Below are 115,343 nucleotides of genomic sequence, written 5' to 3'. Positions count from 1 at the left end.
GCGCGGTTGAAGCCCACGATGGCGCAGGTGAGGTGCTCGTTCGCAAGCGTGTCCTCGCCGACGGTCTTCTTCCACGCTGCTGCCTTCGCCTCGGCAGTGGGGATCGCGGCCTTCGCCGTGAGGGCGCTCTTACGGCCGTTTTGCGTGTCGTCGCTCGCGAGTACCTCGTCGATTCCGGCCTCGTCGATAGCGCCGAGAGCGGCGAGAGCGATGGTGATCTGCCACTTGAGGTCGGTATCGATTTCGCGGTCCGCGAGGGTGAGAGATCCTTCGAACAGACCCTTGACCGTGTCGAGGTCGTCCTTGCCGGCAAACTGCAGATACGACTCGAGGAATTGGAGCTGCTGATCGCTGCCACCGTCGGCCCCCTGCGTGAGCTCCCACAGAGCCGACGCAACCTTCTTCTCGCGCTCAGCGCGATCAGCCGGGGCCGCGTAGCGCGTGCCCACGAGGTCCAGACGCCCGAGGAGCGTGCGCAGAACCGAGGAGTCCTTTTCGCGGTCGATGTTCTTCAGGAGAAGATCGAGGTAGCGGCGGCTCGGAAGTTCGGCGTCTCGCGTCATGTCCCACGTGGCGCTCCACACGAGGGTGCGAGCGAGCTCGTCGTCGATATCGCGCAGGTGCTCGAGGGCGAACGCGAGCGAATCGTCGTCGAGGCGGACCTTCGCGTAGGTGAGGTCCTCGTCGTTGATGAGCCACAGGTCGGCCTTCTTGCCCGCGAGATCCGCGATCTCGGTGCGCTCACCGTCGATGTCGGTCTCGACGCTCACGGTGCGGGTCACGACGCCGCCCTCGAGGCTGTAGCCGCCGATCTTGAGTCGGTGCGGGCGGATCGTGGGGTGCTCGCTCGCGGCGGACTGCAGAACTGCGAACGACGCGACGGTGCCGTCGTTATTGCGATCAATCTCGGGGCGGAGCGTGTTCACGCCGGTCGTCTCGAGCCACAGCTTGCTCCACGAGCGAAGGTCGCGGCCGCTCGTGGCCTCGAGCTCGTCGAGCAGATCATTGAGGGTCGTGTTCTGCCACTCGTACTTCTTGAAGTACGCGCGAAGACCCTTAAAGAACGACTCCTCACCGACGTATGCGACGAGCTGGCGCAGAACCGAGGCGCCCTTCGCGTAAGTGATGCCGTCGAAGTTCGTCTCTACCGCGTCGAAGTCCACCATGTCGGCCACGATCGGGTGCGTGGACGGCAGCTGGTCCTGGCTGTAGGCCCAGGCCTTTTCCGAACCAGCGAAGGTCGTCCATGCGTTCGTCCAGCGAGTAGCGCGCGCAGAAGAGAGGGTCGAGGCGAACTCAGCGAAGGACTCGTTGAGCCACAGGTCGTCCCACCACTTCATCGTGACAAGGTCGCCGAACCACATGTGAGCGAGCTCGTGGAGGATCGTGAGGTCGCGGCGTTCGCGGATTGCGTCCGAGACGGCGCTGCGGAACACGTAGCGCTCCACGAACGTCACGGCGCCCGGGTGCTCCATCGCGCCCATGTTGTATTCGGGCACGAAGATCTGGTCGTAGGTCGGGAACGGGTAGTCGTAATCGAAGAGATTCTCGTAGAACTCAAAGCCCTGCTGGGCGATCGAAACGATGTACTCGCCATCGAGGTACGGGGCGAGAGACGCGCGCGCGTAGACACCCGCGGGGATCTCGCGGCCGTTGCGGGAGGTGATCGTGCCGTCGTAGCCCTCGTACTTGCCTGCGATGAGAGCCGTCAGGTAGGTCGAGATCTTCGGTGTTTTTTCGAAAGTCCACGTGGCGATCGGCTGACCGTCGGAATCCTCACCGGCCGGGACGGGCTCGGGGCTCGGGGCGATCGAAATGACGCGCCAGTGGGCGGGAGCGGTGATCGTGAAGGCGAAGGTGGCCTTGAGGTCGGGCTGTTCGAAGTTGGCGTACATGCGGCGGGCATCGGACACCTCGAACTGGGTGTAGAGATACACCTCGTTGTCGACCGGGTCGACCATGCGGTGCAAGCCTTCGCCCGTGTTCATGTAGGCGCCGTTGGCGCGGATGGTAATGACGTTCTCGCCGACCTTGAGCGCGGGAAGCTGGACGCGCGCGCCGTCGAAACGTTCGCCGGGGTTGTCGAGGGTCTCGCCGTTGAGGGTGATCTCGAGGACTTCGGGAGCGATGAGGTCGACGAAGGTTTCGCGAGCCTCGGTGGCGTTGACGTAGATGGTGGATTCCGTGAGGAATGTCTTGGGGCCCTTGGTGAGGTCAAGCTTCACGTCGTAATGGGAGGTGCTGAGGAACGAGGAGCGTTCCTGCGCCTCGGCGCGGGTGAGATTTTCAGAGGTCATTCTCGAATTCTCCTAGGGTTGAGGGGGCCGCATCGCGTGCGGGTCCCCTCCATCTTCGCATCGCAGGGTGGGAGCGGGTGGGGTGAATGCACGGACGTGAGGGCTGGGCGAGCGGGTAGTGCCCGGCCGCCCGGAGGGATAGGGAGTCCGACGCCGAAGTAGTTTTTGCAATGGTTTAGTTTCTTAAAGATCGTTTCTGACCAGGGTTTCTTTTGCGCGTGGCGCTGGTAGGGTTGTCGTATGGCATCACTAAATCCTCTTAATTGGCCTGTGCTGAGGCAGGCCAAGTCTCGCGATGTGCTGGGGCTCGGCCCCACCTCCCAGTCGCCCACCTATCAGAACCTCGAGGCGCGTACGACAACCGCCGACAAGGTCGTTGAGAGCGTGTGCCCCTACTGCGCCGTTGGCTGCGGCCAGCGCGTGTACGTCAAAGACAACAAGGTCATCCAGATCGAGGGCGACCCCAACTCGCCAATCTCGCGTGGCCGCCTGTGCCCGAAGGGTTCCGCGAGCGAGCAGCTCGTCAACGCTCCCGGGCGCGTGACCGACATCCTCTACCGCGCTCCAAAGTCGAAAGAGTGGGTCAAGCTTGATCGCGAGACCGCTATGTCGATGATTACCGAGCGCTACCTCGAGGCGCGCAAGAAGCACTGGCAAGATACCGACGAACACGGCCGCCCCGTGCGCCGCACGCTCGGTATCGCTTCGCTCGGTGGCGCGACCATCGATAACGAGGAAAACTACCTCATCAAGAAGCTGTTTACCGCCACGGGTGCTATTCAGATCGAGAACCAAGCCCGCATATGACACAGCGCCACGGTTCCCAGTTTGGGATCCTCGTTTGGGCGCGGCGGAGCCACGCAGCCGGTGCAGGACCTCGCGAATGCGGACTGCATCATCATCCAAGGCTCCAACATGGCCGAGTGTCACCCGGTCGCTTTCCAGTGGGTTATTGAAGCGAAGCTTCGCGGCGCACGTGTGATCCACGTCGACCCGCGCTTCTCGCGCACCTCGGCGCTTGCCGATAAGTACATTTCGACCCGCGCAGGCGGCGACATCGTTCTGCTCGGTGCTCTCATCAACCACGTCCTCGAGAACAACCTGTTCTTCGAGGAGTACGTGAAGCACTACACGAACGCTTCGACGCTCATCAGTGAGGACTATCAGGATCCCGAGGATCTCGATGGCTTCTTCTCGGGCTTCGATCCCGAGACTGGCGCGTACGACCCGTCGAGCTGGCAGTACGAAATGGACGAGGAGAAGAACCTCCCCGTTCGCGACGAAACCCTGCAGCACCCGCGTACCGTCTTCCAAATCCTCAAGCGCCACTTCAAGCGCTACACCCCCGAGGTTGTGGAGAAGGTTTGTGGCGTGAGCCAGGAAGACTTCGCGTACATCGCCGAGTCGATTGTGAAGAACTCGGGTCGCGACAAGACGACCGCGTTCTGCTACGCCGTGGGCTGGACCCAGCACACAGGCGGCGCGCAGTTCATCCGCACAGCCTCGATTCTCCAGCTGCTCATGGGCAACGTGGGCCGCCCCGGTTCGGGCATTCTCGCGCTTCGCGGGCACGCCAACATTCAGGGCGCGACCGACATCCCGGCCCTCTTCCACATCCTCCCCGGCTACCTTCCGATGCCGAAGGCTGGCGTGACGGACACGTGGGAGACCTACCTTGATTCGGTGGGCACAAAGAAGCAGAAGGGCTTCTGGGCGAAGTCGGAGGAATTCACCGCAAGCCTTCTCAAGGCGTGGTGGGGCGAGTCCGCGACTAAGGAGAACAACTTCCACTTCGACTACCTGCCGCGACTCACCGGTGCGCACGGTACCTACCAGACCCTGCAGCTCATGCTCCAGGACAAGGTGGACGGCTACTTCGTGCTCGGCCAGAACCCCGCGGTCGGGAGCTCGAACGGTCGCTTGCACCGCAAGGCGCTGAGCCACCTCAAGTGGCTTGTCGTTCGCGACTTCAACATGATCGAAACGGCCACGTTCTGGAAGAACGGTCCCGAGATCGAAACGGGCGAGTTGAAGACCGAAGACATCGACACCGAAGTGTTCTTCATGCCCGCCGCGAACCACACTGAGAAGGCCGGTTCGTTCACGCAAACGCAGCGCATGGTGCAGTGGCGCCACCAGGCGGTCACGCCGCCGGGCGATGCCGAAAGCGAGCTGCAGTTCTTCTTCGATCTCGGCAACCGTATTCGCGAAGCCCTCAAGGATTCGGACGATCCTCGCGATCGGCCCGTGCTTGACATGACGTGGGACTACCCGCTCGATGAACACGGCGAGGTCGATGCCGAAGCCGTGATCCGCGAGATCAACGGGTATTACACCGAGGGTGAGAACAAGGGCAAGCCCCTTGCGAAGTTCGTCGATATGAAGGCTGACGGTTCCACCGCCGGTGGCTGCTGGATCTACGCCGGTGTGTATGCCGACGGCATCAACCATGCGGCGGTGCGCGAGCCCGCCGATGGCCGCCCCTACACCGAAAGGGAATGGGGCTGGGTGTGGCCGGCCAACCGCAAGATCCTTTACAACCGCGCTTCCGCGGACCCCGAGGGCAAGCCTTGGAGCCCGGAGAAGGCATGGATCTGGTGGGACGAAGACCAGGAGAAGTGGGTCGGTCACGACGTCCCCGACTTCCCCGTGGGCCTCAACCCGAAGGCACGCCCCGATGCGACCGTGGGTGGCCCCGCGGCGCTTGCCGGCGATGACGCGTTCATCATGCAGCCCGACGGTAAGGGCTGGCTGTTCGCACCGAAGGGCATGATCGATGGCCCGATCCCGACTCACTACGAGCCCGTGGAATCGAAGCTGCCGAACATCATGTACCCGCAGCAGAACCAGCCGACTCGCGTGGTCATGCCTCGCGAAGAGAACCTCACCGCGCCCGGTTACGGTGAGCCTCTGCAAGAGGTGTACCCATACGTGTTCACGACGTACCGCCTCACCGAGCACCACACGGCGGGCGGCATGAGCCGCTGGCTTCCGTACCTCGCCGAGCTTCAGCCGGAGATGTTCGCGGAGGTCTCGCCGGAGCTCGCCGAAGAGGTGGGTGTGAAGAACGGTGAGTGGGCAACCCTCATCTCGCCGCGTGCCGCGATCGAAGCGCGAGTACTTGTGACGAAGCGTTTCAAGCCGCTCAACGTGAACGGCCACACCGTGCATCAGATTGGTTTGCCGTACCACTGGGGTGTGGGCGAAGACGCGATCATCACGGGTGACGGCGCGAACGACCTGCTCGGTATCACGATGGACCCGAACACCGGCATCCAGGATTCGAAGTACTCCTCGGTGGCGATGATTCCGGGTCGCAGGCCGCGTGGCCCCGAGCTCGTGGACCTCGTGGAGAAGTACCAGCGCGAGGCTGGTATCACCCTCGACACGGGCATGCAGCGCGTCACGGTTCCGGCGAAAGACGCGGGCATCGAAGAGACGAGCCCCGAGCAGGATGCGAAGGTCGCCGAAGAGACGACCCGCGGCTCGAACAGCCCGGGCTTCACGGGAATCGCCGCATCGAAGCCCGGCTCGAAGGAAGCTCAGCGCCGCGCCGACAAGGTCGACGAGGACACGGAAACCGGGTCCAACGGCCAAGACGGCGAGACCGGCCGCACGAGCATGGTTAATGACAACTCGCAAGCGTCCCACGATGAGAATGGAGGTGTGTGATGAGTCTTCTCAACACGACCGCTGACCCCATCTCCGTTTCGGGGTGGGAGCACACGCACGACCGTAAGGGGTTCTTCACCGACACGTCGATCTGCATTGGCTGCAAGGCCTGCGAGGTCGCGTGTAAGGAATGGAACCGCAATCCCCAAGACGGCAACTTCGAGCTGCTCGGCTCGTCGTTCGACAACACGGGCTCGCTCGGTGCGAACACCTGGCGTCACGTGGCCTTTATCGAGCAGTCCGAAAAGCGCATCGAGCAGGCCCGCGAGTCGGGTCGCCAGCTCGTGAACCTTGGCATGCCGAAGATCGGCAAGAAGCCGCCGAGTGAGCAGCAGCCAAAGCACACGGACGAATTCCGTTGGCTCATGGCGTCGGACGTGTGCAAGCACTGCACGCGCGCGGGCTGCCTCGATGCATGTCCCACGGGCGCGCTATTCCGCACGGAATTTGGCACCGTCGTTGTGCAGGCAGACGTCTGCAACGGCTGCGGTACGTGTGTGTACACGTGCCCGTTCGGTGTGATCGAGCGCCGCGACGACGGCACCGTGTCACCGAAGACCGACCGCGACGACCGCCCTCACCTCGAACAGGACATCCCGAATAAGGGCACGGCCAACAAGTGCACGCTGTGCTACGACCGCCTCAAAGACGGTCAGCAGCCCGCGTGTGCCCAAACCTGCCCCACGACGTCGATCAAGTTCGGTGATCGCGAAGACATGGTCGCGAAGGCCAAGGAACGCGTGAAGAAGCTCCATGAGGAGGGCATGACCGAAGCCCGCCTCTACGGCGCAAACTCGAACGACGGCGTGGGTGGTCTCGGCTCCGTCTTCCTTCTCCTCGACGAACCGGAGGTTTACGGTCTTCCGCCGGACCCGCGCGTGGGCACGATGGACCTGCCGAAGATGTATGGTCGCGCAGCCCTCGCAGCCGGTGCAATGATCGCAACGACCGCCCTCATGTTTGTGGGAGGTAAGAGGAAATGAGCCAGAACGAGTTCGATAGCTACCGCCCGCCGCAGCCGATGCGCCGCAAGCGTCGGCCTGAAGCAACCAAGTATGACGGCGCCCGTAAGCGCGGTCAGAACCGTATGGGCGAAGTCTCGATGGTCGAGGACGTCCAGTTCACGAGCTACTACGGTCGTCAGATCGTCAAGGCGCCGCCGTGGGAGTACCCGATCGGCGTGTACCTCTTCCTTGGTGGTGTCGCCGGTTCCTCGGGCCTCATCGCGCTTGCCGCGGGGGCGACCGGGCGTGAGACGCTGCGCCGTAACGCGCGCGTTGGCTCGATCGTCGCGCTCGGCATCGGCACCGTCAGCCTCATCGAGGACCTCGGTCGACCAGAGCGCTTCTTGAACATGATGCGCACGTTCAAGCCGACGAGCCCCATGAACCTCGGTACGTGGATCATTTCGGCGTACGGCGTGAACGCGGGTGTGACATTTGCGAATGAGTTTGACCGTATGACGGGGGAGAAGCTCCCCCTCGGTCCGCTTCGCAAGGTTGCGCGCGCTTTCGAGAAGCCTGCGGCGTGGGGCCAGGCGGCGACGGGTGCTCCGCTCGCGGTGTACACCGCGGTGCTGCTCGGTGACTCGGCGCTTCCCGCCTGGAATGGCGGAAAGTTCTCGCTTCCGTTCCTGTTTGCATCCTCGGCGACCCTGGCCGCTTCGGGCACGGCGATGCTGTCGACCCCGCTTGACGAGATCGGTCCCGTTCAGCGCCTCGCACTCGCGGGCGTTGCGGGCGATATGCTCTCACTGCGCGCGATGAAGAAGGAAATGCACCCACTCGAAGCCGAGCCGCTGGAAATCGGCGATGGTGGCAAGAAGATGCACATCGCCGAGAAGCTTCTCATCGCGGGCGCCGTCACGGGCCTGTTTGCGAAGAAGCATCGCGCGATTGCTATCGCCTCGGGCGCGTGCCTTGCCGCGGCAAGCGCGTTTACACGTTTCGGCATCCTCGACGCGGGCTTCCAGTCGGCGCGCGACCCCAAGTACACGGTGATCCCGCAGAAGGAACGCCTCGAGCGTCGCCGTAAGCACGGCATCGTGGACGATTCGATCGTGACGGGTCCCGAGACCGACTAGCGTCCTCTGGATTCCATAGAAGTTGTGGGGGTTATGGCCAAGTGCCATAGCCCCCACTTTTTCGTGAGCCGCATCGGCTTAGATCGAGTCGCGGCAGCTCAAACCCCCGTAACCCCTATGCAATTCACGGAAGATCGAGGGCGGACTCGTACACGGTGCGGGCCTTTCGCTCAGCTTCTTCCGACGGCGCCTAGCGGACCTGGACGCTGCCTGCGGGCGCGTCGTCGCTCGCGGCCACGATCTCACCGATGACCGGGTACCCGGGGATCTCTCCCACGACGAGAAGGCCGCCCGAGGTTTGCGCGTCGGCGAGGAACAGCAGATCCTCTTCCGTGATGCCCGCTCCTGCACGAAGTGAGGGGCGCACCCAGTCGAGGTTGCGTCGAGTGCCGCCGGAGATGAAGCCCCCCGCAAGCGCGTCGAGAGCATCGCCCATCGCCGGCACGGCCGCGCGCTCGAGAACGGCGCTCACGCCCGAGGCGCGCGCCATTTTGTGCAAATGGCCGAGCAGGCCGAATCCGGTCACGTCGGTTGCGGCCTTGGCGCCGGCTGCAAGTGCCTTCCGAGAGGCTTCGGCGTTGAGCGTCGTCATCCATTTCACGGCTTCGTCGATGCTCGAGCCGGTGGCCTTGTGGCGGTTGTTCAAAAGACCCACGCCGATCGGTTTCGTAAGCGTAAGCGGCAGGCCAACCTCGGCTGCATCGTTGCGCAGGAGGGCGTCGGGCTTCGCGATGCCCGTGACCGCCTGGCCGTACTTCGGTTCGGGGTCATCGACGCTGTGACCCCCGATCACGGGAACGCCAGCCTCGCGCCCTACGTCGAGGCCCCCGCGCAGCACCTCCGAAAGCATCTCCATGGGGAGTTTTTCGCGCGGCCATCCCACGAGGTTGATCGCGACAACCGGCTCGCCGCCCATCGCGTAAATATCTGAAAGGGCGTTCGCCGCAGCGATGCGGCCCCAGTCGTAAGGGTCATCGACGACGGGCGTGAAGAAATCCGCAGTCGACAGCACCGCGAGGTCGCCACGCACCTTAACCGCGGCGGCATCATCGCCGTCGTCGAGCCCCACGATCACCGAGTCGAATTTCTGACCGGTGAGTGCCTTCACGGCATCCTCGAGCTCGCCCGGTGGGATTTTGCACGCGCAACCGCCGCCATGCGCCATCGTGGTGAGGCGTGGGTAGTTGCTGAAGTCTGGTGTTTCTGTGGCCTGGGTATCGTCGTCGATGGTCATGCATTCCACTCTAGGCATTTTCACTGGTAAATTCGTGCTTGGAGGCGTACGTGTCCTGGTGGGCGCCCCGGTCTTCAAAACCGGTGATATCGAGTAGCTCGGTATGGCGGGTTCGATTCCCGTCCGCCTCCGCCAAGCTTTCGCGCCTCGCCTTTGTGGGCGGGGCGCGCGTGGCACGTGGAGTTTTGGTCCGACGCCTGCCACGCCACCGCGATCCCGAGTTTTGAGCGAAGGTGCCCCGCGACATGTCACGAACGGCGTCCCCGGTAGCAGGCGACGATCCACGACGGCGGATCCCACGGACCGATGCTTTACTCGCGCTCGATGAGGTCGAACGAGCGAAGCAACGCCTTGGGGAAGAGCGCGTACGCGATGTTGTGCGTGACATGCAGAGTCGTGCCCGGGCGGGGGCAATCGCGCCGGAAGAGGTCGAGGGCGCGGTGATCGCCGCGCTCGAGAGCGTGCACGCGTGCGCGTTCACGCCCGTGCTCAACGCAACGGGAGTCATCGTCCACACCAATCTTGGGCGTGCCCCTCTTTCACCTCAGGCGATCAACGCCTTGGAAGCCGCTGCGGGCTACGTTGATGTCGAGTTCGATCTGGCAACGGGCCTTCGCGGGAAGCGCGGCGTTTCGACGCGCGAGGCGCTCCTCAAGGCGTGCCCTGCAGCGCAGGACGCGCTTGCGGTCAACAATGGCGCTGCGGCGCTCTCGCTCATCGCGACGGCCCTCGCCGGTCCGGGATCGGGCAAGCGGCGCGAGATTGTCCTGAGCCGCGGTGAGATGATCGAGATCGGCGCGGGATTTCGCCTCACCGAGCTCATCGAGTCGACGGGCCCCGTGATCCACGAGGTCGGCACGACGAATCGCACGCATCTTGCCGACTACGAAAAGGCTCTCGGAGAAAACACGGCGGCGCTCCTCAAGATCCACGCGAGCAACTACGTCATCAAAGGCTTCACAAGCGCTGTTGGCATCGCTGAACTCGCCGATCTCGCGCACGCCCACGATCTCCCGCTCATCGTCGACATCGGTTCGGGGCTCTTTTCCCCGGAGCCGCTGCTACCGGACGAACCGACCCTCACCGAGGCCCTTGAACAAGGCGCTGATCTCGTCCTCGCGAGCGGCGATAAACTCGTGGGAGGCCCACAAGCGGGGCTCATCCTTGGAAAGAAAGAGTGGGTTGAGCGCGTGGCTCGCCACCCCCTCGCGCGGGCGATGCGCGCCGATAAACTCCTGCTCGCCGCGCTCGAGGCTACCGTCGGAGGACCCACGCCGCCCGTGCTTGAAGCGCTTCACACCGACCCCGACGCGCTCAAAGCCCGCACGGAAAGACTCGCGGACGTCGTTAGCGAACGTACGAACGAGCCGTGCGAGGTTGTGCCGCACGATGGCCGCGTGGGCGGAGGGGGCGGCGCCGAAGTCCCCATCCCCGGGTGGGCGCTCAGCGTTCCAGAGCGCCTCGCGACTGAGCTTCGCAGCCTCGAGCAGCCGGTCGTTGCGACAACGCGCGATGGCGTATGCCTCGTGGACCTGCGCTGCATTCCCGAATCGGAGGACGACTCCCTCGCGAGCGCGATTGCTGCGCTCCTCACGCGCTAGGAAGGATGCCATGCACGTCATCGCAACAGCCGGACACGTCGACCACGGCAAAAGCACACTGATCCGCGCGCTCACCGGCATTGAAACAGACCGCTGGGAAGAAGAGCAACGCCGCGGTCTCACCATCGACCTGGGCTTCGCGTGGTGTGCGCTTCCCTCCGGGCGAGAAGTGAGCTTCGTGGATGTTCCGGGTCACGAACGTTTCATCGGCAATATGCTCGCGGGACTCGGGCCCGTGCCCATTGTGCTCTTCGTCGTTGCCGCAGATGAGGGCTGGAGCGCGCAGTCGAGCGACCACCGCGACGCCGTCAAGGCCCTCGGTATTTCCCACGGCATCATCGTCGTGACGCGCTCCGATCGCGCCCCCGAACGCGTCACTACCGTGATTGCCGAAGCACGGCGCGAACTCGCCGACACAGGCCTTGCTGATGCACCGGCATGCGGTGTCTCGGGCATTACTGGTGAAGGCATCGACGAACTACGGCACGAGCTCGATGAACTCGTGGCAACCGTCGGAACACCCTCGCCGCACGACAACGTGCGACTGTGGATTGATCGGTCCTTCACGATCGACGGAGCAGGCACGGTCGTGACGGGAACCCTTGGGGCCGGGAGCGTGCGCGTGGACGATGAACTTGAGCTCGTGAGCACCCGCCACGGCGAGAGCGAGCCGCGAGAAGTGAGCGTGCGCGGCGTGCAGTCGCGAGGCACGCGCGAAGATGTGGTGGAACCCGTGAGCCGTGCCGCCCTCAACCTTCGCCAGATACCCGCGAGCGACATCCACCGAGGCGACGTGCTCCTCACACCCGGGGCCTTCCACCTCACACGCGTCGTGGACGTGCGCAGCGTGAGCGGCGACAGCCTCGAGGACGTGCCGCGCGAGACCACGATCCACGTGGGAAGCGCAGCCGTGACCGCGCGCGTGCGGCCCCTTGGTGCCGACCACGCCCGGCTCACCTTTGACCTGCCTCTCCCGCTCGTGATCGGGGATCGCCTGGTCATGCGCGGTACGGGGGAGAGAGCCGTGCTCGGCGGAGTGCGGGTGCTCGACGTCGACCCGCCAGAGTTGCGGAGGAGAGGGGCCGGGAGCGCCCGTGAAACCGAGCTCGAGCACATGAGCGAGCACGGCGACGCGAGGCGCGAGATCGAGCGGCGCGGGGCCATGCGCTCGAGCGATCTAAGAAAAATGGGCTTCGAGGTGGAGGGAGAGCTCGAGGGGATCGTGTCCGACGGCGGCTGGCTCGTGAGCGCACCATTCCTCGAGCACCGCGCGAAAGCACTCGCCGAACGCGTGGGCGCGGCCGCGAAGGTGAACCCGCTCCGCCCGGGGCTCTCCCGCAAAGAGGTGAGCGAAGCCCTCGAGCTTCCCGCCCTCGAGCTTTTGCCGATGATCGTGCGTCAAGCCGCGTGTGTCGAGCGCGACGGCCTCATCGTTGACCCCTCGGTACAGGTGGGCCTCGGCGAGGCCGAAGCGAGCGTTGCCGCGCTCGAGGCAAAGCTCAAGAAAGACCCGTTCAACGCCCCGGAGCTTGGCGAATTGGCTGCGCTCGGACTTAGCGCGAAAGAGCTGGCCGCTGCAGCGAAACAGGGGCGGCTCTTGAGAATTGGGCAGCCGTCGGACAACCTCGTTCTACTGCCCACCGCGCCCGCGCTGGCAATGCGCGAGCTCGCGGCCCTCCCGCAGCCGTTCACCACCTCGGAAGCGCGCCGCGCGCTCGGTACCACGCGACGCACCGTGATTCCGCTTCTCGAGCATCTCGACAAGAAGGGGTGGACGCGTCGCATCGATGCGGGTCACCGCGAAATCGTTCGTTAACGACGCTCTCCCCGCTTCCGAGACGAACTCGGGCGGGGAGAGCGGTGTGAGAAGGCGCAGTCTTAGACGAACTCGATGCGCGAATCCGCGTGACCGAGGATCACGACGGGCGTGATCGCCTTGTATCCCGCAGCTTCGATCGCCGAGCGGTCAAAGTCCACAAGAGGCTGGCCCGCGGTGACGCGATCGCCGTTCTTGACGTGCACGGTGAAGCCCTCACCGTTCATCTTCACGGTATCGAGGCCCACGTGGATGAGGACCTCGGCGCCGTCGTCGAGCGTGAGCGCCACGGCGTGCCCCGTCGGGAAAGCCTGCGATACCACGCCAGCGGCGGGAGCCACGACCTGGCTGCCGCTCGGGTCGATCGCGACGCCGCCACCGAGGAGCCGGTCGGCGAACGTTGAATCGGGAACATTCTCGAGCTGGACGATCGTTCCCTGAAGTGGCTGGCGCATGCGCACGAGCGCGTACTCGGTCTTTTCGGCGACGGCAGTGGCGGCAGGAGCGGCAGTGGAGCCCTCGGAGCCTCCGACGGTTGCCGCAGCAGCATTGCTCTCGACCTCAGCGCGCGCGGGAGGCTCGATCGAACCATCCATGAGGCCGTCCATCGCGTCCTTCACGAACTGGACGTTGAGTCCGTAGATCACCTGGTAGAGGTTGCCACCGGGCTTCATGACGCCGGTCGCGCCCGCGGCCTTGAGAGCCTGCTCGTCGGCGAGAGACACGTCGTTGAGGCTCAGGCGAAGGCGCGTAGCGCAGTTCTCGACCTCGTCGATGTTGCCCTTGCCACCGAGGGCCTCGATAAACCGGTCGGCGGTGAGGATGTACTTGTCGGCGCCGGTGGCCGTGGAATCGCTCGCCTCGTCATCATCTTCGTCTGCGCCGCGACCGGGGGTCTTGAGATTCCACTTGAGAATCACGAAACGGAACACGAGGAAGTAGACCACGAACCAGAACGCGCCCATCACGAAGATGGCCCACGGGTTCATCGCGAGCGGGTTGACCCACTGGAGGACCAGGTCGATGAAGCCACCTGAGAAGCCGAAGCCCGAGCGGACGGGAAGGGCGGCAGTGACGCCCATCGAGATCCCCATGAAGATCGCGTGGATCAGGTAAAGGCCCGGAGCGAGGAACATGAAGAGGAATTCGAGCGGTTCCGTGATGCCGACGAGGAACGCCGCGAACGCTGCACCGATCAGGATGCCGCCCGTGGCTTTCTTCTTCTCAGGCTTGGACGTCACATACATCGCGAGGGCAGCACCGGGAAGGCCCATCATCATGACGGGGAAGAACCCGGTCATGTACTGGCCGGTCACGCCGCGAGTGCCTTGGCCTGCGAGGAAGTTGTTGAGGTCATTCACGCCCGCGATATCGAACCAGAACACGGCGTTGAGAGCGTGGTGCAGGCCGAGCGGGATGAGCAGGCGGTTGAAGAAGCCGTAAAGCCCGGCTCCGACCGGGCCGAGCGTGAGCATCCACTCGCCAAAGGCCACGAGGCCACCGAAGACGAGCGGCCACACAAACATGAGCACGAGTGCGGCGACGAGAGAGAGGAGGGCCGAGATGATCGCAACCGAGCGCTTACCCGAGAAGAACGCGAGGAAGTCAGGAAGCTCCGTGTCCTTGAATTTTTCGAAGCTCCACGCTGCGATGAGGCCGCAGATGAGGGCCACAAAAACGTTATTGACCTTGCTGAATGCGGGGTCGACCTGCGCAACATCGCTCAGGCCCTGGAATTTCATGATCGTCTCTGGTTTGAGGAGACTGGTGACCGTGAGCCACGAGGTAAGGCCCGCGAGCGCTGCGACGCCGTCGGCCTTCTTCGGCATGCCGATCGCGACACCGATCGCGAATAGGAGCGGGATGTTATCGATCAGCGCGCCACCCGCTGCCGCGAGGAATGCTCCGATGATGTTGTTCGGGTCTCCGGTCGCGCCAGCGATCCAGTAGCCGAGGCCCGAGAAAATCGAGGCAACAGGGAGGACGGCGACCGGCAGCATGAGTGACCTGCCGAGCCGTTGGAAGAATTTCATCAAGACGTATCACTCCAAGGGGAAAGTGCGCATCCTTGCGCGGTAAACGCGGACGCGGTTACGCCCGGGGTAGAAACATACTACTGGGCCGGTGGGGTGCGAGGGCTAGCGGCGCCGCGCGCGTGTGAGGTCCATGTCCCACGAATAGTGCTCGGGAAGCTTCGGAAGACCCCAAGTTGGATTGGGGAAGAAATACTCGAAGCCGGCGTTGAAGGGATATCCCCACGCCTCAATGTCACGTTCGGCCTCGCGACCCCATGCCCGGATCTGTTCAGCCATTTCGGGGCTGAAGTAGCCGATCCGCTCGGCGCCCTCGAGTTCGTCCTCATCCTTGTAGTGGTAGTCGTGGCGGGGGAGCACGACGAGGTCGAGAACGAGATCGCGCGTGCGAACGCCTTCCTCGGTGCGCTCGAGCGGAGTCTCAAGATTGACGTAGTAGCAGCCAAGCGTGCCGTCGTCTTTATAGAACAGCCACACGGAATACGGCTTATCGGGCAGACCGATCATGAGGATGCCGTTGCCTGTCCACAGCTGTTTCGATTGGGTGCGGGGGGCGGTGAACATGCCTTCGTCGCCGGCGCGCCTGAGTGGCGCGCCCGATTCAAGAACGGGGAGGAGAACCTCCGTGCCCGGTGCGATCCACACGACAATCCCGCGGTCATCATCAATGACGACGGTTCCCGGTCGCACGGTGATGGTCTCGTGCGCGTGCGTGTAGTACGTCCAGGTCACGTGGTCCCCAGCGGACCAACGCTTCTGGGTATTCATGACTCTTCCGTGGCCCATAAGCCTCCCGGATGCTCCACGGCGGGCCGTTTTCGCGAAGTCATATGTGCCCCGGGAGGGGAACGAGTATGCCCCGAGCCTACCGGAGCGCGGGCGACTTACGCGAGTGCCGTCCTTCACGGTGCGTCAAAGAACGCCAGAAGCCGACGATGAGGTGGAGGGTGGTCTCAGCCTTGAAATGTGGAGCGTCCTTAGCGTGACCAGGCGCTCCACAGCTCGGCGTACCGTCCGTCGAGCGCCACGAGCTCGTCGTGGCTTCCCGATTCCACGACCTTGCCATCGTCCATGACAAAAATCCGGTCGGCTTCCCTCGCCTGAGAGAGGCGGTGCGCGACGATGACCGTCGTGCGCCCGCGCGCAACCTCGAGGGCCGCACGTTCGAGCACTCGCGCGCCTGAACTGCCTTCATCGGCCGTCGCCTCATCCATGATGAGGATCGCCGGGTCTTGGAGCACGATGCGTGCGAGCGCGAGCTGTTGGCCCTGTTCAGCAGAAAGTTTCGCGCCTTTCTCCCCGACCTCGGTATCGAGACCTTTGGGGAGGAGTCGTGCCCATTCCTCCGCGCTGACGCGCGCGAGGGCGTCCCACAGCTCGTCATCGCTTGCTTCGTCGATCGCAAGGCTCAGATCCTCACGGAGCGTTCCGTGGAACACGTGCACGTCCTGCGACACGATTGACGCGTGCGAGCGCACGGCTTCGAGGTTGGCGTGTGCGAGATCGGCGCCGCCGTGGAACACGCGACCCCAGCGCGGGGTGAGCGTTCCCGCAAGGATCGACGCGAGGGTCGATTTGCCCGCACCGGATGCTCCAACGAGTGCGACCGTCTCGCCTTCCGGAATCGTCAGGTCGATCGGCGCGAGCACAATGCGACCGTTATCGCTATAGGCGTGCGAGACGCCTTCGATTCGAATCGACCCATCCACGGGTGTTTCCTCTCCAGGCGAAGCGGCGGGGTCGATCGAGGTGATGACCCCCACCATGCGCGTAAGGCTCGCCGCGGCTGACTGAACGTCGTCAAGGGAGAAGATGAGCGACTGAAGGGGCCAAAAAAGCGTCACGATATAGATGCACGCTGAGGCCACGAGCCCCACCGGCATGAGCCCTGCCTGAACGGTCGCGTACCCGATGAGCAGCACAAGAATGACGGCGAGAGTTTCGGGGATCATCATGATCCACACGACTTGCACGATGAGGCGGAAGATCCTCAGCACGAGCGCGTAGGCGGCGGCGCTCAGCGAGCCAACGTGCCGCGTCTCGCGCTCTTCGATGCCGTAGGCGTGCACGGTCGGCGCACCATTGATCGCCGCGAGCAGTCCCTGTGCGCGGGCGCCTTTCGCGATGCGTTCGACGCGGTAGATGCGGTTCGTGCGCGGAAGGTAAAAGCGCAGTGCCCATACGTAAAAGGGAATGATCGCGACAACCAGAATGAGCAGCCACGGGCTGATCACGACGAGCGCGATGAACGTCACCGTGATCTGGAAGATCACCGTGACGAGCCACGGCACGATGTTGTTGACGGCCTTTGCGGTGACGTCGACGTCGTCGGCGACTCTCGAGAGTGCGTCGCCGATGCCCGCCTGCTCCATCGTTTGCGTGGGTAGATCGAGGGCGCGGTCGATGACGTCCTCGCGCATTCCCGCAAGGAGGCGCTGGCCGAGTCCCGAGATGAGGGCGCGTGAAAGAGCCGAGGCGAGCGCTTGTACGGCGCCCGCTGCGACGATCATCCCGGCGATGGTCCAGAGCGCCTGGGTAGTTCCTCCGGCCGTGACCACGTCTACCGCGCGCCCCATGAAGTACGGGCCGAGCGCACCTGCAAGCGCGGCCATGATGGTTGCCGCAAGCATTCCGAGGGCGAGAGGAGTGAAGTCGCGAAGCCGGCCGAGTACGAATCGGCCGGTCTCACCGAAGGATGCGATCGGGAGTAGCTCGGCGTGCCGTGAAAGCTGGCGCGCAACGTCGCCCTCGGCCTCCATCGACGCAATCAGGTCGCGTTCTGCCTCGCTCGCGCTATTTGCCGTACGAGTGGCGTTTTCGCTCATCGTTGCACCACCTTCCGGTATGCCTCGGCGTGCATGAGCTCGTGGTGGGGGCCTTCGGCGCTTACCTCGCCGCCTCGCACGAAGAGTACGCGGTCGGCCTGATCTAGAAGCGCCGGAGCCTTCGCGATGAGCACCGTGATGCGGTCCTCGACCTTGCGCGCCTCGCGCACCCCTTGGGCGATTTTGTATTCCGTCACGGCGTCGACCGCGGTCGTCGGGTCGTTGAGCACAAGCACGGGAACATCCGCCGCGAGTGCGCGTGCGAGAGCCAGGCGCTGGCGCTGGCCACCAGAGAGGTTCGCGCCGCGGTCAAGGATGCGCGTGTCGAGCCCCTCGGGCAGGATCCTCAAAAGATCATCTGCGCCTGCGGATTTGAGAGCCGCGTGCGCCCAGGTATCGGGATCGTTCGTTGTGTCGGGTGAAGCGTCTGGAGCGGGGCGCTTTGTGTCGAGTTGCTCGCGCAGCGTGCCATCGAAAAGGTCGACCGCGTGCGGCTCGATAAGGAGGCTTTCGCGCGGAATGTCGAGCGAAGAAAGTTCGATGAGGGCGAGGCGGGCGTCGGAAGCGGATTCGGGAACGAGTGCGACGATCTGAGAATCGCGCACGGTGCCGAGAAGAGGGGTGGAAATCTCCCCGAGGCCCGGAAGACGTGGGGGAGCAGTGGGCTCCGTGCGTGCCGAAAGGGCCTCGGGCGAGCCGGCCCTGACGAGAGAATTGAGCGCGGGCTCGGTGATGCTTCGCCCCATTTCGCTCAGGAGGTGGCGGATGCGGCGCGCCGAGGTCGAGAAGCTCGCCCACCACACGGGAACGCCCGCGAGCCCCGCCATCATGCCCGAAAGATTACGCACGAGACCCGCAATCGAGATGAACACGCCTACCGACATCGCGCCCTCGAGCGTGAGCGTACCCGAGGCGACGACGACCGCGGCAATCATGATCGAAGAGGTAAAGAGCATCAGGCCGTCGGAAAGGCCCGAGAAACGCGCGTTCGTGAGGGCAGCGTCGAGTGCGATGCGTGAGCGCGCCCGGTAAGTCGAGCGCGCGCGGGTTTGCACCCCCAGCCCCTGAAGTACGCGAAGGCCGTGCACGAGATCCGTTGCGGTCGAAGCGGCGTCGGCAGCGCGTGACTGCTGGTTGTCGTACTTTTCGGAGAGAATCGGCGTGACGACTCGCAAGATCACCACCTGCAGGGCGAGGCTCGCAAAAACGATGAGCCCCACGAGGGGATTCATGACCGTGAGCCACACACCTGCCCCCACGACGGCGATCGACGCGGGCACGGCCCACGTCATCATGTCGAAGACATCGGGAGCGCGATCAGCATCCGAGGTCGCGATTGAAAGGATTTCCCCTGCGGGGCGATCGATCTGTCGGGACGCGGGGTCGAGGGCAGCCGCGGTGACGGCGAGGCGCAGATTGTGCTGCTCGCGCGCTCGGATCTCCATGATCGGTTCGAAAAATCGCGCCCAGCACCAGTTGGAGAGAAGCAGGAGTCCTGCGAGACCCGCGGCACCGCCCGCGGTGAGCCAAAGATTGGCTTTAAAGATGCCGTGGTCGATCACGAGGCCGATCCCGATGGGGATGAACATGTTGATCGCTTCGCTCGCCATCGCGAGCACCATGAACCACGTGAGTGGGCGCGCATTGCGGCGCACCATTGCGCGCATCACCGAGCGCTCACGAAGTTCGGTTCGGCTGAGGTGGGCCTCCGAAGCATGGCGCTTGTCTCTTGTGCGAGCACGGGTATTTGTAGTGCTCATGGGCTTTTCGCTCATCCGTTAAAGTCAACGAAGAAACGCGAGGTTCCGCAACGGCTTCTCGGAAAACGGACGGTGGCGTCTGACACAATGGGCCGGTATTGATCCGCTACGAAAGGAGTACCGCGTGAGCACCACGAATCGCGAAGTCCTTCTCTACATCGACCCCACGTGCCCGTACGCGTGGGTGACGAGCCGCTGGCTGCTCAACGCCGTGAAGGAGCGGCCTGAGTTCACTCCACGCTTCTCGATCATGTCGCTGTATGTGCTCAACGAGGGCCGCGATCTCGACCCGAACTACCGCGCCCTCATTGACCAGACCCTGAGCCCCGCACACCTCTTCATGGCCGTGCAGCGTGAGCTCGGTCAGGAGGCCTTCTCGAAGCTCTACACCGCGTGGGGCGAGCGCTTCCACGTGCAGGACCGCAAGGATGACTACCTCGAGGTTGCACGCGAATCGCTCGAGGAAGCCGGAATCGATGCCTCGTACCTCGAGCATTGGGAGGGCCGCACCTACGAGGGTGAGCTGCGAGAGGAACAAGCGAAGGTGCAGAAGATGGTGGGCGACGACGTGGGGACGCCCGTGATCTCCTTCGGTTCCGGAACCGCGTACTTCGGCCCCGTGCTTACCCGTGCGCCTCGCGGCGAAGAGGCGGGCGCCTTGCTTGATGGTCTCGCAGCAATGTCGACCGTGCGCGGCTTCGCCGAGCTCAAGCGGGCCCGCACCGGCGGCCTCGACTTTTCCTGACGCCTCCTCAATTTCGATTCCAGAAGAAAGGGCTGCTCATGCGCCTCCACATCGCCACTGACCACGCCGGCTATGACCTCAAGAACCGGCTCATCTCCGTCTTCGAGAGTAAGGGACACGAGGTGATCGACCACGGCGCGTTCGAGGTGGATCCACTCGACGACTACCCGCCGTTTTGTTCGGACTGCGGTGAGGCGGTCGTCGCGGACCCCGGAAGCCTTGGAATCGTGATCGGTGGCTCCGGAAACGGGGAGCAGATCGCCGCGAACAAGGTTCAGGGCGTGCGTGCGGCACTCGTGTGGAATAAGGCGACAGCGAAGCTTGCGCGTGAACACAACGACGCGAACGTGATCGCGGTCGGTGCGCGCCAACACAGCGAGGAGGAGCTCATCGCCCTTATCGAGACGTTCGTGAACGAACCATTCTCCGGCGACGAGCGTCACGTGCGACGCATCGGCAAGATCGCCGAATACGAGAAGACTGGCACGTACCAGGAGCGCTAACGAAAGGGCGGTGAGCGATGCCCGAGGGGCATACGATTCACCGGCTCGCACGCGCGATGAACGCCGCATTCGGAAACACCCGGGTGCGGCTTTCGTCGCCGCAGGGCCGGTTTGAGGCGGGAGCCACGGAACTCGACGGCTGGGTCATGGCGCGAGCCGAGGCGGCGGGCAAGCACCTCTTCATGGGCTTCGCTCCGCACGAGGACACCGAACCGCTTCGGTTCATCCATATTCACTTGGGGTTGTACGGCTCGTGGACATTCGCGGGCAGTGAGCGCTTCCATCAAGTGCGCGCGATTGGTGCGCCCCGCAAGGGACTTGAGGTGACATCCGACGGCTCCTGGGCTTCGATTGTGCCCGGGGTCAACGTCAGGCTCCGCATTCGCGGAGCAGAGGGGCTTGCTGACCTGACCGGTCCCAACCAGTGCCGCGTGATCGACGAGGCCGAGCGGGAAGCGGTGCTCGAACGTCTCGGGCCTGACCCGCTGCGCTCGGACGCCGATCCGCGTGAGTTCGTGCGGCGCATCAAGAAATCACGCCAGAGCATCGGTCAGCTCCTCATGGACCAGCGCGTATGCGCGGGCATCGGCAACATCTACCGCGCCGAACTGCTGTTTCGCGCGCGGCTCGACCCTTACGTGCCCGGCAACGAACTTACGACACCGCTGATCGAGGCGCTGTGGGAGGATCTCGTGCCTCTCATGGCGTACGGCGAGCGGACGGGCCGCATCGTCACGACGCAGCCCGAGCATCGGAAGATTCACCGCGAGCTCAACGAACGCACGGTTCCCGTGTACCAAAACGGGGATGATGACCCCGCGAGTGTTCCTCGCGAGGAGTCGTTTTACGTGTATCACCGTCAGGGGTTCCCGTGCCGCCTGTGCGAGGCGAGCATTCGCGATGCCGACCTTGCCGGGCGCGCCCTGTACTGGTGTCCCCGCTGCCAAAGGCGCCGCGTTCGCAAGGCCGGGTGGACGGACCTGAACAGTGCAGCCGGCTGGGCGTACACTCCGGAGGGTGAATGAGATGACCCCACACCCCAAGTTTGATCTGCGCGTGCTCGCCGAAAGGCCCGACGGTTCCACCCTCAAGGCGTCGCACCTCAGCTTTATGGATCCCGAGATCGTGTACTCGATGTGCATACTCCGCCAGGACGTGTTCATCATCGAGCAGGGCGTCTCGAGCGAGCAAGAGCTCGACGGGCTCGACCGCGAGGATTCCACCATCACCGTGTGGTGGGAAAAAGACGGCGATGTGATCGGCACGATCCGCGTGTTCCCCGGTGAAGGATGCATGAGGATCGGTCGCCTCGCGTGCGCAAAGAGTGCCCGCCGTGGCGGCTATGGCGGCGCCCTCATGGCCGCGGCGATCAATCTGTGCAAGGAGCGCGAGAGCACCCAGAAGATCGTGATCCACGGACAGTCCTACCTCAAAGACTGGTACGAATCGCTCGGATACGTGACCGTGAGCGACGAGTTCTACGAAGCTGGGATCGCGCATTACACGATGGAGTACCACCACCCGTAAGTGTTTCGAGGAGGAGCGACGATGAACACGAGTGTGTCTGCCGCGCGCGCAGCCGGCGAGGAGAACGTCCAGCCACCAGCCACCCTTACGCTTCACCGGGCGAGCGCCGAGCCGTGGGCACTTGCGATCCACGGTGGTGCCGGCGGTCGCATTCTCGAGCTCGGTGAACAGGCCGATTACGAGAGCGGTTTGCGCGAGGCACACGCGGCCGGTGAAGCGGTACTGTCGGGCGGCGGAAGCGCCCTCGAGGCGTGCTGCGCTGCTGTGCAATCGCTCGAGGAGAACCCGCTGTTCAACGCGGGTCGTGGCGCGGCGCTCGCGAAAGATGGCCGTGCCGAACTCGACGCGTCGGTCATGGACGGGGCAAGCGGTCTCGCGGGGGCCGTTCTCGCGAGTCGGCATGCCAAGAGCCCGGTGCGTGCGGCGCGCGCCGTCATGGAACACACCGATCACGTCATGATCGTCGATCCGCCAGCGCAGCTCGTGGGTGAGTGGAGCCTCGAGGTCGCAAACCCCGAGTGGTTTGTGACCGAGCGGCGCCTCGCACAGCTGCGACGGCTGCTCGACAAGAGTGAGAGCGGCCCGAGGCACGGCACCGTCGGAGCCGTGGCCCTTGATGCGAACGGCCACCTCGCCGCCGCAACCTCGACCGGAGGAATCAGCGCGCAGGATGTCGGTCGGATCGGGGACACCCCCGTGATCGGGGCGGGCACGTACGCGCGCGATGGACTCGCGGCGCTGTCATGCACGGGGGAGGGCGAGGCCTTCCTCCGCGGAGTTGTGGCCTACGACGTTGCTGCACGCATGAGGTATGCGGGCTGCGACCTTCCCTCCGCCGTTGCGGCCACCATCGAGGAGACACTCACCGAAAAGGGCTCGAGCGGAGGCCTCATCGCAGTGGTGCCCACCGGGGAAATGGTCATCGCTCATAACTCGCCCATGATGTTTTCGGCGTACCGCGACGGGGCCGAGGTGCGCGTCCACCTCTAGTGAACAATCGCGCCTTCGTCGCACGCTCTAAACGGCGAGGGTGCAGAAAACGACGCGATGCGCCCGTTTTCTGCACCCTCATCCAGATGCATAGATGCTCCGGTCAGCGTGCGCGAGTTGGCTTCGAGGGATCAGACTCGTTCCACAGACGATCGAGCGCCGTCACGACGATCCAGTCACCGCCCGCGACCCCCTCAACGTGAACGCTCTGGCGCACGACCTGCTCATCGGCGCGCACACACGCGAGAAGGTTGCGGCCATCTGCGAGTTCGGCGGGATTGAATCGCGCACCCGAGACCCGGTAGATCGCGAAACTCGTCGCCTCAGAATGAGGGTGGCGATTGAACTCGACCACGGCGTTGCCGCGCGAGCAGCGCACCTTGAGGCCGTTCGGCGTGCGCGGCGCGGCACCTCCCATGTGAGCGATGACAGGCACGATCGCGGGATGTGCGTAGTGGCGGCGAACAACCTCGCCCATCGCACCGTCTCGCTCATCACGTACTGACTTCGCCGAGAAGTACACATCGCCCTCGACACGTGGGTAGTCGCGATTGAAGTCGAGGTGGCGTGCCATCTCTTCCGGATCCTCGATTGCGCCCGAGGCCTGCTTGTACATCGCTTGGCCAATGTAGAGTGCGACGTCTGTGCCCTCGACGACATCGTTCCACCAGGGAACGAGTGCCGCGTAGTCGGCGACCTCGAGCCCGATCGGCCAGTAGATCTGCGGATTGATGTAGTCGACGAGGCCATCCTTGACCCACGCGCGCGAATCCGCGCAAATGATCTCGTAGCTCTCCGACCCGCTCGTAGCAGAACCGGCGGGATCGCTCGTGTTCTTGCGCCAAATGCCGAACGGACTGATCCCGAACTTCACCCACGGCTTGCACGAGCGGATCCTCTCCCGCATCTCGCGGATAAAGATCGTGATGTTCTCGCGACGCCAATCATCAAGCGACGACGTGCCATCTGAGTAGCGCTCATAGGTCGCCTGGTCCGGGTAGTCCTTGCCTTCAACCTTGTACGGATAGAAGTAGTCGTCGAAGTGGACCGCATCGATGTCGTAATGCTCGACCGAATGCATGATCGCGCGCAGCGAGTGCTCTCGAACCTCAGGGATACCCGGATCGAAATAGGTCTTCGTGCCGTACGCCCATGCCCACCCCTCGTTGACGAGTGCGGGGTGGTCGGGGACAAGGTGATCGACGGATTCGGTCATCGACACCCGGAACGGGTTGTACCACGCGTGGAACTCAAGGTTGCGCTTGTGGGCCTCCTCGATCTGGAATGCGAGGGGGTCAAACCCCGGATCCTTCCCCTGCTCGCCCGTGAGGAAATGCGACCACGGTTCATACGGCGAGGGCCAGAAGGCATCGGCAGCAGGGCGGATCTGAGAAATCACCGCGTTGAGGTTGAGCTCCTTCGCCAGATCAAGCCACGCGATAAATTCCGCTTTGGATTCCTCGACACTGAGGCCGGTGCGGCTCGGGTAGTCAATATTGTCGGTGGAGGCGATCCACATCGCGCGAAACTCGCGTGTGCGTGGGGCCACTGCTGCGTCGGAGGCGCTCGGCCCCTGCGGTGAAGGCGACGCGACGGCCGGGACCGCACCGATCGCGGCGACGAAGGCGCCCGCGCTGGCGGCGCCGGAAAGCGTGACGAATGAACGACGTGAAAGGTTAGTCATAGGGGTCTCCTCGTTGAGAATCTCGTGAGCATGACGAAAAACGACTTAGTGTCCCCGTCAAGGGCCCCGTCCCTGACGATGCAGAGGTGTTGCACCCTGGACGGAGGGCCTGGAACGTCGGTGGAGTAGGTTACCGCCTCCTTGCCGAGACCGCGGAATACGTGCGCGCGAGCGCCTCGTGAGCCTCGTCCATGCGCATTTGCGCAATGGCGACAAAGAGGAAATCTACGACGGTAAGCTGCGCAATCCTTGAAGCCGTCGCTCCCGAGCGCAGCTCCGACTCGTGGGCGTGAGTCAGCAGCGTGATATCGGCAAGGCGGGCGATCTCACTCGACGGTGCATTCGTAATCGCGATCGTGGCTGCGCCCGCATCCTGCGCAATCGCGAGCGAATCAAGAATGTCGAGCGTTTCGCCGGAGTGCGAAATACCGACCGCGACATCACCGTCGCCCATGAGCGACGCCGCAGGCAAGGCCTGGTGCGCATCCACGTAGCTCGTGGCGCGCATACCGATGCGAGCGAGTTTTTGTTCGAGGTCCATCGCCGCAAACGCGGAGGCCCCCACGCCGAACGTGACTACCTGGCGGGCCCTCGTGCACAACGTCCGCGCACGCTCGAGTTCGCTGATGCTCACGGCATCGGCGGTATCGGCAACCGCGCGCGAATCGGCAAACGCCACCTTCTTGACGACCGCTTCGAGAGAGTCCTGCGGATCGATGTCGGCGGCAAGCGCGCTCGCGGCACGCTCATCGCCTCCCGCGATGGTTGTCGCGCGCCCGCGCGAAAACGCCAGGTCTTCACGGAACGCGGCCCTCAACTCCCTAAAGCCGCTGAAGCCGAGGCTCGTGGCGAGCCGCACGATGCTCGCGGGCGACGTGCGAGAGGCCGCGGCGATCTCGGCAATGGGCCGAGCGAGGGCCTCGTCGGGGTGATCCAAGAGGTAGCGGCTCGCGCGCGCGAGGGTGCGCGACTCGCTCTTGGCGGCATCCTCGAGAGCATCGAGGACACGTGCCGGTGGGCGCTGGAAGTCTTCGGCGGTCATGGTGGGGTGCCTATCGTTCCTCGGCGACCGTCGGAGAGCCCACGCGGGCGCGCAAGGCTTCGCTTGCCGAACGAATCCCCGAGGCATCCCCCGGGCGTGTGGCAGAAGGCGGGAACTGCGCGAGCACCTCGAGGGCCTCCGGAGCGTGCTCAAGCGGAGCTCCAGCGAGGAGGAGCACGAGGGCAGCGCGCAGGTTGTTCTCGGTCGCGCCAAGTGCCGCGCGCGCGTCGTCTTCACTCGCACCCGTTGCTTCGCGCACGATGCGCACCGTGCGCGCCACGAGCTTCTCATTCGTCGCGCGAACATCGATCATGAGGTTCTCGAAGGTCTTGCCGAGACGCACCATCACCGACGTCGACAGGGCGTTGAGGAGCACCTTTTGCGCGGTCGCAGCCTTCATGCGGGTCGACCCCGTGACAACCTCGGGGCCAGTGTTCACGAGAAGCGGCACATCGGCAAGCGCCGCGAGCGGCGCATTCGGGTTCGCGCTCACGAGCGCTGTCGCGAGCCCGCGCTCGCGGGCCGCCGCAAGGGCGCCTTTCACGTACGGGGTGCGGCCGCTCGCGGCAAGGCCCACGATAACGTCGTGCTCACCCGCGTGGTCCGCAATGACACTCGCGCCGAGTTCTTCGCTGTCTTCGGCGCCCTCGACAGCTTTCATCATCGCGCCATCTCCGCCCGCGAGATGCGCGACGAACATGTCGGAGTCAGCGTTATAGGTGGGCAGAAGTTCGACTGCGTCGAGAACCCCGAGCCTGCCCGAGGTGCCCGCGCCAACGTAGTGCACGCGGCCCCCGTTCGTGAGAGCGTCCACGCACAGGTCGGTCAAGCGCGCGATCTCGTGGGTCAGTGCTTGCACGGCCGCGACGACCGTGGCATCTTCCGCGAGGATGCGCGAGACAACTTGCTCGGATGCGAGCGTATCGATGTCGCGCGAGCGGGGATTGCGCTCTTCTGTAGGCGAGTGCACCTGGACGAGCGGAGTGAGCGGGCCTTGTGAATCAGTCACGGGAATCCTCCACGAGAAGTTGGCGGGGTGCGGTTGTCGAAAGCGGGACGGTGCGCAGCGCGTGCGGCGGGGTGAGCTGACCGAGGACAGCGGGCTCTGTCGCGCCGGTGGCATCGATCAGAGCACCGGGCAGGCCGTGCGCAGAGTAGTAGCCGATGAGGGCCATGAGGAACGCCTCTTTGATGTCGGGGTCGAGGCCGCCAAGCGGCCCCGTAGTCACCGTACATCCGGGTAGGAGGGCTTCGATGCGGGCCATGAGGGTCGGGTTGTGGGCGCCGCCGCCGGTCACGTGAAGGCGCGTGCGAGGCTCGTGCCCCACTTCGGCCTTGAGCGCATCGGCGAGTGTACGGGCAGTGAGTTCCGTGAGCGTCGCGAGCAGGTTTTCCGTGCTAAGCACGTCCAGGTCGATGCCCGCTTCGCGTGCGCGAGCATCGAGCCACGCCGGCGAAAAATACTCCCTGCCCGTGGACTTCGGAAAGGGAAGCGCGAAGTAAGGGTCGGCGAGCAGCGATGAAAGAAGAGTGTCGTGCACGCGTCCGGCGGCGGCTCGGGCGCCATCCGTATCGCACGCCGTTCCCGTGCGAAGGGCGGCGGCCGCGTCAATGAGCCCGTTACCGGGGCCCGTGTCGCCCGCGCGCACGAGCGGGGGAGCGGTTGGTCCGACGGCTGCCGGGGTGCACAGCGTCGTATTGGCTATCCCACCGATGTTCACCGCGCATCCGCCGTCGGGGCCGAGCAGGAGTTGGTCGAGGAGAGGGGCGAGTGGCGCGCCGGTCCCGTCACGGGCGATGTCGGCGCTGCGCACGGTGCTCAGCGCCGCAATCCCGGTTGCAGCGTGGATACGGGAGGCATCCCCAATGGCGAGGGTCGCGAGGGTGCGCCCGCCCTCGACGTTGTGAAAGAGCGTTTGTCCGGGCGAGACGACAAGATCGAGTGGTGCGTCGGATCCGCGTTCGCGGGCATCGTCGCGCACGCTTGTAACGACGCCAGCGAGGAACTCGCCAACGTGCGCATCGAGCAGTGTGAGCTCTGCGAGCGAGGGAACACTCGCACTGGTCACGGCCTCGAGGACGCGGCCGCGAAGGGCTTCGGGCCACGGGTGCTCACCCGAGCTCTTCACACGTGCGTGAAGCACGTCGCCGTCGCGGGAGAAATCGACGAGGGCGAAATCCGCCGAATCAACCGACGTGCCCGTCATGAGACCGAGGATCCTCATCGCGCGACCTCTCTCAGAGCGAGATCGGCTGCGGCGTTCATGACGCCCCGACTCGCACCATAGGTGAGAAGAACGGCTGCGGGCGATGAGAGCGTGTGGGGGAGCGGTGCCGTTTCCGGAACACCCGTGTGAAGGACGATCAGGCGCGAGCCCAACTCGTGTGCATTCGCGGCGGCCTGATCGAGACGAGCCGTTTCCGCGTCACTCGCCGAGCCAAGCCGCGTGAGCACGAACGTCACCTGCGGGCTTTCGTAGCCCGGCGGCGGGTCTGCGGGCAGAAGACGAATATCTCGATGCTCGAGTACCGGCGCGAGGAAGGTGCGCCCTTTACCCGCCGCGTAATCGTGCGCGAAACGCGCATCGACGATGGCTGCGGTCGAAACGTGGCCCGCGACAGGCGACGACTCGAGTGCCCACCGCACCGCACGTCGAGAGGCACGCTCGCCAACTGCCTCGAGATGAGCCTCCGCACTCTCGAGTGCCTCCGCGGTGCACGCAGACGCGCTCGCGCGGCCCGCGAATGTCGTGCGCACGCGCTCGGCGCGCGAGCGCAGCTCACCGCGATCGAGCCGCCCCGAACGAATAGCCTCAGCGATCGCGTCGTGGGCCTCGACAAGCATGTTCTCGCCATCGCGCCGGATCGACGTCCCAAGACACAGCAGGTGCGCGCCTGCCTCAAGCGCCCGCACGGTTGCCTCCGCGTAGCCCACCGATTCGGTGATCGCCCCCATGTCGAGAGCATCGGTCACGAGGAGTGCATCGGGGTTGATCTGCGCAGCAAGAGCATACGACCACGGGGCAATCGTCGCGGGCCCATCACCGAGCGACGGCACACACATGTGGCCCGTCATGAGGGCATCGGGCGCGCTGCCGAGCTCGCGGAAGGCCGCGACGTGCTGGGCGAGGGCGTCCTCGAGCGACAGGGCGACCGTCGGAACCCCCAGGTGCGAATCAACCGCAGTGTCTCCGTGCCCGGGAAAATGCTTCGCACAGCTCAGCACCCCCGCGTGCGAAAGCCCCTCGCATACCGCCCGCGCATGCCGCGCGACCGGCCCCGGCGACGTGCCGAAACTGCGGGCACCGATCACGGGATTGGAAGGATTCGTGTTGACGTCTGCGACGGGGGCGAAGTTCATGCGTACGCCAATCGCGGCGAGAACCCGCCCGATGGCCTCGCCGTATTCGCGTGAAAGCTCGGGATCATCGATGTCCCCGAAACCACGGGCTGCTGGAAACGCGCCGCCGCGCGCCGCATAGAGCCGAGTGACGTCGCCGCCCTCCTCGTCGATCGTGACGATCGGCTCTGTGCAACTCGCCTCACGCACCTGGGCGATAAGCCTTTGGGCCTCGCGCGTATTCGGCGTGTTGTACCCGAACAGGCACACACCGCCGAGTCCGGCCTCGAGCGCCTGCGCGAGCCATTCAGGGACGTCCGTGCCGGGAAAAGACGCGAGAAGCGGGGCGAGAGCATCGGCATCAAAACGAGACTGAGACATGGTCACCTTCTAACCTTTGACCGCGCCTGCCGTGAGCCCCGACGACAGCTGGCGCTGAACGAGGACGAAGAAGATCACAACGGGAAGCGCGATGATGGTCGAGGCGGCCATAATCGGCCCCCAGTCGGCCGTGTTCTGCGTGAAGAACGTCCGCAGACCAACGCCTACCGTGTACTTCGACGAGTCCGTCATAAACGTGAGGGCAAAAATGAACTCGTTCCACGCGGTGATGAACGCGAACACGCTCGTGGCGACGAGACCGGGGGCGACGAGCGGCAGGAGAATCGAGAAGAACATCCTGAACCATCCGGCGCCATCGATGTAGGCGGCTTCCTCAAGTTCCTTCGGGACCGCGGCGACGAAACCCTTGAGGTTCCAAATCGCGAACGGAAGCGAGAAGGCAAGATAGACGATCACGAGCCCGAGGAGCGAGTTGAGCATGTTGAGGGTGCGCGCCTGGAGGAACAGCGGTATCACGAGAGCCTCGAGCGGCACCATCTGCACCATGAGCACGAGAACGAGCACGACGGTGCGAAGGCGGAAGCGGTAGCGGGCGACGCCAATCGCGGCGAACAGCGCGATTGCGCCCGACAGGAGTACGGTGCCGGCCGCGACGATGAGCGAGACCTTGATGTACTCGAAGAAGTTCGCGTCGATCAGGACGGTTTTAAAGTGGTCGAGCGTGAAGCTCGTGGGAAGAATGCCCGCGCCGCGCGAGTTGGCGTGCGTATCGACCGCGGTCGTGAGCATCCAGTAAAACGGGAAGAGCGCGTAGAGGAGCAGAAGGGCGATGCCGAGAGCCTTCGCGATATTTGCGGGGCGAAGCGGGTTCTTCTTATTGGCGGGTGTGGCGCCGGTGGGAGCGGTGGTGCTCACAGTTCATCCTCCTTCATGAGTGCGCGCATGTAGACCACGGAGATCGCGAGAAGGACGAGAGTGAGAAGCACCGCGATAGCAGAGCCCATACCGTATTTCCCTTGCCCAAACGATTCGGTGTAGGACCACACGCCGAGGTTCATCATGTGTCGGTTCGACCCATCACCGCCGGGCATGAGATAGATCTGCGTGAAAACCTTGAAGTCCCAAATCGTCGACAAGATGATGCACACGGCGAGGATCGGGCGGATCATCGGGATGGTGACGTTCGTGAAGCGCTTGAACGCACTCGCGCCATCGACCTTCGCGGCCTCATACAGGGACTCCGGGATCGTGAGGAGACCGGCGAGGGTCGTCACGGCGATAAAGGGAAAGCCGTGGTACACGACGTTGAGCGCGGCAATTCCGTAAAACGCGAGGCGAGAATCCCACCAGTTGGCACTGCCCGGAGTGAAAAGCCCGAGTGATTCAAGGACGCTCGCCACGAACCCGCTCGTGGGGTCGAAAAGCCACACAAACACGTAGGTGCCGGTAAGCGCGGGAACGGCCCACGCGACCATGATCGCGCCGATGCAGATGTTGCGCCACGTGAGCGAGAGCGTATTGAGAAACAGCGCAACGGCAACGCCCACGAGCATCGTCAGCACCACGCACACGGCCGCAAATCCGACGGTGTTGGGAAGCACGGTTGTCCACAGATGCGGGTCGCTGAGGATCGCCGAATAGTTGGCGAAGCCCACGTAGTTGGTGGTGCCCTTCAGCAGGTTACGCAGGCCGTAGTCCTGAAGCGAGAGGTCGAATACGCGAAACAGGGGGAAGATCAACAGGACCGCGAGCGTGAGGAGCCCGGGTGCGAGGAGCAGCCACGGCGGCAGGTGTCGGCGCGCCCACATCGACAGTCGTGACGAGCGGCTCGTGTCAGCCGGGGGCAGCGCACTCTCGTGAGTGTCGTTCATGGTGGTCATCGAGGAAGCTTTCGAACGTGGGCTGGGGGCTCGGGACCCAGCCCTCAGCGAGTGGGTCCCGAGCGATGGTCGGTGAACAAAAATACGGCTTAGGCGCCGAAGATTCCGTCCATTTCCTTAGCGGCAGCATCAGCAGCAGCCTGCGGAGCCTGGCCACCAGCGAGGACGTTGCTCAGGAGGTTCGGGAGGGTCTTCTTGCCCTCGATCTGGCCCCACATCGGAGTAACGGGTACGGACTTGCCGGCCTCGGTCATTTGCGAAGCAAAAACCTTTGTGAGGTCGGTGCCGTTCTTGATCGTCTCGTCGAGCGCTGACTTCGTGCCGGGGAAGAAGTTCGTCTCTTCGCTCCACCGGGTCGCGAATTCGCCGGTTGTCATGAGCTTGATGAGTTCGAAGGCGAGCTCCGGCTCCTCGGAGTCCAGGAACCGGCACAGGTGGGAACCGCCCACGAAGCTGCCGGCAATCGCCGAGTCCTTGGCGGGGATGGTGAAAGCCGTGAGCTTATTGAACAGCTCTTCGTCGCTTGCCTTCACGGTTGCGGGCACCCACGAACCGGTGATGAACATGGCGACCTTGCCCTCCTGGAACTGCTTGAGGGAGTCGGTCTCCTTCCAGGTCGAGGCCGCCTCGGTCGACGAGCCATGCTTGAGGGCGAGGTCGGTGTACCACGTGAGGCCCTCGACTGCGGGCGCTTCGTTGATGGTGGCCTTCCAGTCTTTGCCGGAGCCTTCGGCAATGTCGCCGCCTGCTCCCCAGATGAAGGGGAGGAGAGCGAAAGGGGATCCGCCGTTGACCGGGAACGGGATGACGTCGGGATTCTTCGCCTTGAGGGTTTCGATCATGGCGAGGAGGTCATCCCACGACTGGGGCTGGGAGTTGACCCCCGCAGCTTCGAGGATCTCCTTGTTCGCGAGGATCGAGCGGATGCCCGCGTACCACGGCATGCCGTACAGCTTGCCGTCAAGCGTGCCCGCTTCCTTGAGTGCATCGATGAGGTCCGAGTCAATTCCGGCCTTCTTGACGTCTTCCGTGAGGTCGTCGAGGCCCCCTGCATCCGCGAACTCGGGAGTCCAGGTTGTGCCGATCTCGGCAACGTCGGGGCCGGTGCCACCCGCCATGGCGGTCACGAACTTGTCGTGCGCGCCATCCCACGGCTGGACCTCGACCTTGAGGGTCGCGCCCGTGTGCTTGGTGAACTCCTCCTGGAGGGCCTTGACGTATTCGTCAGTCTTGGCGTTCGTTCCCTCCATGATCCACAGGGTGATGGTCTTGCCGTCATTGGCGGCCTTATCGGTGGGGTTGGAGGAGGAACCGCCCGAATTGCCGCACGCGGCGAGGCCCACGGTGGCCGCGCCGAGTGCTCCGGTGGCGATGAGGTTCCTGCGGGTGATCATAGTGTCTCCTTTGAGCTATGGGGGACGGGCACCGTCGTGAAAAAATATTTCATCCGTATGCCTCAAGATGAAACTTACCACAACTTGTGGGGTGGATGACATACTGGGCGAGACCGAAAGGACTGCTGACATGCCGATTTCCGTGATTCTGGGGGCCGACGTCGGAGCGACCCATACGCGCCTCGCAATCGAGGGAGCCGATGGGCGAAGTGGCGAGAGTTTCACGCCGGTCCGCGTCGAGGGCGCGGGGTTTAACGTGAGATCCTCCGGGCCCGACGCGCTCGAGCACTTCGAGCAGACACTTGCGCGCGCCTTCGCCCCACTCGACACCGGCAGCACCCTGGAAAAGGCCGTCTTCGGCATATCTGGAGCGGGGCCCGCCCGCCACGAGCGCATCGAGGCGCTCGTGCGTGAGGCCGTTGTCTCGCAATCGGCCTCTCACCACATCCAGGTCGATCCCGCCAACGTTCGTGTCGTCGATGACCTCTGCACGGCATTCGCGAGTGCCTTCCCGGCATCCGCGTCACGACCCACCGGCGTTCTCGTTCTCGCAGGTACCGGCGCGGCAAGCGTGAGCTATGTGCGGGGCGTGGAGTCGGTGCGCCGCGATGGCATGGGATGGCTGCTAGGAGACGTCGGCTCAGCCGTGTGGCTCGGAAAGCGCGCTCTCGAGGCAGTGGCGGCGGACCTCGACGCGCGCGGGAGCTCGACAGCCCTCACCGACCGTGTATGCGCGGCGCTGGGCTTCAACCCACGTGACACCGCGGCCCAGCTCGACCCGCGCCAAGCGCTCATCCGTGAAGCCTACGACCTGACCCCGGCCGAGTACGGGCGTTTCGCCCCGATCGTGACCGAGCTCGGTCACTTCGGCGAGGGCGAAAGCGACGAGGTCGCGCGCGAGATCGTCGCGCAAGCCGTGGACAGCCTCCTCGAGGGGGCCCTTGTGCTCGCGGATCCTCTTCGCGGCAATTCACCCGTGAGTGTCGTTCTCGCCGGTAGTGTCCTCACCGCTCGCGGCCCGATTGGGGATCTCATGCGCTATGCGCTCGAACGCGAGGGGTTCGACGTGCGTGAGGCTGCCTCGCCGCTCGAAGGCGCGCTTGCGCTAGCGCGCGCGGAAACTCGCCTTCAGAAGTCGTAGGTGCGGGAAAAGAACCGAGCGCTCTCGCGCGCGCTGGGCACTCCCGCATCCGGGTCAGCGCCGGCCTCAACGAGCACCTCGACCACGTAGTCGAAGCCTTTGAATACGGCGCCCGCGAGCGGACTTTGCCCACGGTCGTTGAGAAGGTCGACGTCCGCGCCGTGCTCTGCAAGCAGCTTCACGAGTGCCGCGTGGCCGTGGTAGGCGGCAAGCATGAGCATGGTGTTGCCGTCTGCATCTTGCATGTTGAGGGGAATTCCCGCCTCGATAGCGGGGCGGAGAATCTCGAGGTTCCCCTCGCGTGCAGCGTCCATGAGGGCGCGCGCGAGTGCGGCGGCCTCATCGGCGTCGGCGTCGGTGCCGGGCTGGGGCGCGGTGTTTTCACTCATGCCACAAGCGTAGCGATGATGGGCGCGGCCAGCAGGACGATCCCGAGTCCCACGCCCCACGCATCGTGCCACGTGAACTGCGCACTATGGACCCACGTGCGCCGTTGCGCCGTCGCGAAACCGCGCGCGTCCATCGCGAGCGCTTGGATCTCCGCGCCGCGCAGCGTCGAGACGAGAAGCGCAAACGTTGCACCGGCGTAGAGTGCGAAGGAGTTGCGCTGCTGGATGCCGCGGATGCGGCGCGTAAAGACGATGTCGCCCCACTGCGAAAACACGTGTCCGAGCCGCGCGAGGCCCGCACTCATTGCTGCCGCGAAACGCGCGGGAACATGACACTTTTGGGCGAGAGCCTGACCGAAGCGGGTCGGGTCCAGACCTTCAAGAAGGATCGCGCCGGGGCCGACCATGGCGAAGATTCTCAGGCCCTCGACGCCGGCGCTCTGCCATGTCGACAGTTCGCCGAGTGGCCTGCCGGAAAGAATTCCGGCCGACCACGCGATGGTGAGCGCCGCGAGCACGATTGGTGCAAGGCGCGTCATGAGCCGGGCTGGAGTGCGCCAGGCGAGAGGGATGAGCGTGAGCGTGAGAATGGTGCCCGTGAGCGTCGGCGCGAGCGTGTGCATTCCGAACGATCCCGCGAAGGCTAAAGCGGCGATCGCGAGGATCGTGAGTGGATTGAGCTTATCGGCAGCGACGGCGCGCGGCGGGTGGGGAACGCGCGGGATCGGGGGAGCGGGGGACGGGTCCGACGGTTGCTTGCACGCGATACTCTCTCGGAGATCGTCACGCCCCGGCGCTGCCTCGAGGGCAATGACTCGGTCGCACGCGCGCACGAGCCGCTCGTCATGCGTGGCCGCAAGGACCGCGCGGCCGCTGACGAGTGCGCGAGCAATGAGCTCAGCCACCGCACCAAACGCCGCGTCGTCGAGGCCCACAGTCGGCTCGTCGAGCACGAGAATGTCGCGGCCCGAGGCGAGTGCCGTCGCGAAGGCGAGGCGACGCTGCTCACCCCCTGAAAGCGTGAAGGGGCCGGCGGATTCGAGGTGAGCGAGGCCTGTCGCCTCGAGCCACGCCCGTGCGGCCTCATCGTCGTTCGGATCCTCGGCGCCAGCTTTCACCTCGTCGAGGACGGTGCGGGCGACGAAGCTCTGCTCGGGGTTTTGCGGGAGCCATGCGGCTCGAAACGGCGCTTTCTTCGCTGCGCGCTTACCCCTACCCGTACGCTCGCGGGTCTCCTCGAGAAGGTAGCGGATCAAGGTGGACTTGCCGATGCCACTTGGACCCGTGAGCGCGGCGAGCTCTCCGTTGTAAAGCTCGACGTGAACGGGGCCGGCAAACAGAGTGCGGCCTTCGAGCGTCGCGGGAACCTCGAGGTCAATGAGAGCGACCCTCTCGCTGCCTCCTCGCAGCGATTTTTGTTCGCTGCCGAGCGCACTTTCGCCACGAGAGCCGTCCGCGCGCCATGCCCCCGCGGGAGCGTCCTCAAGTATCTGACCGCCCGCACCTATGCGGATGACGCGGTCGACGTGGGCGCGCCAGAGCTCCACTTGGTGATCCGCAACGACGAGGGTGAGGCCCTCGGTTGCTTCGCAAATGGCGTCGCGTACCGCGAGTGCCGTCTTGGCGTCGAGCATTGCAAGCGGCTCGTCGAGAGCGATTGCCCCGGCACCCGTGGCGATCAGGCCCGCGAGGGAGAGGCGCTGCTGCTGCCCACCAGAAAGGTGGTAGGGGTTGGCATCGAGCGGAGAGGAAAACGCGGCCGCGGCGTGTGCATCGCGCACCATTGCGGGCATGCGTGCAGGATCAACGCTCGCATTTTCCGGGCCGAAAGCGGTATCGATTCCTGTCGTCGCGCCCACGAACGAGTGGACGGGATTTTGCACCATGAGGGCGACGCCCGGCACGGGAGATGCTTCGGGAAGTGGTGCCGAGGGGTCGACCCCTTCCGGTGGGTCCTCGGGGATGAGGCCGCTCAGGGCCTTGAGAATCGTCGATTTTCCCGAGCCGCTCGCACCCGTGAGAAGAACGCGTTCACCCGCAGCAATCTGGAGGGAAAGGCCAGAGAGAACCGGGGCCCTACGCCCCGGTGGTGTATAGGTGAAGTCATCGATCCCCACACCCACGGCACGGCGGGTGGAGGCAAGCGTCGGGCTCTCACTCACCGCTGTGCGGCCTCCTCACGCCCGGGTGCGAAATTCCCGAGAGCCCCGGTCTTCGCAAGCGCGCGCACGATTGCCGGCGCCGGCAACGCAAGCAGAATGACGCCAGAAATGATGAACAGTGCGAGGTGGGCGAATCGGAACGGCATGGCCCAACTCGGGAAGAACACGAACTGCTCCCAAATCCACTGCAAAACCATCGAGATCCAGGCGCCTGCGAGAACCCACTTAAACGACGGCTTCGCGTATTTCGTGGCGGCACCCATGACCTCGAAGCCGATCGCAACGATCGCGCCCGAGATCAGCACCGTCCACCCGAAGTGCGAGCCGAGAAGTGCCTCGATGATCGCGCCAATCCACATCGTGCCAAGTGCCGAGCCGGGTTTACGGACGATGAGCATCGAGAGCGCCGCCGGCAGAGCCCACGGACCCGCGGCGATGCCTTCACTGGGCGGGAAGAGCGAGAAGACGGGCTTGAGCGCGCCGAGCCCGGCGGCGTAGGCGAAGAACGCGACGCCCGCGATCAGGCCCATTGATACAACAACGAGAAGATCAATGGTGCGGTAGCGAAAAGCAGAATGGTTATCAGGAGCAGCTGTCGTCATCATGCGTCGATTCTAGAACCGCCACGCGGGGCTTGAGAGACGGCAAAGTCCCTGCCCACCGGAAACTGATTGAGTGCACCGGCCTTCGCGAGTGCCGTGACGATAGCGCGCCCGAGAGCCGCGAGAAGCGTGAGGGCGCTGATCCAGAAGAATACGAGAAGCATGACTTTGTAGCCCGCAGACCACGAGGGGTAGTACGCGGTGATCTCGTAAAGCCATTCGAAGAGGGTCGACAGAAGCGAGCCGCCAATCACGACCGCTGCGCTCGTACTCGCCCACCCCGAGAGCGCGAACGCGATCTCGAAACCCGCGCCCTGGATGAGGCCGGAGATAAGCGCGCCGACACCGAAATGGCTGCCAAGGAGAGCCTCGAGGCACGCCGCGATAATTTCCGCGCCGAAGGCAGCGCCTGGGCGGCGAACGATCAACATCGCGACGAGAGCAGGAAGGCACCAGAAGCCAGTGAGGAGGCCCTCGAGCGGGGGGAAAACCGCGGTGAGAGGGGCCACAAGGTTGTACAGGTGCGCGTAGCCGGCAAAGGCGACGCCGAAGGCTACGCCGACCATGACGATCACGACGAGATCAATCGTGCGGTACTTAATGCGCTCGGAAAAGCCCGCTCGCGCTGTGCGTTGATCAGTCATCACCACTCCTTCCACTCGGAAGGGGCATGCTCGTGAAGCGGCGTGGCCGCGGCATGCGAGAAATCCCGACTCCCTACGCCGGTGCTAACCGGATCAGGTTCGAGGGTCAGCGCCCTTTGCGCACTCTCAGCACCGGTCGGTGCTCCCCTGTCTGTTGGATGACGCCCACAAGTGTACAGGCAGGTGAGGGCAGTGCCGCGAGCGCTCAGCGCGCAAATGTGATGGCCTTCGCGATCGCCTCGGCGACCTCGCACGGGTGCTCGGGGCTGAGCAGGTATGCCCCTCCGTCTCGGCCGATGATCTCCACGAGCTCACCGCCGCGGGTGACCGCAAACCGCGTGTCGGCCTGCGGCCCCACAAGCGTGCGAGGTTTGAGCGGCGCCACCGGGCGCACCTCATCCATGCGGGAAACCGCGACTTCGGCGCGCCCGAGCCCGATGTTGCCCACGAGTGAGCCGACCCGTTCCGGTGCAACGACGCGGATCTGCACCGTGCGGAAAATCTCGAGCGGCCACGTGGGCCGCGCGAGGAAACCACCGAGCTTCGGTGTGAGGCCGCGCTCGTCTACGACAAACCCGATCGTCGTGCGCATCCACGCCCATAGTGCATACCCCGCGAAACCGATCGCGAGGAGGATAGCGGTGCCGAGTCCGGGGTCGCCAAAGGTCAGCAACACGAACAGGCAGATTGCCGCGCCGATCACGAGGGTGAGGATGACGCGGGTCCACGCGACCCGCCCCGGCCTCACCCTGCCCTTATACGGAGTGAGGTACTCGTGCTTGTGTGCCATCGTCTACCAGATGCTCACGCGGCGCTCGGGAGCGAGGAACAAGCCGTCGCCCTCCTTCACGCCGAAGGCGTCGTGGAACGCGTCAACATGGCGCACGACCCCGTTCGCGCGGAACTCCATGGGCGAGTGCGGGTCGATTGCGAGGCGACGAATGGCGTCGGCCTCGCGGTTCTTGCCGCGCCATACCGCACCCCACGAAAGGAAGAGGCGCTGGATGCCCGTGTAACCGTCGGACCCCACCTCGTGTGCCGCTTCGCCAACCTCATTGAGGTAGGCCTTGAGCGCGATCGTGAGACCGCCGAGGTCGCCGATGTTCTCGCCGATCGTGAAGGCGCCGTTCACGTGATGCTCATCTGAGAGGTCGCGCGGGCTCATCGCGTCGTAGTCGGCGATGAGCGAGCGCGTGCGCTTCTCAAACTCTTCGCGGTCCGCCTCGGTCCACCAGCTCTTGAGTGCGCCGTCACCGTCGTACTTGGAGCCCTGATCGTCGAAGCCGTGGCCGATTTCGTGGCCGATCACCGCGCCGATCCCACCGAAGTTCACGGCATCATCCGCATCGATCCCAAAATACGGCGGCTGAAGGATCGCCGCGGGGAACACGATTTCGTTCGCGCCAGGGTTGTAGTAGGCATTGACCGTCTGCGGGGTCATGTGCCACTCGCCGCGATCCACGCTCCGCCCAAGCTTTGCGATCTCGTAGTCATGGGTAAACGTCGCGATGTTTCCGACGGTGGTAAGGAGTGAATCGGGATCAATGGTGAGGCTCGAGTAATCCCGCCAGGTCTCGGGGTGGCCAATCTTCGGCGTGAACTTCTCGAGTTTCGCGAGGGCCTTTTCGCGGGTCGCCGGGGTCATCCACTCAAGCGAGGAGATCGACTCGCGGTAGGCGGTGATGAGGGCCTCCACGAGGTGCTCCATGCGCTCCTTGGCCTCGGGCGGGAAATAGCGCGCCACGTATGTCTCGCCGACGGCCTCGCCGAGGGCAGCCTCGACGAGGCTCACGCCGCGCTTCCAGCGGTCGCGGATCTCGGCGGTGCCCGAAAGTGTGGCGCCGTGGAAGGCAAAGTGGGCATCGACGAACTCGTCACTCAGGTAGGGCGCAGCGGCGTCGATCGCGTGGAGGGCGAGCCACGCGCGGAGGTTCTCGAGGCTTTCGCTCGACCACAGCTTCGAAATGGCCGCCGTGTACTCAGGCTCGTTGATGTTGATGGTTTCGACCCACTCGGCCTTCGCGCCGGCGCCCTCGAAGTAGGCGCTCCAGTCGAAGCTCGGGAAAGCATCGGCGCGCTCGGCGACGCTCATCGGGTTGTTCGATTTCTCGCTGTCGCGCCTGCGCACAACATCGACGTGCGCTTTCGCGATGCGGGTCTCGAGATCCATGACCGCCTCGGCGAGGGCACGCGCATCGCCTTCGGGCAGCCCGGCACGCCCCGGGAGCTTCGCAAGGTCGGCAAGAGTCGCGAGGTAATCAACGTAGGCCTCGCGGATCGCCCGGTACTGCTCGTCGCGGTAGAACGATTCGTCGGGAAGGCCGAGGCCCGCTTGGGTGATCTGTGCCTGGTAGCGCTCCGGGTCGTTGGCGTCTGTCCACACGTACAGAGCGATGATGCCGGTGGGGGCCGTTGCTTCGCCAGTGAAGCTCGTGAGCGCTGAACGGTCGGCGAGGCTGAGGATCCGCTCGAGCTGCGGCTCGAGGTCGCGCGTGCCCACCTCGTTCAAGCGAGCCTCGTCCATGAAAAGTTCATAGAGCGCGCCGATCTTTCCCTCATTCGAGTCGGCCGGGGCGTTCGAGGCCGCGGCCTTTTCGATGATGCCGCGTACGCGCTCCTCAGACAGATCGTGCAGGCGCATGAATTCCGAGTAGCTCGGCTTATCGGCTGGGATCTCAGCCGAGGCGAGCCACGCGCCATTGATGAAGCCGAAGAGGTCGTCCTGCGGACGAACGGACTCATCAATCTGGGTGAGATCGAGGCCGGTCTGGGATGCGGGCGAGGTCATGTGTCTCCTCCGGGATAGGGAAAATCGGAATGTCCGACGGTTGCCTCCACCCTAGCGATCCGCGGTTTGGGAAGGGTGGATGTGTCACGTTACGGTCCCGAAAATCTGAGCGAGCGTGCCTGGATTCCTAGAATGAGGCCGTGCCAGCTTCATCTTCTTCCCGCGTCTCTTCACTATCTCTCGTGCCCGGACTCGTGCCGTGCGGGCTCGTTTCAGTCCTTGCACTCGTTGTGAATCGTGCCCTGCCGGCAGTGAGCCCGCTTCTCATCGCGATCGTGCTCGGTGCGCTCCTCACGAACATCTGGACAATTCCGGAGTCGTGGAGCGCGGGTATCACGTTCGCGTCGAAGAAGCTCTTGCGTGTCGGGATCGTGCTGCTCGGCTTGCAGCTCGCGGTAGGGGACATCCTTTCGCTCGGCTGGCGTGTGATCGTGGGCGTCATCCTCGTCGTCACCCTCTCGATCCTCGGCACTCTCGCCATGGCGCGCGCCCTGGGCATCAGCCGCCCACTGTCGATCCTGATTGCGTGCGGCTTCTCGATCTGCGGTGCGGCCGCCGTTGCCGGCGTTGAAGATATCGCTGACGCTGACGAAGAGGAAATCGCCACCGCGATCGCGCTCGTCGTGCTATTCGGCACCCTTATGATCCCGCTCGCGCCGCTTGCCGCGCACGCGATGGGCATGGGAGAGAGCGCGGGCGGCACGTGGATCGGGGCGAGCACTCACGAGGTCGCCCAGGTCGTCGCCGCCGCAGGAGCCTACGGGGCCTCGGCCCTCTCGGTCGCGGTGATCGTCAAGCTCACGCGCGTGGTGCTCCTCGCCCCCGTCGCGGTCGCGCTCTCCCTCGCAGCACGCTCGCGCGGCACGCTGCGCGAGGGCACAAAACGTCCACCGGTCGTGCCACTTTTCGTCGTGGGCTTCCTCGTGATGGTTGGTCTCGGCTCGCTCCACATCATGCCCCCGCAGGCGCTCGCGGGAGTCAAGCTCTTGCAGACCGGGCTCCTCGCGGCGGCGATGTTCGCGCTTGGGCTCGGGGTGAAAATCAAGAGGTTGATCAGCGTCGGCGGGAAGCCCGTTCTCCTCGGTGCCATGAGCACCGTCTGGATTGCCCTGCTGGCGCTCGCCATGGTTGCGTTCTCGGGAGCGATGGGCGCGTAGCAAGCGTCGGAACCGCCCCTCCGCACCCGGTTTTCTCCACCCGAGTCGGCGAGGATGAGACAGAGCAATTTAGGAGAGCGCGGCTATTCCTGGCGCGAGCACGAAAATGACCGCGAGCGCGGCCGTCACGATGCCGATAGCGAACGGGGCGAACGCCCACGGAGAGGTCTTGCGGCGCTGCGGGCTCAGGCTCTGCACGATAAGCGTTGAAAGGCCCGAGGCGATCGAGAGAACGATCGTCGCGACCGTCATGATGGGGGCCGCTGTCACGAGCGTGCAGGCGCCAAGCTGGAACAGGAATAACCCTGCGATGTCGAGGAAGCGTACGCACATCGCGCGCCGCACCGAAATGCCGCCGTCGAGAACGCTGAGGACAGTCTCCTTCGACCAGTCTGAGGGTTGCGTGATCCGCCGGCGAGAGGCGGCAAGTTGTACGGTCGCGAGGGCCGCCCACACGAGCATCGCTCCCACCCCGATCCACAGGCCGAGCGCACCAGTCCACTGCCAACTCAGGGTCACGAGGGCAATCAGGCAGACGAGCAGTCTCACGAGTTCCTCAATCGCCACACGGCCCACGAGGAACCATGGCGAGCGGGTCATCGCCGCGCCCTTCTTAGTTCCCACCACGCCCGCCACAAGCATGAGAGCGAGGTGAACGAGGCCAAGGCCGATGCCGAGGAACACCACGCCCGCTGAGGTCGGTGTCGCCGCGAGACTCGCTGCAGCGAGCACGAGAGCGAGAAGCGGGGTGAGCAGCGAAAGTATGGCGAAACCACGCCCGAGCGCGTGAACGATGTCGTTGCCCGTGGGGCCGTGGTCGTGGTCGCTGCCGCACGAGCAACGATCAGTGCCGGGATCCACGTCGTGGGCGGGCTCAGGCGCTGTACTCACACAATCTCCTTGGTCAGCCGGGTACCGGATGCGCCTTCCAAGCGTAGTGAGCCGATGCGCATTTGCCCATTGGGTACAGGAAAATGCGAGAAACGCGGCTTAAACTGGCGTGACCGGTGTGCGCAGGGCGGCGCCAACACCGCCCGTGCGCACGCCGCACGAGTTTTCACGGCAACGAAAGGGGATTGAAATTGTCGAACATCGCCCCTTCAACCGAGGCTACGGCGGCCCGGGAACCTGAACGGCCGCACGATCCGCACAGCCTCAGCAAGCAGCAGCGCGAACGCGCACTCGGCGCGGTACTCGGCGCTGCCACGGGCGACGCGCTCGGAGCGCCCTACGAATTCGAGCCTCCCATTGCGGATTCCGACGACGTGGCCATGACCGGTGGCGGGCAGCTCGGCTGGAAGCCGGGGGAGTGGACCGACGACACGGCGATGGCGATCGTCATCATGCGAGCGGCCGCCCACGAGATCCACGGTGATTCGCTCACGAGCGAAAGTTCCCTCGACGCGATCGCCGCCGGCTGGTACCAGTGGTCGCGAGAAACCCCCGACATCGGGATCCTCACCTCGAACGTGCTGCTCGGCGCCCTCGAGACCGCGCAATCACACGGCAACAGCGTGCCCTCTGGCCGTGACATGCACGAGGCGGCCCGTGCGATACACAAAGCGCAGCATCACACCGCTGGCAACGGCGGGCTCATGCGCGCCTATTCAGTTGTTCTGCCGTACCTCCTCGCGAGCGAGGACGAATTCGAGCGCGCCGTTGTTTTCGTCAACACGCTTACGCACGTCGACCTCGAGACGATCGAGGCGGCAGTCCTGTGGAGCTTCGCTATTCGTCACGCAATTCTCACCGGCGAGCTCACGATCGATGCTGGCCTTGGCCGCCTCACGCCTGAACGCCGTGACTATTGGAGGGGCCTCATCGCCGAGGCGCACAGTGCCCCGCCCGCATATTTCGCTCGAAACGGGTGGGTCATTCACGCCTTCCAAGGAGCGGTTTCGGCCCTATGCCACGCGGGGGATGTTCCCGAGGACAAGTTCGAGCGCCGCGCCTACTTCACGCGCGTCGTCGAAGCGGCGGTGCGCAGTGGAAACGACACCGACACGGTCGCGGCAATCGCGGGTGCGCTCGCGGGCGCCGTCGTGGGGTACAAGGCCATCGATCCCGTGTGGCGGCGTGCGCTCAACGGCTGGCCCGGGTTTACCGAGAAGGACTTGGCGCAGCTCGCTCTGGCGGTGCTTGAGCGATTTGGCGCCTCGTGAGTTGCTCCCTCCCTCGAGGGGGTAGATAGGTGCTGAGCGCCCCCGTTGTGGTTTTGCCCCTGCGCGTTTCCGCATTGATGTAAAAGACGGGCGGGAAGCAGTGTGCACGCACTGCTTCCCGCCCGTCCCGCGCATGAGCGCGGCCGCCCTATGGTGTGACGCTGATGCCTACTCGTCTCGCTGCGCGAGCGCCTGGGCCGGTGCCGTCGCGCTCGCCCGCATTCCGGGCAGGATTGAAGCGAGAACGCCTGCGACGAGCCCGGCGAGCAGAATCATGAGGAGATACAGCCACGGAATTGCCGGGTAGAAGTCGAACTCACCCGCAAGAAGTGAGCGCACGCCGAACATTCCGAAAGCGGTTCCTAGAAGCACGCCAACGAGTGAGCCCAGGAAGGCAATGAAAATACCTTCCCATACGAGCATCGCGCGGATCGCGCCCTTCGAGGTGCCCAGCGCACGCATCAGGGCGTACTCGCTTGAACGCTCGATCACGCTCAGGCTGAGGGTGTTCGCGACGCCGACGATCGCGACCACGACGGCAACCGCAAGGAGCGCGACGGTGATCGTGAGGAGCGTCTGGATCACCGTTGCCATCATCTCTCGCTGAGCCCCATCGAAGGACTGTGCCGTGACGGTCTCGGGAGGCAGCTGATTAGCAAGCTCACTCAGTGCACCGGTGAGTTGGATCGACGTGGTGTGAGCCCTCTGCGGAGAATCGGGAACCGCGAACTTGACAAAGACCGCTTTGCCTACATCGATCCCAAGCCCATCGAGGGTTTCGGGGGCCACCAGGGAAATTGACAGTTTCCCCTTGACACGGACGGTGACTTCGCGTGCACTTCCATCATTCGCGTTGACAGTGACCGTCTCGCCGTCGTGAACATGGAACCGTTCCGCGCGAGCCTTGCCCATGTGCAGCTCTCCGGGCGGTGGAACCTCGATCGAGTCCGACGTCGCAACCTCCTGCAGGTCCTCCGCCGAGGGGGCGTATACGGTCATCGCGCCCGCGTCGAATGGCAGTTCTGCCGTGGGGACCTGGCGAGCGGTGTCCACACCCTCGGTCTTTTGAACCTTCTCGAGGAAACCAGCGGGAAGGTCGGTGGCGGCAATGATGGTGTCGACAGGGACGCGGTCAGTGATGTCATGCTCGAATGTGTTTTGAGCGGTCACCGCACCGGAGGCCATTGTCGCCATGAGAGTGGTGCCAATGATGAGCGCCGACATCGTGATGCCCGTGCGTTTCGGATGTCGCGCAAGGTTCAAAAATGCGAAGCGTGCGCTCGTGAAACCGAGGGCGGAGGCGAGTGCGTTGCCGAGTTTCGCCACCGGCGGGATGAGCGCCGGCAGCAGCCCGATCACACCGACAAGAATCGTGAGGCATCCGAAGAACGCGCACAGCATGGAAATCAGGATCATGAACTCGCTGTCTTTGAGGACAATTTCGACGACGAACGAGCCGAGTGAGACAACAACACCGAGCGCAACAACCGCCGAAGCGAAGATCGTGCGAATCAGCGACGCGTGCTTACCGGAGGCGATCTCTGCGGGGCGCAGTGCCTCGAGAGGCTTCACGCGAGACGCGCTGATAGCCGGGAACACCGATGCACAGACCGCGAGGATGAGAGAGGCGAGGATCGGGATGAGAATCGCGAAGATATTCAATCCCGGGACGACAGGCAAAGCCTCGGAATAGGTGAAGCGGCCCACGAGAAGGAGCGCCCACCAGGCGAGGTACGCGAGAACAATGCCGAGAATCGAGCCGATAATCCCGACGAGTAGTGCGTCGCGAACGATCGCCCACATCGCCTGGCGGCGTTTCGCGCCGAGCGCACGCGCGAGAGCGAACGATCGCCTGCGCTGCGCCATCGTCACGGCGAACGAGTTCGTCACGACGAGCGCGCTCGTCGCAATAGCGATCAGGACGAATCCTGCGAGAAGTGCCGAGAGCATGGTCACGACTGTCAACGCCATGAGATTCGCGTCCTGCAGGAATTCCGTGACAGTCGCGGCGTCGTACCCGGCAGCCTTGAGGTTACTCACCAGCTCTTCTTCGCTCACGCCGGGCTTGGCGACGACGGCGATCGTGTAGTAGTCGGAGGCTTTTTCGGAGGCATCTCCTTCAAGAGCTGTGAGGGTGTCGATGCCCGCGGTGCCGAATGTGAGGGTTCCCCCGGGATTGAGGACCTGCGCGAGCTGCGGCCTGCTAATGCCAGCGACGGTGAAGGTAAGCGTCTGGCCGGAGTCGAGCGACTGGACCCCAATCTGGCTTCCAACCTTCAGATTGCGTTTTTTGGCGAACGACGTGTCGACGGCAACCTCGTGGTCTCCACTGGGGGCTTTGCCTTCGACGTAGTGGGCATCAACGCCGGGGCGAACCGTGTCTACCTTGACAAACGTCCCCTTGGAATCGAGTGGGTTCTCTTTGCCTGTCTCCCCCTCGTCGAGTGCGATCGCGAACGTGTTGTCAGTCTTATAAAAGGCGCCGTCGGCACCGTCCACCTTCCCGATGGACTCGGGCGAGGCGGAAGCGGCATCGCCCTCTGTTGTAAAAGCTGGCTGTACGAGGGCGCTAGCCCCCTGAACGGGTCCCGTGACCTGGGCTTTGACAGCTTCGCCCACGAATCCGACGGCGAGGACAGCAATGGCGATGAAGGCGCTCGTAAGCGCAATCGTGATGGCGGCGGCGAGGTGCCTGCGCCGCGGCTGAAGTTTCAGGGTACTCACTGTGCCTGCACCGCTTTCTGGCCGATGTACTCATCGGCGACGATTCGGCCGTCATGCATGCGAAGGATGCGATCTGCCCTGTGTGCAGCGTCGTCTTCGTGCGTCACCATGACGACGGTGTGACCGAGAACGTCGACGCTCTCACGCAAGAAGCTCAGTACGGCCTCGGTCGAGGCCGAGTCGAGGTTGCCGGTGGGCTCATCGGCAAAAATGACAGCGGGGCGCGTGACGAGTGCGCGAGTCAGGGCGACGCGCTGGATCTGGCCACCCGAGAGCTGACTGGGGCGGTGCCCGAGGCGCTCGGCGAGACCAAAGCGCTGCACAAGCATCCCGAACCATTGCTCATCCACCTTGCGGCCGGCGAGTTCAAGCGGGAGAAGAATGTTCTCCTTTGCCGTGAGCATGGGCAACAGGTTGAACGATTGGAAGACGAATCCGATTCGGTCGCGGCGGAGGGTTGTGAGTTGCGAGTCCGAGAGCTGAGTGATGTCGACGCCCTCAACCACGATCGTCCCAGAGTCGATTGAATCGAGACCGGCGAGGGAGTGGAGAAGAGTCGATTTTCCGGAGCCCGAGGCTCCCATGATCGCGGTGAACTCTCCGGCACGGATGTCGAGCCCGACTGCGTTGAGAGCGGTCACCTGGTTGCTGCCGCTTCCGTAGGTCTTGGTGACCCCGCGCGCGCTGACGGCGACGGGAGAGGGGGGAACGGTTGTGGACATGGGTACTCCTCTGGATGTCCGGGATGATGTGATCGGTCAGACATCTCTTATTCTTCGCGAGCATATGCGCTGAGGCAACAGTCTCGAGGCGCGGATGTTCTGCGGGGATCTCATACGTGAGATTGAGGGGGATTGCGACTTTCGGAGCGTCATAGTGCGTCACAGATTTTTTGGTTTTCGCCAGCGAGACCCCTAGTATTGACATGCTTATGGGGTACATAAGCTATTGTTAGCGCTTGTGTGTCCAACAACCTGCGTTTTGAAAGGACTGTGGAGAGACATGCATATTGATACCCGGGCCATTCTCGCGCCGCGCAAGAGCGAGTTTGGGGCGGTTGTGCCGCCCGTCCACCTCTCCTCGACCTTCGAACTCGATATCGACTCGGTGAGCGGGGACTACGCCTATCAGCGCGGCTCGAATCCTTCGCGAGCCGACCTCGAGTCGGTCATTGCGAGCATTGAGGAAGCGAAGCACGGATTCGCTTTTGCGACCGGGATGGCCGCAGTGAGTTCGGTTTTCAGCCTCTTGAGCCCGGGTGACGAAGTGCTCTTTTCATCCAACGTGTATGGCGGCACCTTCCGCTACGTCGAAAAGATCTTCCCTCGCGCTGGCTTGACGGGCACGTTCTTCGACGACCTCGGTTCTATTACGAGCGAAGACCTGAGCAAGAACACGCGCATGATCTTCGTCGAATCACCCGGCAACCCCACGCTGCGCGTCGTCGATATCGAGCGCCTCGCGAAGCTCGCGCACGCGCACGGCGCTCTCCTCGTCATCGACAACACATTCATGACCGCGGTCCTCCAGCGGCCCCTCGACTTCGGCGCGGACCTCGTCGTTCAGTCCGCGACCAAGTTCCTCGGCGGCCACAGCGACCTCCTTGCGGGTGCTGTCACGACGAATGATGACGAGCTCGCCGAGAATATTCGCCTCAGCCAGAAGGTCTTCGGTGGTGTGCTCGAACCATTGACCTCTTTCCGGCTTCTCCAGGCCATCAAGACTCTTCCGCTGCGCATCGCCCGTCAGCAAGAAAACGCTGAGAAGCTCGTTGCCTTCTTGAGCGATCACCCCGCAGTCCAAACGGTGCTCTCAGCCGGGTCCTTCAGCGAGGCTGAACGGGAGGTTCACGAGCGTCAAGCCAAAGGTATCGGCGCCGTCTTCTCATTCGAACTCGCGCAAGGCTACGACCTCAAGAAATTCCTCCATGCGCTCGAAATCCCCTCGTTCGCCGTGAGCCTCGGAGGAGTCGAATCGCTTCTGTCGATCCCGGCGACGATGAGCCACGACGGCATGACGCAAGCCGCACGCGACCGTGCTGGCATCACCAATGGCCTCGTGCGCTTCAGCGCGGGCATCGAGAATATCGACGACCTCCTGGCTGACTTTGCCAAGGCGCTCGACGCCGCGCAGAAGTAGTCACCTTCCCCATCACTCTCATAAAGGAGCTCACTATGTCTCTCTCCATTTCGCGCCGCTCAATCCTTGCGACCTCCGGCATTTCTGCTGCCGCCCTGGCCCTTGCCGCATGCGGCTCGTCCGATGATGGAAAGCAGGCCGGTGGCTCGGGCTCCTCAGAGGGCGTGCTCAAGGTTGGTGTTGAGGGCGTGTACAAGCCGTACAACTTCCACGCTGACTCGGGGAAGCTTGTGGGCTTCGAGATCGACATCGTCGAGGCGATCGCCGAGAAGATCGGCAAGAAGACCCAATACGTCGAGGCAAAATGGGACAGCCTGCTTGCTGGCCTCGATGCCGGGCAGTACGACCTCGTCATGAACAACGTCGCTGTGACCGATGAGCGCAAGAAAGCTTTTGACCTTACCGTCCCCTATGCACAGACCCAGGGTCGCCTTGGCGTCCCGGAGGGCTCGGACATCACGTCTCTCGCCGATGTCAAGGGGCGCCGCGCGGCGCAGACGACCACCTCAAACTGGGGGCAGGTCATGACCGACGCGGGGGCCGAAATTGTCGCGTCCCCGGGCTTCGCCGAGTCGGTCGAACTTGTGTCGACCGGCCGAGCTGACGTCACGGCGAACGAGGTCGTTGCGTTCAACACCTATCTTGAGGAACATCCCGATGCGCCGATCACGGTCCTGGACGAGAAGCTCGAAACCGAGGTTCTTATCGCCGGGGCGCTCAAGAAGGGCAGCCCTCTCACCGAGAAGATCAACAAGACTATTACCGAGCTCCTCGACGATGGCACGATCGCAAAGATCGGTAAGGACTGGCTCGGGCTTGACCTCACGCCCAAGAACTAAGCACCCCACGGAGATTCCCTCGTGAATGTTGATTTTTCGCGGGCCCTAGAGGTGTGGGCAGGGGCGATTGGCCCCATGCTCCTCGCGACCCTCAAGGTCACGATTCCTCTCTCGCTCATCGCTTTTGCGATCGCCCTCGTGCTGGCCATCATCACGGCCAGCGCGAGACTTTCGCGCTTCCGTCCGCTCAAGGCGATTGCGTGGCTGTACGTGTGGGTGTTTCGCGGAACGCCTCTGCTCGTGCAGCTCTTCATCGTGTTTTACGGACTGCCGAAGCTCGTCCCATCGCTCGTGCTCGACCCGTGGACTGCGGCCGTCGGAACCCTCGCCCTGAACAGTGGGGCCTACGCTTCCGAGGCGGTGCGCGCGTCAATCCTCTCGATCCCGCGCGGCCAGTACGAGGCGGCGGCGACGCTCGATCTCGATCGCCGCACGACGTTCCTCAAGGTGATTGCTCCGCAGGCGTTCCGCATTGCGCTCCCACCGCTCAGCAATGACTTCATTGACCTCGTGAAGGGCACGAGCCTCGTCTCGACGATTACGCTGCTCGACATGTTCATGGTGGCGCAGCAGCGAGCGGCCGCAACCTTCGAGCCGTTCTACCTCTACGTCCTCGTAGCGGCGATTTACCTTGTTCTTATTTCCGTGCTGAGTCTCGTGCAGGCGTGGCTAGAAAAGAAAGCGAGCGTGTACGTTGAGCGCGACTGAGACCTCTGCTGACCTCAATGCGGGTGAGGCGCGCAGCCCACTGAGGCTGCGCTCGATCACGAAGCGTTTTGGTGCGCTTACCGCACTCGATCACATCGACCTCGACATCGAGCCGGGACGCACGACCGTTCTGCTCGGCCCCTCGGGCTCGGGTAAATCCACGCTTTTGCGTTCCATCAACCTTCTCGAAAAACCGGATGAGGGCACGCTTGATTTCGGAGGCGGCCCGATAGACGTGAGCGGCAAGCTTTCGGATCAGAAGGTCCGCGAAATCAGGCGTCACTCGACCATGGTGTTCCAGCAGTTCAACCTGTTTCCGCACCTCACGGCTCTTCAGAACGTGACGCTTGCGCCGATCACGTCGCGCGGGATGTCGAAGGCCCACGCGCGTGAGAGGGGTATTCGCGCCCTCGAGCGCGTGGGGCTTGCAGACAAGATCGACGCCTATCCCGCGCGGCTATCTGGCGGTCAGCAGCAGCGGGTTGCAATTGCCCGCGCTCTTGCTTTGAGCACCGACTATCTCTTGTTCGACGAGCCGACGTCTGCGCTTGATCCGGAGCTTGCCGCCGAGGTTATCGCGGTGCTCTCGTCTCTCGCGAGCGAGCACCGCACCCTCGTCGTTGTGACGCATTCGCTCCAGTTTGCGCGAAGCGTTGCCGACCGCGTCGTGTTTCTTGAGGAAGGAAAGATCCTCTTCGACGGCGATCCCGAACACTTCTTCAACTCTGAGGATGAGCGTCTCAAGCGTTTTGTGAGCGTCGTGGGGTCGGTCTAGGAGTTCGAAACGGTAGGGGAGGGGCCGACGGTTGCCATTCTCGCGGCGTCACGTACGTGGCGCGTCGCCCTCCTCGAGCGCGAGCAAGAAACGCTTTTTCTCGATCCCGCCGCTATAGCCGCCGAGGCTGCCGTCGGATTTTATGACCCTGTGGCACGGGACCACGATCGGGAGGGGATTTGTGCCGCACGCCGTGCCCACTGCGCGCACCGCTTTGGGGTTGCCGGCGCGCTCTGCGATCCACCTGTAGCTTTGCCGCTCGCCGAAGCCGATCTGTTCGATTGCCTCATGCACCGCGCGGCGAAACCCCTGGGAAAGGGAGCGGTCGAGTGGGAAGCTGAAGGTCCGACGGTTGCCGTCGAGAAAGTCGAGGACCTGATCCTTAGCCGTGCTAAGCACCTCGTGGGGCTCGAATGCGGGTGCCTGAACTGAGGCGTGCGCGACTTTGCATAGCTGCGCTTCGGTGAGGGCTTTGGTGGCCGTGACGTCGTCGCTATCGAAGGCGATTCGCACGAGGCCACGTTCGGTCGCGGCGAGCATGAGCGTCCCGAGCGGGGAGGCGATTTCCGTGAATTCGAGCGTGAGCGGGGCTGCGCAGTGGGTGGGCATGGCCGTATCTTTCTGGTGCTCGAAGGTTGGTGGAGCTGCTGAGGTGATTGTGACACGTGCGCCTTGGAACCCTTTTATGGGCGCAAGCGCGAACAAAATGTGACGTGTGACATATGTGGGAGTCGGTGGAATAAGCTCGCCAGTAGAAGAGTTGAGCCTAGTGAACTCAAGTTGAGTGATACGTCGATTGACAACCCAACTTCGGGGAGCGTTGACTAATCGCGTTCTTGAGCACAGCCAAGTTGATAGCGGTGCGGCCACCACAGAAATTCACCGGTCGCACACGCGGAAGGAGAACACTTATGTCACAGGCAGTAGGAATCGACCTCGGCACCACCAACTCTGTTGTCGCCGTTCTCGAAGGTGGCGAACCCACCGTTATCGCGAACGCCGAAGGCGCTCGCACGACCCCCTCGGTTGTGGCCTTCTCGAAGTCCGGCGAAGTCCTCGTCGGTGAAGTCGCCAAGCGCCAGGCCGCGACCAACGTTGACCGTACGTACTCGTCTGTCAAGCGCCACATGGGCACCGACTGGACGACCGAAGTTGACGACAAGAAATACACCCCGCAGGAGATCTCGGCCCGAACCCTCGGCAAGCTCAAGCGCGATGCTGAGTCCTACCTCGGCCAGACCGTGACCGACGCGGTCATCACCGTTCCCGCCTACTTCAACGACGCGGAACGCCAGGCCACGAAGGACGCCGGCCAGATCGCGGGCCTCAACGTTCTGCGCATCATCAACGAGCCCACCGCCGCCGCTCTCGCGTACGGCCTCGAAAAGGGCAAGGACGACGAGCGCATCCTCGTGTTCGACCTCGGTGGCGGCACGTTCGACGTCTCCCTCCTCGAAATTTCGAAGGACGAGGACGGCTCGGCCATTCAGGTCGTGGCGACCGCGGGTGACAACCGCCTCGGTGGCGACGACTGGGACCAGCGCGTGGTCGACTACCTCGTGAGCCAGGTCAAGAACAAGGACGGCGTGGACCTCTCGAAGGACCGCATCGCGCTTCACCGCCTCAAGGAAGCCGCTGAACAGGCCAAGAAGGAGCTCTCGAGCTCGACCTCGACCAACATTTCGCTCCAGTACCTCTCGATGAGTGAAAACGGCCCGATCCACCTCGACGAGAAGCTCACGCGCTCCCACTTCGAGGAGCTCACGAGCGACCTGCTCGAGCGCACGAAGGCACCGTTCCACCAGGTCATCAAAGACGCCGACGTTTCGGTTTCCGACATCGACCACGTCATCCTCGTGGGTGGCTCGACCCGTATGCCGGCCGTGACCGAGGTTGTCACCTCGCTCACCGGCAAGGAGCCCAACAAGGGCGTCAACCCCGATGAGGTCGTGGCGTACGGCGCCGCGCTCCAGGCTGCAGTGATCAAGGGCGACCGCAAGGACGTGCTCCTCATGGACGTCACGCCGCTCTCGCTCGGCATTGAAACCAAGGGCGGCCTCATGACGAAGCTCATCGAGCGCAACTCGGCGATCCCGACCAAGACCTCCGAGGTCTTCTCGACCGCTGACGACAACCAGCCCTCGGTCGCGATCCAGGTCTACCAGGGTGAGCGCCAGTTCACGCGCGACAACAAGCTGCTCGGCACCTTCGAGCTCTCCGGAATTGCACCGGCCCCCGCCGGCATGCCTCAGATCGAGGTGACCTTCGACATCGACTCCAACGGCATCGTGAACGTGTCCGCGAAGGACCGCGGCACCGGCAACGAGCAGTCGATCCAGATCACGGGTGGCTCGGGTCTCTCCGACGAAGAGATCGACCGCATGGTGAAGGACGCCGAGGCACACGCTGCCGAGGACGCCGAGCGCCGCAAGAACGCTGACGCTCGCAACACCCTCGAGCAGCTCACCTACCAGGGCGACAAGCTCCTCAAGGACAACGGCGACAAGATCCAGAACGCCGACAAGACCGCAGCTGAAGACGCGATCAAGGAGGCCAAGGAAACCCTCGCCAAGGAAGATGCCTCGACGAGCGACCTCGAAGCCGCACGCGAAGCACTGAGCGAGAAGCTCCAGGCTGTCGGCACCGCGATCTACTCGGCCGCTCAGGCCGAGCAGGCAGGTAACGCCGAAGGCGCGGATTCGGCCGACGCTGCCTCGGGCGAAGACGACGACGTTGTCGACGCCGAGATCGTTGACGATGAGGACGACAAGTGAGCGAGAACGACAAACCGTTCACGTTCACCGATAAGCGCACGTCCACGAAAGGCGAGGAGCCAGACATGAACGAGCAGCCAACCGACGGCGCGCCGGAGGAAACTCCTGCGCCCGACGCGGCGGGCGCGAACAGCACTGAAACGCCCGAGAGCGCCGAGGTCGACGATCTCTCCGCCGAGGCCGGAGCCCTCTACGAGAGTGCTGCCGCCGAGACCGAAGCCCTCAAAGCGAAAGTGAACGAGCTCGAAGAGCAGCTCAAGCGTGACCAGGCCGAATACGTGAACTCGCGCAGGCGCATCGAACAGAGCGCCGTCGTGGGTCAGCAGCAGGCCGTCGCAAAGGTCCTCACATCGCTGCTTAGCGTCCTCGACGACATCGAGCTCGCTCGGCAGCACGGGGATATCGCCGAGGGCACGCCGTTTGCCTCGATCACGAGCAAGCTCGAGGAAGCACTCGGTGCGCACGGTCTCGCCCGCTACGGTGAGGTCGGCGAAGAGTTCGACCCCGAGAAGCACGAGGCACTCATGCACTCGAGCAGCGATGATGCCGAGGCGACGAGCCTTGAGGTCATCATGCAGCCGGGCTACATGATGGGGGACCGTGTCCTGCGCCCGGCGCGCGTGGGCACGGTCGGCCCCAACTAAGGCAGGGCATACGTCGGCCCCTCCCGATACGTGACAGTGGAACGGAGCGGGCCGACGCCATCAGCACACCGCGAGGCGGCGGGCACACGCACCGCCGCCTCGCTCCGTAGATTCAAACTTTTGACGAGGAGACACCATGAGCCAGCAGGAATGGCTGAGTAAGGACTTTTATAAGATCCTCGGCGTCTCCCAGGACGCCTCCGCAGCAGAAATCAAGAAGGCCTATCGCAAGAAGGCGAAGGAGCTGCATCCGGATAGGCATCCCGGGGATGCCGCGGCGGAAGAACGCTTCAAGGAAGTGGGCGAGGCCTACTCGATCCTGAGCGACGCGGAGCAGCGCAAGCAGTACGACGCGATCCGCGCGATGGGCGCGGGCGGTGCGCGCTTCGCCTCGGGCCCCGGCGGTGCAGCCGGCGGCGGATTTGAGGATCTCTTCGGTGCCTTTACCGGCGGTGGTTTCGGTGGTGGCGCGGGCGGCGTCAATATCGAAGACCTCATGGGGATGTTTGGCGGAGGTGGCTTCGGCGGGGGTCAGGGCCGTGCAGGCTTCTCGCCGAACGGCGGCTTTGGGCGCCAAGCACCTCAAAAAGGCGCCGACGTGAGCGCAAGCGTTAAGCTCAGCTTCCGCGACGCAGTGCTCGGAACCGAGGTGTCGTTTAGTGCGGGCGGTCGGAACATCACGACCCGTATTCCCGCGGGCGTTCACGACGGACAGAAGATTCGGCTCAGGGGCAAAGGGCAAGCGTCGGCGAACGGTGGCGCCCCCGGCGACCTCATGCTGACCGCGAAGGTTGCACCCCACCCGCTTTACACCATGGACGGGATTAACCTGCGGGTAAACGTCCCCGTCACCGCCGCGGAAGCCGCGTTCGGCACGACCATAAGCGTGCCCCTTATCGATGGCTCAAACGTGAAGCTCAAGGTGCCCGCCGGCACTCCATCCGGGCGCACCCTGCGTGCCAAAGGGAAGGGCGTACGGGCCAAGAAGGGCACGGGTGATCTGCTCGTGACGCTTACGATTGCGCTTCCCGATACGCTCAGTGAAACCGCCGAGCGCGCCCTTCGCGACTTCGCCGAGGCGACGAGCGAGTTCGACCCCCGGGCGGATTTTGCGGAGAACGCCACCCGGTAGCACCACGACCGACGGCCACGAGAAGGAGGAGACATGGCACCGTCACGTTTCGATGAGCACGCGGGAGTCTTCGTCATCTCGGTCGCGGCCGAGCTTACGGGGATGCACCCGCAAACCCTACGCACCTACGATCGGCTTGGGATTGTGTCGCCGCAGCGCACGAGTGGGCGCGGGCGACGCTACAGCGCATGGAACATCGCGCAGTTGAGGCAAGTCCAAGCCCTCTCGCAAGAGGAAGGCATCAACCTCGCGGGTATCAAGCGCATCTTTGAGCTTCAAAACGAAGTGGAGCGGCTGCGCGCGCAACTCGACGAACTGACCGAGGAACGCGACGCACAGCGCAAGCGGGACACGAGGATCTTCGCGACCTCGCAAACCGGTGAAGTCGAAGCGATGCGCCGCGGTCAGCGGCCGCGTCGCCGCCAAGCGGGTGCGCTTGTCGTGTGGAGACCCGAAGGTCCGCGCTAACGCGTGAGCTGGCTCCGGTAGAACTCGCGCCACTGCTCGGCGACCGACGCCCTCGAATAGCGGGCGGCGCCTTCGCGCGCGGCCTGCTGGGCTTTCGCGTAAACGGTGGGGGAGTCCTTCAGCCTCGTGAGGGCCTCGACGAACCCGTCGATCTCGCCGCGCCCGGCCTGAACGCGCGTCGCGTGATCGAACAGCACGCCTTCGTAGTACACGAGGTCCCGAACCACGATGGGGGTGTCGGTTGCCATGGCTTCGAGGATCGTCATGGGAAAGAGCTCCTCGTAGCTTGGCAGGAAAAATGCATCCGCGGCGTTGAAGCACTCATTCATCTCCTCGCGCGGCACAAGTCCAATGAGCTTGACGTTCGCGGGGAGATTCTCTTTTGCCTTTTTGATTTGTTCGTAGCCGCTCGTGATGCGACCGAAAGAAAAATCCCCGGCCCACACGAAGAGCACCTCAGGCATTGCGCGTGCAACGTCGAGAAGATCAAAGAATCCCTTGCGGGTTTGCAGCTGGCCTGCGCACATGACCACGAAGCGAGTGTCGTCTGCGCCCCAGGCCCGTCGTCGTTGGGCGATGCTCTCGTTTCTCTCGAGAGGATGGAACTGTTCCTCCGAGACGAAATTCGGGATAAACGTAATGCGGGACGGATCGAATCCGTATGTGCTTTCGAGCGCTGTGATGAACCAGGGATTGACCGTGACGAGCGTATCCGTAGTGCGGTAGAAGTTCAGCATGTAGCGGTAGAACGCCCAGCGTGCCGGTTTCGGCATCGCGATCGAATCATCGACGGTCTCCGGAATAAAGTGCACGTGGGCGAGCGTCGCCCCACGCCGCTTGGCGAGGGGGATCGCAGCGCGATATTCCGGATTGATGGAATGGAAATGGTTGATGTCGCCGAAGCTTCCGAGGCGGGCTCGCGGGTTGATATCGAATTCGTCGCCGAGCTCTGCGCTGATGAGTGCAACCTGCTCAAGGTAGGCGCTTCCCACCCCCTGGCCCGCGACGGAGTCGGCTTTCGAAAATGCGTGAATACGTGGTTTCGCCATGTACGTGCCCTTTACCAGGGGAGAAGATTGGTCACGAGCGCGCTAATGCCGAGCCCGTATGCCACGAGGGTGGGGATCTTACCCAGGAGGATGATCCACGTGTACGTCGAGAACTTCATTTTCGTCGTGCCCGCGAGGTAGCAGAGGAGGTCATCCGGGGCGATGGGCAGCACGATCGCAGCTGCGAATAATGTCGTGAAACCGGATTTTCGCGTCCACCCGAGGTACTTTTCGATCGTCTTCTCGCTAAACATTGCCTCGATGAGAGCCATGCCCACCTGGCGCGCCACAATAAAATTGGTGAGCGAGCCGGCGCACACCGCGAGCCAGTTATAGATTGTGCCCTCGATCGGCCCGAACAGAATTGGAGCAGCGATCACGAGAAGCCCGGCGGGGATGATAGGAAACATCACCGAGGCGAAGCTAGCCGCCATAAAACCTATCGGTCCCCAGATCCCGAGTGAGTCGATGTACGCCTGAAGAGAATCGAGGGACTCGAGCGTGCCGGTCTTGATACCCCACGCAACGAGGCCGATCGAGAACGCGAGCCCTACGAACGGCATGACCTTGACCGCGATCTGAATGGCCTTCTTGTGGGCGGTGACGCGTTCGGCGGTGTGCTCACCGAAGCGCGACTGATGGTGCTCTTTCGCACTCATCCCCTCACGCGGTTCGATCGCGGGAGCGATATTGGTGCGTGAACGTTCCGTAGGAGTGAACGGAAGTTTCTCGGCCCCCGGGAACGCTGGCGAGGAGTCTTCGGTCGGTGCGGTCGTGGTGTCCTCGTGTGCACTCATGCGGCCAGGCGCTCTTCTCCATTGGTCGTGGGGTGAGGCGTCTTTGTAACGCTCTCGCGGTGGGTGGAAATCTTCAGGCTCAGCGGGCTGCGGCGGCGCCCGGTTCCGACGCTTGCGAGCACCTTTTCGTAGACCTCTTTGGCGGATCGTCCAAAAGCTTCCGCCGAGAAAACTGTGGCGGCGCGCTTGGCGGCGCAGGCTGCCATGCGGGCACGCAGCGCATCGTCTTCGAGGATGTCGGCAAGGCGCGCGGCGAACTGGGTCGAGTCCCCGTAGGTGTAACCAGTTTTACCTTCGAGGATCACGCCGTCGAGCGAGTCATCCTTGCGGCACAGGAGCGGGACTCCACATGCCATGGCCTCGATGAACGTGAGGCCCTGGGTTTCGCTGAGCGAGGCAGAAACAAAGAGATCGGCCATGCGGTAGTAGTCGGCGACTTCCTCGGGAGCGCGGAAACCCGCGAAACGCACCATATCCCTGATCCCGAGGTGGTCGACGAGGTCCTCGAGTTCGTTACGTGACGGGCCGTCACCGACCAGCACGAAAACGGTTTCGGCGGGGCGGGCCTTTGCAAGGTGGCGCAGCACGTCGTCGACGCTCTTTTCTTTCGCAAGACGGCACACCGACAGGAGAACCTTCGTGCCTTCAGCGATACCAAGCTCGCGGCGAATCTCGCGGCTGCGCTCGAGGTCCTCGTTCGTCTCAGCGGCGTGGAAACGCGAGAGATCGAGACCCGTGGGGATCACGGCGATGGGCTGTGTGACGCCGTAGCCGCGAAGAAGCCTCTCGACCTTTGCCGTCGGCGTGATCACCGCACTGACCTGCTCGCAAAACTTCTTCGAGAAGGCCGTGATCATCTTCTTGCCCATGGTTTTCGTGGGCGCGTAGTAGTGGGTGTAATCCTCGTAAATCGTGTGATAGGTGTGCACGATCGGGATGTCGAGCGCCTTGGCGATCGTTCTGGCCCATAGGAAGGTCGAGAACTCGCACTGCGAATGAATAACATCCGGGTGCCACTGCTCGATCTCCCGGCGGATCTTCCGGTTGGGGAGCACAGAAATGCGGGCGTGATCGTAAAACATGGAAGCGTTGAGCGATGCGAGGCGATACACGCCATCGCGCGACGACGACCGTAGGGACTCCGCGAGAGTCAGCACTCGTACGTCGCACCCGAGCATCTCGAGTTGCTTTTTGAGCGTGAGAACGCTCGTCACGACCCCGTTGACAACCGGCTCGTACCAGTCGGTTGTAATGAGGACCTTGAGGGGTGCTCGTTCACTTCTGTGCATCATCATGTCTCCATCGTGAGTCGCGGAGGCCTGTGGACGCATCGGTCTGGAGGATCGACTCAATCATCCTCGAGACTGATATTGCTCGAGCCGCGGGGCTGAGACTCCGCCAGCAAGCGAGGCCGCAAACCCGCAGGCGGGCGCGTCGCCACAACGCTTCGCACCTCGAGACTATGTGCCCTGTGTTTCGGGGCGGTGAACGCCATCCCGGAGTTTTCCCGGAATTGCGTGCGGGGAGAAAAGCCTCAGTTGCGCGAAGTCACGCGCGCGGGAACGCAACTGAGGGCTTGAGGCTCGATATAGTCGCGGCTATGGTGCACACGGAAAATTCGCCGGAAGCGGCGGCCGCGCTCGATATACAACCGGTCATCGTCGGGGGTGACATCGGCGCATACTCACTCGCGCGAGCCTTTCACGAGGCGTACGGGGTCAAGTCGATCGTTGTGAGCGCGAAACTTGGATGGCAGATCGCGAGGAGCGCGATTATCGACAACGTGCTGTGCGAGGATCCCATGGACCCTGGCGTGCTCGCACCGTCGCTCACAGCAATTGCCGAGAAAATCGGGGCTGAGCGGCCGAACGCTCAGGTCATCCTTTTGGGTTCCGCCGATGCCACGGTCAAATCCATCATCCGTGTCCGCGATGAGCTGGGAGCAATGGATCCCGCGTGGATCGTGCCGTACGTGGGCCTCGAGGCGTTCGAGGCCGGCACCGAGAAGAACAACTTCACGCGCCTGTGCGAAAAGCTCGGTGTTGACCACCCCGAAACGGTGATCGTCGACCTCGCAGCGGGGGTGCCTGAATCATTCGACCTCCCCTTTAACTACCCCGTAATCGCGAAACCAGCCGACGTTTCGGCATGGAAGCGAACGAGTTTTGTTGGGAAATCCAAGGTCCACACGGTAGCGAACGAACAGGATCTCCGTTCACTCTTTGCCAAGATCCACGGGGCCGGCTACCGCAAGGCGATCATCGTTCAGGACCTCATTCCCGGCGACGATCAAAACATGCGCATCCTCACCGCCTATTGCGACCGTAACTCCCGTATCCGATTTGCCTCGTGGGGGCGGACGCTGCTCGAGGAGCACACTCCCGGCGCCATTGGTAATCCCGCAGCGATCGTTTCGGGCGTCAATCGCGAAGCCGTGGCACAGGCCCAAAAAATTGTGAGTGAACTCGGTTGGACCGGCTACGCGAACTTCGACCTCAAGTATGATCCGCGAACGGGCCGAACCGTGTTCTTTGAGCTTAACCCCCGACTTGGCCGATCGAACTACTACATCACCGCAGCCGGCCACAACCCCGTCACCTACTACGTCAACGAGCACATCCTCGATGCCCTCGGAGAGCCGGGGGAGATTGTTCAGGACCAGCCAGAAACGCTCTACACCGTGGTGCCGGTGGCCCTCGTCAAGCACTACACCCGCGATCCCGAATCGCGCGCGATCCTCAAGCGCGTACTCAAAGCGGGGCGCGTCAAGAATCCGCTCAACTATCGCGGAGTCGAAAAAGATCCGAAACGCTGGTTTTACTACTACGCGGCTCTCGTGAACTACGTGAAAAAATTCCGCACTCACTACAAGCCCGATACCGCGGACGTACAGGCCTCTGGGGAGAAGTGATGACGGTGTGGCAGACCCCTTTCGTAGGGGTACTTGGAGGGGTAGGCCCCGGGGCAACGGCCGTGTTCATGGACGTCCTTGTGCGAGCGACCGCTGCTCGAACGGACCAGGACCACATCGATTGCATCGTAATGCAGCACGCGAGTACCCCCGATCGTACGCGCCATATCCTCGACGCAGCGCATGCGGAGGACCCGGGCCCTGTGCTTGCCCACGATGCGGCGTTTTTGGAGAATGCGGGAGCGTCGTTTCTTGTGCTGCCCTGCAATACCGCCCATCACTACGCCGAAGCGATCGATTCCACTGCGCAGGTGGACCTGCTGTCCATCGTCGAGGTCACCGTGCGAGCCGCCGCCAAACGTCTTCGTGAGCGCCGAGCAGAGGATTCGCCGGTTGCGATCTTTGCGACTGAAGGCAATATTCACGCAAACGTTTACCAGGATGCGCTAGCGCGCGCGGGCCTCGCGTCGATGGTTCCCGACCGGGACGTTCAAGAGGTCGTGAACTCTCTCATCTACGACCAGGTCAAAGCCGGCCGCCCCGTCGACCTCCCGGCCCTTTCGGGCATCATCGACGCAATGGAGGCAGCTGGTGCCGGTGCGGTGATCTTTGGATGTACCGAACTGAGTTTGATCTTCGACAAGGAATCGATGTCAGGCGACAGGCGCATTGTTGACTCGCTGCGTGAGCTCGCGAAGGCGACGGTCAAGAAGACAGGCAAGCGGCTCACTCCCGCCTTTGCTCATTAGAGTTTTTCCTTTTCTGTGACATTCACAGCAGAGAGGTGCATACTGGTAATGCAACAGGGTTGCCACTAGCGCAACGCGAGATAGATTCTCGTGACGTGATAGCCCGGCGCCCTTGAGCACAGCAGCCGGGCTCCGGCCGCGCCGATCGCACGATGCTCAACGCAGCGCATTCGCGCGATCGCACATACGCAGCGCTGCGTACCGATCCGCGAGACTTCGCGTGAATTAAGGAGAACTCCATGACTGAGAAACCCGCTACCTCCGTATCCGAACTCGAAGCCCTCAAGACCATCCAGAATGGCGAAAAGCAGAAGCTCACCTTCTCCGACGCTGAAATGGAACGCCGCATCAGCGGTCTTCGGGACATCATGGCCGCAAAGGACCTCGACGCTGTTGTGCTCACGAGTTTCCACGGCATCAAGTACTACTCCGACTTTCTCTTCACGTACTTCGGTCGGCACTACGCCTTCGTCGTGACGCAGGAGAACACGTGCACGATCTCTGCCAATATCGATGCGGGCATGCCGTGGCGTACAAGTTACGGTGACAACATCGTGTACACCGATTGGAACCGCGATAACTATTACGAGGGTATTCGTGAGGCGCTCCGCCGCGCGGGAGTCTCGCCAAAGCGTGTCGGTGTCGAGGATGACTCCCTTCCCACGCTCTTGCGCAGTCGCCTCGAGAATGCCCTAAGCGGCGCAGAGCTCGTAGATATCTCGCTCGAATCCATGCGTCAGCGAATGTTCAAGAGTGCTGAGGAGATCGAAGTCATCAAGCACGGCGCGCGCATCGCCGACCTCGGTGGTGAGGCGATCCGCGAGGCCATTCGCCCCGGTGTGACCGAGTATGAGGTGGCGCTTGCGGGTACCGAGGCGATGGTGCATGAAATCGCGAAGACCTTCCCGCATCGCGAGGTGCGTGATACGTGGGTGTGGTTCCAGTCGGGGATTAACACCGACGGCGCCCATAACTGGCCGACCACGCGCAAGCTTGAGGCGGGCGACATTCTCTCGCTCAACTGCTTCCCGATGACCTCGGGCTACTACACGGCCCTGGAACGCACACTGTTCGTGGGAGAGCCGAGCCCCGAAGCACGCCGATACTGGGACATCAACGTGGAGGTTCACGAGGCGGGCCTCGAGCTCATCAAACCAGGTGCGGTGTGCAAGGATATCGCCGCTGAGCTGAACAAGATTTACGTGGGCTACGGCCTCTTGCCGAAGCGCACCTTTGGCTACGGCCACTCGTTCGGTGTGCTCTCGCATTATTACGGCCGTGAGGCAGGGCTTGAGCTGCGCGAAGACATCGATACCGTGATCGAACCCGGCATGGTTGTGTCGATGGAGCCGATGATCACGATTCCCGAGGGCGAGCCCGGCGCGGGTGGCTACCGTGAGCACGACATTCTCGTGGTCGGCGAAGATGGTGTAGAGAACATTACGAAGTTCCCGTACGGCCCGGAGAAGAACATCATCCCGGCCTGAAGTCTCGCATCTTGAGCTAACACGCGGTGCGGCCACCGCATCGTGGCCGCGCCGCGTACGCTTTTTCGTTAGTTGCGCCCGATTCGATTCATCCCGCCCCATCTCCAGGAGCCAACCGTGGACATCGACCCGACTATTCTCGACACCGCCGTATCCCCACGTCCCGAACGCGACCTCGCTTTTACCGCAGCCCCCGACTATGCCTCGTGGTGTCGAGGGCGCTCCGTCGTGCTCATCCCCGTTGGCGCTCTCGAGCAGCACGGCCCCCACATGCCACTCGGTACCGACGCACTTCTCTCGCACGCCGTGGCACGCGGAGCGTGCGATCTCGTCAACGCCAAGGCGCATGGTGACGTTGACCCGGTAAAAGTCGCGCAGCCGTTCGTATACGGCTATAAATCGCAGCAAAAGTCCGGCGGGGGTAATCACCTCCCCGGCACAATTAGCCTCGATGCCGAGACTCTCACGAGCTACGCACGTGACATCACGCGCGGTTTTTTCGCGCAGGGGGTAAGCAGCGTGGTGTTCGTCAACGGACACTATGAGAACTACCAATTCCTCTACGAAGGCGTGGATCTTGCCCTTCGGGACCTCGGGATCGTGCAGGGCTCCGAGCGCAGCGCGCTCTTACTTAGCTATTGGGACTATGTAGATGACGCGACGCTCGCGAAGGTCTATCCCGACGGCTTCCCGGGATGGGACATCGAGCACGGGGGTGTTCTCGAAACTGCCCTTATGATGCGCCTTTACCCGAGCCTCGTGAATGAATCCCTGATGGTCGATCACCCCGCAGCTGATCTTCCTCGCTTCGACCGTCTCCCCGTCGTACCGGGGCGTACGCCCGAAACGGGCTGCCTCTCGTCACCGCGAGGGGCCAGCCGCGAAAAAGGGGAGTGGCTCTTTTGTGCAGCGGCTTCTGCTATCGCTGCTGACCTCCTCCAAGAACTGAACCTCACCTAAGCGCTTACAAGCGTCCGCCCTCAACGAAGGATAGAACTATGCCCCGACCGAGAACGCCCGAACCGGATCAGGCTGGGCCAGAGCATTCGCTCGAGGAGCCGAGCACTCAGACCACGGAGGTGCAGCTTCCTCGCTTCCGCGGTTCGATCATTCCACCTATCGATTCGCTCATCATTAAGGCGCTTCCACCGATCCTTATCGTGTGCGTTGTCATTGCGGTCGTCGTCAACCCCGACGGAACCGCGAACGTGATCGATGGCCTTCGCACACAGATCACGGCGGGGTGGACCTGGTATTTCGTCGCCTACTCGGTGCTCGCGGTCGCCCTGTGCGTGTGGTTGACGTTTTCGAAGCTCGGCAAGGTGCGCCTCGGAGGTCCGAAAGCGAAGCCCGAGCACTCGGCTTTCGCGTGGTATTCGATGCTCTTCGCCTGCGGGCAGGGCATTGGCCTCATTTTCTGGTCACTCGCGCAGCCGATCATGATGAAGGAAGATGCGGCGATCCTCCCGATCACGGGAAATCCGGGCGAGGGCGGAATCGTGTGGACATACTTCCACTGGGGCTTTACGGCGTGGGCGATCTACGGCGGTATCGCTGCTTGCCTTGCCTACTCGCACCACAACCTCGGCAAAACCCTCACCTTCAGGGAGGCGACCGTCGACATCCTTCCTAAGAAGGCGCAGCGCCCCGCCGGCGTGGTCATCGAGATGCTTGCGATCATCGCGACCGTTCTCGGTCTTGCAACGAGCTTCTCGTTTGCCGCCATTCAGTTCTCTTCGGGTCTAAGCTCGCTCACGAGTCTGGAAAGCGGCAATACGGTGTGGCTCATCGTGATCGCTGTGTTCGCTGTTCTTGCAGCATTCTCCGCCTTCATGGGTGTGGATAAAGGAATGAAACGCATTTCCGAGCTCAACACGATTCTTTCGGTCGTTCTCGTGCTCGGTGTGCTTCTTTTCGGACCCACCGTCTATATCCTCTCGAACCTTGTGCAAACCTCGGGAAGTTTCATCAGCAACTTCCTTTCTATGAGCTTCTTTACGGCGCCCGAACTCACGATGACCCCGATCGATTCGTGGCAGGACAGCTGGAACGGCTGGTGGACCGTGTTCATCTGGTGCTGGGTGATTGCATTCAGCCCCTTCGTTGCCGGCTTCATTGCGCGCATTTCGCGTGGCCGCACGATCCGCGAGTTCGTCGTCGGGGTGACGATCGTGCCGTCGATTATCGTCATGGTCTGGGTGGGCATCATCGCCTCGGCCGGGATGTTCTACGACGAGAAGAGCGGCGGTGCTGTCACCGAAGCGGTCGGGATCGATAATGCTGCGGGCCTCTTTGAAATGCTTGGCATGATCCCCTTCATCGGTACGATCCTCATTATCGTGGCGACCGTCCTCGTGGGCACCTACTACGTGACCTCTCTTGATTCAGGCACGTACGCGCTCGCGGAGTTCGTGAATGCGCCGAAGAAGGCGAGCAGCGCGTTCAGGGTCGTGCTTGTTGTCTCGATCGCCGTTGTCGCGATTGTGCTCCTTTCGCTCGGCTCCGACTCGGTTGTGGACACCGTGCAGACCGGAACGATCATCGGTGCGTTCCCATTCTCGTTCGTGGTGCTGCTCATGATCATCAACCTTTTCAGGCGTTTGCGGCACCGCGACCGCGAGACCCGCTTGCTCGAGCGTGAGGTCAACGACCCCGAGGTTCGCCCCGAGGACTTCACGGTTGATGAGCACGGCCTTCCGCTTCCGCCGGAGGAGATTCCCGCCAACATCCCGAGGCTTCCCGAGAAGGAATAACGCTCGCCACACGATGGGCGAGAGGGCCCCGCTTTGTACGGGGTCCCTCTCGTGGTGATTAGCATGGAGCCGTCATGACGAAAACGACCACACACTCCGCGCCCCAGGCCCCGCGTTCGAATTCCACCATTTCGACCGTCGCCGCAATCCTTCGATGCTTCACGGTCGATGAACCCGAATGCGGCGTCACCGAAATTGCGGAGGCCGTCGGACTTCACAAGTCGAGCGTGTCACGGACCTTGCGCACCCTCGAGGCTGAACGCATGGTTGCGCAAAACCCCGAGACGAAAAAGTACCGGCTGAACTGGGGGCTTTTGTCGATCGTTGGCCCGCTCCTGTCGCACTTGGATCTGCGCTCGCTCGCGTACCCCACCATGAAAGAACTCGCTGGACAGACCCGCGAGACGGTGTCGCTGTGCGTATTCGACGGGATAGAGGCGATCGTGGTCGAGCAGGTGCAGGGCACCGAAATGATCCGCCACGTCACCCCGATCGGCACGCGCTACCTGTCGCTCGCCCACGCAACCGTGCGAGTCTTCCACGCATGGGGCGGGGGAGAGCCCGGCCTGAAAGTCGAGGGAGTTGACGAAGTTCAGCCGGCGGTACTCGGCTGGAGCAAAGAGTCCTACGATCAGCATTGCGCCGAGATTCGCGAGCGCCTCTACGCGGTCAACAACCGTGATTCGAACGCAGACGAGGTCGGTATCGCAAGCCCTATCTTCGATCACCGCGGAGGGATCGTGGGGGCGCTTCTCCTCGCCGCACCTGCGTTCCGGACCTCGGAGGAAAGAATCGACACTCTCTGCCCAGCTGTGCGCGAAGCCGCGGAAACAGTGGGGCGCAGCATGGGGTTTACGCCCGAGAACTTTCGTTAAAAAGGCGGGCGCCGGGCCCGGTGGGTTCCGGGTCCGACGCCTTCCGGTTTTGCGTCGATCGCCTACAGGCGGGCGGTGCTTACTTCTTGATCCACACCGTTGAGTTTGCGGCGAGGATGGTCTTCGCGTCGGGAACGGAAGCGAAGACGACCTCGGCTCCTTCGGGAAGGGCGTGATCCTGATCGGTCGTATTGACGAGCACCGTGATGGGGCCCGAGGTGAGCGAGAGGATGCCCTCACCGAGGGAATCGTTGATCGTGACGTCTGTGCCTTTGCCGAGCTCGAGCTCGCGGCGAAGGCGCAGGGCCGTGCGGTACATCTCGAGCGTCGAATCGGGCTTTCCAGCCTGCTGATCTGCGGCGAGTTCGCCAAAGATCTCGGGCTGGGGGAGCCACGCCTCGCCCGTCGGGGAGTAGCCGTAGGCGGGAGCATTCTTTTCCCAGGGGAGCGGCACGCGGCAGCCGTCGCGGCCCGGAACACCTGCGCGCTTGTGGGCAGGGTCTTCACGCAGCTCGTCGGGGATGTCCGCGACCTCGGGAAGACCAAACTCTTCACCCTGGTAGATGTACGCCGATCCGGGCAGGGCCAGCATGAGGGCCGTGGCGGCGCGTGCGCGGCGCACGCCAAGCTCAAAGTCGGGGTTTTCCTCGCGTGAGAGGCCCTCGCCGAAGCGGTAGCCGTGATCGAAGCCGTAGCGGGTCGCGTGGCGAATCGTATCGTGGTTGGACAGCACCCACGTCGTGGGGGCACCGACCTCATTCGCGAAGGTCAGCGGTTCCATGATCGCCGAGGTAAGGGTCTCAACGCTCCAACCGGCCTGCAAGAACCCGAAGTTGAAGATCTGGTGCATTTCGTCGGGGCGCACGTAGAGGTGCTGGCGGTTCTTAGGAACCCAAGCTTCGGCGACCATCATGCGATCGCCGTCGTATTCGTTCATGATGGCGCGCCACTCGCGGTAGATCTCGTGCACGCCGTCCTGATCAAAGTACACGGGGATGTCGTCGTCATCGCCCGTATCGAGCATCGCGGTTTCCTTGGCCTCGGGCGCATCGGGAAGTCCCTCGGGCTTCACCATGCCGTGCGCGACGTCCACGCGGAAGCCGTCGGCCCCGCGCTCCATCCAGAAACGCAAAACGCCCTCGAACAGTTCGTGAACCTTGGGGTTCTCCCAGTTCCAATCGGGCTGAGAGGTATCGAAGATGTGGAGGTACCACTGGCCCGGCTTACCGTCGGCCTCCGTGACGCGAGTCCAGGCGCTGCCGTGGAAAATCGACTGCCAGTTGTTCGGCGGAAGTTCGCCGTTTTCGCCCTTGCCGTCGCGGAACATGTACATATCGCGTTCAGGCGAGCCGGGCTTTGCCGCAAGGGCCTTCTGGAACAGCTCGTGCTGATCGCTCGAGTGGTTCGGAACGATGTCGACGATCACTTTGATACCGAGCTCGTGTGCGCGGGCGATGAGGTCGTCGGCGTCGCTGATCGAGCCGAAACGTGGATCAACGTCGGTGTAGTTCGAAACGTCGTAACCGCCGTCCTTTTGCGGGGACGTGTAGAACGGGGAGAGCCACAGCGCATCGACGCCCAGGTCCTTGAGGTACTCGAGCTTGGCGGTGATGCCGGGCAAGTCGCCCATGCCGTCACCGTTTGCGTCAGCGAACGAGCGCGGATACACCTGATAAACAACGGCGTCGCGCCACCATTCGTTGGCCATGTGGAAATCCTCCTTGGGTTGTACGTGGTGCCCACGAGGTGCGGGCGGGAACAGTTGGGGGCGGCTCAGTGGCCGCGAGTAGGTGCGGCCGTGAGGGGGCGCAAGGGCACGAGGGCGAAGCCCGCGCGTTCGGCGCGCAGGGTCAGTGTGTGTTCCGACGGCCGCTCGCCACGTGTGGAGCCCGCGGTGTCGAGAGTGAGGCCCGGGGAGCACACCGCGGCGCGGTCGTGCCCGCTGGCGGAAGCAAGTACGAGCGATTCGGGAAGAGCGATCTCGTCGTGCGCCGCCCGCGCAAGATGGACGAGAACCGGCTCTTGTTCATCGGTGCGTATGAAGGTCAAAGAGTCGCACCCAGCGTGCAGCCAGCGCATGCCGCCGCTTCGCAGTGCCCGAAATGCGTGGCGCGCCGCAAAAACCCGCCTGGTGAGCTCTTGCCAACGCTGCGTCTTGTCGGGGAGAGCGCCGGTATCGATAGCCCCCCACGGCATCGGGGTGCGTGAGTGCTCGCCGTTGTTACCTTCGAGTGCGAGCTCGTCCCCGGCAAAAAGGGTGGGGATACCCGGGAAGCCAACGAGCGCGCCGAGGGCGGCCGCGTGGCGATCAGGGTCGGCGAACACGGTGCGGCTGCGTGCCGTGTCGTGCGAGCACAGTTGATTTTGTGAATGAAGGCGAGCCTCGTAGGTGAGCTGAGCGTTGTAGTCGCGCAGACTTGCAAGAACTGCACGTGTGGGAAGCTGCGGTACGCGCATGGGGAGCCCGAGCCACATTACCGAGGAGCTCTGCGGGCTCAGCCACGCCCACAGCGGCTTCGTGAAGCCGGTGTAGTTCATCGCGCCATCCCAGCCATCACCGGCGAGGTCGGCTGAGGCGTCGTGGAAATGCTCGGCGACAAGCCACGTGTCCTCTCGCATTGCCTCGCGGATTTCGCGGGCAACCTCGTGCGTGAGATCCTGCGCGCCGTGGCGACCCGTCATGTTCGCAACGTCGATGCGCCAGCCGTCCACGTTAAACGGGGGCTCGAGGTAGCGGCGCACGATCGAATTCTCGCTCGCGTACATACGCTCGCGAAGCGAGGCGCTCTCGTAATCGAGCTTCGGGAGCGAATCGATGCCGAGCCAGCCGTCGTAGCGATCGGGGTGCTCTGTGAAAAAGTAGAAGCCTGCTTCTTCACTCGTCGCGTCAGCCTGCGCTCGTGCGAACCACTCGTGGGTATTGCCCGTGTGGTTTGTCGTGAGGTCCATGACGATCTTCATGCCGCGCGCATGAGCGGCCCGGGTGAGCGAAACCAGGGCCTCGTTGCCGCCCAGTAGAGGATCGACGTACTCGAACGTCGAGGCGTCATAGCGATGCGCCGAACCTGCCGGGAAAATCGGGCACATGTACACGACACTAACGCCAAGATCCTGCAGGTAGCCAAGCCTCTCTTCGAGGCCTTTGAGGTCGCCACCGTAGATTTGGCGACCGTTGCGCTCGCCGTTCTCCTCGCACGGCTCGTCCCACTTCATAGGGAGTGCCCACTCGGGAAGCTCGTGCACGGGAAGTTCCCCGCTCGAGACCGAACGTGCGAAACGGTCCGGGAACACCTGGTACACGATCGCGCCCTCAAGCCACTCAGGGGCCTTCGAACCGCGCGCGAGATACGTGAAATCGTGGGCGTCGGAGACATCGTGATCGGCGATTCCCGCGGCCGTAAGCCACTCGTACACCGGTTGCCCATCTTCGCGACCCGTTACGAGGAAGCGATAGTTCGTCACTGGATTCCGCGCGAGAAGCTCGGCCTCAAACCAATGCCCGGCACCGTCGACATCGCCCCGTGTGCACATGACGAACCTGGGCTCCCCATCCATCAACTGGCGCAAAACAACCGTCGGATCCTGCACCGAATCGGGAACCCACACGCGAAGCGGAACGGACGCGTCGAGCCCCGCGGCCCGGGAGGGAACCCCAACGCGCGAGTTGTCGTGGAAAGGTTCGCGCGCCAAAAGCACGGCCGAGTCCTCGTCGTACGACCTCACGCAGCGATCAGCCCTTCACGGCGCCGGCGGTCGAACCGCCCACGATGTACTTCTGGAGGAATTGGTACAGCGCGATCACTGGAACCATCGTCATGACCGCGCCAGCGGCAAAAATGCCGAGGTTATTCGAGCGATCGCCCTGGAGCATGCCGTAGAGCCCCACCGCGAGAGTCTTCTTGCTGTCATCCGTGAGGAAGATCGAGCCGAGGAGGAAGTCGCTCATGACACCCACGAGGGATAGCACGAACGTTGTGGCGAGAATCGGCGTGAGGGTCGGCACGAGAATGCGCCAGAACACCTGCCAGTGGCTCGCGCCATCAATGATTGCGGCTTCGTCGAGTTCCTTCGGAACAGTGTCGAAGAAGCCCTTGATGAGCCACACCTGGCCGAGCGAGCCACCGAGCATCACGATGATGTAGCCCGGAAGCGAGTTGAGGCCAAGGAACGGAATCGCCTGACCGAGATCCGCGATCATCGTGTACACCGCAATCATCGAGAGAATCGCCGGGAACATCATGACGAGCAAAAGCGCGAGGAGACCTCCGCGGCGGCCCTTGAACCGCATTCGGCTGAAGGCATAGCTCGCAAGCAGCGACAGGAAGATCTGCGTGAACGAGACGACCGCGCAGACGATGACCGTATTCAGGACCCACTGCAAGAAGTTTCCGCGTGCACCGCTCAGGAGGGTTTCGAAATGCACGAGGCTGAACTGCGTCGGGATCACCGAGGTCGAGCTGACCGTGCCGAGCGGGTTGAGCGACGCAGAGATCACGTAGAGGATCGGGATCGCCGCGAAAATCATCGCGGCAATACCCACGAGGTGACGCCACCCGATTTCGGCGCACCATCGGCCGAAGGGCATCTTGTTGGAACGCTCGAAGCCTTGAGGATTGTTCTTAGACATTGCTTTCTCCTACCTCGCGCGCCCTAGTTGAAGTCCTCGAGCACTCGCGTCGCGCGGAACTGCAGCGCGGCGAGAAGACCCGTGATGAAGAACAGTGCGACCGACACCGCCGAGGCGAAGCCGAAATCGGCGCCGGAACCGCCGAACGCGATGCGGTAAATCATCGAAATGAGAATGTCGGTTCCGCCGGCCGTGTATTCGCCCTGGCCGAACGGGCCGCCACCCGTAAGCAACTGGATCGCGTTGAAGTTATTGAAGTTGAACGCGAACGACGACACGAGCAGGGGCGCAACGGCGACGAGCAGAAGCGGGGCGATAACCCGAACCGTTGTCTGGAAGCGGCTCGCGCCATCGATGCGAGCGGCCTCCTTGATGTCCTCCGGAATCGACTGGAGAGCGCCCGTGCAAATGATGAACATGTAGGGGAAACCCATCCAGAGGTTCGTGAGCAGCACCGCGGCCTTCGCCATCGTCGGATCCCCGAGCCAGTTGATGTCGAGGTGGAGCAAGTTATTGATGAGGCCGAAGTCTTTGTTGTAGAAGTTCGACCAGATGAGCAGCGAAATGAAGCCCGGGACCGCGTACGGAAGGAGCAGGAAGGAGCGGTACAGGCGCTTACCCTTGAGGCGGTCGTCGTTGAGGACAAGCGCGAGGAAAAGCCCCAAGATAAACGTCGTAGCGACGCTCAGGAATGCGAACGCGAGGGTCCACAGGAACACCTTGAAGAACTGCGCGCCGATCTTGCCATTCGTGAACAGGCGCGCGTAGTTATCGAGACCGACGCCTTGGAGCCAGCCCTGTGAGAGCGCCTGCCCCGTCTTGTCGCTGACGAACTTCTCGCTGCTTCCGACCTTCTTGATCGACCAGGTCTCGCCCGTTTCGGAATTCGTGATCGTGTCGGACGCCTCGTCATAGCGCATGACCTTCGTACCCTCGAAGGCCATCGTCGGAGTGAGCAGGCGGATCGCCTCTGTATCGCTCTTTTCAACGGCGATCTCGAGGACCTTCTTTCCTGCCTGGTTGATCTCCTTGTTTGTGAGGATCTGGACGCCCTTGCCGGCCTCAACGACGCGTTTATTCTCGACTTTGACGTTGGCCGGATCGACCTTCTCAAGCGGCTGCTCGGTGCTTCCGTGGAAGATCTCTCCCGTTTCTGGATTCACGAGATACAGCTCGAACGGGCCGTCGGCGGCGGTGCCGGTCGTCGCAACGCTCGCGTTGAAGCGCGTCGATCCTTCAACTTCTTTCACCGAATTGCCGGTGATCGAAGCGATCGCCTGTTCCTTCGTGCCGCGCGTGCCGTCACCGTAGTTCGTGAACGAGTAGTTCACGGTGAGGAGGATCGGCGTAATGAGGAAGATCAGAAGGAAGAACGTTCCCGGGAAGATGTACTTCGCGGGGATGAAGCGTTTAGTCGAGTAGATGCAGAAAATCGCGATCGTGACGACGATGGTGATCGCGAGCCACATCCACAGCTTGAGGCCGATCAGCACGGGCACAAGCCAGCACGCGGTTGCGAGCACCGCGCCGAGGAAGACGATTTTGAGGATAAGGGGCAAGAGCGACGTGGAGCGTTCCTTGAACGCGGGCGCATCCGTTGCGGTCATGGGCGTGGACCCTTCCTAAAGGGGCGAAGTAAGGGGTCACGCGCGCGGACAAGGCGGCGGCCGAAGCCGTGCGCCCTGCTCGCGCGCGTGAGTATCACGGGAGATCGTTCGTGGGGATCAGATCTGCGACTTGATCTGTTCGCCTGCGGACTCCATGGCGTCCTTAGGGTCGGCGCCCTTGACGATGTTGGCCTGGGCGATTCCGAGCGGCTGCCACACAGCGGCCATAGCGGGGATCGCGGGCATCGGCAGCGCCTTCGAGGCGAACTCAGCGTTCTTGATCATGTCGGGATGCTCGCCCGCGAGCTTCTCCTGGATTTCCTTGTTGACCGGGGGAAGCGGGTTGATCGGGAACATTTCCTCGATCACGGTCGAATCCTCGGCGATGGACTGGATGAAGGTCTGGGCGTTGACCGCGTTCTTACCGTTGGCGGCAACGAAGAAGAGGTTGACACCAGCGAACGGCTCGGCCGGGTTCATGCCTTCGAAGCCAGGAATCGCACTCATCGTGTAGTCCATACCGGCCTTCTGGATGTCTGCGAGTGCCCAGGGGCCCGAGATGAGGTAGGCGGCTTTGCCGTCGGTAAAGCGCGCGATCGAGTTCTCGCCGGTGATCGAGGTCTTGAGAACACCTTCGGCGCCGAGTTCCTTGAGCTTCTCGCCGGCAGCGATCGAGCCTTCCTTGCCCACGCCGATGTCTGAAGGATCCGCGTCGCCCTCGGCGGTCCTACCGAAGAGGTAGCCTCCACCCGACGTGTAGAGGGGCTCCATGTGGTAGGCGTCGCCCTCTTCGCCGATCGGGAGGGAGAGGATGTCCTCGGCGCCCGAGGCCTTGCCGGCTTCAACGAGTTCCTCGATGGTCTTCGGTTCGGGAACGTCCGTGAGGGCATTGTTCGAGTAGAGGACGAGGGTTTCGACGGCGTAGGGGAGGCCGTACACCTGGCCCTCGTACGTGGCGGCCTTCATGCCGATTTCGTCGATGGCTTCGGTTGCCTTCGCGCTCAGCTGAACCGGGGTGATGGCGGAGTTCTGGATGAGGTTACCGATCCAGTCGTGGGCCGCGAGGATCATGTCGGGGCCATTGCCGGCCTGGTTCGCGGTGATGAAGTTCGCCTGCGGGTCGGTCGCCACGATCTGCACGGCAACGGTCATACCGTTTGCCTCGCCCCACTTGGCTGCGGCGTCCTTGAGGGAGTTGGCCTTCTTCTCATCGGTCCAGATGACGAGGTCGGCGTCGGCACGTTCTGGGGCTTTGGACTCATCGCCACCCGCGCCGCCGTCCGAGGCGCCCGAGGAGTTCGAGCCCGATTTGTCGCCGCCACATGCGGCGAGGGCAGTAGCGCCGATGGTTGCTGCGCTTGCAGCGAGGAAAGTCTTGCGGCGAATCTTCACCGTGTTCTCCTTTGAAATGGTGGACCCGCGTAGGCGCGGGGCGACGGGGGTATGTCGTGCTTTCACCGTAGCGTGAAAGCGAAAGTTGTGCAAAAATATCAGAAAGATCGCAAGAAACTTGCAGCTCGATAATTCAGCTCGCGCGCATGGTTTACCAATGTGGACGCCGCTCCACGCGCGACACTTTTGGCCCTGGAGGGACCGTATGGCGAAGGTGCGACTCATCGATATAGCGCGCAAAGCGCACGTGAGTGAAGCAACCGTGTCGCGCGTCCTTGCGGGCAAACCCGGTGTCAACGCCGCAACTCGCGACAAGGTTCTTTCAGTCGCGCGCCTGCTCGGTCGCACCGACGGCGCAATCGATGATGCGGCGCCTCTCGTAGGCCTTGTCATGCCCAACATGGAAAACCCGATCTTCCCGCTCTTTCTCGAGCGCCTCGAAGCTGAGGCCTACGCCGCGGACCTCGAGACTCTCGTGAGCATCAACGCGCGAAGCGAGGCGCAAGAAGCCGCCTCCATGGAGCGCCTCATACGCGCCGGCGCGCGCGGGATCGTTCTTGTCTCGGGTCAGCACGCGCACGATGAAACGAGCATCGATCACTACATCGCGTGCGCCGAACGCGGCATCAAGCTCTGCCTCATTAACGGGGTGCGCCCCGGGCTGGACGCGAGTTTCATCAGCACCGATGATTCGAAAGCGGTCTTTCTCGCGCTCGAGCACTTGCGGCACCTCGGTCACGTGCGCGTGGGCCTCGCGGTTGGCGACGAGCACTCGTGGCCGGTACGCGGCAAGGTCGCGGCGTTCGAGGAGCACTGGCCCCACGAGTTCGGATGCGTCGCCTACACCGATTTTTCGTTTGCGGGTGGTTACCAGGCCGCACTTGAGCTCTACGACCAAGGATGCACGGCCATGGTGTGCGGGAGTGATCAAATGGCGCTCGGGGCAATCGCAGCGATTCGTGATCTTGGGCTCCAAGTGCCCGCGGACATGTCGGTCGTGGGGTACGACGATATTCCGCTCGCGGCGCACCATACTCCCGCGCTTACAACAATTCGCCAACCGGTGCCGGCCATCGCGCGTACCGCCATACGAAGCGTGAGCAGTGCAACGGGGGAGTCGAGGCAAGCCCCTCGCGCCGTCTACGTTGTGCGTCCCGAGCTCGTGGTTCGACAAACCACCTCACCGCCCGCGAACACGATAGGCTAAAAGGCGTGAACACCACCTACTCTGCCCCCACGACCCATATTGCCGACATTCCCAATAAGACCTACGAGGCGGCGCTCAAGCGCAACGCTCAGGTTGAGGAACAGCTCGCGAAGGACCCGTCGGTCTTTCGCATGCTCACCGGAGATCGCCCCACGGGTGCTCTGCATATCGGCCACTATTTCGGCACGCTCAAGAACAGGGTTCGCCTTCAGCAGCAGGGGGTAGAAACCTGGATCCTCGTCGCTGATTACCAGGTGATTACGGATCGTGACGTCGCGGGGGATATCAAGGGCTCGGTGCGCGAGCTCCTCACCGACTACCTCGCTGCGGGCATCGATCCTGAGCGCGCAACGATCTTCGCGCATTCGGGTGTTCCCGAACTCAACCAGCTCATGCTCCCGTTTCTCTCGCTCGTGACGCAGCCGGAACTCGAGCGCAATCCCACCGTGAAGTCGGAGATGCAGGCTGCGGGCAAGAGCGCGATGGGCGGCTTGCTGCTCACGTACCCCGTCCACCAGGCGGCAGACATCCTTTTCTGCCACGGCAATCTCGTTCCGGTTGGCAAGGATCAACTCCCGCACATCGAGCAGACCCGCCTCATTGCGCGACGCTTCAACGAGCGCTTCGCCGGCGGCGAAAAGTATTTCCCGGAGCCTGATGCGCTGCTCTCGAAGGCCGCTGTCATTCTCGGTCTCGACGGCGACAAGATGTCGAAGTCTCGTGGGAACACGGTCATGCTCAAGATGACCGCCGCGGAAACGGCGAAGAAGATCAAGAAGGCTAAGACCGACTCGGAGCGCCTCATTACGTTCGATCCCGACAATCGCCCCGAGGTCTCGAACCTCCTCACCATTACTGCTGAATGTACCGGCCGCGCGCCGGAGGACATCGCCGAGGAGATCGGTGATAAAGGTGCGGGGACGCTCAAGGTGATGTGCGCCGACGCCCTCAATGCTCATCTCGAACCGGTGCGGGCGCGTCGCGCCGAGCTCGAGGCGAATCCCGACTACCTCTTCGAGGTGCTGCGCGCGGGCACGGAGCGTGCGCGCGAGCAGGCGGTCCAAACCCTCGATGAGGTCCGCGACCGCATGGGCATGCGCTACTGAGTGCGCGCGTGAGAAATCGTTCGTTCGAGCTTCGACCCCATCATGAGCGGGTCGTCGCGCTGACCGGTGCCGGGCTGAGTGCTGCGGCCGGGCTTGCGACGTTCCGCGGGCCGGGTGGGATCTGGGAGGAAAACCCCGATCTCGAGGCGGCAATGGACGTCAGTCGTCTTCCGGGAAATGTGCCGATCCTGTGGCGCGTGTGGGGGAGCGTGTTTGAGCGGGCGCTTATCGCTGGGCCGACCCCCGGGCATAGAGCTCTCGCAGCGCTCGACGCAACGATTCTGACTCAGAACGTCGACGGGCTGCACCAGTTCGCCGGTTCGCACGATGTTGCCGAACTGCACGGAAGCGCGGCGGAGGCTGTGTGCCTCAACCCGGAGTGCACGTGGCGCGCGCAACTCGCCGTGCGCCTCGATCCCGAGCGTGATCCTTCCGATCCCGAGCATTACGGGGTGCCGCGCGACTGCCCCGTGTGCGGGGCTCTCATGCGTCCCGACATCGTCCTTTTCGGCGAGATGCTCCCGAGCGGAGTGCTCGAGTATTCGGAAAACGCGGCGCGTAACTGCGACGTGTTCCTCGCCGTCGGTACGTCGAACACGGTTGCCCCGGCATCGCTGCTCGCGCCGCTTGCGCGCGCTTCGGGTGCGGTGACCGTGTGTATCAACCCGTACGCGGACTCGGACCGCCTCGCGGGTGTGTTCGACTATGTGGTGCGGGAAGACGCCCACACGGTGCTCGCGCGCTGGGCGGAACACCGCGGGCGCGAGAGGCGCAACCCGTTCCTCGACCCGTTTTAGAGTGTGGGGATCTCGGGTGCGGTGACGGAGGTCCGACACTCGCCCGGCTCGGCTTGCAGCGGGTATTCCATGAGGAGCTGCTGGCTCCCGAATTCTTCGAGTCCGCGGCGTACGCGGAAGCCGATCTTTTTGAGCTGTTCTACCGAGCGCTTGTTCGATGTTTGAACAACGGCAATCATGACGGGTTCGTCGAGGGTGTCTCTAGCGAACTCGATGACGCGCCTGACAGCTTCGCGCGCGTATCCGTGACCGACGAATTCGGGCAGGAGCGCGTAGGTGATTTCGAGTTCGTCGCGGTCGTAGTTCAGGTTGACGATACCGAGCATCTGATCCGTAGCGCCGTGCGCAATGATCCAGGCGCCCCACGTGTTCCCGAGCGGGGAAAGTTCGAGAGCCTGGCGCGAGCCGAAATTCACGGCTCCGCCGAGGTATCGGCTCGCCGAGGGATCGGTCATGAGTCGCACGTAGTCGTCCCGGTCTGCCTCTCCGGGTTCCCGGATATGAAGTCGTTCGGTGCGTAGCCGAACTGGCCAATAGGGTTCGTGTTCGCGTCTCACGCCCACTACTTTAACTGTGACGCCTGAGACATTTCGAGGTGCGCTCGCGATGCGGGGCACCGCGTGTTTTGGTCGTGTTCATGTCACTGCAACCCGGACACCCCGCGACGACGCGGGATACACCGCGCGAGTATCGCGCAAGAAAGGGCAGGAAACCCGATGGCCGAGCTCATCAACAGCCCACTGTTCGCCGTTCACGAGCGCGAGGGCGCCTCGTTCACCGATTTTGCGGGCTGGAATATGCCCGTGCGCTACACCTCGGATCTCGCCGAGCACGCCGCCGTGCGCGAGCGCGCCGGCCAGTTCGATCTCTCGCACATGGGCGAGGTGTTCTTTACGGGCCCAGAGGCTGGCGAAGCGCTTGACTATGCGCTTGCGGGCAAGATCAGTTCGCTTGAGGTGGGGCGCGCGAAGTACTCGCTCTTGCTGAGCGAGGAAGGCGGCATCATCGATGACCTGATCGTCTACCGCCTCGCAGAGGATCGCTTCCTCACCGTCCCGAACGCGGGAAATCGTCTCGTCGACGCCGCCGCTCTCAAGGAACGCGCCGAGCGTTTCGACGTCGAGGTCACCGATCGCAGTGAGGAGATCGCGCTCGTTGCGGTTCAGGGCCCGAAATCCGCGGAAATCGTGCGCGGCTTTGCTGAACGCGAAGGCATCGAGGTGGATCTCGATGCTCTCGATGCTCTCAAGTACTACCGCATTCTTCCGGGAACCTACGAGGGCGAGGAGATCCTTTTTGCCCGCACCGGTTACACGGGCGAGGACGGCTTCGAAATCTACGTTCCGAACGCCCTGGGTGTGAAGACGTGGGAGGCCATTGCTGGCGTTGGCGGCGAGAACATCCAGTCGTGCGGGCTCGCGTGCCGCGACACGCTCCGTCTCGAAGCCGGCATGCCCCTTTATGGCCACGAGCTGAGCCTCGATATCGTCCCGGCACAGGCGGGCCTTCGCCGCGTGGTCGCTTTCAAGTCGAAAGGCGATTTCGTCGGGCGCGAAGCCCTCGAGGGCAAGGATTTTTCGGATCGCCGAGTGCTCGTGGGGCTCAAGGCCGACGGTCGCCGCGCCGGCCGCGCGGGCTACGTTCTTCACGATGAGAACGGCACGGAGGTAGGGGAGCTGACCTCGGGCGCGCTTGCACCGACTCTCGGTTACCCGATTGCGCTTGCTTACGTTGAGCCTCACCTCTCGAACGAAGGTCAGGAACTGTCGATTGATGTGCGTGGCAAGGCACTGCCCGCCACCGTCGTATCTCTCCCGTTTTACTCGCGCGCCAAGTGACGCGTGGGGCTGCCTACCAGGAGGCGGCCCGTAGGATTTTCACGAAGGTACGCTTCACACACTCTGAAAGGAACAAAGATGTCGGATCTGAAGTACAGCAAGGACCACGAATGGGTGCGCGAGGAAGGCGACGGCACCGCAACGATCGGCGTGACCGACTTCGCTGCTGACCAGCTCGGCGACGTTGTCTACGTCGACCTGCCCTCCGTCGGTGAAGAAATTGAGGCCGGCACCGAGATGGGCGAGATCGAGTCGACGAAGTCGGTCTCGGATCTTTTTGCCCCGCTATCCGGCGAGGTCACCGAGGTGAACGAGGACGTCGTCGAAAGCCCCGAGAAGGTCAACGACGATCCCTTCGGCGAAGCATGGCTCATCAAGGTCAAGGTCACCGATATCCCCGATGATCTGCTCTCGGCCGAGGAATACAGCGAACTGACCAGCAAGTAAATATTTGAGGAGTTTCCCGTTCATGTCTGAACACCACAGCAACGTCGCTGTCGATAATTCGGCGATCGACGGTCTTCATTCGTTCGTTCGTCGGCATGTCGGCACTGCGAGCGAGGACCAGAAGAGAATGCTCGAGGCACTAGGCCTCGACTCGCTCGGTGCACTTCTTGAGAAGGCCGTGCCGGGCACGATCCTTCTCGACGAAGGGCTGGATTCTCTGCTTCCCGAAGGCGCGAGCGAAGCCGAGGCTCTCGAGGAGCTTCGCGCTCTTGCGAAGAAAAACACCGTGAAGCGCTCGCTTATCGGCCACGGGTACTACGGCACGTACACGCCCTCGGTCATTCAGCGAAACATCCTCGAGAACCCAGCTTGGTATACGGCGTACACGCCGTACCAGCCTGAGATCTCGCAGGGCCGACTCGAGGCGCTGCTCAACTATCAGACCATGATCGGGGACCTCACGGGCCTCGAGATCGCAAACTCGTCGATGCTCGATGAGGCCACGGCGGCTGCCGAGGCAATGCTTCTTGCGCGCCGCGCGGCCCGCGGCAATAAGTCGAATGTGTTCCTCGTGGACACCGACGTGTTGCCGTCGACCCGCGCTGTTCTCGGCGGCCGTGCCGAGGCCGTTGGCATTGAACTGAAGGATGTCGATTTCGCGAACGATGGCGCTCCGTCGGGCGAGTACTTCGGCGCGCTTGTGCAGTACCCGGGCGCTTCGGGTCGCGTGTGGGATCCTCGCGACGTGATTGCCGCGGTTCAGGCCAACAAGGCGAAGGCAATCGTGGCCGCGGATCTGCTCGCGCTCACGCTCCTTGCCTCACCCGGCGAGCTCGGCGCGGATGTTGCGGTGGGTAACTCCCAGCGCTTCGGCGTTCCGCTCGGCTTCGGTGGGCCGCACGCCGGCTACATGGCGGTCTCGAAGGGGCTTGAGCGGCAGATTCCCGGCCGACTCGTGGGTATCTCCCTCGATGCGGAGGGCAACCCCGCGTATCGCCTCGCCCTCCAGACTCGTGAGCAGCACATTCGCCGCGAGAAGGCAACGAGCAATATCTGCACGGCGCAGGTCCTGCTCGCTGTCATGGCGTCGATGTACGCCGTGTACCACGGCCCCGAGGGTCTCAAGCAGATTGCTAGCGAGGTCGCTGGCCGCACCGCCGCGCTCGCTGCGTGGCTCACATCGAACGGTTTCCAGCTCAAGCACGAGACGTTCTTCGACACACTTGAAGTGACCGTCAACGGCAAGGCTGAGGACGTTGCTCAGGCGTTCGATGACCGAGGCATCCTCGTCGCTCATCCCGATGCGGACACCGTCCACGTCAGCCTCGACGAGACTGTCACGCCGAGCGCGCTTTCGGAGATCATCGAGGTATTCTCGGAGTTCTCGCCCTCCCACGTCGGCGACGTGGCTTTTGACGACTGGGCTCAGCCCGGTGAGACCTGGGGCGAACTCGCGCGTACGTCCTCGTTCCTCGAGGCGCCCGTGTTCAACTCGTTCCGCTCGGAGACCGCGATGATGCGTTACCTGCGCCGTCTCGCGGATAAGGACTATGCCCTCGATCGCGGCATGATCCCGCTCGGTTCGTGCACGATGAAGCTCAATGCCGCGACCGAAATGGCCGCAGTTACGTGGCCCGAGTTCAACGCGATCCACCCGTCCGCGCCCGCAAGCGACGTTCAAGGCTACGTCGAGCTCATTACTCAGCTCGAAACCTGGCTCGCCGACGTCACAGGCTACGACACCGTGTCGCTTCAGCCGAACGCTGGTTCGCAGGGCGAGTACGCGGGTCTTCTCGCGATCCGCGCCTACCACGCGAGCCGCGGAGAATCCGCCCGCACCGTGTGTCTCGTGCCGAGTTCGGCCCACGGCACAAACGCCGCTTCCGCGGTCCTCGCGGGCCTGCGCGTCGTCGTTGTTGCGAGCGACGCTAACGGCAACGTGGATCTCGACGACCTCAAGCAGAAGATCAAGGATCACGCCGATGAACTCGCGTGCATCATGATCACGTACCCGTCGACCCACGGCGTGTACGAGTCCGAAGTCCGTACGATCACGCAGCTTGTGCACGATGCTGGCGGGCAGGTGTACGTTGATGGCGCAAACCTCAACGCGCTGCTCGAAGTGGCGAAGCCGGGCGAATTCGGCGGCGACGTCTCGCACTTGAATCTGCACAAGACGTTCTGCATTCCGCACGGCGGTGGCGGGCCCGGCGTCGGCCCCGTTGCGGCGAAGGCCCACCTCGCACCGTTCCTGCCGGGGCACCCGGACATGCAAGATGCGGAGCACCCCGTCATTGGCGGTGCGGATCGCGCCCACGGCGGCGCACCTGTGTCGCAGGCACCGTACGGTTCCCCGTCGATCCTGCCCATCCCGTGGACCTACATCCGCCTCATGGGCGCGAAGGGGCTGCGCCACGCGACCGCATCGGCCGTGCTTGCCGCAAACTACATGGCAAAGCGGCTCAGCGAGAAGTTCGAAATCCTCTACCGCGGGGAGAACGGGCTCGTGGCGCACGAGTGCATCGTGGATCTGCGCCCCTTCACCGACCGTACGGGTATCACCGTCGATGATGTCGCGAAGCGTCTCATTGACTACGGTTTCCACGCTCCGACCATGAGCTTCCCCGTTGCGGGCACCCTCATGATCGAGCCGACCGAATCGGAAGACCTGTGGGAGATCGAGCGCTTCATCCTCGCTATGCACCGGATCGCGGACGAAGCCGAAAAGGTTGTGTCGGGCGAGTGGCCGAAGGACGACAACCCGCTCGTCAACGCCCCGCACACCGCGTATTCGGTTGCGCGCGAGGACTGGGATCATCCCTACTCGCGTGACGAAGCCGTGTACCCGGGTGTGAATGCCGCGAGCGAAGCGGGCTATGACCCTGACTTCCACATGACAAAGCAGATGCAGTACCAGGCGAAGTACTGGCCGCCGGTCAGGCGCATCGACCAGGCATACGGTGACCGCAATCTCGTGTGCTCGTGCCAGCCGCTTGACGCCTACGAACAGGGCTAATAGCGCAGCCTAAGGGTGGGGTGTTCCTTCGGGAGCGCCCCACCTTTGCGTTGGTCTTGGGAAACATGAACGAGCGTGAACTGGAGTTTGGCCACGCCGTTGCGAATCTCGTAGGTTGATGGCCATGACAGAGATACTCACCACACACGCGGGCTCGCTCCCGCGCACCCAAGAACTGATCGACGCGAACTACAACAGGGAGCTTGAGGCCGACGGCTTCACCCCAAGGAAATCGCCTGAGTTTGAACGCATTCTCGCGGACGCGGTCGATGGCGTCGTGGCCCGCCAGAAGGAGATCGGTATTTCCGTGCCGGGCGATGGCGAGTACGGCAAGGCGATGGGCTCAGCCGTGAATTACGGCTCCTGGTGGTCATACATCTACGACCGCACCGAGGGGCTCGAGCTCACGGGGACCGATTTCTTCAATGCAAAACCGCAGCGCAGCGAGCCCGGCAAGATTGTCTTGACGAGCTTCGACGATCGCCGCGACCGCAGCCTTTTCCCTGGAGCGTACGCCGATCCCATTACCGGTGTTCCCACGACCAACGACAAGCCCGAAACGTTCATCATTCCTGCTGCCACCGGGCCGGTTGCCTTCTCCGAACTCGGTAAGGACCTGTGCGCCAACGACATTCGAAACTTCTCGCACGCACTTGAGAAGTCGGGGTATGAAAAGGGCTACCTTTCGACCCTGTCGCCGGGCTCGGGCGCCAGAATTCACGACGAATACTACGGTGATCCGGATGCGTTCCTCGACGCGTGGGTGGAGGTGATGCGCCCCGAGTACAAGGCCATCACCGACGCCGGCATCCAGATCCAGATCGATGACCCTTCGCTTGCCGAGAACTTCGACCAGATCAACCCTGAGCCGAGCGTTGAGGACTACCTCGCGTTCACGAAGAAGCGCGTCGATGCCATCAACCGTGCGATCGATGGAATCCCTCGCGAGCTCGTGCGCCTGCACACGTGCTGGGGTTCGTGGCACGGGCCGCACGTGACGGACTTCGAGTTCAAGTATCTCGCCGAGCTCATGCTCGAGGTTAACGCGAAGTACTACTCGTTCGAAGCGGCGAATGTGCGCCACGAGCACGAGTGGGTTGTCTGGAAGGACGTCACGCTGCCCGAGGATCGCGTGATCGTTCCCGGCATCGTCTCGCACTCGACGAACGTCGTGGAGCATCCCGAGCTCGTGGCGCAGCGCATCGAGCGCTTTGCGGACATCGTGGGCCCCGAGCGTGTGATTGCGTCGACCGACTGTGGTCTTGGCGGCCGCATCCACCCGGAGATCGCATGGGCGAAGCTCGAGTCCCTCGTGGAGGGCGCGGGCATCGCCTCGGCGAAGTACTGAGGTCATCCGCGACCAGCCGCGAAAGTGACGGGGGCGTGACGCGTAGCGTTCACGCCCCCGTCACATTGGGGACACGTGTCTTTATCGTGGGCGTTGCTCCGAGGCTGCACAATCGGAAGCGTGAAAATCCTCGTAGTTGCCGAATCGTTCCTTCCCCATATGAACGGCGTGACCAACTCCGTTCTTCGCGTCGTCGAGTGCTTCGCTCTCTCCGGCCACGAGGTGCGGATTGTCGCCCCCGGCGCGCCCGGTATCCCGAATGAATTGACGTTCGGCGCGGAGCGCGTGCCAATCATCCCCGTGCTGTCGATACCCATGATGGGCTACGGCCAGGTGCGCATGAGTGCGACGACCAACTACCGCATTCGCTCGATCATCGACGATTTTCATCCCGATGTCGTCCATCTTGCCTGCCCTGCCCTGCTCGGCAACGCAGCGTCGAAGGCCGCCGTCAAAAGAGGTATCCCAACGGTTGCGATCTACCAAACTGACCTTCCTGGCTACACGCGCAAGTACGGGGCGCCAGTTCTCGAGGAAGCGATGTGGATGTTCCTCCGCGACATCCATAACCGCTGCGAGGTGAATCTTGCACCGTCGTCAAGCACGCGCAATCAGATCGTCGAGCACGGCATCGAACGCGTGCAGATCTGGCGCCGTGGGGTCGACACTTCGCAGTTCTCGCCCTCGCGGCGCAGCGACGAGCTTCGCGAGCGCCTCGCCCCGAATGGGGAAAAGCTCGTGGTGTACGTCGGGCGCCTTGCAGCCGAGAAGCAGGTCGAGGACCTCGCCGTGCTTGAATCGCTTCCCAACGTTCGCCTCGTGATCGTTGGCGAAGGGCCCCTCGAGGCAGTGCTTCGCGCGGCCATGCCGGGCGCGTATTTCGCGGGGTTCAAGAAGGGCGCCGAGCTTGCGGAGATTGTGGCTACGTGCGACCTGTTTGTGCACACGGGAGAGCTCGAAACTTTCTGCCAGACGATCCAGGAGGCGATGGCTTCTGGGCTGCCGGCGATAGCCCCCCGCTCTGGCGGCCCCATCGACCTCATCGACCATTCGCGTACGGGCTGGCTGTACACGCCCGGCAAGCTCGATGAGCTTCGTGCCTACGTCGAGGACCTCCTCGGGGACGATGCGAAACGCGAGCATTTCGCTGCGGCCGCTCAGGACTCGGTGCGCCAGCGCACGTGGCCGGTTCTCGCCGAACAGCTCCTTGGCTTCTATCGCGAAGCTGCGCGCGTGCATGAGGCGTCAACGCAAGCCGCGTAACCTTCCATCGCGCGGCCGCTCCTAGTGGCGGGCTGGCTGTACAAGGCGGAGGAAAGCTTCGAGTAGCCGCAAGGCGCCGTCGGAACCGTGCATTCCCTGGGCGCTCGCGCGCCACTGTTCAATCTCGCGCGCGAAGGAATCGCGTTCTCGTTCGGCGGGCGTGAGTGCGCTCGTAGCGGCCCAGCGCGTCGCAATTGCGGGCGTGACCTCGGGGTGGAACTGCACACCCCATGCCGCCTCGCCAGCCCGGAAGGCTTCGAGGCGGCCCTCGCTGTCGAGGGCGAGGGGAACGATGGGCGCGCCACCGGGAGTGGTTGTGGGGAGTGCGGAGACTTCGTCCTTGTGCCACTGGAATGCGCGGAACACCGTCCCGGTTTCGTGAAGCTCGGCACGGGAGAACAGGGGATCGGTGGCGGCAGCTGGCTGCGCTATTACGGTGCAGAGCCCGACGGCAGGCTCCGGCCTGCGGGTGATCGCACTGCCTAGTGCGGCTCCGAGAAGTTCCTCGCCGAGGCAAATTCCAAAGAGCGGAAATGTGGTCTCGACAGCGTCAAGACAGAGTTTTCGGCACGGTGCGAGCCAGTTGTAGCGATCGTCCTCGAGCGGGCCCGGGCCACCGCCGAGGATGATGAGACCGCGGGACGTGGAGGCGATGCTCGAGAGGGACGGCAGTGCTTCGCCCCGGTAGGGTCGAATAACGTTGAGCGTGAGGCCCGCGGCACGCGCGAGCGGTTCGAGCATGCCCGGTGGGCAGTCGTCCTCGTGTTGAATGACGGTGAGCGCTCGGCGTGTGTTTTTCTCCATGTCCCCGTTATACAGGAGACGGACTCGCCGCGAAGCACTTGGAGGACTTTCGTCCATCGTTTAGACTGAGGTCGCGGCGGCCGCTTGCGGCGGCCGACATTCCTACCCGACCATCATGGAGAAAAGCGTGACCCAGCACAATAACGCCGCGGCAAGCAACGAAACCTCGCAGGGCTACAGCCTCGGCTTTTCGATTCTCCTCACCGCGGTCGTGTTCGTGCTTTTCGCTGGCGGCCTTTACGTTATGAGCCTCTACACGATTGCGCCGATCTGGTTCGTCGTTGGGCTTGCCATGTCGATTGTCGCGCTCTTTCTCGCGTTCGATATCGTCCCGCGCTTCTTCATGAAGTAGAACAGCAGCGATAGCAAAAGGCCCCGGCGCGGTCGCCGAGGCCTTTTCGTTGCGAAGAAGCAGGAGCGAGCTATTGCGCACGCTTCTTATCTGCGCTTTTATCGAGGGCCACGACGGCCTCGAGCGCCATGACGATCATCGAGTCGAACGTCTCCTGGCGCTCCTGAGCGCTCGTCTCTTCACCCGTGAGCAGATGGTCGGAGATCGTGCACACGGATAGCGCCTTGCGGCCGAACTGCGCGGCGAGCGTGTACAGCCCAGCGGTTTCCATCTCGACTCCAAGCACACCGTAGTTGGCGAGGGTTTGGGTGATCGGATTCGGGTTGTAGAACTGGTCGGCGGAGAACAGCCCGCCAACGCGATAGGGGAGTTCCTGCGCTTCGGCAGCCTCCACCGTGAGGCGCAAGAGTTCGAAGTCGGCCGCGGGGGCGTAGGTGACGTCACCGAAACGCGCGCGGTTCATGGCCGAATCCGTGCTGGCGCTGCTCGCGATTACGACGTCGCGCACCTTGACCTCCGGCGCCATACCGCCCGCGGTGCCCACGCGGATGATGGCTTGGACGTCGTAGTCGTTCATGAGCTCGTGCGCGTAGATCGCCATCGATGGCTGGCCCATGCCGGAACCCTGTACGCTCACACGCACGCCCTTGTATGTACCCGTGTAGCCGAGCATGCCGCGCACCTCGTTATAGAGCTTCGCATCGTCAAGGAAGGTTTCCGCGATCCACCTCGCGCGATAGGGGTCTCCGGGGAAGAGGACGTAAGGCGCGATCGCGCCTTCGGGGGCATTAATATGAGTAGACATGCCTTAAGCCTACGGTGTTTGGAGATGGGATGCCCGAAACTTTTCTGCCAGATCGTGAAGCCGTCCGCGCAAGGTGGGCGGTTTCGCTTGTGTTTCTCCTTAATGGCGTGAGTTTTTGTGCGATTCTCCCGCGCTACCCGGAGATAGTGCGGCAGCTGGGCATCAATAACGCGGAACTCGGACTCGCCGTGGGTCTCGGGCCGCTCGGTGGCCTCGCTTTCGGCTTGCTCGCCGCGCCGATTATGAAGCGGCTCGGATCCGGGAAGACCGCGGTGATCTTTCAGCTCCTGGCCTCGAGCGCGCACGTGCTCATCTATCTCGCTCCGAGCTGGGGCATGCTCGCGCTCGGCTTCGTGCTCGCGATGAGCTTCGACGCCATTACGGATATTTCGCAGAACGCTCACGGGATGAGGGTCGAGCGCCGCTATCGCCGCTCGATCATCAACAGCTTTCACGGATTTTGGTCCCTCGGTGCTGTGCTCGGGGGCGTGATCGGCTCCGCGTGCGCGCAATTCGGCGTCCCGCTCGCCTGGCAAGGCTGGGGCGGGCTCGTCGTGTTTGGTGCCATCGCGATTGCGAACTTCCCGTTCCTGCTCAAAGGTTCCGACGCCTCCGAGCGCGTCAAAGAGGTCTCGTCTCCAAGCGCCTCCTCCGCGAACGAAGCCCCGGCGGACCTCATGGGGGAGACGAGCGGTGACACCCTCCTCGAAAGCACCACGCCACAACGCGGGAAGCTCGGTGCGCTCGCGCTCCTCGGCGCGCTCGGCATGGTTCTCGTCTTTGCCGGCTCGACCGAGGATGCGGGTAGCACGTGGGGTGCGCTCTTCATGACACACACCTTCAATGCTTCGCCGTTCGTCGCGGGGCTCGCTTTCGTCGCCCTCCAAGGCGCGCAGATGGTCGGTCGATTCCTAGGAGACCCGATCGTCGATGCGTGGGGCGACCGAAAAACTGCACGTGTCGGCGCAGTAATTTCGTTCGTGGGCATGGGCTTCATGCTCGTGTGGCCAAATGCCGTGACGGCGGTCATCGGCTTCGCCGCGGCCGGCTGGGGCGTCGCGACCCTCTTCCCGGCCGTCTTCCGTGCGGGTGACAACATCGAAGATTTCGGTCACGGGGTCGGCATCACCGTTGTCGGGTGGTTCGCGCGCATCGGGTTCCTTCTCGCCCCGCCGATCGTCGGCTGGCTCGCCGATCTCTTCACTCTCCGCTATGCCCTCGCACTCGTGCCCCTCTACGCGGTCGGGGTCTTCATTTTTGCCGGTGCCCTCGAGGATCTGACAAAGGCCGATAGGCGCGCGAAGGCCTTGGGCACAGCGTAGGCTCGGCAGGCGTCGGACCCGCCCCACGCCCCTCGAGCCCGCTCCTGTTTATTCGAACGCGCGTGTGTCGCCCGCGCCCTCACGCAGAACGCGCGGAAAATCGCCCGTGAGGTCAATGATGCTTGTGGGCTCTGATCCCGTGACCTCCCCGTCGATAATCGCGGGAATGAGGTGGCCGAGGCGATCCTCGACGACCCATGATTCCGTGAGCACGGAGCTCTCGCCGGGCATGATGAGGCTCGAGCTCATGAGCGGCTCCCCGAGTGCCTCAACGATAGCGCGTGCCACCACGTGATCGGGAATGCGCGCCCCAACCGTGTGTTTCTTCGGGTGGAGCATGCGGCGCGGAAGCTCCTTCGTTGCCGGCATGATGAACGTGTACGGGCCCGGGGTGTGGGCGCGCAGCAAGCGGTAGTTGGGATTCGAAATGCGCACGTAGGTGCCGAGCTGGCCAAACTCGCTGCACATGACCGTAAAGTGGTGGTCTTTACCGGTGTGGCGAATCGTGCGGATCTGCTCCAACGCCTCGTGAGCACCGATGCGGCAGCCGAGCGCGTACCCCGAATCGGTGGGGTACGCGATGAGCTCACCGTCCTTTAGCCGCTCAACAACCTGGTCGAGCAGGCGCTGCTGTGGAGTGACGGGGTGAATCGAAATGAGGCGTGCCATGACCCCATGTTAGTGCGGCGGCGCGGGAGCGAGCGTGACGTAGCCGTCAGCGTCAATCGAGGCGAGCGAAGTGGTCAGCACCCAGCCGTCCGCGCTGAGCACGGCCGTGCTTTCATCGGGCTTCTTCCAATACCCGTGGAACACCTGAGGTCCTTTGATCATGAGCTTGCCGACGGTTCCCGGGCCCACGACGCGCCTGCGGTCATTTAGATCCACGACCCGCACCTCGATCGAGGGGAGCGGTGTCCCCACGGTGTGCTCGCGCCCCTCTTCCGCGGTGCGCAAATACACGGTGACGCCAGCTTCAGCGCCGCTGTAACCGACCATGAGCGGCCAGCCAAGGTCCCGTGCCCAATCCCGAAAACTCGGTGCGTGGTCACGGCTCACGGGACTCAACGCGAGCCTCAATGTGAGGGACCGGCCTGTCGTGCGGGCATGCTCGGCGAGGAAGCGGAAGACCTCGGTATCGCCGGAGATCACCTCGGGAGGGTGCTTCTTGAGAGCGCGCATGAGGCCGGCGCGGTCGAACCGCGGGAAGAGAATCGTGTGCCGACCGTAAAAAAGGCTGGTCGTGAGAGTATCGGCGATCCCGATCACCGAGTGCAGCGGCCATAGCGCGTAGCCGGTCTCGGTCCCTGCTGGTGCCGTTTCGAGATACTCCAGGGACTGGTGCGCGAGCGCCGTGAGATTGTCGTGGGTGAGCATCGCCCCGAGCGAGCTGGCCCGCGTGTGCCCTTCGTACACGATGGTCGCGAGGTCACGTGGACTCGGGTAGGGATAGTCGTCAGGAAGCGGCGCTGAGCCCAGCAGGTCCTTGAGACGCGTGCGCGTGCAGAAAGTGAGGGGAAGCTGCGCCGGGCCTTTGGACGGCGATGCAACCCGCATGACTCCCTTGCCGCCCGCTTTCGCAATCTCTGCGAGTGCCCCTGTTAGCGTGAGCCGACGCGGGGCAGTCTTCGGAAGCTCCGGCGCTTGGACGGTGATGACGGTTTTTGGTCGCGCGTGCTGGTCGAGACCCGCGAGCGCATTGAGACGATACTCGGCGATGATGACCGCGACCGGCGTGTAATCGGCAAATTCCCGGCTCAGGCGCATCATCGGTTCGCGATCGGAGTGCTGCACGGCGATCGCTCCGATCCGAAGGACCGCGTGGAACGCCACGACGGCTTCAATGCTCATAGGCAGGACGATCGCGACGCGGTCGCCCGCACGGATTCCCGAATCCAAGAGTCCCTGCGCAAGGCATCGAATGCGGCGGCCAAGCTGCCCATAGCTCACGCGGGTTCCGCTCATCTCGATAGCCGTGCGTGAACGGAAATGCGAAATGGCAAAATCGAGAAGTTCCGAGGCATTCAAGGGGAGGGGATGTGCGCTCGCCTCGGAAGCCGGATCGATGACGTACGACCGTGCCGCGGGCATGAGCGCCTCCTCTCCGGGATCCTGTGTGGGGCGTGCGAGATTCGCCCCTGCATCTGACGTGTGCAGTCTAAGGAGCGAACCTGCATATTAACCCGAGACACCCGGGGTGCTTCATGGGTGGAGTAGCGAAGTCGCACGTGGTTGCGCTATGAGCAAGCCGAGTGTGCGAAAGTAGCACCGTGAATGAGAACAAGCAGGCGGGAGCCGTGAGCGTGCGCCTTGATACGTGGCTGCACGCGGTGCGGCTATTTAAAACGCGTTCCCTCGCCGCGAGCGCGATCAGAGCCTCGCACGTGCGCGTCGATGGCGAGGTCGTCAAGCCGAGCTTCCGCTTGAGCATGGGCAGAACGGTTGCCATACGCCACCCCGGCTACACGAACGAGTACGTCGTCACACAATTGCTCTCAAAGAGAGTTGGTGCGCCACTTGCCCGCGAGGCCTACACCGACATCTCCGTTCCGCCGCCCCCGCAGCTCTTCGCGGCACCACCGCGACGTGAGCGTGGGACTGGCCGCCCCACGAAAAAGGAACGCCGAGCGCTCGACCGCCTGCGCGGCCGCGAATCGCAAAACGGCAGGTGGACGACCATTTTCGACAATGATGAAAGTTGAGCGGAATAGACTCAACTTTGGTGGCGTTGCATAGAGCGTAAGCGTGAGAACGAGGAAGGCTCGGCAATCGTCGGACCTGCCAGGCCACAACCCCGCTCCACGCACACCACGTGAAAGGAGCGGAAAATATGCAATTTTCCTTCACCCAACGCTCGCGCGAAGCCGTCGAGGCGGCAACGCGCTCGGCGGAAACACTGCGCAACACCAACGTCACCGGTCTGCACTTGCTCGCGGCACTGCTCGAACAAGAAGACTCAATCGCCACGGCCGTGCTCACCGACACGGGCGTGCACATCGGTGCGCTCAAAGAGCGGATCAACCAAGAAATTCAGCGTTTGCCGCGCCTCACGGGCAGCGCCGACCAAAAACCCGTCTTCCAGGGCGATGGCTACGACGCGCTTGAGGCTGCCGGGAAAGAAGCCGGCGCCGGCATGGGGCAAGGGGCAGAAGGGTACATCTCGACCGAGCACTTGCTCTACGGCATCGCCAAGGCCGCAAAAGCCCCTGGCGACATCCTCAAAGACTTCGGCGCGACCCCGAAAGCGATCCGCGCCAGCATCGCAAAACTCACCAAAGGAACAAGCATGAACAAAGAAAACCCGGAAGGCTCCTTCAAGAGCCTCGAAAAATTCGGGGTCGACCTCACCGCCCGCGCGCGTGAAGGCAAGCTCGATCCCGTCATCGGCCGCGATAGCGAAATCCGCCGCGTCGTCCAGGTGCTCAGCCGCCGCACGAAGAATAATCCCGTGCTCATCGGCGAGCCTGGTGTCGGCAAAACCGCCGTCGTCGAAGGCCTCGCCCAGCGCATCGTCGAAGGGGATGTGCCCGAATCGCTCCGCGGCAAGACCCTGGTCTCGCTCGACCTTTCCTCGATGGTCGCCGGCTCGAAATACCGAGGCGATTTTGAAGAGCGTCTCAAGAGCGTCCTCGACGAAATCCGCGACTCGAACGGCAACGTGATCACGTTCATCGACGAGCTGCACACAGTCGTCGGCGCAGGCGGCACAGGCGAGGGCTCCATGGACGCCGGCAACATGCTCAAACCCATGCTCGCGCGCGGCGAACTTCGCATGGTGGGCGCGACGACCCTCGACGAATACCGCGAACGGATCGAAAAAGACCCGGCTCTCGAACGCCGCTTCCAACAGGTCTTCGTGGGCGAGCCAAGCGTCGAAGACACGATCACGATCCTCCGCGGCCTCAAAGACAAGTACGAGGCGCACCACAAGGTCACGATTTCGGATTCGGCGCTCGTCGCTGCTGCCTCGCTTTCCGATCGCTACATCAACAATCGCCAGCTCCCCGATAAGGCCATCGACCTCATTGACGAAGCTGCCTCGCGCCTGCGCATGGAACTCGACTCCTCACCCGTGGAGCTCGATATCCTTCGCCGCCAGGTCGACCGGCTCAAGATGGAAGAGCTCGCCCTCAAGGGCTCGGACGATCCGGGATCGCTCGCGCAACTCGCGAGCGTGCGCGAGCACCTCGCGGCGCGCACCGAGGAAATGAACGAGCTCTCCGCCCGCTGGGAGCGCGAGAAATCCGGCCTCAATGAAGTAGGCGAGCTCAAGGCAAAGCTCGAGGATCTTCGCATGCAGGCCGATCGTGCCCAACGCGAAGGCGACCTGAGCCAGGCCTCGAAAATCCTCTACGGCGACATCCCCGAGCTCAAAAAGAAACTCGTGGAACTCGAGCACGGGGAAGGCGCCGAGAGCCGAGCTACTGACGAGGAGCAAAAGCCGCTCGTCGCCGACAAGGTCGGGCCCGACGACATCGCTGGCGTGGTCTCCTCGTGGACCGGCATCCCCGCTGGCCGACTTCTCAGGTCCGAGACGCAAAAGCTTCTCGACATGGAGGACATTATTGGTAAACGCCTCATCGGTCAGCGCAGGGCTGTCGCCGAGGTCTCGGATGCCGTGCGCCGCTCGCGCGCCGGAATCGCCGACCCGAACCGGCCCACGGGATCGTTCCTCTTCCTCGGCCCCACGGGCGTAGGCAAGACCGAACTCGCCAAATCCCTCGCCGAATTCCTCTTCGACGACGAACGCGCAATGGTTCGCATCGACATGTCCGAATACGGTGAAAAACACAGCGTTTCTCGCCTCGTGGGTGCACCTCCGGGCTACGTTGGCTACGAAGAGGGAGGGCAGCTCACCGAGCAGGTCCGACGCCGCCCCTACACCGTCATTCTCCTGGACGAGATCGAGAAGGCCCACCCGGACGTTTTCGACATCCTCCTCCAGGTGCTCGACGACGGTCGCCTGACCGACGGCCAAGGGCGCACGGTCGACTTCCGGAACACCATTGTGATCCTCACGTCCAACTTGGGCGCGCACTTCCTCCAGGACGAGAGCCTCGACGACAGTGCGAAACGCGAGGCGGTCATGAGCGCTGTTCGCGCCGCGTTCAAGCCCGAGTTCGTCAATCGCCTCGACGACATCGTCATGTTCGACTCCCTCAGCCGCGAGGAGCTGCGCCGCATCGTTGGCCTCCAGGTGGCGTCGCTTGCCGCGCGTCTCAAGGATCGCCGCATCACCCTCGAGGTGAGCGACGCTGCCGAGGATTTGCTTGCCGAGCGCGGATTCGATCCAGCGTACGGCGCGCGCCCGCTCAAGCGTCTCGTGCAGAAGGAGATCGGCGACGCGCTCGCGCGCCTCATCCTCACGGGCGAGGTTACGGACGATCAGAAGGTCACGGTTGACGTGGAGCACGAGGAGGGGGCGCCGGCCCGCCTCGTCCTCCACTGGATTCCATAGGGGTTGTGGGGGTTATTCCTCGGGTTTAGCCCCCGCAACCTTCCGCATTGCCTGGCGTCGGAATGCTTCGCGAACCTTGACGACGAGAGGCCACTCGCGAGGCTCCGGCGCCAGCGCATATGGTGACAACTTAAAGTTGACGCGATTGATGCGAGGCATCCCGGGCGCGTCTATTCGATACTTCGTTGGAAACTCGTTGCACCAACCGACATACGGGAGGTCATCTTTATAAATCGGGACGACCTCCCATCCTTCCTCCCGAAGAATCTCGGCGTGGTAGTGGTCGCGCGCCGCCCGTTGCGGCTCTTCGTGGGAGCTTCCCTGATACTCCACAACGACCTTCTGAGCCGGATAGACGAGGTCACGATCGGGAACGACGATTCCTCCGGGCAGCGGGATAGGAGTATTGAGCTGCGGTTCGGGAAGGCCCGCCTCGACGAGAAGAAGGCGGCACTGAGTCTCCTGAGGTGAATCAGAGCCCACGCGAATATTGTCGAGTGCCCATCGCGTGTTGGAGGCACCGTCGATTTTTGGGTATTTCTCGCGCGCATCCTTGAGGTCAGCAATCGTGCAGTAGGGCCGGCTTCGCCCCTCGTAGTTCGGGCGCGGCCGACGCACGAGATAGTCGCCTACGGCCACGAGCTCAAACGGGTTCAGCACCGTCGCAAGATCAAGGAACGTTCTCTCGCGGGACATGATCCTGAGCGGCTTTTTCCACAGGGGCGCCGTGGAGGGGTGCCACGGCATTCCGACGCTTGCTGGGCCACCGTCGGCACCTAAGCCCGCACGAATCTGGTCGGGCTCCACAACAATGACATCGTCGCTTGCCAAAAGATGCTGCCGCCACTCGGCACATGGCTGCGTGGGGGAGCGGTGATGGTAGGGGTAAACAAAGTTCGGAAGGCCATTGAGTTTTTCGGGTATGTGAGCGTGAGCGTGTTGGATACGCGCCAGTTCCGGAGCTGGTGGGCATTCCTGTGCGAGGAATCTGGTGGGTAGAGGAAATCCCCACAAGAGTGCTGCCGAAATTTGAGAGAGCGCGGCCGTGGGACATGCGTGAGTCACGATGCGCGCGTAGTCCCAGCTTGTGGGCGAATGTTCCGTCGGAGCATAGATTCCCCGGTGGAGCTGCTGATAACTCGGCCCGCGGAGCTGATCGCGCGTGACAGCCTGCGCATAGGCCTCTTGGGACGTGAATGCGGTGTGCGCGAGGGCGGCCGGGATAGGAGCTCGGGTGCGTGCCATGGCTTGCATGCTATGGATCGGCAGCTGTCATCATGCGCGCCCCTGGGCGGAGTGGGAGAAACCGAGAAATGTGGAGCGCGAGCCGCCTCAGCGCGTTCGGCGAGAGTCGCTGTTCAGTCTCGAAACGCTCCTTAAACCGAAGAGGTGTGGGGGTCCGAGCCACGCGGCTCAAACCCCCACAACAACTATGCAATTTCAGGGAGAGGGGGCGGTATCCAAACCCCCGCAACCCCTATGCAATTCAGTTAGGAGAGGACGATGTTAACGAGCTTCGGCGCGCGCACGATCACCTTACGAACCTCGTGGCCCTCGATGAGTTTTTGCACGCGCTCCTCGGCAAACACTGCCTTCTCGAGCTCCTCCGCCGAGATCTCCGGATCAACCTCGATGCGGTGGCGCACCTTGCCCTTGACCTGGATGACGCACGTGACGGCGTCGGCAACGAGGTACTGCGGATCCGCAACCGGGTAGGAAGCGCGCGCGAGCGACTCGTCGTGACCGAGCTTCGCCCACAGTTCCTCGGCGAGGTGCGGGGCAAACGGCGAGACCATGAGCACGAGAGCCTCGACGGCCGAACGCGGAGCGCCGTCGCTGTCACTCGCCACCTTCGTGAGGTGGTTGACGAGCTCGATGAGACGCGCGATGGCCGTGTTGAAGCGCATGTGGTCCATGTCGGCACTCACGGCATCGATCGTTTTGTGAACAGCACGCAGCGTATCCACGCTGGCCTCGGCGTCGCTCACGACGCACTCGCCGGTGTCTTCGGATACGGCAAGGCGCCACAGACGCTGAAGGAAGCGCTGCGAGCCCACGACATCGCGCGTATTCCAGGGGCGCGACAGATCGAGCGGACCCATCGACATTTCGTACACGCGGAACGTGTCGGCGCCGAACTCGTCGTACATGTCGTCCGGGGTCGCGATATTGCGCAGGGACTTGCCCATCTTTCCGTATTCCTGGCGCACCGGCTTGCCGTCGTGAGTGAAGGTACCGTCGGCTTCCTCGACAACCTCGGAGGCGTTGACGTAGACGCCTCGCTCGTCGCGGTAAGCATAGGCCTGCACATATCCCTGGTTGAACAGGGTGTGGAACGGCTCGGCGCTCGCAAGGTAGCCGCGGTCGAAGAGAACCTTGTGCCAGAAACGTGCGTAGAGCAAGTGGAGAACGGCATGCTCGACACCACCGACGTACAGGTCGACACCGCCAGTGGGGGCGCCTTCACGCGGGCCCATCCAGTACTGCTCATTTTCGGGCGCCGAAATCTGGTCGTCGTTCGTGGGATCGGTGTAGCGGATTTCGTACCACGACGATCCGGCCCACTGCGGCATGACATTCATTTCGCGACGGTAGCGCTTCATGCCGTCGCCAAGATCAAGCTCGACCCATGCCCAGTCCTCCGCGCGCGAGAGCGGGGTCTGCGGCTCGGTGTCGGCGTCTTCCGGGTCGAAAGTCTTGGGGGAGAAGTCGTCGAGTTCGGGCAGCTGAACGGGAAGCTGATCGAACGGGAGCGCGATCGGGACTTCGGGTGCGTCTTCCGCGTACACGATCGGGAAGGGCTCGCCCCAGTAGCGCTGGCGGCTGAAAAGCCAGTCACGCAGCCGGTACGTCGTCTTTGCGTGGCCGAAGCCCTTCTTCTCGGCGAATTCGGTCGCGGCAGCGATCGCCTCGTCCTTGCTCATGCCGTTGAGGTCGAGCTCGTCGCTGCGCGAATTGATCTTCTTCCCGTCGCCCGTGTAGGCCTGTCCCTCTTCGAAATCGGCGGGCGGTTGAACGGTGCGGATCACGGGGAGCTCGAAAGCGCTCGCGAACGCGTAGTCACGTTCGTCTTCGGCGGGAACGGCCATGATGGCGCCCGTGCCGTAGCCCATGAGCACGTAGTCGGCGGTGAACACGGGAAGCGCACGGCCGTCCATCGGGTTCACGGCGAAAAGGCCCGTGAACACTCCCGTCTTCTCTCGCGAATCGGCGGTGCGCTCGGTGTCATCGAGTGCGGCGGCACGTTCCTTGTAGGCGGCGACGGCCTCGCGCGGGCTCGATGCTCCGCCGGTCCAGGCGGACTTCGTGTCTTCGGGCCACGCCTCGGGGAGAGCGCTGACGTCAGACAGCAGCGGATGCTCGGGCGAGAGCACCGTGAAGGTCGCGCCAAACAGCGTGTCCACGCGCGTCGTGAAGACGTCGAACGTGGAGTCGGCGAAGGCGGGGCAGCCGTCGGAATCCAGCGTGAACGTGACCTGCGCACCGCGCGAACGGCCGATCCAGTTCCGCTGCATGGATTTGACCGATTCGGGCCAGTTAACGGTGTCGAGATCCTCGAGAAGTCGATCGGCATACGCGGTGATGCGCAGGTTCCACTGGCGCAAGCGGCGCTTGAACACGGGGAAATCGCCGCGCTCCGAGCGGCCCTCGGCCGTCACCTCTTCGTTCGCGAGCACGGTGCCGAGACCAGGGCACCAATTGACCGGCGTGTCGCTGACGTAGGCGAGTCGGAAGCAGTTGACGAGCTCCGTCATCTCCTCGGGCGTGTACTGAATGAGGAAGTCGAACGGTGTGTCGTGCTCGGGATTCCAATGCTCGTGATCCGGCTTGCGGTCGTGCCACATCTGCGGGATGTCGATGCCCTGCTGCTCGGCGAGCGCGTACGGATCAACATCGCGATCCTGGATCGCGCCCTTGAGTTCCGAAATGGGCCGTGCAGAGCCGCGTGTGCCGTCAGCCTTCACGAAGTTCGGGTCGTACCACGAGTCGAACAACTGGAGGAATACCCACTGGGTCCACTTGACGAAATCGAGGTCGGTTGTGCGAAGCGAGCGGCGGGAATCGTGTGAAAGGCCGAGGCGGAAGAGCTGGCGGGCCATGTTCGCAACGTTTTCGTCGGTCGTGACGCGCGGGTGGGTGCCGGTTTGAATTGCGTACTGCTCCGCGGGCAGGCCGAAGGCGTCGTAGCCCATCGTGTACAGGACGTTCTTGCCGAGCATGCGGTTGTGGCGCGCAACGGCATCGGTCGCGATGTAGCCAAGCGGGTGGCCCACATGCAGCCCCTTGCCCGAGGGGTAGGGGAACATGTCCATGATGAACATTTTCTCGCCGAGTTCTTCGGCGCTGCGCCCATCGGAGAGCTCGCCCACGGGGTTGACGGCGTTGAAAGTACCCTGCTCGAGCCACAGCTTCTGCCATTTCTGCTCGATCTGTCCCGCGAGTTCGGCGGTGTAGCGGTATGGGGCCTCAGCCATCGTGTCCCTTTCCTCGTGTCGGTGTCGTGCGCCCTCGGTCTCGAGCGCGCATTCAATGTCTCTAGTCTACGTGCTGTGCCTTTGGGTGACCTCGTGAGGGTCCGACGGCCGCTTAGCCACCATCAGCCCGGCTGTACGCACCGTTTCTCGCCCGTAGGATGGGTGCATGGCGATTCATTTGAGCGAGTATTCGGAATCTTGGGTGGGCGATTTTATGGGGGTCGCAACGACCCTCGTGGACGCCCTCGACGGCCACGGCGGCCAGGGGATCGAGCACATCGGCGCGACCTCGGTTCCGGGCATGGTCGCAAGACCGATCATCGATATCGCGGTGGTCGCGGCGCCACTCGCGCTGGACGAGGCGTGCGAGGCGCTTGCCCCGCTCGGCTACGTGCCCGGCGGCGACGACCAAGAGGGCGAGGGGTTCCGAAAACTGAATACTCCCACGTCGGGAGTGCTTCACTCCCTCACCGTTTTCGATGAGGGATCGCCGCTGCTTCACGCGAGCGTCGCGGCGCGTCAAGTCCTCATGAACAGCCCCGAGCTCGTGGCGGAGTTTTCGGGCTACAAGCGAGGTCTTGCGTTCACGGGGGCGATCGACGTGGACGAGTACCGCCGCGCGAAGGCGCCCATGTTCCAGAAGGTTTTGCGCGAGGCGGGGATGGACGAGGACGCGCTTACGAGCCTCGCGGCGAGCTTCTAGGACTCTTTCACGAGGCGTGCGGCGAGGCGCGGCATCGCGCGCTCGAGCACGTCGAGAGTCCGATCGAAGTCCTCGGCGCCGCCATACCAGGGATCGGGGAGGGGATCGCCTGGCTCCGAGTCGGGGTCGAAGTCCGTCATGAGCGCGAGTTGTTCCTCGCGCGCGCCGAGCGCACGGAGCCGGTCGAGGTGGAACTGCTCGGCTGCCACGAAAAGATCGGTGCGCTCAATGTCGGAAGCGCTCACCTGTCGAGCGGCGTGGCCGCCCGCGTCGTAGCCCTGGGCTTCGAGCACGCGAGCCGCGCGGGCATCCATAGGGTTGCCGATTTCCTCGCTGCTCACCCCGACGGAGTTCACGGTAATGTTCTCGCCGCCGTCGAGAGAGGAAAGCGCGGAAAGAAGAATGCGTTCGGCCATCGGGGAGCGGCAAATGTTGCCCCAGCACACGGTAGTGACGATCATGCCTCGACCTTAACCAAAGAGGCTCCTTGCAGCCTTGAGAGCGGGGTTTTACCTCGAGGGAATCTGGTCGGGAGCTCCCGGCACAGCCTGGGCAGGATCGTTGCCGATTGCGACGATCCGATTCTTGTCATCGACGTGGACAATCCGCGGGGTGTGAGCGGTGGCCTCCTCCGGCGTGAACTGACCGTAGGCGATCAGGATCACGAGGTCGCCGGGGTGTACCAGGTGGGCCGCAGCCCCGTTGATCTTAATCTCTCCGCTACCCGCTTCGCCTCGAATCACGTAGGTTTCAAGCCGAGCCCCGTTCGTCACGTCGACGATGGCGACGAGTTCGTTTTCGATGAGGCCCGCGGCATCGAGTAAATCGGCATCGACGGTTACCGACCCCACGTAGTGAAGGTCGGCTTGCGTGACGGTGGCGCGGTGAATCTTTGAGGTCATGAGTGTTCGCAACACGATGCTCAAGTATTCCACCCCGTGGGCCATCGGGCAGCAGTCATAGACGTGAGTTTGCGAACGAATTGCCCGACCGTCTCTTCCGGTGTCGGGATGGCTCGCGGATACTTGAGGTGTTTACCGCCCCGTTGGGGCCCGGCGCTACGGCGCCCATGAGAAGCACAGGACCGCGCACACGCGCGCAGAAAGGGGCCACTGCCATGCCCAAGTCACGACGGACACACAAAGCAGAGCGCTTCGATGCGATGGCGCTTCCAGAAGAGCTCGTTCAAGAACTTCAGGCGCAAGGCTTCGAGCGTGCCTTCGAAATTCAAGAGGCAATCTTGCCCGATGCGCTCGCGGGACGCGACGTTCTTGCCCGCGCTGAAACTGGATCGGGTAAAACCCTCGCTTTTGCCCTGTCGATGTGTGCGCGTTTTCGGCATCGCAGCTCCCACAGGCGTCGGCCACTGGGAATGGTGCTCGTGCCTACTCGCGAGCTTGCCGTCCAGGTCGTCGACACAATTCACCCGTTCGCGCGTGCCGTTGGTATCAAGGCTCAGCTTGTGTCGGGTGGCATGAACATCGACAAACAGGCCGATGCGCTGCGTCGGGGCGTTGAGATCATCGTCGCGACACCGGGGCGTGTCGTCGACCTCGCTCAGCGGGGAGATCTCTTCCTTGACCGCATCGAGACGACGGTTATTGACGAGGCGGACCACATGGCCGACCTCGGCTTCCTTCCCGTCGTCACCGAGATTCTCGCGCACGTTGAGATGGGCACGCAGAAGATGCTCTTTTCGGCAACGCTCGACGACCAGGTCGATGCGATCACCGACCGCTTCCTCGTCGACCCCGTCACGCACGAGACGACCCCTGTCGCCGCGGCGGTGCAGAACATGCGGCACGTCGTCTATGCCATCAACCCAAAAAAGAAGCGCCAGATCACGGCCCAGATCGCGGCGCGCGACGGTCGCACCCTCCTGTTTACGCGCACGCAACTCGGCGCCGAACGCGTCGCCCAGGAACTCATTGAGGTGGGCATTCCCGCCGCGGCCCTGCACGGCAATAAACAGCAGGGCCTGCGCACGAACGTCCTCGCAGGGTTCCGCCAGGGGGCCTTCGACGTGCTCGTCGCGACCGACGTGGCCGCTCGCGGCATTCACATCGACGACGTTTCGCTCGTGCTGCACGTCGATCCTTCCGATGACGCGAAGGAGTACGTGCACCGCTCGGGCCGCACGGCACGCGCCGGGGCTTCGGGCGTCGTGGTCACTCTCGCCCTCCCACATCAGAAGGACAAGACTCGCCAGGTGCTCGAGGCAGCCCAGGTGAGTCCCGAATGGAGCGAGGTGAATTCCGAAACTGACGAGGTGATCCGGTATGTCGGAGGAAGGACACCGAGCGGGACCCCCGCCCGGGACCCTCAGCTCGTCAAATATAAGGGCGCGCCCCGTAAGCTCGATGTCACCAGGATGCGCGGAGCTAACTCGAGAAACGCCGCGGAACGGCGCGAGAACGAGAAGCGCCGCGCGGTATACGACGAGAACGAAAAGTCACCATTCTCGCGTACGCCCGGTTCTGGCAAAGGCCGCCGCACGGCCGGGAAGAAACGAGGGTCCGACGCTCGCCGGGCACGCGGTGCTTCCCCAGCCCGGTCGCGTGGCCAGCGCCGGTCGCGCTAAAGCTTCACCACACGTCAGATGATCCGCGTTCGACACGATAAGGAGTCCCTCGATGAGCGTCAGCCTGTTTGACCTGTTCAAGATCGGGATCGGCCCCTCGAGTTCGCACACCGTCGGCCCCATGCGCGCCGCGAAAGAATTCGCCGACGAGGCCCTTGCCCACCCCACTATTGGCCCCGACATCGCCGATGTCGAGGTGCATCTGTACGGCTCGCTTGCGGCGACCGGCATGGGCCACGGAACACTCGACGCGGTTGTCCTCGGTCTCGAGGGCAACGACCCCGCCACGATCGATCCCACCGAAGCCTGGGCGCGAGCGAAAGACATCGACGCCAACGGTGGACTCATGCTCGGCGGGCGCGTCCCGGTAAGCCTCCGCCCGTCCACGATCGTGCTGCACCCCCTCACCTTCCTTCCCGAGCATTCGAACGGCATGACCTTCGCGGTGCTCGATGAGGACGGCAACGAGCTCGACAAGCGCACGATGTTCTCGATCGGTGGCGGCTTCGTCGTCGACAAGGAGGAGCTCGAAGCCCAGCAGGCGTCGGAAACCTCCGCAGACGACAGCGCAGCGGGCGCCGATGACGGTGTGAAACCGATCTTCCAAAGCGGTGAGGAGCTTCTTCGCGTATGCGAAGAAAACGGCATCACGGTTTCACAAGCGATGCTCATGCGCGAGAGGCAATGGCGAACCGACAGCGAAATCCGCCAGGGGATCCTCGACATTTGGGCAGTCATGGAAGCCTGCATCGAGCGTGGCATGCACACCTCCGGTGTGCTCCCGGGCGGCCTCAACGTGCGGCGCCGCGCAGCAACCTGGCACGACGCCCTTCAGCTCGAAGACCCGAACCATCGCGCCGACAACGCATTCGAATGGGTGAGCCTCGCAGCGCTCGCAGTGAACGAGGAAAACGCGGGCGGCGGGCGCGTCGTCACAGCTCCCACCAACGGCGCGGCCGGGATTATCCCCGCGGTGCTGTATTACGCGCTCACCTACCTCAACTACGACGATCGTGATGACGTCATCGTGCGCTTTATGCTCGCAGCTGCCGCGTTCGGGTCGCTGTGCAAGGAGCGCGCGTCGATTTCCGGCGCGGAAGTGGGCTGCCAGGGCGAAGTTGGCTCGGCGAGCTCGATGGCCGCGGCGGGGCTTGCCGAAGTTATGGGCGCGAAGCCCCGGCAGGTCGAAAACGCTGCCGAGATTGCGATGGAACACAACCTCGGCCTCACATGCGACCCCGTCGGTGGTCTCGTGCAGGTGCCCTGCATTGAGCGCAACGCGATGGGCGCGATCAAGTCGATTACGGCGGTGCGCTTCGCGATGCGTGGCAATGGCGAACACTTCGTCTCGTTCGACACCGTGCTCGAGACCATGCGCCGCACGGGTAAGGACATGCACGAGCACTACAAGGAAACCGCAATGGGCGGCCTCGCCGTCACGGTTCCCGTGTCCTTGCCCGCGTGTTGAGGCACGTGGGCTACCGTTAAAGGCGAATGTCACGCGCCATGCGGGCGCGGCTTCCAGGACAGAAAAGGACGGCTAAGGCCTCATGAACGATAAAGCACGCGGCGACATCAACGGCGATTTCGCACCCGGAGAGAGCCCCGAAGAACTCGAAGCGGCGGCGAAGGTCGCCCCGGAGGTCTCGGAGCAGCGCTCCGAAAATGAACGCGCAACGCTCACCGAAGTTGCCAACTCCCTCGGCATTACGGCCGCGGTTGCGCTTCGCGCCCTTCGCGGCGAATCCGACATCAATTCGAGGCTCGTGACGTCCGTTCGCGAGACTGCCGAACGGCTCCATTACCCGCTCGAAGACCTCGCCCAGGAAGATGACCACCGCGGTGTCGTCGCTGTGCTCGTGAACACGATGCGCAACACGTGGATCTCCGATCTGGTTCGCTCGATCCGCATCGAGCTCGCCGCGACCGGCCGTCACGTCGTGGTTGTGCCGACTCGCCGGCGTATGCCCGAATACCCCGTCACGCTCGAGGAAGAAACGATCTCCTCGCTCACGGCGCTCGGGGTGGATGGCTTCATCATGGCCAGTGAGCTCCCCGAGCTCGACAAGGTCTTTGAGGCCATCGGCAACCGCCCCCTCGTCGCGATCGGTGGATCGAAAGAGCGCATCGGGAAGTCGGACACGGTCCGTATCGACGATGAAGCGGGCTTTGGTCTTCTCGTCGATCACCTTGTGAGTCTCGGCCACAAGGACATCGCTCACGTGGGTGGCGTGGGGTATGCCGTGGCGAAGGAGCGTGCGACCGCCTTCAAGGCCGCGATGAAGCGTCACGGACTCGAGGATCGTGCGCGCGTGGAGCCGGCGGACTTCAGCGAGCAGGTTGGGCAGACCGCCGGAGCGATGCTTCTGCGTGGCAGCCAGGTTCCCACCGCGATCACGTGCTCGAACGACGTGACCGCCGTCGGTGTGCTCTCGGCAGCAGCTGACGCCGGCTTCGATGTTCCCGCTCAGCTTGCCGTGACCGGCTATGGCAATACGTCGCTCGCGTCCTCGGGCATTGCGCAGGTGACCAGCATCGATCCGAACTCGCGCCGCATTGGGGCGCTTGGCGCGCAGATGCTCGTCGAGCGCATCGGCGGTTTCGAAGGGCCCGCACGCGACACCGCGGTTTCGCCGCACCTCATCGTGCGTCGTTCCTCGTCGGCAGGGCCTCGTCCCGAGCAGCAGCGCCGCAAGCGCGTGACGATCGACTAAACATCACACGACTAACCGGAGAAAACCCTTCGAAACCCCTGAATGACGCAGGGCCCGCATTGATAGGCTGAATGCATGATCAATTCCTCGAACGACCGCTCCTCGAACGAACGCCGAGCGAGCACGACCTCGCGGTCGATTGGCGAACTCGTCGCCTCGATCAAGAACGAATTCACCTCCGTGATCGACCAGCAGGTCGCAATCGCGAAGAAGGAAATCACCGGGATCGCCGTCAAGGGCGGCGCCGTTGCGGCGCTTGCCGCGGTTCTCGTGTTCTTCCTCCTGAGCGCGTGGGTGATGTTCCTCTTCTTCTGCGCGTGGGGCCTTGTGGCACTCGGTCTGCCGGCATGGGCGTCGTTCCTCATCGTGTGTGGCGCGCTCGTGGTACTCGGCGCGATCCTCGGCCTCATCGCCTACCTGATCGTCAAGAAGATCACCGCGCCCGAAGTCACCATCGAGACCGCCAAGAGCGCCGTCGAATCCGTTCAGGGCAAGCGCCGTGCCAATAGCGTTGACTACGACGACGCTTTCGAAGAGCTCTACGGTAAGCAGGTCAGCGCCGCGACGCCGCGCGAGATCTGACATCACGACCAACACGAAGCGAGGGGCGCCGCAAGCGCTCCTCGCTTTTTCGATACCCATGAGAGGCTAGGCTTAAGACGTGACTCTACGACTGCATGACTCGAAGACCAGGACCGTTTCGGACTTCACCCCGCTCAAGGACGGTGAAGTCTCGCTCTACGTGTGTGGACCGACTGTCCAGGACGGTCCCCACGTGGGGCATATCCGCACGTTCCTCGCGTTCGACGTGCTCGTGCGATGGCTGCGCAGGAGCGGGTACCGCGTGACCTACGTGCGCAACGTGACAGACATCGACGACAAGATCCTCGCGCGCGCCGCCGAGGAAGGTGAGCCGTGGTGGAAGTGGTCATACGCCAACGAACGAAAGTTTGGCGAGATCATGGACCGGCTCGGCGCCGTCCGCCCCGACTACGAGCCCCGCGCGACAGGCCACGTCACGGAGATGATCGATTTCATGCAGCGGCTCATCGAGCGCGGCCACGCCTATGCTGACGGGGAAGGAAGCGTGTACTTTGACGTTTCCTCCCTTCCCGAATACGGCTCGCTCACAAACCAGTCCATCGAGAACATGGTTGACGATGCGGAAGCCGCCTCCAACCTCAAGCAGGACCCTCGAGACTTCGCCCTGTGGAAGAAGGCTAAGGACGGCGAACCCACGACAGCGAAGTGGTCAACCCCGTTTGGCGAAGGGCGGCCCGGCTGGCACCTTGAGTGCTCGGCGATGGCGAAAAAATACGTGGGGGAGAGCTTCGACATTCACGGTGGCGGCCTTGATCTTCGCTTTCCGCACCATGAAAACGAGCAAGCGCAAAGCTACGGAGCTGGCTACGGCTTTGCGCAGCGCTGGATGCATTCGGGGATGCTCACAGTCGACGGGATGAAAATGGGCAAGAGCCTCGGCAACTTCATCACGGCCGAAGACGTCCTCGCCAAGCACTCGGCAGCAGCCGTGCGCCTCGCGATCGTTGGCTCCCATTACCGCACCAACGTGGAGTTCAACGAGACCACCCTCGCGGAAGCCGAGACCGTGCTCTCGCGCCTCGAAGGCACCCTCACGCGTGCACTCGAAGCAGTCAGCCAGCAAGGCGCGAGCGAAGCCCTGCGCGAGGTGGGCGAGAGCGAGCTTCCCGCGCGCTTCGTTGACGCGATGAATGACGACCTTTCCGTCGCCGAAGCTCTCGCCGTGATCCACGAGCGCCAGGGCGAACTGAACTCGCTTCTTGCCGAGCACACGAGCGACCCCCACGAGATTGCGCGCCGCGTAGGCGAGCTTCGCGACATGCTCGATGTTCTGGGACTCGACCTCGTGGGGCCCCAGTGGGCCGACGAATCAAGCGCCACCAATGCCGAACACGACGCCCTCGATGCGCTCATTAGAGCCCAACTTGAGGAGCGCGCCGAGGCACGTGCCAACAAAGACTGGGCGAGCGCCGACGCGATCCGAGATCGCTTCGCTGCCGCCGGCATTCGCATCGAAGACTCCGCGGGCTCCTCCCGTTGGAGCCTCACGAACTAGGAGAGACCATGGCAGGACACAAGAGCTCCCGCAAGGGCCCGAAGGTCGGATCCGGCGGCGTGCGCCGCCGCCGCCTCGAAGGGCGCGGCCCCACCCCGAAGGCGGAGGATCGCCCGCATCACAAGGCCTACAGGGGAACGCACGACACCGTCGGAAAATCCGGTGCCAAATCCGGCAAGCGCCGCCCACCGCGCAAGTCTCCTAAGGACGCTGCAAACCGCTCCACGGTGATCGCGGGACGCAACTCCGTTCTCGAGGCGCTCCAAGAAGGCGTGGAGGCTCTCTCGCTCACTCTTGCCATCCGGCTTGATGCAGACGAGCGCGTACGCGAGATCATGCGCCTTGCCCATCAAAAGGGTCTTCAGCTGCACGAAGCCACACGGGCCGAACTCGACCGACTCACCGACGATGCTATTCACCAGGGCGTCGCTCTCACCCTTCCGCCCTACGAGTACGCGAATCCCGCGGATCTCCTCGAGATCGCCGCGAATGATTTCGATACCCCGCTTCTCATCGCACTTGATGGCATCACCGATCCACGCAATCTCGGGGCGATACTCCGTAGCGCGGGCGCGTTCGGCGCCCACGGTGTGATCATTCCCGAGCGTCGAAGCGTCAGCATGACCGCGAGCGTCTATAAGGTTGCTGCGGGCGCCGCGACGCGCGTGAAGGTCGCCCAGGTGACGAACCTCAACCGCGCGATCGACTCGCTCAAGAAACAGGGTGTCTTCGTCGTTGGTCTCGATGCCGATGGTGAACTCGAGCCGCGGGATATGGACCTCGCAACGTCCCCGATCATGCTCGTCGTCGGTGCCGAAGGCAAGGGAATTTCACGACTCACGCGCGAGAAATGCGATGCGATTGTGTCGATCCCGATGGCGGCCGCGACCGAATCGCTCAACGCTTCTGTAGCCGCCTCGATCGTGCTGTACGAGATTGCAGGCACGCGCGCTCGCACGGGCCGAGCCTAACGTCAGCGGGTTCTAGAACTCCGTGTCCGTCACGATCGGAATCGCCGAGGTCTCCGACGTGATGAGGGCGCGTTCGTCTTGGCGATAGGTAAGGACGTTCAGGATGTAGTCCTGGACGGCCTTATCCCACGTCACATCCTTGCCGAGGCGCTGCGACATGAACCACTTGTGCTCGAGAAGCTCGTGGTAGAACTCGGGAGCCGGGAGCTTCTTGCGCATCGAGCGCGGGATCGCCCGCACGACCGGCTCATACTGTTCCTGAAGCCACTCGTGGGCGACGAACTCTTCTTCCTCACCCTGCTGATTCGTGAGAACCCGGTACTGGTCGAGGTCGTTGAGGAGCCGGCGCGCCTGGTTTTCTTGAGCGTCGATTCCCGTAAGGCGCATCAGCCGCCTTCTGTGGTGCCCGGCATCCACGACTTTCGGCTGCACCGACACGGTCGTGCCGTCGAGATCGGTTGTCATGTCGAGCTCGTCGACGTCGAAACCGAGCTCGTTAAGTTTCTCGATACGGGCGCTCACGCGCCAGCGTTCATTCGCGCTGAATGTTTCGCGGCCAGTGAGCGCATCCCACAGCTCGGTGTACCGCTCGAGTAGGAGATCACCGATGGCAATGGGATCAACGTTGTCAGGCAGCTGCTCTGCAGCCTGGAGATCGAGCATTTCGCCCACGATATTGGTGCGCGCAATGTCGAGATCGTATTCGCGCTGGCCTGTCGTCAGCTGGCTTTCGAGTTGACCCGTTTCGACGTCAACGATGTAGGCGGCGAACGCGCCCGCATCGCGCTTAAAGAGGGTGTTGGAAAGCGAGACGTCACCCCAGTAGAAGCCGACGAGGTGGAGGCGGACGAGCAGCACGGCAAGCGCGTCAAGAAGCTTGCGTGCCGTGTCTTCGCTGTTGAGCTGGGAGAACACCGCCCGGTAGGGGAGGGAGTACTGAAGGTGCCTCGTGATCAGGATGGCGTCGAGGTCGCGGCCGTCCTCGGCCGATTCGCGCCCGCTCACAACGGCAAACGGTTCAACGGCGGGGATTCCGAGTTTTCCGAGCAGACGCAAGGTCGTGAATTCGGCGCGCGCGAGGTTTTCGTTGATTTCCTTGAGAGCGAGAACTCGCCCACTCACACGGGCAAAACGGACGACGTGGCGCGAGATGCCGCGGGGAAGCGATGCGAGGAGTGAATCGGGCCAGTCGGCAAGGGGGAGGCTCCACGGCAGATCGAGGAGCGCCTCGTCCGCTCGCGCTGCGGAGATCTCGATGGGTGCCATGCCTTCTATTCTCTCCTACTGTCGGGCGATGTATGCAAAGAAGGCACGCGATTCGCGTGCCTTCTTTGTGAATGTTTCCTCGTTTGAGGAGTGAGGCGATTAGTCGCCGAGACGGTTGCCCGACTTCAGGTCGAACAGGTGCACGTGGTCAGCCTTCGGCTGGAAGTGCACGGTTTCACCCTTCTGCGGAGGGCGGCGGCCGTCGACGCGAGCGATGATCGGCTTATCCGTTTCACCCGCGCCAGCGAGGCGGCCGTACACGTAGGCGTCAGCGCCGAGCACCTCGACCATGTCGACCTCGACGGGGAGGCCGTCCGCGGCGAGCTCGAGATCCTCGGGGCGTACACCGACGGTGACGGCCTTCTCATTCGACTCCGAGAGGGTCGAGCGATCCACGGGGATCACGGAACCACCGAAGGCAACGCCCTGATCGGTCAGGGGCTGCTCAATAAGGTTCATGGCGGGCGAACCAATGAAGCCTGCAACGAACACGTTGTTCGGGTGATCGTACATGCGCTGAGGCGAGTCGATCTGCTGGAGCACGCCACCGGCGAGCACGGCGACGCGGTCACCCATCGTCATAGCTTCGGTCTGATCGTGGGTCACGTAAACGGTCGTGACACCGAGGCGGCGCTGGAGCGACGCGATCTGAGTACGGGTCGACACACGGAGCTTTGCGTCGAGGTTCGAGAGCGGCTCGTCCATGAGGAACACCTGGGGCGAACGCACGATCGCGCGGCCCATGGCGACACGCTGGCGCTGACCACCCGAGAGAGCCTTGGGCTTACGGTCGAGGTACTGCTCGAGGTCGAGGATCTTTGCGGCCTCTTCAACGCGCTTGCGGATCTCATCCTTCGGCGTGCCCGCGATCTTGAGTGCGAAGCCCATGTTGTCGGCAACCGACATGTGGGGGTAAAGGGCGTAGTTCTGGAAGACCATCGCGATGTCGCGGTCCTTGGGCGGCACGTTCGTGACGTCGCGGTCGCCGATGAAGATGCGGCCCGCATCGATCTCTTCGAGACCGGCCAGCATGCGCAGCGAGGTTGACTTACCGCAGCCCGAGGGGCCAACGAGGACGAGGAATTCGCCGTCTTCGATCTCGATGTTGAGGTCGTCAACCGCGGGCTTATCGCTGCCCGGGTAGATACGGCTTGCGTGGTCGTAAATAACCTTTGCCATGGGTATTCCCTTCACCGGCAGGTACGTGCCGGACGATCCGTTGTGAAGTACAGTCAGCGGTCTTTGCTGACGTATGGACAACAATACCTCACTGTGGCGCCGACCATACGGGACGCGCCGAGGGGTATTCCCGACCTTCCGCACGCGCGGGGCCGTAGTGTTGTCGGGAGAGTCCGACGCTTGCCGCCCCCCGGAGTACCTTCTGCTTTCGCTGCGGACAAGAGCGTGGAAGACAAGGCGCGGCACGGGCCTTCGAGGCGATGACGATAGACGACGAAAGGCGGCGATGGCATGACGAGCCTCGCGCAACTGATTGAGAAAACCCTTGCAAAGAGGCCGAGCGAAAACGCTCCGCTCCGGATCGTGCAGGCGGGGCATCCGGCACTTCGCGCCACGTCAAAGGATGCCGCAGGCTCGCTTGATCCGGAGCTCCTTGCGCAGTTCATCGACGCGCTCGTCGTAACGATGCACGAAGCCCCGGGGGTGGGTGTCGCGGCTCCGCAGGTGGGTGTCCCCCTCAGGCTTGTGGTGATGGAGGACGCCGTGCGCGAGGAAGGCGAAGAACGCGACGCCGACGACGAGCTCTACGACCGTGACAATCTTCCCCTCATGGCAGTGATCAACCCGCGCTACGAAGAGATTGATGGTGAGGACACCGTGACGTTCGGGTGGGAGGGTTGCCTCAGCGTCGAGGGCTGGCGCTCACTCGTTCCGCGTCCAAAGAGCGTACGCGTGCGCGGCACGGCGATCATCGCCGGCGGTGAGGTTCGTGAGCTCGACGAGGTTTGGACCGGCTGGCGCGCACGGATTTTCCAGCACGAGAGCGATCATCTCGATGGCATTTTGTGTCACGACCGCGGTGTTGAACGTTCGTTTGTGCAGGATTCCTACCTGCATCGATACACCGAACTTTCAGACGCGGTTCGCTACCTTGGTCTGCGCGGTGACGTGGCCAAACTTGACCCCGGCGCCGTTGATCTTCACCGCAGGCGGGCGTGAGAGCGCCCGGATGCGCCCGATAGCGTCCACGATAAGGAGAGCAATGGCCTCGAAGGACCTGCGCACGTCTAAGAAATCGAGCGGGAAGGGGCAGGGCGAGGAATCGCTCATCGATGACAAACAGTTCGAACTGATCGATAAGGCTCTGGCGCTTCAGGGGCCGATCGCCCGCAAGTACGTCGATTCTCTTCGCCGCAAGAACCCCACGTGGAGCGATGAGCAGATCATCGCTCGGCTCGAGGGGCACTTTACGAAGCTGGCCGTTGCCACGGGCGTCGGTATTGGCGGCGTAGCCGCACTTCCCGCGGTGGGTACCGCCACAGCGGTCGCCCTCACCGCGGGTGAGGGCTTCGCCTTTGCCGAGGCATGCGCCTTTTTGACGCTCGGCACCGCGCACGTGCACGGTGTCGATATGAGTGATCCGACGGTGCGCCGCACGGTTATTCTCGCCATTCTCGGCGGTGAGCGTGGCGCCGCGATCGTCACAAAGGCCCTCGGCAAGAGCGGCCTGCAGTGGTCGACGGTGCTCGATGGCATGGCACCTCCATTTGTCGCAGATGCGGTGAACACGCAAGTCAATCGCTGGATTCGGCGTACGGTGACGCGTCGCTTCACGGGGCTGTGGGCCGGGCGCCTCATCCCGTTTGGTATCGGTGCAGTGATTGGTGGTCTCGGGAACAAGGCACTTACCAAGACAGTGATCGAAGCCGCCCGAGAGGTTTTTAGCCACGTGGATGATCCGGTCCCTTCGACGCTTGCCGAGAAGACCGAAGGTCTCGACGACTAGCGAAAACGTCGCTTTCGAAATAATGAGGGCGCTCCCGATAAGACGGGAGCGCCCTCATTATTGGGGGATACGGACTAGATGTCCTGGGTGAACTCGTTTTCGTGTTCCGTGCCCTTCGCGCGGCGGTAGGAGGCGCGGATTTCCTCTTCCGCGTCATCCCGGCCTTCCCAGTGAGCACCTTCCACGCTCTTGCCGGGCTCAAGATCCTTGTAGACCTCGAAGAAGTGCTGGATCTCGAGTCGGTGGAACTCCGAAATGTCGGTGAGCTCCTGCCGACGGATCTGGCGCTTGTCGCCAACGGGGACCGCGACGATCTTGTCGTCGCCGCCCGACTCGTCACGCATGCGGAACATTCCCAGTGCGCGGCAGCGAATCAGGCAGCCGGGGAACGTCGCCTCTTCGAGAAGGACGAGGACGTCGAGCGGGTCGCCGTCCTCACCGAGCGTGCCCTCAATGAAGCCGTAATCATCGGGGTATCGGGTTGCTGTAAAGAGCATGCGATCGAGCCGGATGCGACCATTGTGATGGTCGACCTCGTATTTGTTGCGATTCCCCTTCGGGATCTCGATCGTGACGTCGAATTCCACGTGTGTGACTCCATTGCCTAAGGTGTTCTATGTGACCGAGGGGCGTGCCCTCTGCGTGTAACAATAGCGAAGTTCAGCGCTCGCAGGCGCTCGATTGTGCCGCGAGTGGTTCATGCGCGCGTAAACTTTGCACGAAGTCACAGACACGCAGGGCGCGTGGCGCGTTTTCCTGAGGCGAGAAGGAGTGGGCAGTAATGGCGAATTCGAAGGCAGTGGAGGTTCTCGCTGCTGCCCTCGCCCTCGCGCTGCCATTGTCCTTTTATACGTTTGGCGACCTCGTCGATGCTTTTCCGGGCGTGCTTACCGTGCGCACGCAGAAGAACGCCGTGGTCGAAGGTGTTCCTGCCGAAGGTGAATCGTGGGAGCGCACGGATGACGAGCGTCCGTACGATGCAGTATCGCCGGCAGCGAGCGTGAGCGCAGATCAGATTAACGCCGCGATAGCAGCCCTTCCACGGCTCAAGGCGTTCTCGGGCAAGGTTTCTTATGCGGTCGTGGACGCGTCGACCGGCGACATCATCGCCGAGCACGGATCAGGCGTGCAGCTCACCCCCGCCTCGACCATGAAGCTTCTGTCCGCGCTTGCCGCTGCGAAGGCTATTGGTCCGGATACAACGTTTACGACGCGAGCCGTGCTCGACGGAGAGCGTCTCGTGCTCGTCGGTGGTGGCGACAACCTCCTCACCGTGCAAGCGAAGGAGACAAAAGAGGGCGTCGAACGAGCCTCGCTTGCTTCGCTCGCCGATCAGAGCGCAGCAAAGCTCAAAGAGGAAGGGCGCACTAAAGTCCAGCTCGTTTTCGACGACTCGCTGTTCGGCAACGATCCGGTCAATCCGGCGTGGGGCGATAACGGCCCGGCCGGTGGGTGGGTTGCTCCAATTACCCCGCTCGGCGTGGATGGTGGCCGCGCCGACGGCACGCCCTACGGCCCGAAAGTCGAGGATCCATCCCTCGAAGCGGCGAAAGCATTCGCGCAGCTCTTGAACGAGCGCGGTATCACGGTAGAGGCGGTGCCTACTCGCGCTTCCGCTCCCGAGGGGGCGCGCGAGATCGGTGCCGTGCACTCCGCGCCGCTACGCGACTTAATCGAGCACACGCTCCTGTATTCCGATAACTCGCTCGCAGAAACGCTCGCGCGACTTTCCGCGGTGCACACGGGACATCCCGGAACGGTTGCTGGGGCGCGAGAGGCGGTCAAAGCCGAGCTCGACGAGGTCGCTCGGGAAGGCGGCTTCACCACCGAGGGGCTCGTGATTGCTGATAATTCGGGCCTCTCGAAGGACAACCGAATCTCACCGTTGCTTCTTGCGCAGCTCACGGCGTGGGCGTCGGGGGAGGCGCCCACTGCGATCAAGGATACTTTCGCGCTTGTCCCAATCGGTGGCCTTACAGGGACTCTCACGAAACGCTTTGGCGAAGATGGTGCGGAGCAAGCGCGCGGAATCGTGCGCGGGAAGACGGGCACCCTCTCGGGGACCTCGACCCTTGCAGGCACGATGGTGCTGGCTGACGGCCGTGTGGTTGGCTACGCGATTTTCGCCTACGATTCAACCTCGGCAGGGTACGGGGAAGCGCGAGCAGTCGTGGACTATGTGGCGAGCGCTATTGTCGCCGCGGGAGGTCCGACGCCTGCCGGCCTCTATGACTCCTCTGCTTCGGCTGAAGGCGGCGGAGCGCCCGAGGGGGACGGGCAGTGAGCGGCCCGCCCGAACCAGTTGCCCGTGCTCGCGTAGCGGTGAAAGCCGCCCTCGCCTCCCGGCTCGAGGAATGCGCCGACCGCTCCGACGGGGCGGGCCTTCTACCGCGCGTTCTCGTGGGGGTGAGCGGCGGCGCAGATTCGCTTGCCCTCGCCGCGACGACCCAGTGGGTCGCGTCACGGCTCGGACTCGAAGTCGAAGCTGTGCTCATCGACCACGGCCTATCAGAGCACTCCGCCTCGGTGTCTGAGCGGGCGGCGCTCCAGTGCGAGCGGCTCGGGCTTGCACGCTGCCACATTCGCCGGATCCACGTCGATACCGCCGGAGAAGGCGGGCTTGAGAACGCGGCGAGGGTCGCCCGCCACGAAGCCTTCGAGGCAGCCCTCGAGGAGCGCCACGCGCTCGGACTTCTCCTCGGGCACACCCTCGACGATCAAGCTGAGCAGGTGCTGCTCGGGCTCGCACGCGGAGCGGGGGCGCGCTCCCTCGCGGGGATTCCCCGCCAGCGGGGAGCACTCCTTCGCCCTTTCCTCGGGACGGGAAGGGACGAGAAGACGGGGCTGTGGCGGCGCGACACCCGGGCCGTGTGCGACGCCCTCGATCTCGACGTTTGGGACGATCCCATGAACGACGACGAGAAATACTTGCGGGTTGCGGCCCGCACACGCGCCTTGCCGATGCTCGCCGACGTTCTCGGCGAGCACGTGGCCGCGAACCTCGTGCGGACCGCCGACCTCCTGCGAGACGATGCCGACTACCTCGACAAAGAAGCGGAAGAGGCCTATGCGGGCCTGCGTCGGAACCCCCCGAGTGCCACCCCCGGGCTACTCGCGCTTGACGCCTACTCCCTAGCCCCGCTTGACCGAGCGCTGCGCACGCGCGTGCTGAAGCGCGCAATCGCCCACGCGAGCGCGCTTTCGGGCTCGAGTTCCGGGAAGTCGCTCCTTCGGCGTCAGATCCTTCACGTTGACTCCCTCGTTTCCGCCTATCGAGGCCAGGGCCCCATCCCCCTTCCGGGTAAGATCGAAGCGGTACGCGACGAAGGGCTCATCGTTTTCCGGGCCCGAGACAGTCGCGTGCGCGATACATCAGGCTGAGGCCCCGTGACCTCGATAACGCGACGCACCGGGAAGGACCCCCATGACCATGGATGAGGACGTCGAGCGCATCCTGCTCGACGAGCAGGCGATCCGCGAGCGGATCAGCGAACTCGCCGCAGAGATTGATCGCGACTACAAAGATGCGGCCCCGATTCTCGTTGGC

94 protein-coding genes, 1 tRNA gene, 1 pseudogene and 1 riboswitch (2 of these 97 cut by a window edge) are annotated in these 115,343 nt (G+C 63.3%); of the genes and pseudogenes, 52 read left to right on the top strand and 44 right to left on the bottom strand.

Translation table 11 applies throughout. The features are described 5' to 3' along the window. On the bottom strand, positions 1-2,297 hold the 5' portion of the coding sequence (gene pepN, locus E6X30_RS03955; RefSeq protein ID WP_070459856.1) for an aminopeptidase N. 259 nt of this gene lie to the left of the window's left edge; only the first 2,297 of its 2,556 coding nucleotides appear in the window; its start codon is at positions 2,295-2,297; the stop codon falls past the left edge of the window. 240 nt (positions 2,298-2,537) lie between these two features. Here pepN and fdnG point away from each other — a divergent pair. The 3 genes and pseudogenes from fdnG to nrfD form a co-directional block, all read left to right on the top strand. After that, positions 2,538-5,720: pseudogene (gene fdnG, locus E6X30_RS03950) on the top strand (formate dehydrogenase-N subunit alpha); the annotation flags it as partial. 248 nt (positions 5,721-5,968) lie between these two features. Beyond that, entirely contained in the window at positions 5,969-6,952 is a 984-nt protein-coding gene (locus E6X30_RS03945) for a 4Fe-4S dicluster domain-containing protein (RefSeq protein ID WP_070435283.1), read from the top strand. Next, complete coding sequence (gene nrfD, locus E6X30_RS03940; protein ID WP_070435284.1) at positions 6,949-8,052, top strand: NrfD/PsrC family molybdoenzyme membrane anchor subunit; 1,104 nt, start codon at positions 6,949-6,951, stop codon at positions 8,050-8,052. The genes E6X30_RS03945 and nrfD overlap by 4 nt, the downstream gene beginning before the upstream one ends. Positions 8,053-8,242: 190 nt before the next feature. Here the strand turns inward: nrfD and selD are convergent, their stop codons facing one another. Further along, the gene (gene selD, locus E6X30_RS03935) at positions 8,243-9,286 is read right to left on the bottom strand and encodes a selenide, water dikinase SelD (RefSeq protein ID WP_070459848.1); all 1,044 of its coding nucleotides are present in this window, start codon (positions 9,284-9,286) and stop codon (positions 8,243-8,245) included. Between the two features lie 40 nt (positions 9,287-9,326). On the opposite strand from selD, the gene E6X30_RS03930 reads away from it, so the two are divergent. The 3 genes from E6X30_RS03930 (at position 9,327) to selB (ending at position 12,703) form a co-directional block, all read left to right on the top strand. Further along, positions 9,327-9,421: transfer RNA gene (locus E6X30_RS03930), tRNA-Sec, on the top strand. A gap of 110 nt (positions 9,422-9,531) precedes the next feature. Then, a complete protein-coding gene (gene selA / locus E6X30_RS03925) occupies positions 9,532-10,887 on the top strand; it encodes an L-seryl-tRNA(Sec) selenium transferase (protein ID WP_096883122.1) in 1,356 nt (451 codons plus the stop codon). 10 nt (positions 10,888-10,897) lie between these two features. Next, complete coding sequence (gene selB / locus E6X30_RS03920; protein ID WP_316335765.1) at positions 10,898-12,703, top strand: selenocysteine-specific translation elongation factor; 1,806 nt, start codon at positions 10,898-10,900, stop codon at positions 12,701-12,703. Positions 12,704-12,765: 62 nt separating this feature from the next. On the opposite strand, the gene nagE is transcribed toward selB, so the two are convergent. The 4 genes from nagE to E6X30_RS03900 form a co-directional block, all read right to left on the bottom strand. Next, on the bottom strand, positions 12,766-14,736 hold the full coding sequence (gene nagE, locus E6X30_RS03915; RefSeq protein WP_316335764.1) for an N-acetylglucosamine-specific PTS transporter subunit IIBC: 1,971 nt from the start codon (positions 14,734-14,736) through the stop codon (positions 12,766-12,768). 105 nt (positions 14,737-14,841) lie between these two features. Further along, the gene (locus E6X30_RS03910) at positions 14,842-15,504 is read right to left on the bottom strand and encodes a DUF402 domain-containing protein (protein ID WP_040386509.1); all 663 of its coding nucleotides are present in this window, start codon (positions 15,502-15,504) and stop codon (positions 14,842-14,844) included. A 209-nt stretch (positions 15,505-15,713) separates the two neighbouring features. Then, the gene (locus E6X30_RS03905) at positions 15,714-17,561 is read right to left on the bottom strand and encodes an ABC transporter ATP-binding protein (RefSeq protein WP_016664239.1); all 1,848 of its coding nucleotides are present in this window, start codon (positions 17,559-17,561) and stop codon (positions 15,714-15,716) included. Then, entirely contained in the window at positions 17,558-19,321 is a 1,764-nt protein-coding gene (locus E6X30_RS03900; protein WP_172620175.1) for an ABC transporter ATP-binding protein, read from the bottom strand. The genes E6X30_RS03905 and E6X30_RS03900 overlap by 4 nt, the downstream gene beginning before the upstream one ends. Before the next feature lie 124 nt (positions 19,322-19,445). Between E6X30_RS03900 and E6X30_RS03895 the strand changes: the two genes are divergently transcribed. The 5 genes from E6X30_RS03895 to E6X30_RS03875 are packed head-to-tail and all read left to right on the top strand — an operon-like array spanning position 19,446 to position 23,086. After that, positions 19,446-20,066 carry a hypothetical protein gene (locus E6X30_RS03895; RefSeq protein WP_016664241.1) on the top strand — a complete coding sequence of 207 codons (621 nt, stop codon included), beginning with the start codon at positions 19,446-19,448 and terminating at the stop codon, positions 20,064-20,066. Between the two features lie 38 nt (positions 20,067-20,104). Then, positions 20,105-20,569 (top strand): ribose-5-phosphate isomerase, encoded by a 465-nt coding sequence (locus E6X30_RS03890; RefSeq protein ID WP_016664242.1) that lies wholly within the window; start codon positions 20,105-20,107, stop codon positions 20,567-20,569. A gap of 17 nt (positions 20,570-20,586) precedes the next feature. Continuing rightward, positions 20,587-21,594 carry an Fpg/Nei family DNA glycosylase gene (locus E6X30_RS03885; protein WP_016664243.1) on the top strand — a complete coding sequence of 336 codons (1,008 nt, stop codon included), beginning with the start codon at positions 20,587-20,589 and terminating at the stop codon, positions 21,592-21,594. A gap of 1 nt (position 21,595) precedes the next feature. Beyond that, the gene (locus E6X30_RS03880; RefSeq protein ID WP_083286347.1) at positions 21,596-22,096 is read left to right on the top strand and encodes a GNAT family N-acetyltransferase; all 501 of its coding nucleotides are present in this window, start codon (positions 21,596-21,598) and stop codon (positions 22,094-22,096) included. 21 nt (positions 22,097-22,117) lie between these two features. Continuing rightward, complete coding sequence (locus E6X30_RS03875) at positions 22,118-23,086, top strand: isoaspartyl peptidase/L-asparaginase family protein (RefSeq protein ID WP_016664245.1); 969 nt, start codon at positions 22,118-22,120, stop codon at positions 23,084-23,086. 103 nt (positions 23,087-23,189) lie between these two features. On the opposite strand, the gene E6X30_RS03870 is transcribed toward E6X30_RS03875, so the two are convergent. The 8 genes from E6X30_RS03870 to E6X30_RS03835 all read right to left on the bottom strand — a co-directional run bounded on the left by E6X30_RS03870 (position 23,190) and on the right by E6X30_RS03835 (position 32,768). Next, entirely contained in the window at positions 23,190-24,770 is a 1,581-nt protein-coding gene (locus E6X30_RS03870; protein WP_316335763.1) for a family 10 glycosylhydrolase, read from the bottom strand. A 130-nt stretch (positions 24,771-24,900) separates the two neighbouring features. Further along, positions 24,901-25,812 carry a MurR/RpiR family transcriptional regulator gene (locus E6X30_RS03865; protein ID WP_016664247.1) on the bottom strand — a complete coding sequence of 304 codons (912 nt, stop codon included), beginning with the start codon at positions 25,810-25,812 and terminating at the stop codon, positions 24,901-24,903. A 10-nt stretch (positions 25,813-25,822) separates the two neighbouring features. Then, a complete protein-coding gene (murQ, locus tag E6X30_RS03860) occupies positions 25,823-26,821 on the bottom strand; it encodes an N-acetylmuramic acid 6-phosphate etherase (RefSeq protein WP_016664248.1) in 999 nt (332 codons plus the stop codon). Beyond that, entirely contained in the window at positions 26,814-28,037 is a 1,224-nt protein-coding gene (locus tag E6X30_RS03855; RefSeq protein WP_016664249.1) for an anhydro-N-acetylmuramic acid kinase, read from the bottom strand. The genes murQ and E6X30_RS03855 overlap by 8 nt, the downstream gene beginning before the upstream one ends. Next, positions 28,034-29,533 (bottom strand): glycoside hydrolase family 3 N-terminal domain-containing protein, encoded by a 1,500-nt coding sequence (locus E6X30_RS03850; protein ID WP_016664250.1) that lies wholly within the window; start codon positions 29,531-29,533, stop codon positions 28,034-28,036. Before E6X30_RS03850 ends, E6X30_RS03855 begins: the two co-directional genes overlap by 4 nt. A gap of 9 nt (positions 29,534-29,542) precedes the next feature. Further along, entirely contained in the window at positions 29,543-30,409 is an 867-nt protein-coding gene (locus E6X30_RS03845) for a carbohydrate ABC transporter permease (protein WP_016664251.1), read from the bottom strand. After that, positions 30,406-31,374: a carbohydrate ABC transporter permease gene (locus E6X30_RS03840; RefSeq protein ID WP_016664252.1), complete on the bottom strand. Its 969-nt coding sequence runs from the start codon at positions 31,372-31,374 to the stop codon at positions 30,406-30,408. The genes E6X30_RS03845 and E6X30_RS03840 overlap by 4 nt, the downstream gene beginning before the upstream one ends. Positions 31,375-31,463: 89 nt before the next feature. Continuing rightward, the gene (locus tag E6X30_RS03835; RefSeq protein WP_016664253.1) at positions 31,464-32,768 is read right to left on the bottom strand and encodes a sugar ABC transporter substrate-binding protein; all 1,305 of its coding nucleotides are present in this window, start codon (positions 32,766-32,768) and stop codon (positions 31,464-31,466) included. 130 nt (positions 32,769-32,898) lie between these two features. On the opposite strand from E6X30_RS03835, the gene E6X30_RS03830 reads away from it, so the two are divergent. After that, positions 32,899-33,909, top strand: a complete 1,011-nt coding sequence (locus E6X30_RS03830; RefSeq protein WP_016664254.1) for an N-acetylglucosamine kinase — start codon at positions 32,899-32,901, stop codon at positions 33,907-33,909. Here the strand turns inward: E6X30_RS03830 and E6X30_RS03825 are convergent. From E6X30_RS03825 to E6X30_RS03800, 6 genes are all read right to left on the bottom strand, one after another. Beyond that, positions 33,897-34,298: an ankyrin repeat domain-containing protein gene (locus tag E6X30_RS03825; protein ID WP_016664255.1), complete on the bottom strand. Its 402-nt coding sequence runs from the start codon at positions 34,296-34,298 to the stop codon at positions 33,897-33,899. The genes E6X30_RS03830 and E6X30_RS03825 overlap by 13 nt on opposite strands. Then, positions 34,295-36,460, bottom strand: coding sequence for an ATP-binding cassette domain-containing protein (locus E6X30_RS03820; RefSeq protein ID WP_083286343.1), 2,166 nt, complete (start codon positions 36,458-36,460; stop codon positions 34,295-34,297). The genes E6X30_RS03825 and E6X30_RS03820 overlap by 4 nt, the downstream gene beginning before the upstream one ends. Continuing rightward, positions 36,457-37,065: an ECF transporter S component gene (locus E6X30_RS03815; RefSeq protein WP_016664257.1), complete on the bottom strand. Its 609-nt coding sequence runs from the start codon at positions 37,063-37,065 to the stop codon at positions 36,457-36,459. Before E6X30_RS03815 ends, E6X30_RS03820 begins: the two co-directional genes overlap by 4 nt. Beyond that, positions 37,062-37,706 carry an ECF transporter S component gene (locus E6X30_RS03810; protein ID WP_070459815.1) on the bottom strand — a complete coding sequence of 215 codons (645 nt, stop codon included), beginning with the start codon at positions 37,704-37,706 and terminating at the stop codon, positions 37,062-37,064. The genes E6X30_RS03815 and E6X30_RS03810 overlap by 4 nt, the downstream gene beginning before the upstream one ends. Positions 37,707-37,759: 53 nt before the next feature. Next, positions 37,760-37,865: riboswitch (TPP riboswitch) on the bottom strand. A 46-nt stretch (positions 37,866-37,911) separates the two neighbouring features. Beyond that, positions 37,912-38,496 (bottom strand): hypothetical protein, encoded by a 585-nt coding sequence (locus E6X30_RS03805; RefSeq protein WP_316335762.1) that lies wholly within the window; start codon positions 38,494-38,496, stop codon positions 37,912-37,914. 3 nt (positions 38,497-38,499) lie between these two features. Further along, a complete protein-coding gene (locus E6X30_RS03800) occupies positions 38,500-40,494 on the bottom strand; it encodes a M13-type metalloendopeptidase (protein ID WP_316335761.1) in 1,995 nt (664 codons plus the stop codon). A 140-nt stretch (positions 40,495-40,634) separates the two neighbouring features. Here E6X30_RS03800 and E6X30_RS03795 point away from each other — a divergent pair, with 140 nt between their 5' ends. Next, on the top strand, positions 40,635-41,651 hold the full coding sequence (locus tag E6X30_RS03795) for a putative sulfate exporter family transporter (protein WP_316335760.1): 1,017 nt from the start codon (positions 40,635-40,637) through the stop codon (positions 41,649-41,651). Positions 41,652-41,720: 69 nt separating this feature from the next. On the opposite strand, the gene E6X30_RS03790 is transcribed toward E6X30_RS03795, so the two are convergent. Beyond that, positions 41,721-42,542 carry a hypothetical protein gene (locus E6X30_RS03790; RefSeq protein WP_083286342.1) on the bottom strand — a complete coding sequence of 274 codons (822 nt, stop codon included), beginning with the start codon at positions 42,540-42,542 and terminating at the stop codon, positions 41,721-41,723. A 191-nt stretch (positions 42,543-42,733) separates the two neighbouring features. On the opposite strand from E6X30_RS03790, the gene E6X30_RS03785 reads away from it, so the two are divergent. Beyond that, on the top strand, positions 42,734-43,813 hold the full coding sequence (locus E6X30_RS03785; RefSeq protein WP_070460120.1) for an ADP-ribosylglycohydrolase family protein: 1,080 nt from the start codon (positions 42,734-42,736) through the stop codon (positions 43,811-43,813). 168 nt (positions 43,814-43,981) lie between these two features. Here the strand turns inward: E6X30_RS03785 and E6X30_RS03780 are convergent, their stop codons facing one another. After that, positions 43,982-46,537 (bottom strand): FtsX-like permease family protein, encoded by a 2,556-nt coding sequence (locus E6X30_RS03780; RefSeq protein ID WP_316335759.1) that lies wholly within the window; start codon positions 46,535-46,537, stop codon positions 43,982-43,984. Further along, positions 46,534-47,259, bottom strand: a complete 726-nt coding sequence (locus E6X30_RS03775; protein WP_061211270.1) for an ABC transporter ATP-binding protein — start codon at positions 47,257-47,259, stop codon at positions 46,534-46,536. The genes E6X30_RS03780 and E6X30_RS03775 overlap by 4 nt, the downstream gene beginning before the upstream one ends. 280 nt (positions 47,260-47,539) lie before the next feature. Between E6X30_RS03775 and E6X30_RS03770 the strand changes: the two genes are divergently transcribed. From E6X30_RS03770 to E6X30_RS03755, 4 genes are read left to right on the top strand one after another with little or no spacing between them, the layout of a single operon-like run. Further along, on the top strand, positions 47,540-48,676 hold the full coding sequence (locus tag E6X30_RS03770; RefSeq protein ID WP_070435306.1) for a PLP-dependent aspartate aminotransferase family protein: 1,137 nt from the start codon (positions 47,540-47,542) through the stop codon (positions 48,674-48,676). Positions 48,677-48,711: 35 nt separating this feature from the next. Further along, positions 48,712-49,515: a transporter substrate-binding domain-containing protein gene (locus E6X30_RS03765; RefSeq protein WP_070435307.1), complete on the top strand. Its 804-nt coding sequence runs from the start codon at positions 48,712-48,714 to the stop codon at positions 49,513-49,515. A gap of 21 nt (positions 49,516-49,536) precedes the next feature. Further along, entirely contained in the window at positions 49,537-50,223 is a 687-nt protein-coding gene (locus E6X30_RS03760) for an amino acid ABC transporter permease (protein WP_016664268.1), read from the top strand. Beyond that, positions 50,210-50,998, top strand: coding sequence for an amino acid ABC transporter ATP-binding protein (locus E6X30_RS03755; RefSeq protein ID WP_083288007.1), 789 nt, complete (start codon positions 50,210-50,212; stop codon positions 50,996-50,998). The genes E6X30_RS03760 and E6X30_RS03755 overlap by 14 nt, the downstream gene beginning before the upstream one ends. Before the next feature lie 48 nt (positions 50,999-51,046). Here E6X30_RS03755 and E6X30_RS03750 read toward each other — a convergent pair whose 3' ends face one another. After that, the gene (locus tag E6X30_RS03750; RefSeq protein WP_070435308.1) at positions 51,047-51,607 is read right to left on the bottom strand and encodes a methylated-DNA--[protein]-cysteine S-methyltransferase; all 561 of its coding nucleotides are present in this window, start codon (positions 51,605-51,607) and stop codon (positions 51,047-51,049) included. A gap of 302 nt (positions 51,608-51,909) precedes the next feature. Here E6X30_RS03750 and dnaK point away from each other — a divergent pair, with 302 nt between their 5' ends. The 4 genes from dnaK (at position 51,910) to E6X30_RS03730 (ending at position 56,016) form a co-directional block, all read left to right on the top strand. Next, the gene (dnaK, locus tag E6X30_RS03745; protein ID WP_070435309.1) at positions 51,910-53,772 is read left to right on the top strand and encodes a molecular chaperone DnaK; all 1,863 of its coding nucleotides are present in this window, start codon (positions 51,910-51,912) and stop codon (positions 53,770-53,772) included. Further along, on the top strand, positions 53,769-54,416 hold the full coding sequence (locus E6X30_RS03740; RefSeq protein ID WP_070435310.1) for a nucleotide exchange factor GrpE: 648 nt from the start codon (positions 53,769-53,771) through the stop codon (positions 54,414-54,416). The genes dnaK and E6X30_RS03740 overlap by 4 nt, the downstream gene beginning before the upstream one ends. Before the next feature lie 136 nt (positions 54,417-54,552). After that, positions 54,553-55,548 carry a DnaJ C-terminal domain-containing protein gene (locus E6X30_RS03735; RefSeq protein ID WP_070459796.1) on the top strand — a complete coding sequence of 332 codons (996 nt, stop codon included), beginning with the start codon at positions 54,553-54,555 and terminating at the stop codon, positions 55,546-55,548. Positions 55,549-55,581: 33 nt separating this feature from the next. Continuing rightward, positions 55,582-56,016: a heat shock protein transcriptional repressor HspR gene (locus E6X30_RS03730; RefSeq protein ID WP_016664274.1), complete on the top strand. Its 435-nt coding sequence runs from the start codon at positions 55,582-55,584 to the stop codon at positions 56,014-56,016. Here E6X30_RS03730 and E6X30_RS03725 read toward each other — a convergent pair. From E6X30_RS03725 to E6X30_RS03715, 3 genes are read right to left on the bottom strand one after another with little or no spacing between them, the layout of a single operon-like run. Beyond that, positions 56,013-57,065 carry a glycosyltransferase family 4 protein gene (locus E6X30_RS03725; RefSeq protein WP_316335758.1) on the bottom strand — a complete coding sequence of 351 codons (1,053 nt, stop codon included), beginning with the start codon at positions 57,063-57,065 and terminating at the stop codon, positions 56,013-56,015. The genes E6X30_RS03730 and E6X30_RS03725 overlap by 4 nt on opposite strands. 11 nt (positions 57,066-57,076) lie before the next feature. Then, positions 57,077-57,862, bottom strand: a complete 786-nt coding sequence (locus E6X30_RS03720; RefSeq protein WP_016664276.1) for a TVP38/TMEM64 family protein — start codon at positions 57,860-57,862, stop codon at positions 57,077-57,079. After that, positions 57,859-59,157 (bottom strand): glycosyltransferase family 4 protein, encoded by a 1,299-nt coding sequence (locus tag E6X30_RS03715; protein WP_147594903.1) that lies wholly within the window; start codon positions 59,155-59,157, stop codon positions 57,859-57,861. Before E6X30_RS03715 ends, E6X30_RS03720 begins: the two co-directional genes overlap by 4 nt. A 305-nt stretch (positions 59,158-59,462) precedes the next feature. Between E6X30_RS03715 and E6X30_RS03710 the strand changes: the two genes are divergently transcribed. From E6X30_RS03710 to E6X30_RS03685, 6 genes are all read left to right on the top strand, one after another. Beyond that, positions 59,463-60,773 (top strand): hypothetical protein, encoded by a 1,311-nt coding sequence (locus E6X30_RS03710; protein ID WP_259893457.1) that lies wholly within the window; start codon positions 59,463-59,465, stop codon positions 60,771-60,773. Next, complete coding sequence (locus tag E6X30_RS03705) at positions 60,773-61,522, top strand: aspartate/glutamate racemase family protein (RefSeq protein WP_016664279.1); 750 nt, start codon at positions 60,773-60,775, stop codon at positions 61,520-61,522. The genes E6X30_RS03710 and E6X30_RS03705 overlap by 1 nt, the downstream gene beginning before the upstream one ends. Before the next feature lie 239 nt (positions 61,523-61,761). After that, complete coding sequence (locus tag E6X30_RS03700) at positions 61,762-63,009, top strand: aminopeptidase P family protein (protein ID WP_070435315.1); 1,248 nt, start codon at positions 61,762-61,764, stop codon at positions 63,007-63,009. 117 nt (positions 63,010-63,126) lie between these two features. Continuing rightward, positions 63,127-63,969 carry a creatininase gene (locus tag E6X30_RS03695; RefSeq protein WP_070459779.1) on the top strand — a complete coding sequence of 281 codons (843 nt, stop codon included), beginning with the start codon at positions 63,127-63,129 and terminating at the stop codon, positions 63,967-63,969. A gap of 38 nt (positions 63,970-64,007) precedes the next feature. Beyond that, on the top strand, positions 64,008-65,762 hold the full coding sequence (locus E6X30_RS03690; protein WP_016664282.1) for a BCCT family transporter: 1,755 nt from the start codon (positions 64,008-64,010) through the stop codon (positions 65,760-65,762). Positions 65,763-65,836: 74 nt separating this feature from the next. Beyond that, positions 65,837-66,637: an IclR family transcriptional regulator gene (locus tag E6X30_RS03685; protein WP_070459776.1), complete on the top strand. Its 801-nt coding sequence runs from the start codon at positions 65,837-65,839 to the stop codon at positions 66,635-66,637. A gap of 79 nt (positions 66,638-66,716) precedes the next feature. Here E6X30_RS03685 and E6X30_RS03680 read toward each other — a convergent pair whose 3' ends face one another. The 5 genes from E6X30_RS03680 to E6X30_RS03660 all read right to left on the bottom strand — a co-directional run bounded on the left by E6X30_RS03680 (position 66,717) and on the right by E6X30_RS03660 (position 74,263). Continuing rightward, a complete protein-coding gene (locus tag E6X30_RS03680) occupies positions 66,717-68,345 on the bottom strand; it encodes a glycoside hydrolase family 13 protein (RefSeq protein WP_070459773.1) in 1,629 nt (542 codons plus the stop codon). A 65-nt stretch (positions 68,346-68,410) separates the two neighbouring features. Then, a complete protein-coding gene (locus E6X30_RS03675; RefSeq protein ID WP_259893459.1) occupies positions 68,411-70,360 on the bottom strand; it encodes a glycoside hydrolase family 13 protein in 1,950 nt (649 codons plus the stop codon). Positions 70,361-70,367: 7 nt separating this feature from the next. Further along, positions 70,368-71,264: a sugar ABC transporter permease gene (locus E6X30_RS03670; RefSeq protein ID WP_070435320.1), complete on the bottom strand. Its 897-nt coding sequence runs from the start codon at positions 71,262-71,264 to the stop codon at positions 70,368-70,370. 23 nt (positions 71,265-71,287) lie between these two features. Beyond that, on the bottom strand, positions 71,288-72,871 hold the full coding sequence (locus tag E6X30_RS03665; protein ID WP_070435321.1) for an ABC transporter permease subunit: 1,584 nt from the start codon (positions 72,869-72,871) through the stop codon (positions 71,288-71,290). 117 nt (positions 72,872-72,988) lie between these two features. Continuing rightward, positions 72,989-74,263, bottom strand: coding sequence for an extracellular solute-binding protein (locus E6X30_RS03660; RefSeq protein WP_034372695.1), 1,275 nt, complete (start codon positions 74,261-74,263; stop codon positions 72,989-72,991). Positions 74,264-74,468: 205 nt separating this feature from the next. On the opposite strand from E6X30_RS03660, the gene E6X30_RS03655 reads away from it, so the two are divergent. From E6X30_RS03655 to E6X30_RS03645, 3 genes are read left to right on the top strand one after another with little or no spacing between them, the layout of a single operon-like run. Beyond that, the gene (locus E6X30_RS03655; RefSeq protein WP_034372698.1) at positions 74,469-75,470 is read left to right on the top strand and encodes a LacI family DNA-binding transcriptional regulator; all 1,002 of its coding nucleotides are present in this window, start codon (positions 74,469-74,471) and stop codon (positions 75,468-75,470) included. A gap of 47 nt (positions 75,471-75,517) precedes the next feature. Beyond that, positions 75,518-76,576 carry a tryptophan--tRNA ligase gene (gene trpS / locus E6X30_RS03650; protein WP_396334964.1) on the top strand — a complete coding sequence of 353 codons (1,059 nt, stop codon included), beginning with the start codon at positions 75,518-75,520 and terminating at the stop codon, positions 76,574-76,576. 8 nt (positions 76,577-76,584) lie between these two features. Next, a complete protein-coding gene (locus E6X30_RS03645; RefSeq protein ID WP_034372702.1) occupies positions 76,585-77,373 on the top strand; it encodes a Sir2 family NAD-dependent protein deacetylase in 789 nt (262 codons plus the stop codon). On the opposite strand, the gene E6X30_RS03640 is transcribed toward E6X30_RS03645, so the two are convergent. Next, positions 77,370-77,930, bottom strand: a complete 561-nt coding sequence (locus tag E6X30_RS03640) for a GNAT family N-acetyltransferase (protein ID WP_172620176.1) — start codon at positions 77,928-77,930, stop codon at positions 77,370-77,372. The two genes, E6X30_RS03645 and E6X30_RS03640, sit on opposite strands and share 4 nt — an antisense overlap. Before the next feature lie 159 nt (positions 77,931-78,089). Between E6X30_RS03640 and gcvT the strand changes: the two genes are divergently transcribed. The 5 genes from gcvT to E6X30_RS03615 all read left to right on the top strand — a co-directional run bounded on the left by gcvT (position 78,090) and on the right by E6X30_RS03615 (position 85,285). Then, a complete protein-coding gene (gcvT, locus tag E6X30_RS03635; RefSeq protein ID WP_316335757.1) occupies positions 78,090-79,211 on the top strand; it encodes a glycine cleavage system aminomethyltransferase GcvT in 1,122 nt (373 codons plus the stop codon). Positions 79,212-79,289: 78 nt separating this feature from the next. Continuing rightward, positions 79,290-79,658, top strand: a complete 369-nt coding sequence (gene gcvH / locus E6X30_RS03630) for a glycine cleavage system protein GcvH (RefSeq protein WP_016664294.1) — start codon at positions 79,290-79,292, stop codon at positions 79,656-79,658. A gap of 22 nt (positions 79,659-79,680) precedes the next feature. After that, on the top strand, positions 79,681-82,674 hold the full coding sequence (gene gcvP / locus E6X30_RS03625) for an aminomethyl-transferring glycine dehydrogenase (RefSeq protein ID WP_316335756.1): 2,994 nt from the start codon (positions 79,681-79,683) through the stop codon (positions 82,672-82,674). Positions 82,675-82,798: 124 nt separating this feature from the next. Further along, entirely contained in the window at positions 82,799-84,022 is a 1,224-nt protein-coding gene (locus E6X30_RS03620; protein WP_316335755.1) for a cobalamin-independent methionine synthase II family protein, read from the top strand. Between the two features lie 120 nt (positions 84,023-84,142). Continuing rightward, on the top strand, positions 84,143-85,285 hold the full coding sequence (locus tag E6X30_RS03615) for a glycosyltransferase family 1 protein (protein WP_316335754.1): 1,143 nt from the start codon (positions 84,143-84,145) through the stop codon (positions 85,283-85,285). 21 nt (positions 85,286-85,306) lie between these two features. Here E6X30_RS03615 and E6X30_RS03610 read toward each other — a convergent pair whose 3' ends face one another. Beyond that, positions 85,307-86,089: a type 1 glutamine amidotransferase gene (locus E6X30_RS03610; protein WP_259893461.1), complete on the bottom strand. Its 783-nt coding sequence runs from the start codon at positions 86,087-86,089 to the stop codon at positions 85,307-85,309. A 127-nt stretch (positions 86,090-86,216) separates the two neighbouring features. Here E6X30_RS03610 and E6X30_RS03605 point away from each other — a divergent pair, with 127 nt between their 5' ends. Then, on the top strand, positions 86,217-86,441 hold the full coding sequence (locus E6X30_RS03605) for a hypothetical protein (RefSeq protein ID WP_016664299.1): 225 nt from the start codon (positions 86,217-86,219) through the stop codon (positions 86,439-86,441). Positions 86,442-86,511: 70 nt separating this feature from the next. Here E6X30_RS03605 and deoD read toward each other — a convergent pair whose 3' ends face one another. Continuing rightward, complete coding sequence (gene deoD / locus E6X30_RS03600; RefSeq protein WP_016664300.1) at positions 86,512-87,246, bottom strand: purine-nucleoside phosphorylase; 735 nt, start codon at positions 87,244-87,246, stop codon at positions 86,512-86,514. An 89-nt stretch (positions 87,247-87,335) separates the two neighbouring features. Here deoD and E6X30_RS03595 point away from each other — a divergent pair, with 89 nt between their 5' ends. Continuing rightward, positions 87,336-88,568, top strand: a complete 1,233-nt coding sequence (locus E6X30_RS03595; RefSeq protein ID WP_316335753.1) for an MFS transporter — start codon at positions 87,336-87,338, stop codon at positions 88,566-88,568. A 48-nt stretch (positions 88,569-88,616) separates the two neighbouring features. Here E6X30_RS03595 and E6X30_RS03590 read toward each other — a convergent pair whose 3' ends face one another. After that, complete coding sequence (locus E6X30_RS03590) at positions 88,617-89,237, bottom strand: L-threonylcarbamoyladenylate synthase (protein WP_316335752.1); 621 nt, start codon at positions 89,235-89,237, stop codon at positions 88,617-88,619. A 9-nt stretch (positions 89,238-89,246) separates the two neighbouring features. Next, positions 89,247-90,656: an AMP-binding protein gene (locus E6X30_RS03585; RefSeq protein WP_034372723.1), complete on the bottom strand. Its 1,410-nt coding sequence runs from the start codon at positions 90,654-90,656 to the stop codon at positions 89,247-89,249. Between the two features lie 179 nt (positions 90,657-90,835). Between E6X30_RS03585 and E6X30_RS03580 the strand changes: the two genes are divergently transcribed. Continuing rightward, complete coding sequence (locus E6X30_RS03580) at positions 90,836-91,267, top strand: RNA-binding S4 domain-containing protein (RefSeq protein ID WP_246816477.1); 432 nt, start codon at positions 90,836-90,838, stop codon at positions 91,265-91,267. Positions 91,268-91,395: 128 nt separating this feature from the next. Continuing rightward, positions 91,396-94,023 (top strand): ATP-dependent chaperone ClpB, encoded by a 2,628-nt coding sequence (gene clpB, locus E6X30_RS03575; RefSeq protein ID WP_316335751.1) that lies wholly within the window; start codon positions 91,396-91,398, stop codon positions 94,021-94,023. 12 nt (positions 94,024-94,035) lie between these two features. Here clpB and E6X30_RS03570 read toward each other — a convergent pair whose 3' ends face one another. Both E6X30_RS03570 and leuS read right to left on the bottom strand, forming a co-directional pair. Further along, a complete protein-coding gene (locus E6X30_RS03570; protein ID WP_316335750.1) occupies positions 94,036-95,268 on the bottom strand; it encodes a hypothetical protein in 1,233 nt (410 codons plus the stop codon). Between the two features lie 245 nt (positions 95,269-95,513). After that, complete coding sequence (leuS, locus tag E6X30_RS03565; protein ID WP_316335749.1) at positions 95,514-98,498, bottom strand: leucine--tRNA ligase; 2,985 nt, start codon at positions 98,496-98,498, stop codon at positions 95,514-95,516. 166 nt (positions 98,499-98,664) lie between these two features. Between leuS and E6X30_RS03560 the strand changes: the two genes are divergently transcribed. After that, positions 98,665-99,201 carry a GrpB family protein gene (locus tag E6X30_RS03560; RefSeq protein ID WP_052126864.1) on the top strand — a complete coding sequence of 179 codons (537 nt, stop codon included), beginning with the start codon at positions 98,665-98,667 and terminating at the stop codon, positions 99,199-99,201. Here the strand turns inward: E6X30_RS03560 and E6X30_RS03555 are convergent. Together E6X30_RS03555 and panD are read right to left on the bottom strand one after the other, a co-directional pair. Continuing rightward, on the bottom strand, positions 99,198-99,662 hold the full coding sequence (locus E6X30_RS03555) for a low molecular weight protein-tyrosine-phosphatase (protein WP_259873568.1): 465 nt from the start codon (positions 99,660-99,662) through the stop codon (positions 99,198-99,200). The genes E6X30_RS03560 and E6X30_RS03555 overlap by 4 nt on opposite strands. A gap of 48 nt (positions 99,663-99,710) precedes the next feature. After that, positions 99,711-100,103, bottom strand: a complete 393-nt coding sequence (gene panD / locus E6X30_RS03550; RefSeq protein WP_311200903.1) for an aspartate 1-decarboxylase — start codon at positions 100,101-100,103, stop codon at positions 99,711-99,713. 215 nt (positions 100,104-100,318) lie between these two features. On the opposite strand from panD, the gene E6X30_RS03545 reads away from it, so the two are divergent. The 6 genes from E6X30_RS03545 to rlmB all read left to right on the top strand — a co-directional run bounded on the left by E6X30_RS03545 (position 100,319) and on the right by rlmB (position 107,565). Beyond that, positions 100,319-101,782 carry a DEAD/DEAH box helicase gene (locus E6X30_RS03545; protein WP_316335748.1) on the top strand — a complete coding sequence of 488 codons (1,464 nt, stop codon included), beginning with the start codon at positions 100,319-100,321 and terminating at the stop codon, positions 101,780-101,782. Between the two features lie 52 nt (positions 101,783-101,834). After that, the gene (locus tag E6X30_RS03540; RefSeq protein ID WP_016664313.1) at positions 101,835-103,250 is read left to right on the top strand and encodes an L-serine ammonia-lyase; all 1,416 of its coding nucleotides are present in this window, start codon (positions 101,835-101,837) and stop codon (positions 103,248-103,250) included. Positions 103,251-103,332: 82 nt separating this feature from the next. After that, a complete protein-coding gene (locus E6X30_RS03535) occupies positions 103,333-104,496 on the top strand; it encodes a LacI family DNA-binding transcriptional regulator (RefSeq protein WP_259914503.1) in 1,164 nt (387 codons plus the stop codon). 75 nt (positions 104,497-104,571) lie between these two features. Beyond that, positions 104,572-105,078: a phage holin family protein gene (locus E6X30_RS03530; RefSeq protein WP_016664315.1), complete on the top strand. Its 507-nt coding sequence runs from the start codon at positions 104,572-104,574 to the stop codon at positions 105,076-105,078. Positions 105,079-105,157: 79 nt separating this feature from the next. Further along, the gene (gene cysS / locus E6X30_RS03525; protein WP_070459736.1) at positions 105,158-106,594 is read left to right on the top strand and encodes a cysteine--tRNA ligase; all 1,437 of its coding nucleotides are present in this window, start codon (positions 105,158-105,160) and stop codon (positions 106,592-106,594) included. 8 nt (positions 106,595-106,602) lie between these two features. Next, positions 106,603-107,565: a 23S rRNA (guanosine(2251)-2'-O)-methyltransferase RlmB gene (gene rlmB / locus E6X30_RS03520; RefSeq protein ID WP_316335746.1), complete on the top strand. Its 963-nt coding sequence runs from the start codon at positions 106,603-106,605 to the stop codon at positions 107,563-107,565. Positions 107,566-107,577: 12 nt separating this feature from the next. Here rlmB and E6X30_RS03515 read toward each other — a convergent pair whose 3' ends face one another. Next, on the bottom strand, positions 107,578-108,831 hold the full coding sequence (locus tag E6X30_RS03515; protein ID WP_016664318.1) for a DUF4032 domain-containing protein: 1,254 nt from the start codon (positions 108,829-108,831) through the stop codon (positions 107,578-107,580). A gap of 99 nt (positions 108,832-108,930) precedes the next feature. Beyond that, entirely contained in the window at positions 108,931-110,010 is a 1,080-nt protein-coding gene (locus E6X30_RS03510; protein WP_034372768.1) for an ABC transporter ATP-binding protein, read from the bottom strand. 291 nt (positions 110,011-110,301) lie between these two features. On the opposite strand from E6X30_RS03510, the gene E6X30_RS03505 reads away from it, so the two are divergent. Both E6X30_RS03505 and E6X30_RS03500 read left to right on the top strand, forming a co-directional pair. Beyond that, on the top strand, positions 110,302-111,009 hold the full coding sequence (locus E6X30_RS03505) for a peptide deformylase (protein ID WP_096883060.1): 708 nt from the start codon (positions 110,302-110,304) through the stop codon (positions 111,007-111,009). Positions 111,010-111,052: 43 nt separating this feature from the next. Continuing rightward, on the top strand, positions 111,053-111,796 hold the full coding sequence (locus E6X30_RS03500) for a hypothetical protein (protein ID WP_016664321.1): 744 nt from the start codon (positions 111,053-111,055) through the stop codon (positions 111,794-111,796). A 74-nt stretch (positions 111,797-111,870) separates the two neighbouring features. On the opposite strand, the gene E6X30_RS03495 is transcribed toward E6X30_RS03500, so the two are convergent. Beyond that, the gene (locus tag E6X30_RS03495; protein ID WP_016664322.1) at positions 111,871-112,383 is read right to left on the bottom strand and encodes an inorganic diphosphatase; all 513 of its coding nucleotides are present in this window, start codon (positions 112,381-112,383) and stop codon (positions 111,871-111,873) included. 194 nt (positions 112,384-112,577) lie between these two features. Here E6X30_RS03495 and E6X30_RS03490 point away from each other — a divergent pair, with 194 nt between their 5' ends. The 3 genes in view from E6X30_RS03490 to hpt are tightly spaced (at most 43 nt apart) and all read left to right on the top strand, a layout consistent with a single transcriptional unit that may run on beyond the window. Beyond that, complete coding sequence (locus tag E6X30_RS03490) at positions 112,578-114,080, top strand: D-alanyl-D-alanine carboxypeptidase/D-alanyl-D-alanine-endopeptidase (protein ID WP_016664323.1); 1,503 nt, start codon at positions 112,578-112,580, stop codon at positions 114,078-114,080. Continuing rightward, positions 114,077-115,177 (top strand): tRNA lysidine(34) synthetase TilS, encoded by a 1,101-nt coding sequence (gene tilS, locus E6X30_RS03485; RefSeq protein WP_316335745.1) that lies wholly within the window; start codon positions 114,077-114,079, stop codon positions 115,175-115,177. The genes E6X30_RS03490 and tilS overlap by 4 nt, the downstream gene beginning before the upstream one ends. 43 nt (positions 115,178-115,220) lie before the next feature. Next, positions 115,221-115,343 carry the 5' portion of a hypoxanthine phosphoribosyltransferase gene (gene hpt / locus E6X30_RS03480; RefSeq protein WP_396334963.1) on the top strand. The gene runs 423 nt beyond the window's last position, so only the first 123 of its 546 coding nucleotides appear in the window; its start codon is at positions 115,221-115,223; its stop codon lies beyond the right edge, outside the window.

This window comes from Dermabacter sp., from assembly GCF_032550575.1.
GTDB lineage: Bacteria > Actinomycetota > Actinomycetes > Actinomycetales > Dermabacteraceae > Dermabacter > Dermabacter hominis.
Note: the sequence above shows the minus strand (reverse complement) of the source record. Positions and strands in the feature narration are given on the sequence as shown.

Excerpts from the sequence above, each read along its gene's own strand:
- E6X30_RS03945 (WP_070435283.1), top strand. The coding sequence starts at position 5,969 with ATGAGTCTTCTCAACACGACCGCTGACCCCATCTCCGTTTCGGGGTGG.
- nrfD (WP_070435284.1), top strand. The coding sequence starts at position 6,949 with ATGAGCCAGAACGAGTTCGATAGCTACCGCCCGCCGCAGCCGATGCGC.
- selD (WP_070459848.1), bottom strand. The coding sequence starts at position 9,286 with ATGACCATCGACGACGATACCCAGGCCACAGAAACACCAGACTTCAGC.
- selA (WP_096883122.1), top strand. The coding sequence starts at position 9,532 with ATGTCACGAACGGCGTCCCCGGTAGCAGGCGACGATCCACGACGGCGG.
- selB (WP_316335765.1), top strand. The coding sequence starts at position 10,898 with ATGCACGTCATCGCAACAGCCGGACACGTCGACCACGGCAAAAGCACA.
- nagE (WP_316335764.1), bottom strand. The coding sequence starts at position 14,736 with ATGAAATTCTTCCAACGGCTCGGCAGGTCACTCATGCTGCCGGTCGCC.
- E6X30_RS03910 (WP_040386509.1), bottom strand. The coding sequence starts at position 15,504 with ATGAATACCCAGAAGCGTTGGTCCGCTGGGGACCACGTGACCTGGACG.
- E6X30_RS03905 (WP_016664239.1), bottom strand. The coding sequence starts at position 17,561 with ATGAGCGAAAACGCCACTCGTACGGCAAATAGCGCGAGCGAGGCAGAA.
- E6X30_RS03900 (WP_172620175.1), bottom strand. The coding sequence starts at position 19,321 with ATGAGCACTACAAATACCCGTGCTCGCACAAGAGACAAGCGCCATGCT.
- E6X30_RS03890 (WP_016664242.1), top strand. The coding sequence starts at position 20,105 with ATGCGCCTCCACATCGCCACTGACCACGCCGGCTATGACCTCAAGAAC.
- E6X30_RS03885 (WP_016664243.1), top strand. The coding sequence starts at position 20,587 with ATGCCCGAGGGGCATACGATTCACCGGCTCGCACGCGCGATGAACGCC.
- E6X30_RS03880 (WP_083286347.1), top strand. The coding sequence starts at position 21,596 with ATGACCCCACACCCCAAGTTTGATCTGCGCGTGCTCGCCGAAAGGCCC.
- E6X30_RS03875 (WP_016664245.1), top strand. The coding sequence starts at position 22,118 with ATGAACACGAGTGTGTCTGCCGCGCGCGCAGCCGGCGAGGAGAACGTC.
- E6X30_RS03870 (WP_316335763.1), bottom strand. The coding sequence starts at position 24,770 with ATGACTAACCTTTCACGTCGTTCATTCGTCACGCTTTCCGGCGCCGCC.
- E6X30_RS03865 (WP_016664247.1), bottom strand. The coding sequence starts at position 25,812 with ATGACCGCCGAAGACTTCCAGCGCCCACCGGCACGTGTCCTCGATGCT.
- E6X30_RS03855 (WP_016664249.1), bottom strand. The coding sequence starts at position 28,037 with ATGAGGATCCTCGGTCTCATGACGGGCACGTCGGTTGATTCGGCGGAT.
- E6X30_RS03850 (WP_016664250.1), bottom strand. The coding sequence starts at position 29,533 with ATGTCTCAGTCTCGTTTTGATGCCGATGCTCTCGCCCCGCTTCTCGCG.
- E6X30_RS03840 (WP_016664252.1), bottom strand. The coding sequence starts at position 31,374 with ATGACCACCATGAACGACACTCACGAGAGTGCGCTGCCCCCGGCTGAC.
- E6X30_RS03835 (WP_016664253.1), bottom strand. The coding sequence starts at position 32,768 with ATGATCACCCGCAGGAACCTCATCGCCACCGGAGCACTCGGCGCGGCC.
- E6X30_RS03830 (WP_016664254.1), top strand. The coding sequence starts at position 32,899 with ATGCCGATTTCCGTGATTCTGGGGGCCGACGTCGGAGCGACCCATACG.
- E6X30_RS03825 (WP_016664255.1), bottom strand. The coding sequence starts at position 34,298 with ATGAGTGAAAACACCGCGCCCCAGCCCGGCACCGACGCCGACGCCGAT.
- E6X30_RS03815 (WP_016664257.1), bottom strand. The coding sequence starts at position 37,065 with ATGATGACGACAGCTGCTCCTGATAACCATTCTGCTTTTCGCTACCGC.
- E6X30_RS03810 (WP_070459815.1), bottom strand. The coding sequence starts at position 37,706 with ATGACTGATCAACGCACAGCGCGAGCGGGCTTTTCCGAGCGCATTAAG.
- E6X30_RS03805 (WP_316335762.1), bottom strand. The coding sequence starts at position 38,496 with ATGGCACACAAGCACGAGTACCTCACTCCGTATAAGGGCAGGGTGAGG.
- E6X30_RS03800 (WP_316335761.1), bottom strand. The coding sequence starts at position 40,494 with ATGACCTCGCCCGCATCCCAGACCGGCCTCGATCTCACCCAGATTGAT.
- E6X30_RS03775 (WP_061211270.1), bottom strand. The coding sequence starts at position 47,259 with ATGTCCACAACCGTTCCCCCCTCTCCCGTCGCCGTCAGCGCGCGCGGG.
- E6X30_RS03770 (WP_070435306.1), top strand. The coding sequence starts at position 47,540 with ATGCATATTGATACCCGGGCCATTCTCGCGCCGCGCAAGAGCGAGTTT.
- E6X30_RS03765 (WP_070435307.1), top strand. The coding sequence starts at position 48,712 with ATGTCTCTCTCCATTTCGCGCCGCTCAATCCTTGCGACCTCCGGCATT.
- E6X30_RS03750 (WP_070435308.1), bottom strand. The coding sequence starts at position 51,607 with ATGCCCACCCACTGCGCAGCCCCGCTCACGCTCGAATTCACGGAAATC.
- dnaK (WP_070435309.1), top strand. The coding sequence starts at position 51,910 with ATGTCACAGGCAGTAGGAATCGACCTCGGCACCACCAACTCTGTTGTC.
- E6X30_RS03735 (WP_070459796.1), top strand. The coding sequence starts at position 54,553 with ATGAGCCAGCAGGAATGGCTGAGTAAGGACTTTTATAAGATCCTCGGC.
- E6X30_RS03730 (WP_016664274.1), top strand. The coding sequence starts at position 55,582 with ATGGCACCGTCACGTTTCGATGAGCACGCGGGAGTCTTCGTCATCTCG.
- E6X30_RS03725 (WP_316335758.1), bottom strand. The coding sequence starts at position 57,065 with ATGGCGAAACCACGTATTCACGCATTTTCGAAAGCCGACTCCGTCGCG.
- E6X30_RS03720 (WP_016664276.1), bottom strand. The coding sequence starts at position 57,862 with ATGAGTGCACACGAGGACACCACGACCGCACCGACCGAAGACTCCTCG.
- E6X30_RS03715 (WP_147594903.1), bottom strand. The coding sequence starts at position 59,157 with ATGATGATGCACAGAAGTGAACGAGCACCCCTCAAGGTCCTCATTACA.
- E6X30_RS03710 (WP_259893457.1), top strand. The coding sequence starts at position 59,463 with ATGGTGCACACGGAAAATTCGCCGGAAGCGGCGGCCGCGCTCGATATA.
- E6X30_RS03705 (WP_016664279.1), top strand. The coding sequence starts at position 60,773 with ATGACGGTGTGGCAGACCCCTTTCGTAGGGGTACTTGGAGGGGTAGGC.
- E6X30_RS03700 (WP_070435315.1), top strand. The coding sequence starts at position 61,762 with ATGACTGAGAAACCCGCTACCTCCGTATCCGAACTCGAAGCCCTCAAG.
- E6X30_RS03690 (WP_016664282.1), top strand. The coding sequence starts at position 64,008 with ATGCCCCGACCGAGAACGCCCGAACCGGATCAGGCTGGGCCAGAGCAT.
- E6X30_RS03685 (WP_070459776.1), top strand. The coding sequence starts at position 65,837 with ATGACGAAAACGACCACACACTCCGCGCCCCAGGCCCCGCGTTCGAAT.
- E6X30_RS03680 (WP_070459773.1), bottom strand. The coding sequence starts at position 68,345 with ATGGCCAACGAATGGTGGCGCGACGCCGTTGTTTATCAGGTGTATCCG.
- E6X30_RS03670 (WP_070435320.1), bottom strand. The coding sequence starts at position 71,264 with ATGTCTAAGAACAATCCTCAAGGCTTCGAGCGTTCCAACAAGATGCCC.
- E6X30_RS03665 (WP_070435321.1), bottom strand. The coding sequence starts at position 72,871 with ATGACCGCAACGGATGCGCCCGCGTTCAAGGAACGCTCCACGTCGCTC.
- E6X30_RS03655 (WP_034372698.1), top strand. The coding sequence starts at position 74,469 with ATGGCGAAGGTGCGACTCATCGATATAGCGCGCAAAGCGCACGTGAGT.
- gcvT (WP_316335757.1), top strand. The coding sequence starts at position 78,090 with ATGGCCGAGCTCATCAACAGCCCACTGTTCGCCGTTCACGAGCGCGAG.
- gcvH (WP_016664294.1), top strand. The coding sequence starts at position 79,290 with ATGTCGGATCTGAAGTACAGCAAGGACCACGAATGGGTGCGCGAGGAA.
- gcvP (WP_316335756.1), top strand. The coding sequence starts at position 79,681 with ATGTCTGAACACCACAGCAACGTCGCTGTCGATAATTCGGCGATCGAC.
- E6X30_RS03620 (WP_316335755.1), top strand. The coding sequence starts at position 82,799 with ATGACAGAGATACTCACCACACACGCGGGCTCGCTCCCGCGCACCCAA.
- E6X30_RS03610 (WP_259893461.1), bottom strand. The coding sequence starts at position 86,089 with ATGGAGAAAAACACACGCCGAGCGCTCACCGTCATTCAACACGAGGAC.
- deoD (WP_016664300.1), bottom strand. The coding sequence starts at position 87,246 with ATGTCTACTCATATTAATGCCCCCGAAGGCGCGATCGCGCCTTACGTC.
- E6X30_RS03590 (WP_316335752.1), bottom strand. The coding sequence starts at position 89,237 with ATGGCACGCCTCATTTCGATTCACCCCGTCACTCCACAGCAGCGCCTG.
- E6X30_RS03585 (WP_034372723.1), bottom strand. The coding sequence starts at position 90,656 with ATGCCCGCGGCACGGTCGTACGTCATCGATCCGGCTTCCGAGGCGAGC.
- clpB (WP_316335751.1), top strand. The coding sequence starts at position 91,396 with ATGCAATTTTCCTTCACCCAACGCTCGCGCGAAGCCGTCGAGGCGGCA.
- E6X30_RS03570 (WP_316335750.1), bottom strand. The coding sequence starts at position 95,268 with ATGGCACGCACCCGAGCTCCTATCCCGGCCGCCCTCGCGCACACCGCA.
- leuS (WP_316335749.1), bottom strand. The coding sequence starts at position 98,498 with ATGGCTGAGGCCCCATACCGCTACACCGCCGAACTCGCGGGACAGATC.
- E6X30_RS03560 (WP_052126864.1), top strand. The coding sequence starts at position 98,665 with ATGGCGATTCATTTGAGCGAGTATTCGGAATCTTGGGTGGGCGATTTT.
- E6X30_RS03555 (WP_259873568.1), bottom strand. The coding sequence starts at position 99,662 with ATGATCGTCACTACCGTGTGCTGGGGCAACATTTGCCGCTCCCCGATG.
- panD (WP_311200903.1), bottom strand. The coding sequence starts at position 100,103 with ATGACCTCAAAGATTCACCGCGCCACCGTCACGCAAGCCGACCTTCAC.
- E6X30_RS03545 (WP_316335748.1), top strand. The coding sequence starts at position 100,319 with ATGCCCAAGTCACGACGGACACACAAAGCAGAGCGCTTCGATGCGATG.
- E6X30_RS03540 (WP_016664313.1), top strand. The coding sequence starts at position 101,835 with ATGAGCGTCAGCCTGTTTGACCTGTTCAAGATCGGGATCGGCCCCTCG.
- E6X30_RS03535 (WP_259914503.1), top strand. The coding sequence starts at position 103,333 with ATGAACGATAAAGCACGCGGCGACATCAACGGCGATTTCGCACCCGGA.
- E6X30_RS03530 (WP_016664315.1), top strand. The coding sequence starts at position 104,572 with ATGATCAATTCCTCGAACGACCGCTCCTCGAACGAACGCCGAGCGAGC.
- rlmB (WP_316335746.1), top strand. The coding sequence starts at position 106,603 with ATGGCAGGACACAAGAGCTCCCGCAAGGGCCCGAAGGTCGGATCCGGC.
- E6X30_RS03515 (WP_016664318.1), bottom strand. The coding sequence starts at position 108,831 with ATGGCACCCATCGAGATCTCCGCAGCGCGAGCGGACGAGGCGCTCCTC.
- E6X30_RS03510 (WP_034372768.1), bottom strand. The coding sequence starts at position 110,010 with ATGGCAAAGGTTATTTACGACCACGCAAGCCGTATCTACCCGGGCAGC.
- E6X30_RS03505 (WP_096883060.1), top strand. The coding sequence starts at position 110,302 with ATGACGAGCCTCGCGCAACTGATTGAGAAAACCCTTGCAAAGAGGCCG.
- E6X30_RS03500 (WP_016664321.1), top strand. The coding sequence starts at position 111,053 with ATGGCCTCGAAGGACCTGCGCACGTCTAAGAAATCGAGCGGGAAGGGG.
- E6X30_RS03490 (WP_016664323.1), top strand. The coding sequence starts at position 112,578 with ATGGCGAATTCGAAGGCAGTGGAGGTTCTCGCTGCTGCCCTCGCCCTC.